The sequence below is a fragment of the Streptomyces sp. NPDC021080 genome (genome assembly GCF_044333225.1).
Lineage (GTDB): Bacteria > Actinomycetota > Actinomycetes > Streptomycetales > Streptomycetaceae > Streptomyces.
On sequence record NZ_JBIRQM010000003.1, the window covers coordinates 409,612 to 522,735 of the forward strand.

Genomic DNA, 113,124 nt, shown 5'->3' on the forward strand with positions numbered 1-113,124 from the left:
CCCATCAACGTGTCTCCGCGCCGGTACGAGTCCCGAACGGACCGCCGGCTCCGCTCTCGCCAAACCTAATCCCCGGGTCCACCGACTCCCATGGCTCGCGCAGGAAGATCCTGGTCAACCGCCGGTAACCCGTCCGAGGCTCGGCCTTTACACGATCTCAACCATCTTTGACGTCCTTTTTTGCCAAGTTCGCTCGCATTGGGGATCCCGCGTCACCGCGGGCACGGAAAACAACCCTCTTATCGGTCTCCCCAACCAGCACATCGTGGGCTTAACTTATGTGCCATGACCTCCCCCCGCTCCACCTATGGCGGCGGTTACTACTCCGCCTTCCAGGACACCCCGATCTACGACTCCCTCGTCGCCGAGCGGGGTACCCCTCAGATCGCCCCGATCCGGGTCCCTTCCGCCTACGACCCGGGCATGAGCAACAACCTCCCGGCACTGCCGTCCGCGCTCCCCGCGCTGCCGGCCGGCCCCTCCTCCTACGGCTACCAGCCGGCCCAGCAGCCCTCTCCGCTGCAGCAGGCCCCCGCGCCGTACATCCCGCAGCAGGCCGGCGCACCACGGGGCTATCCCAGCCCCCAGCCGCAGCAGCCCCGCCCGATGGCGCCCGGCACGGGCTTCGAGGCGATGCGCCCCGCGGCTCCCCGGCCCGCCCCCGCTCCGTACCAGGACCCCTACAACGGTCAGCAGTACCGCGGGTACTGACATCCCCTGACCGGATTGTCGGTACCTCCTGGCACCATGGCGGTCATGGGGAACGCGCTGCTGCACTCGATTCACGTCCATCCGGTCAAGGCCTTCCGGAGCCATTCGCTCCAGGAGGCCGTGGTGGAGCCCTGGGGGCTGGCCGGAGACCGACGCTGGGTCCTGATCGACGACGGGGGAAAGGTCGTCACGCAGCGCGAGCAGCCGCGTCTGGCACTGGCCGCCGCCGAGATACTCTCCGGCGGCGGCCTGCGTCTGTCCGCCGCGAACCGCGAGTCCGTGACGGTTCCCGTACCCGAACCCATCGGTACGACAACGGTGGAGATCTTCAGCGACAAGGTGGAAGGCGTCCTCGCCGACCCGGCCGCGCACGCGTGGTGCAGTGCGTACGTGGGCGCTGACGTGCGCCTCGTCCACATGGACGATCCGGCGACCCGTCGGCCCGTCGACCCGGACTTCGCGCTGCCGGGCGAGACCGTCAGTTTCGCCGACGGCTATCCGCTGCTCGTCACCACGCTCGGATCGCTGGACGCGCTCAACTCTCTGATAGCCCAGGGCGACCGGGCCGAGGAGGGCCCGCTGCCGATGAGCCGCTTCCGGCCGAACGTCGTCGTCTCCGGCACCGAGGGCTGGGCCGAGGACGCGTGGTCGCGGATCGCCATCGGCGAGGTCACCTTCCGGGTCACCCGGATGTGCGGCCGTTGCATCGTCACCACGACCGACCAGGACACCGCCCGGCGCGGCAAGGAACCGCTGCGCACGCTCGCCCGGCACCGGCGCTTCGACGGAAAGGCGATGTTCGGGCAGAACCTGGTACCCGAGACCCGTGGCTCGCTGCGGGTCGGCGACCCCGTCACGGTCCTCGCGTAGCCCGTCCGACGACATTCCGCCAGAGACCGGACACCGGGAACACCGGGGCCGGGCCGGATCGTTGAGTCTGTGCGAGATGTTCATGAAGGGCCCTGGGGGAGGGTGAGGCTGGCCTCTCTTCCCCGGCCTCGCGTGTGAACGGCTCCGCTGCTGGTAATCACGGAGGCGGAAGGGGGTGCGGGACGGTGCGCGCGATCATCGGTCTCTGGCGCTGGCGGCGCAATCCGCTGCGCCGCACGACAGATCTCCTGGAGGCCTGGCTGGCCCTGGCCACGCTCCTGCTCATCCTGGTCGCGGCGCCCCTCGCCGGAACGGCCGTGGGGGTCTCCGTACAGGGGACACTGCAGAAGGCCGTCCGGGACCAGCGCAAGGACCGGCACCATGTGGCGGCCGTCGTCGTCAGGAAGCTGTCCCGGGGCCCGTTGGCCCCCGACCCCGAGACCCCCTCGGGACGGGATGCGCGCAGCCGCGTCGTGGCCGACTGGACGGCGCCGGACGGCACCCCGCGGCGTGGCACGGTGATCGCCGGCCTCAAGACACCGCTCCCGGGGGACCGGTTCTCGATCTGGACCGACCGGCACGGACGAATAATGGGCCGCCCGCTGGACAGCGCCACCGCGACCACGCACTCCGCTCTGGCCGGTTTCGGCGCGGCGGTGCTGTCGGCCGGACTCCTGGAAGGCGCCCGGCGGCTGATCCTGTGGCACATGATCCGCCGGCGTCACACCGGATGGGACCGGGCCTGGGCCAAGGCGGGTCCCGACTGGGGCAAGGCAGACACCGGCAGCTGACGGCCTTCCCGCTCCGGTCAACCGGGCGTCCCCGCGCACGCTACGGTGGACCGGCCGAACCGTTCGGCACCGTCGTGAGAGGCTGTCCGGCAGGGACCGGGCACCCGCGACCGACGGGGCATCAGCACGACCTCGCAGGACCCGCGTACGACGAGGTGGGGGCACAACAGCGCCATGGCACAGGGCACGGTCCAGGTGACGCACACCGGAACCTCGCGGTGGCGGCGCCGCACAGGTGAGTACGCATCGCTGGCCGCCGCCCTGGAGGCCGCGGCCGAGGGTGACGTGCTGACCGTCGCCCCCGGCACCTACCGGGAGAACCTGGTGGTGGAGCGCGCGGTGACGCTGCGCGGCCCCGAGGGTTCCCCCGGCTCCGTCCGCATCGCGCCGGTCGACGGCGTGGCGTTGACCGTACGGGCCTCGGCCGTCGTGCAGGACCTGCATGTGGAGGGCCAGGACTCGGCCTCGCCCGCACTGCTCGTCGAAGAGGGCACACCGGAGCTGCTCAACGTGCGGATCGTCACGCGCTCCGCGGCCGGGATCGAGGTCCGCGGGGGCGCCCGCCCGACCGTGCGCCGTTGCACCGTCGACAACCCCGCGGGCGTCGGCATCGCCGTACTGGACGGCGGCGGCGGGGTGTTCGAGGAGTGCGAGGTCGTGGCGGCCGGTCAGTCGGGGGTCGTGGTCCGCGGGGGCGCGCGTCCGCGCCTCGAGCGCTGCCGGGTGCACCACACTTCCGGTCCGGGGCTGTCGGTGACCGGCGAGAACTCCTCGCTGGAGGCGATCGGTTGCGAGGTGTACGAGGTCAAGGGCTCCGGGGTGCAGATCACCGCCCGGGCCACGGCCCACCTCACCGACTGCGATGTGCACCGCACGACCGCGGACGGCGTCACCCTCGACACGGACGCCGTGCTCACGCTCGCCGACTGCCGCATCCACGACATCCCGGAGAACGCCGTGGACCTGCGTTCCCGCTCGGTGCTCACCCTGACCCGTACGACCGTGCGGCAGTTCGGGCGCAACGGCCTGTCGGTCTGGGACCCGGGCACCCGGGTGGATGCCAACCAGTGCGAGATCTTCGACAGCACGGGCGACTATCCCGCGGTGTGGGTGAGCGACGGCGCGACCGCCGTCCTGGACTCGTGCCGGGTGCACGACGTGCCGGACGCGCTGTTCGTCCTCGACCGGGGCTCACGCGCGGACGTCGTCGACTGCGACCTCTCCCAGGTGCGCAACACCGCGGTGTCGGTGAGCGACGGCGCGACCGCCCAGCTCGACGACTGCCGCATCCGGGACGCAGCCACGGGGGCCTGGTTCCGCGACCACGGCAGCGGCGGCACTCTGTCGGGCTGCATCATCGGCGGCACGCAGACCGGCGTGATCGTCACCAAGGGCGCCGATCCGACCTTCGAGCGCTGCACGGTCTCCTCGCCCGCCGAGGCGGGCTTCTACGTGTCGGCAGACGGCCGGGGCAGCTTCCTGAACTGCCGTGTGGCGGACAGCGGAGGCTACGGCTTCCATGTCATAGACGGCTGCCGGGCGACCCTGCGCAAGTGCCGTACGGAGCGATGCGCGCGCGGGGGCTACGAGTTCGCCGACAGCGGCTCAGCCCCGGGCTCGGGCCCCGTCGTCGAGGACTGCGCGAGCGACGAGAGCGGCTCACTGCGCACCCCCGTCCACGCGACGGCGGTCGAGACCTCGGCTTCGTCCGCCAGTCTGCTGGGGACGATCCCCGGCCAGCGCAGCACCGAGCGGGAACCCGTCGTCACCGGCGCCGAGCCCGCGCCGCCGACCCGCGGATCGCGGATCGTCCTCGGTGAACTCGACACACTGGTGGGCCTGGACAACGTCAAACGCGAGGTGCGCGCCCTCACCGACATGATCGAGGTGGGCCGCCGCCGCCAGCAGGCGGGCCTCAAGGCGGCGTCCGCACGGCGCCATCTCGTCTTCACCGGCTCCCCCGGCACCGGCAAGACGACCGTCGCCCGGCTGTACGGCGAGATCCTGGCCTCGCTGGGAGTGCTGGAGAAGGGGCATCTCGTCGAGGTCTCCCGGGTGGACCTGGTCGGCGAGCACATCGGGTCGACCGCGATCCGCACCCAGGAGGCGTTCGACCGGGCACGCGGCGGCGTGCTGTTCATCGACGAGGCGTACGCGCTGTCGCCGGAGGACTCGGGCCGCGACTTCGGGCGCGAGGCCATCGACACGCTGGTGAAGCTGATGGAGGACCACCGGGAGGCGGTGGTCGTGATCGTCGCGGGGTACACCGCCGAGATGGAGCGGTTCCTGTCGGTCAACCCCGGAGTGGCGTCCCGCTTCTCACGGACCATCACCTTCAACGACTACCTCCCCACCGAGCTGCTGCGGATCGTGGAGCAGCAGGCCGAGGAGCACGAGTACCGGCTGGGTCCGGGCGCGCCCGAGGCGGTCCTGAAGTACTTCACCTCCATCCCGAGAGGGCCTGCCTTCGGCAACGGCCGCACGGCGCGGCAGACGTTCGAGGCGATGGTGGAGCGGCACGCGGGCCGGGTCGCCAAGCTGGACGAGCCGACCACGGACGACCTGACCCTGCTCTACTCGCAGGACCTGCCGGAACTGCCCTGAGCGTCCTCGCGGGGACGCTGGCCCGGCACGTCGGGCAGCAGCCGCTGCAGCAGGAGTTCACGCTCGTCGGCGAAGACCGGGTCCGCCTGGTAGTCGGAGTGGCCGAGAACCGGCGCGGGCAGCGGCTGCCGCTCGGTGCGTCCGTAGGCGAGCGGGTCCTTCAGCGGCTCGTGGTCGACCTCGGGACCGCAGTCCCCGGGCAGCATGACGGGTCCGCCGATCGGGTCGGTGCGCCGGTACAGGTTGCGCCAGCAGGCCACGTCGCGGTGCAGCGAGGCCAGCGCGGCAGGGCCGAAGTGGGCCGGGAACCAGCGTCCGTACAGGCGCTCCAGCGGTGAGCCGTAGGTGAGCAGCGCGACCCTCCCGCGTACCGAGGGGTCGAGCTGCCAGGCCGCGGCGGCCGCCAGCACACTGCCCTGGGAGTGTCCGGAGAGCACGAGCCGTCCGCCGGTCGCCCGGGTCCAGGTGGCCATGCGCCAGGTCAGGTCCGGCACGGCGCGCTCGGCGTAGCAGGGCGGCGCGAAGGGGTGGGCGGCGCGCGGCCAGAAGGTGCCGACGTCCCAGAGGATGCCGATGGTGCGGCGGGCGGCCGGGTCCTTGTAGGCGCGCCGGCCCCAGGTGACGAACAGGATGAAGCCGAGGCCGATCAGCCAGGAGCCCAGTGCCTGCGCGGTCTCGGCCGCCCCGTGGACGAAGCCGTTCGTCCCGCGGGCCGCCTCGCTCGGGGCGTCGCCGGTGGCGAGGGCCCCGGCCAGGGCGCAGGCCCCGAGGAGGAGGGTCGCGGACGCCAGGACGCCGACCATGAGGGGCGCCCGGTCGGTGAGAGCGGCCATGGCGCGGGTGCTCGCGATGCGGCGGGTGCGGGCGCGGTCCCTGGTCTCGCCCGGGTAGTCGCGTCCGACGGCGCCCATCTCGTGGCGGCGCAGCCGCCAGGTGCGGCGGGCGAGCCAGCCGGTGAGGGCGAGCAGGACGACCAGCAGCGGCGGGATCACGGAGGCCTGCCAGGTCAGCAGGACGGGCGGGCCGGGGATCGAGTGGCGGGTGCCGTCGAGCCAGTCGGCCACCCGCTGGGACACTCCCCCGGACATCACACCGCCGAGCGCGCAGGCGAGCATGGCGACGGCGGGCCCCGCGAAGCCGCGCATCGCGGTCCGCGAGGAAAGGGTGCCGTCCGCTGTCCGGGGCGCGTCCACGGCCCGGGGCGCCGTACGGTACAGGGCGCGGGCGACCACGCACAGGGCGATCACGAGCAGGCCCTGTACGAGGGTGATACCGCCGAACGTGGCATCGCCCGGCAGACGCCCCGCCGAGTGCCAGCGGGGCCGCGACCAGCCGGCGTACACCAGGCTGAGGGCGAGCAGGACGAGCGAGCCGAGAGGCAGCCGGCGCACGAGCGTCCGGTCGCGTCCGTGGTCGATCCTGTTCTCGCTGCGGCCGCGACGGCAGACCACCCACAGCACAACGGCCGCGCCCGCCACGAGCGTTGCGTTCAGCAGGCCGCCCAGGGTTTCCAGTACGGCGGGTGCGCTCGGGGCGCGGTCGTGGTGGGCGGCCGGGGAACCCACGGCCGCGGCGACGGTCAGGAATCCCGCGGCCGTGTGCGCGGCACGCAGCCGGGCCACCAGACGGCGTCCGTACCAGAAGCCGGGGCGGCCGAGTCCGGTGCCCTCGGTCTCCTCGTCGTGCCCGGCGGCGCGGGCCATCGGCTGCTGCGACTCGTACGCGCTCCAGGTGCGGTGCGAGAGGTACCACAGGAGTGTGGTGAGCGCCGCGGGCACGAGGGCGGCCAGGGCGAGCCGGCGGCCCGGCTGGCTCCACCAGCCGGCGTCGGGCCGGTCCGGGGAGAGGAATCCGAGCCAGGAATGGTTGCGCACGCACAGGCGGGTGCCCGCGCACTGCCAGGCGGCCAGGTCGAGGGCGACCTCGCAGGCGGCGGCGACCAGCAGCACCGTGAGGGTGAGTCCGGCGAGGCGGACCAGCAGCCCGTACAGGCGCACCGTCCGTCCGTGACCGTGCGAGGCGGGGCGCATCCAGTGCGCGAGGTTGACGACCATGAACGGCAGCAGGAGGAGCCACAGGGCGCGGGCGCCGTTGCCGGAGGTGAGGTTGCACCACACGTACGCCTCGCGCACCGGTACGCCGCGGTGGTCCCCGAGGCGCTCCTCGGCGTCGGTGTCGTCGGCGCGCCGGAAGACGGCCGCCGTCGCGTCGCCGGTGATCCGGACCGTCCGCGGATCGTCGAGCATCTCCTCCGGCGTGGTGCCGCCGACCCCGTGGACCAGGAGTTCCAGGGCGCTGCCCGCCATTTCGTGCCGTCGTACGGGGCTTCCGGGCTCCCCGTCGACGGCCTGTTCCCGTGCACGTTCCACTGTTCCGCACTTCCCCGTGCCACGCGTGTCTCAGGTGTCATGTGCAGGCACAAGGCTCTCGCGCTCCGGTCCTCGTGCACACCCGAAGGCACCAAATCTCCCCGATACGTGTGAACACTGCGGCACAGGAGGGGCACAGCGGGTGCCCAGGCAGTGGCGCGACCGAAGGTGTCCCGTGCGAGGATGGGTCGTCCTCCAGACCTCGGGCAAGGAGAATGTCCACGTGGGAGTGGGTTCGGACGGAGTGTCGGGCAGGCAGCGACGAAAGGACCGGAGCGGTCGTGAGTGAGAATCAGAACCTCCTCGCGGAGCAGCGGCGCGCTCTGATCCTCGACGAGGTGCGCCGCCGCGGTGGTGTCCGCGTGAACGAGCTGACGCGAAGGCTCGGCGTCTCCGACATGACGGTCCGCCGTGACCTCGACGCGCTGGCCCGTCAGGGTGTCGTCGAGAAGGTCCACGGCGGCGCGGTGCCGGTGGCCGAGGCGAGCACGCACGAACCGGGTTTCGAGGCCAAGTCGGGCCTGGAGCTGACCGCCAAGGAGGACATCGCGCGGACCGCGGCGGAGTTGGTCGCGCCGGGTTCGGCGATCGCCCTCTCCGGTGGTACGACGACGTACGCGCTGGCCCATCACCTGGTGGACGTCCCCGACCTGACCGTGGTCACCAACTCGGTGCGGGTGGCCGATGTGTTCCACTCGGCGCAGCGCACCTCCGGCCAGCGTCAGGGCGCGGCAACCGTGGTCCTCACCGGCGGGGTGCGCACACCGTCCGACTCGCTCGTCGGGCCGGTGGCCGATCAGGCCATCGCGGCCCTGCACTTCGACGTCCTCTTCCTCGGCGTCCACGGCATATCGGCCGAGGCGGGGCTGTCGACGCCGAACCTCGCGGAGGCGGAGACCAACCGGCGGCTCGTGCAGTCCGCGCGACGGGTCATCGTGGTCGCGGACCACACCAAGTGGGGCACGGTGGGCCTCAGTTCGTTCGCCGCGCTGGACCAGGTCGACACGCTGGTGACCGACGGCGGGATGCCCGCCGAAGCCCGCGCGGAGATCTCGGAGCATCTGCGGCGGCTGGTGGTGGCCGGTGAACCCGAGGACGATACAGACATTTGACGGTTCGTCAGCTAGGGTGACGCCGCCCGTGCCGAGGTGACGCTTCCCGCGCCGCCGGTCACGCCGTCGGCGTCGTCCATGGCGCGGGCGCGTCCGGCCGCCGCTCGCGGCCGATCGCGAGGGGGGTTCACGCATGGCACGTCGACTGCGTCCGGTGGGGCCCGACTTCGTCGGGACCGCTCCGCTGCGTCTGGTGTTCGCGCGGGAGGTGGCCGCGCCTCCCGGGGCCGTCTTCTCCGCGCTCGCCGAGGACGTGTCCGGCTGGAGCGAGTGGTTCTCGGCGGTGACCCTCGCGAGGCCCACCGCCGACGGCGGCGGGCGCGAGGTGCGGCTCCGCGGCGGAACACGTTTCGAGGAGACCGTCCTGGTCAGCAAGGCTCCCGAGGTGTACGCCTACCGCGCGGACGCCACGAACGCGCCGGGGCTCCGTGCCCTGGTCGAGGAGTGGCGGCTGACGCCCGCGGACGGGGGGACGCGTGTGCGGTGGACCTTCGCCGCCGACGGAACCGTCGTGTTCCGGACGGCACTCACCCTGGGGCGGAGCGGCCTGGGCCGCGCCTTCCGGGACGCGGTGACGGCACTGGACCGACGCCTGGCGTCGGCGTCCGCCTGAGCGATCAACCGGACTTTCACGTGCGGAGGTTGAAGGACCGGCCCCGTACCGCCGTACGCCCGGAACGGCCCACCCTGCAGCATCGTGCACCCGAAACAACCCGCCCCGTACCGTCGTGCGCCCGGAACGACCGGCCCCGTACCGTCGCGCACCCGAAGCGGCACGCCCTCGCACTGCCGTACGCCCGAAGCGACGCGCCCCCTCGCGCCGCCGTGCGCCCGACCCGGGTCAGGCCGGCCAGACGCCGGTCTCCAGCACGGAGTTGATGGCCGTCGTGTACGGCGCGATGTCCAGGCCCTGTTCGGCCAGCCACGCGTCCGAGTAGTACTTGTCGAGATAACGGTCCCCGGGGTCGCACAGCAGCGTCACCACGCTTCCCCTGCGCCCCTCGGCCACCATCTCGGCGACGATCTTCAGGGCGCTCCACAGGCCGGTGCCGGTCGAGCCGCCCGCCTTGCGGCCGATGGCCGCCTCCAGGGCTCGTACGGCGGCGACGCTCGCCGCGTCCGGCACCTTCATCATGCGGTCGATGGCCCCGGGCACGAAGCTCGGTTCGACGCGCGGTCTGCCGATGCCCTCGATGCGTGAGCCGCGGTCGCAGGTGACGTCCGCGTCCCCGGTGATCCAGCCCTCGAAGAAACAGGAGTTGTCCGGGTCGGCGACACAGATACGGGTGTCCGCCTGCATGTAGTGGACATAGCGGGCGAGAGTCGCCGAGGTGCCGCCCGTACCGGCCGTGGCGACGATCCACGCGGGTTCCGGGAATCGTTCCAGGGCCAGTTGGCGGAAAATGGATTCGGCGATGTTGTTGTTGCCACGCCAGTCCGTGGCCCTTTCCGCATAGGTGAATTGATCCATGTAGTGGCCGCCGGTCTCGGCCGCGAGGGCGACGGACTCCTCGTAGATCTTGCGCGAGTCGTCCACGAAGTGGCATTGCCCGCCGTGGAATTCGATCAGCCGGCATTTCTCGGCACTCGTGGTGCGGGGCATGACCGCGATGAAGGGCACACCGACGAGCCCCGCGAAATAGGCCTCGGAGACGGCCGTCGAGCCGCTGGACGCCTCGATCACCGGACGGCCGGGCCGGATCCAGCCGTTGCACAGGCCGTAGAGGAAGAGCGAGCGGGCCAGGCGGTGCTTGAGGCTGCCCGTGGGGTGGGTCGACTCGTCCTTCAGGTACAGGTCGACTCCCCACTCCTCGGGGAGCGGGAAGCGGAGCAGGTGGGTGTCGGCCGAGCGGTTGGCGTCGGCCTGGACCTTGCGGACGGCGTCTTTGAGCCAGCTCCGGTACCGCGCGTCGCTGCGGTCGACATCGAGGGTCTCACCGGTCCGGATCGGCTGGACAGTGCTCACGGGATGGCTCCTAACGCGGGGCGCCGACGCCGCTTCAGCTGGTCGGACGCTTCGATCATATGCACCTTCCGCAGGCTTCTCACCTGCATAAACACAGCTTTGGGCACCTCAAAGGCACCCCTGGGGGGAGGCCGGGAATCCGAATCCGCGGATCGGCGGACCCGCTTCCAGGGGGGCGCATCCGGCCTTTGCTTCCGTCACCGCCACCACCTCGTCATACGCACTGGTGCTCGGCGCGACCTGCGGGCAGACTGCACCGCGCGGGGCGGTCGCCCCCGACACGGATGCACACTGGGTCACGACAGCGCACAGCCGGAGCCCACGAGGGGGCGGAACATCATGGCGGAGCCGGAGTTCACGGCCACGGGCGTGCGGATCGGGAAGAGGCTGCGTTCGCTCACCCGGGCCGGACAGGTCCGGATCAGCGACGGCAGGCTGGAACTGCTCACCAGCTACGGCAGCGAGATCGACAGCGCGCCGGTGCAGGCGGTGCGCGCCTCGAAACCCTGGTTCGCGCACGAGGACCGGGCGTTGGCGGACGTCAACGGCACGCGGTACTCGCTCACGCTCGGCGAGCACGATCCGGCGCCCGGCCGGCCGGGCCCCCCGTCGGCGCGCCGCTTCATCGAGGCGGTCCGCAAGGCGGCGGGCCGCAACGGCTGATGTGCTCCGGCCGCACCCGTCCCGCATCCTGACGCACCGCGAGTTGCGGGACCGTGCACCCTGGGTCACTCTGATGTCACATCACTCTGGGTTTACCGGCGATAACGCTGCGAACCAGCCCGCCGGTCACGACAGCAGGCGGCCGTTTCACTGAGCCACTCTGCTGGTTCCGATCTCGTCTTCTTCCGGACCTCAATTCGGGGAGTCGCAGCCGTGATCAGCCAGCCAAGCAGGCATTGCACGGTGGAGCTCCAAGCCCTGCCGTCGCGGATCGGCCAGGTCCGCAGAATCGTCTCTGCGCAGTTGCGCTACTGGCATCTGGACCCCTTGATAGACCGGGCCGCGCTCGGGGTGACCGAGCTGCTGTCCAACGTCCACCGGCACGCCCAGCCGGACAAGGTCTGCACCGTCGAGATCGAGCTGCTGCTCGACCGGCTCACGGTCTCGGTGCACGACCACGACCCCCGGCTTCCCGTGGTACGCGAGGCCGACCCCGGTTCCACCTGCGGACGCGGCCTCGCCATGGTCGCGGCGGTGAGCGAGAGCTGGGGCGTGCGGCCCGACGGCGAGTCGGGCAAGGCCGTGTGGTTCACGCTCCCGGCGTCCGTCCCCGTGGTGACGGCTTCGCTGCGTCCGCCGTACGAGACCGCGCACGAGGTGCCGCTCCGGCAGACCGTCGACGTCCTCAGGCCGGAACACGCTCCCGCCCGGTCGGCCGTTGCCGGCTGACCGGGCGGTGACCCCCCTCCCGTACGCCGCTCGCGCACGGGCGTCGTACGGCCCCGGCCGGCTCACTTTGCGGCGATGGCCCGCAGCACGTCGGGGCGTGCCGGACGCCGTGCCGGACGCAGTCCCCCGAGGGTTCCGGCAGCGAGACCCACCAGCGCCACCACCGCGAGACACGCCGTTCCCGAAAGAGACGGCGACGAGCGTGTCGGTGTCCTGAAGTGCGGCGCGGGGCCGGGCGGCACGGCTGATGACGCAGTCGCCCGCGGGCTCCGAACGGCCGTGGACGGCAGGGACGGTGACGTTTCACGCGCTGCCCGTCGGGGAGCGCGAGGCGGGCCGTGCCGCCCGTCCTCGGATGCCGTCGCACTGCCTCCTCGCGGGTGATCGCGATGCCGTCGGTGGCGAGGACCGCCGAGCGAGCCCCGCACGTGGCCGAGGCCGAAGACCTCGGCGCCGCGTCCGGCCGGACGGTCGCGTCCGTCAGGCCGCACCACCCTTGCCCGTGCGTCCGAACTGCTCGTCGAGGACGGACAGGCGGCGCCAGTACTCGTCCTCGTCGATCTCTCCGGAGGCGAAACGGCGGCCGAGCACGGCGATCGGCGAGTCACCGGCCGGCAGGGAACCGCCGGGGCCGAAGCCGCCCGTCGCCCGCCAGGGGCCACGACGTCCCCGCCAGGCGGTGCGCCGCAGGACGGTCACGACGCCGATCACGACGGCCGCCCAGATCAGCGGGAAGAACAGGATCCACGGGCCGGGGCCGCCGTCCCAGTTCGCCAGGGTCTGCATCTCGGGTCATCTCCTCGGTGGAACCGCGCCTCGGCGCGGGATCTCGGTGGTGCTTCGAGCCTCGCCCCCGAGGGGTGTCCGAGTCGTCGTACGGCCAGCGGCCGTACGCCTACCTCCCGGGGAGTACGCGGGCACCCTCGGCTGCTTCGCCCGGCGGCTCCCTCGACCGCTTCCCCCCAGCGGCTCCCCCGGGCGATCGTCGCGAGTCCCCCTCTCTGTACCTACTGGTATGTACAGTGGGTTCATGAGCACCCCGGAGCGGTTGATCGAAGCCACGCGCGCGCTGTTGTGGGAGCGCGGATACGTGGGCACCAGCCCGAAGGCGATCCTGGAACACGCGGGCGCCGGGCAGGGCAGCATGTACCACCACTTCCGCGGCAAGCCCGACCTGGCACTCGCCGCGATCCGTCGTACCGCCGAGGAGATGCGGGCCACCGCCGAAGGCGTCCTCGGCCCGCCCGGATCGCCGTACGAGCGCATCGAGGCCTATCTGTGCCGCGAGCGCGACGTCCTGCGCGGCTGCCCGGTCGGGCGGCTCACCATGGACCCGGACGTGATCGCCGACGACGAACTGCGCGCACCGGTCGACGAGTTCCTGACGTGGCTGCGCGAGCGTCTGGCCGCCGTCGTCGAGGAGGGCAGGGAACAGGGGCAGTTCGCGCCCACGCTCGACAGCGGGGAGATCGCCTCGGCGATCCTCGCGACCGTCCAGGGCGGTTACGTCCTCGCGCGCGCCTCCGGTTCACCGGCCGCCTTCGACACGGCGGTCCGGGGGCTGCTCGCCCTGCTGGCGCCGGGCGACCAGTCGGCCGGGGGCAGGCCGTGACGAGTCCGGTGGCCCTGGTCCGTACCGTCCTCGGCGATGTGCGCCCCGAAGACCTCGGCGTGTGCGACGCGCACGATCATCTCTTCTTCGCCAGTCCGCAACTCCCGGGCCAGGAGCTGTGCGACGCGTCCGCCGCGCGGGCCGAACTGGCCGCGTTCCGCGCTCAGGGCGGGAACTGCGTGGTCCAGTGGACCCCCTACGGTCTCGGCAGGCGGGCCGCGGACCTGCCGCAGATCTCCCGCGACACCGGGGTGCACGTCGTCGCGGCGACCGGACTGCACCAAGCGGCGCACTACGCACCGCGGTTGCCGGGCGAACTGCGCGGAAGGCTCGCGGAGGTCTTCGTCGCCGAGCTCACGACGGGCATCGGGACGACCGGGGTCCGGGCCGGACTGATCAAGGTCGCGGGCGGCTTCCACGCCCTGGACGCGCACGCCCGCCGGACGATGGCCGCCGCGGCCGAGGCCCACCACGCCACCGGAGCGCCGATCGCGGTGCACCTGGAGCTGGGCACCGGCGCGCTCGACGTACTCGACCTGCTGTGCGGCGAGTCGGGCGTGCCGCCGCACCGGGTGGTCCTCGGGCACCTCAACCGTTCCCCGGACCTCGTGGTGCAGCGCGAGGCCGCCGGATCCGGTGCCTATCTCGCCTTCGACGGCCCCTCGCGCGCTCACCACGGCACCGACTGGCGCACGCCCGACGCCCTGCGCGCCCTCGCCGACGCCGGTTTCGGCGACCGGCTGCTGCTCGGCGGTGACACGACGACGGCGGCGGCCCGCTCGGTCGACGGCGGGCCGGGGATGCCGTACCTGCTGCGCCGCGTCCGGCCGAGGCTCGAACTCGCCCTGGGAAAGGAGCTGGTGGACCGGATCCTCATCGAGAACGCCGGCCGGGCCTTCGCCGTCGCCTGGCGCTCGTGAAGGTCACGTACCCCGGCGCCGCGCAGGTGTCACGCCCTGCCCCGCCTCGCCGCCATGGCGTCCTTCCCCGTCTCGCCGCCACGGCGTCCCCCGGCGCTCGTGGGCGTCAGGCGGACAGTGCCCTCAGCGGGTCGTCCAGCACCGGCTGCCAGGCCAACTCGGCCGCTCCGACGAGGCTGTTGTGGTCCAGGGTGCAGGCGAGGATCGGTACCCCGCCGCTGCGTCCCCACAGGCTGCGGTCGGCGACGACGGCGCGCAGCCGGTCCGGGTCGGCGTCCAGCAGGGCGCGGTGCAGTCCGCCGAGGATGATGCGGTCCGGGTTGAGGATGTTGACGAGGCCGGCGAGGCCGAGGCCCAGGCGGTCGATCAGTGCCTCGATGGCCGTGCGCACGGACGGATCGGCGCTCTCGTCGCGGATCAGCTCGTTGGACTGCTGCAGCAGCGACACCTCGGGTCCCGGGGTCCGGCCGGCCGCGGTGAGGAAGGCCAGCGGGTCGGCCTCGACGTCGAGGCAACCGCGGCTTCCGCAGTGACACGGGCGGCCCTCGGGATTGACCGTGAGGTGGCCGACCTCGAGGGCGAGTCCCGAACTGCCGGTGTGCAGGCGCCCGTCGAGCACGAGGGCGCCGCCGACACCACGGTGTCCGGTGGCCACGCACAGCAGGTCCCGGGCGCCCCGGCCCGCTCCGTGCCGGTGCTCGGCGAGGGCCGCGAGGTTGACGTCGTTGGCGGCGAACGCGGGCCCGTCGATCCCGGCCGCGCGCACCCGCTCGGCGAAGATCTCCCGGACGGGGGCGCCGGCGGGCCAGTCCAGGTGCAGTGGATTGAGCGCGAGCCCCTCGGGTTCGGCGACGGCCGACGGTACGGCGAGCCCGGCGCCCACACAGCGGCGTCCGGTCGCACGGAGCAGTGCGGCGCCGGCGTCGACGACCGAGCCGAGCACCTTCGCCGGATCGGCGTCGACGGTCTCGCAGCCGGGCGCGGTCGCGACGATCCGGCCGCCGAGCCCGACCAGCGCGGCGCGGAACCCGTCGGCGTGCACCTGCGCGGCCAGCGCGACGGGCCCGTCGTCGGCGACCTCCAGCCGGTGCGAGGGCCTCCCCTGCGAACCGGCGGCGGCACCGGGCCGCGCGTCGACCCGGATCAGCCCCAGCGCCTCCAGCTCGGCGGCCACCGCGCCCGCGGTCGCCCGGGTGACTCCCAGCTCGGCGGTCAGCACGGCACGCGTCGGCGCACGCCCGGTGTGCACCAGTTCCAGCGCCGGTCCGAGCGCTCCGCGCCCCCGGTCGAGCCGTGTCCGCGTACTGCCATCCCCCGCCGTCCGGGGGCCCGCCTTGCCGTTCATGAGGGCGAGTCTCCCATGATCCGCTCACGCGGGGCCCGCCCGGTCGCGGCCGCTCCGCCCGGCCGCGGTCGCTCCGCCCGGCCATGACGGCCGCCGCGGCTACCGCGCGGGCTCCGGCCGGAAGCCGCCGGCCCGGAGGGTGAGGTTCAGCCGCCCGGTCAGTCCCAGCCCGGGAGGCGCCGTGCCCGCGTACACCTTCGGTACCCCGTGGTACGCGAGCCGAGACGGGCCGCCGAACACGAAGAGGTCGCCACTGCGCAGCTCGACGTCGGTGTACGGCCGGGTACGGGACTCCGTGTTGCCGAACCGGAAGACACAGGTGTCGCCCAGGCTCAGCGACACGACCGGGGCGTCGCACGCCTCGTCGCTGTCGCGGTGCATGCCCATGCGGGCCTCGGCGCCGTAGAAGTTGATCAGCGCGATGTCGTACGCGAACGCGGCGGACGGGCCCGCGGCGAGCGCCTCGGCGCCGAGGGCGTCCGTGACCGCCTCACGGGCCAGTCGGCCGAGCAGTCCGGGGAAGGGTTTCACCGGCGAACCGTCGCCGTCGACCACCGTCCGCGCGTAGCCGTACGGGTACCAGTGCCAGCCCAGACAGACCTGCCGCGCGGTCATCGTTCCGCCGCCTGGGGTGCGGACGGTGCGCAGGCCCGCGGGCGGGCGGGCCCAGCCGCGGCAGGCCTCCAGGAGCTGCCGCTGACGTGCCGCGTCCAGCCAGTCCGGAAGGTGCACTGCACCGGGCGCGATCACCGTCCTGCCGCGCGGGAACAGCTCCGCGTCCATCGACATGCCCTCATCCTCGCGCATCCCGGGCGGCCCGGTCGCTTAGCCTTGACCCACGATGAACGACCGTATGACGACACCCTGGGGCGAGTACGAGCTCGCCCGCTTTCCCGAGGACCCGCGCGACCGACTGCGTGCCTGGGACGCCGCCGACACGTATCTGCTGCGGCACCTCGCGGAGAGCGACACCCCGCTGACGGGTTCGGTCGTGATCCTCGGCGACCGGTGGGGCGCGCTCACCACGGCCTTGTCCGCGCGGCGGCCGACGCAGATCACCGACTCCCACCTGGCGCGGGAGGCGACCCGCTCCAATCTGGCGCGGGCCGGTGCCGACGAGTCCGGGGTACGGCTCCTGACGACCCAGGACCCGCCTCCCGAGCGGATCGACGTACTGCTCGTGCGGGTGCCGAAGAGCCTCGCCCTGCTGGAGGACCAGCTGTACCGGCTGGCGCCCGGCGTGCACGAGGGGACGGTCGTCGTCGGCACCGGGATGGTCAAGGAGATCCACACCTCGACGCTGCACCTCTTCGAGCGGATCCTCGGTCCGACCCGCACGTCGCTGGCCGACAAGAAGGCCCGGCTGATCTTCTGCACGCCGCTCCGGGGGATCGCCCGGAAGGCCAACCCCTGGCCGTACAGCTATCAGCTGCCCGACGACGTCGGCCCGGTCTCCGGCCGCACGGTCGTCAACCACGCGGGCGTCTTCTGCGCCGACCGCCTCGACATCGGCACCCGCTTCTTCCTGGCGCATCTGCCGCGCAGCCGGGGTGCCGAGCGGGTCGTGGACCTGGGCTGCGGCAACGGCGTGCTCGGTACCGCCGTGGCGCTGGCCAATCCCGAGGCCGAGGTGCTCTTCGCCGACGAGTCCTACCAGGCGGTGGCCTCGGCGGAGGCGACCTACCGGGCGAACGCCGGCGGAAGGGCCGAGTTCCGGGTCGCCGACGGGCTGGAGGGAGTCCCTTCCGGCAGCGTCGACCTCGTCCTGAACAATCCCCCGTTCCACTCCCACCAGGTGACGACGGACACGACCGCCTGGCGGATGTTCTCGGACGCGCGGCGTGCGCTGCGGCCGGGCGGCGAGCTGTGGGTGATCGGCAATCGCCACCTGGGCTACCACCTGAAGCTGCGCCGGCTCTTCGGCAACAGTGAACTGGTCGCCGGCGACGCCAAGTTCGTGGTCCTCCGAGCCGTGAAGAAGGACGCGGACCGCTAGCCGACCGGCCGGGACGGCTCGCCGGGGGGATGGGCGCACTCCTCGTCGAGGGGTGCGCACACTCCTCACCGAAGACAGAATCCCCTCACTTTTTGATCACCCCTGGACACCTGCGCGTACGACCGTAGAGTGATGCCGATCACCAATGACATCTGGGGGGAATCATGTCGCGCCGCGCTGTCGTCATCGGCGGGAGCGTGGCCGGCATGCTCGCCGCCGCGGCCCTGTTCCGTTCCATGGACGAGGTGATCGTCCTGGAGCGCGACGAACTGCCCGACAGACCCGTCCCGCGCAAGCGGATCCCGCAGGCACGGCACGCCCACATCCTGCTGCCCAGCGGACGCGACGCCATCCGGGAACTGCTTCCGGTGGCGGACGTGCACGGGCGGCTGCTCGCCGCGGGAGCGCACGAACAGTCCCTGACCAGCATGCTGGGTTTCGGCCCGCAGGGCTGGTACCGGCGCTGGCCGACCGTGACCGACGACCTGCTGCTCACCTGTTGCAGCCGCGACCTGCTCGACTGGACGCTGCGTGACGCGGTCCTGGGCAGCACTCCCGTCGTCGTCCACCGGGCCGAGGCACTGTCCCTGCTGGGAAGCGCCCAGCGCGTCACCGGTGTCCGCGTCCTCACCGAAGGAATCGAGGAGGACCTGCGCGCCGATCTCGTCGTCGACGCGAGCGGACGCGGATCACGTGTCGAGCACTGGCTCGAAGGTCTCGGAGTGACGGACATACCCACCGACGAGGTCGACTCGGGTCTCGTCTACGCGAGCCGGCTGTTCCGCGTCCCGCGGGGCGCGGAGGGTTTCCCGTTGACGCAGGTCGAGGCGGAACCGACCGCTTCCCGGCCGGGGCGTTCCGGAAATCTGGTGCCGATCGAGGACGGACGCTGGCTGGTCAGCCTCGCGGGTACCCGCGGCGGAGAACCCGGCGCCGACCCCGAGGCGTTCACCCGCTTCGCCCTCGGCCTGCGCCACCCGCTCATCGGGCAGCTCATCTCCGCCGCCGAGCCGCTCAGCGAGGTGTTCCTCAGCCGCAGCACCCGCAACAGGCGCCGGGAGTTCGACAAGGCGGCCATGCCCGAGGGGCTGGTCGTGCTCGGTGATGCCGTCGCCACCTACAACCCCGTCTACGGCCAGGGCATGTCCGTCGCGGCCCTGGGTGCCCAGGCGCTGAGCCGGCAGCTGCGGCAGACCGATGTCACCGCTCCGGGCTTCGCCCGCGACGTCCAGCGGGCGGCCGCCAAGTCCGTCACGGCTGCCTACACGATGAGCACCTCCCAGGACCAGTGGTTCCCGGAGGTCGTCGGCCGGGCTCCGACGCTCGTGGACCGGATGCTCAGCGGCTACATGGGCCGGATGGCGCGCGTGGCGACCACCTCGTACGAGGTGTCCGCGGCCATGTGCAAGGTCATCACGCTCCAGGAAGACGCGAGCCGTCTCGTCCGCCCCGAGCTGCTTCTGGCCACGCTGAAGGGACCCGTCATGGAACCCCTGACCGGGCCGCCGCTGACCCCCGAGGAGAGCGCCTTCGTGGACTCCGTGGGCCCGCTCGCCGTGTGACGGCGGGCGCGGGTCCGACGGTTCGCGCTCCGGGCCTCCGCCCGATCGGTGTACGAGCGTCCGGGCAACCACCCGGCGTACGAGCATCCGGGGCGGCCGACGCACGAGCCGCCGTATCGGGCGCGGTCAGGACAGCTGTCGTACCGCGGTCGTCCGCGACTGGACCACGGCGTCGACGATCGGCGTGCGCACCGCCTTGGACAGGCTCAGCAAGGACGGCTGACCCGTGTCCAAGGACCGCGAAACGGCGGCCGGCCGTCGCACACGCGCGCTGACCGTGACCATCACATCGACGTCACCGACCGAGATGTCGATGGTGCCGGTATCCGGCACGGAAGTCGGAGTCTCGGCGAGAGCGGCCACGGCGACCATCGCCGCCGTCCCGATCACCTCGGCCTCGGCCGCGGAGGAGCCCGCGGCCATTGCGTCCCGGCAGGCAGTTTGCCGAACCTGGTCATCGAGCTGTCCGGCGAGCCGCTTGAGGCCGTCACGGATGGCGGTCTCCCGTGTGGTGAGGCGCAGTTCGACGTCGCCGAGCGTCCGCCACGACAGTTCCGTGACGCAGCGCCGGCCGCCGGTCGACCCCGCCAGCAGACGGAACAGCGGACGCAGACGCACGAGTGTGACGGCCGAGTCGATGCGCGGACCGACGAGAGGAAGGATGTAGCCGGCCGAGGCCAGACAGGAACCGACCGCCACCAGCGGCGCGACGCTCGTGCTGAGCCCGTCCCAGTGGTGTCCGAGCCAATGAGCGGTCAGCGCAACGGACTTGACGACGCTGTAGGCACTGGTGAAGAGCCAGCCGAGCACGAGCAGAGCCAACGAGCCCCGGGTCCAGCGCTTCACCTTCCCTATCCAGCTCCAGCACAACAGGGTTGTCGTCACCGCGGCCACCATGTGCGCCATCAGATAAAGCACGATCATCTCCCGGATGAACGGCGTCGAGGCGTAGTAGGTGTCGAAGTCGGCACGACGCTCGACCGGAGCGTCGCCCAGCGAGAACAGGACGCCCTCGGCAACGATCACTCCGAGGTAGCTGAACAGCCAGGCCCGGGACGTACGTCGCACCTGGACGGGGTCGCTGCCGCGCCAGTGCACGATGAGGATGAGGGAGGCCGCACCGAAGGCGGTCACCGCGCCGTAGGTCAACGGCGCCGCCATGTTCGGTATGCCCGTAAGGCTGTTGACGAGGGCGACGGTAGGCGGCGCACCGAGCACGAAGCAGAGGCCCGACAGCAGGATGACGGCACAGAACGACCGCTTGAGCGGGTCTCTGCGATGCCGACGCAGGTCGGGCAGTTGAGCGGCGAACCCCATCCAGAGGACGGCTGCGGCCAGGTAGTAGATCAGTCCGTTCACAGCGGCCCCAGAGGTGTGCGGGGGCCGGGTCCCCGGTGCGCGCCGGTGCGTGGGAAGGTTCCGGCCGTCGCCCTGTTCGCCGGGGCGTACTCGCCGTCGTCGCGCGCCGACATACGGATATCAGCCAGAAGTTGACCGCTCAAGGCCTTCTCCATCCTGCGACCGGTCCAGCGCCGCCCCCGCCCCGAAAACACCGCGAACCCCTGCTCCCCGCGTTCATGGGGCACAGGGACTCGTGCCCGAGTGGTCTCCGGGGCGAAGGTTCACCCGCGAGCGTGCCGTGCCCTTTCGGCCTCCTCATAGGTGTTCACCCTAGCCACCTCGGCGCCCGCTCGAACTGTCGTCGGTGCAAAAGCACACGTGTGGAAAGTGACTTCCGACCGCGCCCGGCTCCTGCCGAGTGGTCACTTCAGGGTGTATGTCCGGCTGTAGCGGCATCTGGACGGCGGTGTGTCCGCGGCCAAGAGGTCGAGCGGCCGGCGGATGCGGCGGCACGAGGGCCTTCCCCGCCCGGTCCCGTCTTGACGGGACCGGGCGGGGAAGGCGTCCTAGGCCGCACAAGTGTCAGCTCTTGGGCATGAGAACGGTGTCGACGATGTACACGTTGGCGTTGGCGGTCTTCACGTTGCCGCACACGACCTTGGCGGTGTCGTTGACGGTGTAGGACTCGCCCGAACCGGAGGTCATCAGCTTCGACTTCTCCAGGGTGGTGAAGGAGCCGTTCTCCAGGTCCTTCGGCGTCAGCTTCTGGCCCACGACATGGTAGGTGAGGATCTTCGTCAGCTGGGCCTTGTCGTTGAGGACCTTGTCCAGGGTCGCCTTCGGGATCTTGGCGAAGGCGTCGTTGGTCGGCGCGAACACGGTGATGTTCTGGGCGTTGTTGAGGGTGTCGACCAGACCGGCCTTCTTCACCGCCGTCACGAGGGTGGAGAGCGCCGGGTTATTGGAGGCGGCGGTGGCGACCGGGTCCTGGGCCATACCGTCGAAGGAGCCGGCGCCGTTCTTCGGCACCGCGGAACAGGCCGGGCCGAACGGCTGGTCCACGCTGCTCGCACTGCTGCCGGAGCCGCTCATGTCGTCGCCGGCCTTGGTGACCGGGGCCGACGCCTTGTCGGAGGAGTCGGACTTGCCCGAGTCACCGCTGCTGCCCGAGCAGGCGGTCAGGGCCAGGGGCAGAACGGCGGCAGCGGCGAGCAGGCCGGTGGTACGGCGGATACGGGTGTTCATCATTTCTCCTGTTGGAATGCGCAGCGGCATGCGGCTGCGTTCGGGGGTGTCACGGAAAAGCGGTTCGGAAAGGCGGTACGGAAGAGCGCAGGACGCCCGTGGTGAAGGGAGGGGTGGTCACTCGACGGTCACGACGACGGAATGCCGTCCGCTCGCGCCGTCGGGAATCGTGCGGGTGCGCCTGTCGGTCTGCACGGTGCCAGTGCGGTCGGTGGCCCGTACGGTGAGGGTGTGGCTGCCCCGGGTGGCCCGCCAGGGCAGGGACCACTGCCGCCAGGTGTCCCGGGTGTCCTCGGCGGCCAGGTGGGCTTCCTGCCAGGGTCCGTCGTCGATACGGACCTCGACCTTGTCGATGCCCCGGTGCTGAGCCCAGGCGACCCCGGCGACCATCACCGTGCCGGCGCCGGGCCGGGCGAAGGGCTTGGGGGTGTCGATGCGCGACTCGGTCTTGACCGGGGCCCTGCGCGCCCAGCCGCGTTTGACCCAGTAGGGGTCGTAGGCATCGAAGGTGGTGAGCTCGATGTCCTCGATCCACTTGCAGGCCGAGACGAAACCGTAGAGGCCCGGGACCACCATCCGCACCGGGAAACCATGTTCGAAGGGCAGCGGCTCGCCGTTCATGCCGAGGGCGAGCAGCGCGTCGCGGCCGTCCATGATGTCCTCGACCGGGCTGCCGATCGTCATGCCGTCCACCGAACGCGCCACCAGCTGATCCGCCGGGCCTCCCCGGGACGGAGGCCGCACACCGCACTCGGCCAGCAGACCGGCCAACCGCACGCCGATCCAACGGGCGTTGCCCACGTACGGGCCACCGACCTCGTTGGAGACACAGGTCAAGGTGATGTCCCGCTCGATCAGTTCCCTGCGCAGCAGGTCGCCGAAGGAGTAGGTGGCCGGACGGCGTACACCCTTGCCGTGGATACGCAGCCGCCAGGTGGTGGCATCCACCTTGGGCACCACCAGCGCGGTGTCCACCCGGTAGAAACTGTTGTTCGAGGTGACGAAGGGGCTGATCCCGGGGACGCGCAGCGCGGCCCTCCTGGACACCGGCTGCGCCGGTGACTCCGGTGGCGGCAGCACAAGGTCGTCACGTGAGGCAACCGCGTCCCGACCGCGCGAGGCGTTCAGCGACCGGCCGACCGCGCCCACTGCGACGGAGGCCGCGGCGGCGGACGCGGCCACCAGGACGAACCCCCGCCGGTCCCATCCCTCACACGCAGCCGGATCCGCTCCCGCACCCTCGGGCACCACCTCGTGCGAGGACGCCGGCGACCGCCCGGCCGCGGTCAGACGGCCTGCCAGAACGTACAGAAGCAGAGCCCCGGCAAAGGCTCCCGCGATAGAGGGCAGGGTGTCGGTGAGACCGGTGGAGTCGGGTCGGCCGGTGGCGGCTGCCGCCCCGACGGCCCCGAAGAGAAGGACCCCGGCGGCTCCGACTTGCCGGAACCGCACCGCCAGCGCACCCAGCACCAGAGCCAGCACGGCCAGCACGGCCAGAATGCCGAGCTGCAGTACGAGCTTGTCGTCGGTGCCGAAGTGACGGATCGCCCAGTCCTTGACCGGAGCGGGCGTTGCGTCGATGGATGCGCCGCCCACCGCGATGACCGGACTGGACTGCGGACGCACTCCCGCCGCGACCAGTTCGGCCACCGCCAGCGCGGTGAAGCCGGCCAGCGCCCCGCTCAGCGCACCCAGCGCCAGACGCGGCCGGCCCGGCCGTACTCGCCGGTCCTTCTCTTCGTCCCTCACGCTGGGAATCCGGTTCTGCGTGCCGGGCGGATTGGTCCCTCACCTGATCAGGTGAAAAGAGTTCCTGGACCAATCCGCCCTGCGTTCCGCAACGGATCTACCGCTTGCCCGCCGACGGACATCGCCGTCGACCGATCACCGTCCAGCACCGGGATCCGGACGGCGTTCCCCCCGCAGCACACCGATGAGCGCCGCCACCGTCCGTGCCATCGCCTCCCGTCCGACTGCCAGGTACTTCCGCGAGTCCACGGCATCGGGGCTGGCGGTGAGGAACTCCCGGATGGCGCCCGTCATCGCGATGTTCAGCGCCGTGCCGATGTTGACCTTGGCGATACCTCCTTCGACGGCCGCCCGGAGCTCCGTATCGGGCACGCCGGAGGAACCGTGCAGGACGAGGGGGACGCCGAGCGAGGCGGCCAGGCGCTCGAGCAGGTCGTGGTCGAGGGCCGCGGTCCGGGTGGTCATCGCGTGCGAGCTGCCGATCGCCACGGCCAGGGCGTCCACACCGGAGTCGGTCACGAAGGCGCGGGCCTCCATCGGGTCGGTACGGGCTCCGGGCGCGTGCGCGTCCCGCGGCGGCTCTCCGTTCTTGCCGCCGATCTCACCCAACTCGGCCTCGATCCAGAGCCCCTGGGCGTGCGCCCAGTCGGCGGCGGCCCGGGTCGCGGCGAGATTCTCCTCGTACGGCAGGCGCGACGCGTCGTACATGACGGAGCTGAACCCGGCACTGGGTGCCTGGCGCAGCAGTTCGTCGCTCTGTACGTGGTCGAGGTGCAACGCGACGGGCACGGAGGCCCGTTCGGCGGCGGCTGTCGCGGCGCGGGCCAGCGGGAGCAGCCGTCCGTGGCGGAACTTCACCGCGTTCTCGCTGACTTGGAGCACGACGGGCGCACCGGCCGATTCCGCACCCGCTATGACGGCCTCGACGTGTTCCAGGGTGATGACGTTGAACGCGGCGACGGCGGTCCGGGCCCCGGCGGTCCGGGCGACCAGTTCACCGGTTGCTGCGAGAGGCACAACTCCTCCTGCTCCATGGGGGATCGAGACAGCTCGGCGGCTTCGGCCGCATGAGCGGCTTCAGTGACCGAGAATCACCGAGCGGGTGAGGTGGCGGGGCCGGTCGGGATCGAGGCCGCGCGCCGCGGCGACGGCGACGGCGAGGCGCTGGACGCGGACGAGTTCGGCGAGCGGGTCGAGGCCGCCGTCCACCCACAGCCCGCCGGTCCCCCGGACCTGTTCGGCCAGCCCCTCGGGTGCCTCGCCGAGCATCCAGGTGGCGGTGCCCCGGGTCGTGATGCTGATGGGGCCGTGCCGGTACTCCATCGCCGGGTAGGCCTCGGTCCAGGCGAGGGACGCCTCCCGCATCTTGAGCCCGGCCTCGTTGGCGAGCCCGACGGTCCAGCCGCGCCCGAGGAAGGTGAACTGCGAGCAGCCGACGAGTTCTTCGGGCAGCGGGGTGCCGAGCGCGGCGCGCGCCTCCGCGACGACGGCGTCGCCGTGCAGGCCGAGATGGGCGCGGAGCAGGGTGAGTGCGGTGGTCGCGAAGCGGGTCTGCACGACGGACCGTTCGTCGGCGAAGCCGAGCACGACGACGTCGTCCGCGGACTTCATCACGGGTGTGTCCGGATCGGCGGTGACCGCGGTCGTACGTGTGTGTCCGCGCAGCCGTCCGAGCAGTTCGAGCACCTCGGTGGTCGTCCCGGAGCGCGTCAGGGCGACCACGCGGTCGTACGAGCGGCCCGCGGGGAACTCCGAGGCCGCGAAGGCGTCCGTCTCCCCCTGCCCTGACTGTTCGCGCAGTACGGCCGCGGCCTGCGCCATGAAGAACGACGTGCCGCACCCCACGATCGCGACGCGTTCCCCCGCCGCCGGCAGCGCGGCTTCGTGCACGGCCGCCTCGTCGGCGGCACGTGTCCAGCACTCGGGCTGGCTGCTCAGCTCGTCCTCGACATGCGTCATGCCGTACCCCTCCCACCGGTGCTTGTTTCTGCAAGATATAGCGAGCTTTTGAGCACAATCAAGCATCTTGATGGAAGTGGGGTTGGCAACTGTTGCCTGTTGACTGTGCGTAAGTGCGTTCTGGCGTGCGTGAGTGAGTGTTGACGGTTTCCGCTCGTACGAGGTCTGGGAGGGAACGGGGGTTCCTGTCTCGAATGCGTGACCTCTACGGATGATGGTCGTTGGATGGGTGACGGGCTGTTCGGTCCGGACGGGGCTGGGGTGAGCGGGTTGGGTGGTCTGAGGTCGGTGGCGGCGTCGTTCGTGGTGCCCGGCCCGTCGGGTGTCGCGGTCCGGGACCGGCTCAAGGGCCTCACCAGCCAGGACGAGAGGGTGCTGCGACTGGTCGGCGACCACCTGGGTTCACTCGCCGCGCGGGATCTGAAGGCGCGGTGCGCGGTCGGCCTGGAGCACGGCAGCGAGTCGTGGGCGGCGCGTAAGCGGGAGCTGACCAGTCTGTCGTCGTCGCGGTGGGCGGGGTCGCTGACGAAGGCCACCCATGACCAGTGGGCGCTGGCCCGGCGCGGCCAGCACGCGCACATCCGGCAGCTCGAAGCCGGAGTGGACACGATCCGGCACCGGCTGTCCCTCCCCCTCGGGGAGAAGGGTTCGAAGCGGGCTCCGGGCGGTTACCGCAGCCGGCGGGAGTGGCATGCCAAGACCCGGCGCCTGCGGGTGCTGGAGGACCGGCTGGAGCGGGCACGGGCGGACTGGGTGGCCGGTCGGGTGCGGGTGGTACGGGGCGGGAAACGACAGCTCAACACCCGCCACCACCTTCAACAGGCACAGCTCAGCGAGGAGGCGTGGCGAGCTGGATGGGAGGCGGCGCGCCGGTTTTTGCAGGCGGACGGCGAGTCCGGCAAGCGCTACGGCAACGAGACCATCCGGATCAGCCCCGACGGGCAGGTCAGCATCAAACTCCCCACCCCGCTCACCCACCTCGCCAACGCCCCGCACGGCCGCTACGTCCTCACCGCGCGGGTGTCGTTCGCGCACCGGGGCGAGATGTGGCGCGACCGCGTCGGAGCGAACCGGGCGGTGGCGTACCGCATCCACGAAGACGTCCAGCGTCGGCGCTGGTATCTGACCGCCTCCTGGACCATCCCACCCGCCCCCACCGTGCCCCTGGCCGCCGTGCGGGCTGGTGGGCTGGTCGGGGTGGACACCAACGCCGATCATTTGGCGGCCTGGCGGCTGGATGTGCACGGCAATCCGGTCGGTGCCCCGCGCCGCTTCGACTACGACCTCACGGGCACCGCCGAGCACCGCGACGCCCAGGTACGCCACGCCCTGACCCGCCTGCTGCACTGGGCCCGGCGCCATCAGTTGGCGATCGCCATCGAGGACCTCGACTTCACCGCGGAGACCAGCCGGGAGAAACACGGCCGCCGCAAACACTTCCGCAAGCTGATCTCCGGCATGCCCGTGGCCCGACTGCGCGCCCGGCTGGTGTCGATGGCCGCCGAACTCGGTGTTCCGCTGGTGGCGGTCGATCCCGCCTACACCAGCAGGTGGGGCGCCCAGCACTGGCACAAACCCCTCACCAGCAGCAAACGCACCACCACCCGCCACGACGCTGCCGCCGTGGCCATCGGAAGACGCGCCCTGGGGCACCCGATCAGGCGTCGGACGGCACCGCCCCGTACCCACCAGCGTGATGGGTACGGGCATCGGACCGTCCAGGCCCGACCGGAAACCCCAAGGCGTGAGGGACCCCGCCCCCGTGTTCCCGGACCACGGACACGATCCGTGCCGCCCGGACGCGGAACGAACGCGGGCAACCAGAACGCCCAACACCGTCCGGGGCGTTCGACTGAGCAGGAGACCTGGCAACAGGACTCACTCCCGCTCAGTCCATAGGAACGGTGCGTTAGGGTCGCGGAGGACCGAGGAACGGAGGGCCCTGATGTCGCGGGACGCCCGGTGGAAGGCGCTGCTGGAACTGCTGGTGGAGCAGGGCCGCCTGGATGTCGAGGAGGCGGCGGCGCGACTGGAGGTCTCGGCGGCGACGATCCGGCGCGACTTCGACCAGCTCGCCGAGCAGCAGATGCTCGTGCGCACCCGGGGCGGAGCGGTCGTGCACGGCGTCTCCTACGAACTGCCCCTGCGCTACAAGACCGCACGGCACGCCTCGGAGAAGCAGCGCGTCGCGAAGGCGGTGGCCGACCTCGTCACCCCGGGCGAGGCGGTGGGTCTCACCGGCGGCACCACGACGACCGAGGTGGCCCGCGCCCTCGCCGTACGCCCGGACCTGACCTCGGGTTCCCCCGCGCTGACCGTGGTCACGAACGCGCTGAACATCGCGAACGAGCTCGCCGTGCGCCCCCAGTTCAAGATCGTGGTGACCGGCGGGGTCGCCCGGCCGCAGTCCTACGAACTGATCGGGCCGCTGGCGGACGCCGTGCTCAAGCAGATCACCCTGGATGTCGCGGTGCTCGGCGTGGTCGCGTTCGACGCCGCGCACGGCGCCGCGGCCCACGACGAGGCGGAGGCCGCGATCAACCGCCTTCTGTGCGAACGGGCCGAGCGCGTGATCGTCGCCGCCGACTCCAGCAAACTGGGGCAGCGCGCGTTCGCCCGCATCTGCGCGGCCGAGTCGGTGGACACGCTCGTCACGGACACGGCGGCGGGACCCGAGACGATCCGGCGGTTCGAGGAAGCGGGGATCGAGGTCATGGCCGTATGACCTTCCCGCACCTCCCCCGGACGGTCGCCACCATGTGAGCGACAGGGCTCGACGGACGGCACCGACGCGCTCGCCCGGCCGGGATCCACACGGCCCAGGCAGCCGGTACGGGCCTGCCCGACGGCCCGTCGGAGCCGCCGCGGCAGTCGGCAGGGGCCTGCCCGACGGCACCGACCCGCTTCGCAGGGCCGGGATCCACCCGGCCGCGGCGCTCGGCACGGGCCTGCCCGACGGCTCCGACCCGCCTCGCGGGGCCGGGCGTCCCGACAACCGCAAACGCGGTCGAACACTCCTGCCCAGCGACCCTCCCGTGCGCGCCGCACGGCCTCCGAGGCCCTTCCCCGCGGGCGCCGGCCCGCGTCCCGGCCCGCGTGCGCGTGCCCCTGCCGGCCGACAGGGAGCCCGGTCGGCGATCAGAAGAGAGGGCCGGTTACCATATGAGCGCCGCCTAGCTCGAAAGATGATTCCTGTGACTGTCAACGACGACGCGTTCACCAACTGGAAGACCCGCGAAGAGATCGCGGAATCGATGATCCCGATCATCGGGAGGCTGCACCGGGAGCAGGACGTCACCGTCCTCCTGCACAGCCGCTCCCTGGTGAACAAGTCGGTAGTGAGCATCCTGAAGACCCACCGCTTCGCCCGGCAGATCGCCGGCGAGGAGCTGTCGGTCACCGACACGCTGCCGTTCCTCCAGACGCTGACCACGCTCGACCTCGGACCGTCCCAGATCGACATCGGCATGCTCGCCGCGACGTACCGGGCCGACGACCGCGGCCTGTCCGTCGCGGAGTTCACCGCCGAGGCGGTCTCCGGCGCCACCGGCGAGAACAAGATCGAGCGCCGCGAGGGGCGTGACGTCGTCCTCTACGGGTTCGGCCGCATCGGCCGCCTGATCGCCCGGCTGCTCATCGAGAAGACCGGCTCCGGCAACGGCCTCCGACTGCGCGCCATCGTCGTGCGCCAGGGCGGCGACCAGGACATCGTCAAGCGCGCCTCGCTGCTGCGCCGCGACTCCATCCACGGCCAGTTCCAGGGCACGATCACCGTCGACGAGGCGAACAGCACGATCGTCGCCAACGGCAACGAGATCAAGGTCATCTACGCCAACGACCCGTCCGAGATCGACTACACGGCGTACGGCATCAAGGACGCCATCCTCGTCGACAACACCGGCAAGTGGCGCGACCGCGAGGGCCTCTCGAAGCACCTGCGCCCCGGAATCGACAAGGTCGTCCTCACGGCGCCGGGCAAGGGCGACGTCCCCAACATCGTGCACGGCGTCAACCACGACACGATCAAGCCGGACGAGCAGATCCTGTCCTGCGCCTCCTGCACCACCAACGCGATCGTGCCGCCGCTCAAGGCGATGGCGGAGGAGTACGGCGTTCTGCGCGGCCACGTGGAGACCGTCCACTCGTTCACCAACGACCAGAACCTGCTGGACAATTACCACAGCTCCGACCGCCGGGGCCGCTCCGCGCCGCTCAACATGGTCATCACCGAGACGGGTGCCGCCTCCGCGGTCGCCAAGGCGCTGCCCGACCTCAAGGCGCCGATCACCGGCAGCTCGATCCGGGTTCCGGTGCCGGACGTCTCGATCGCGATCCTCAGCCTGCGCCTGGGGCGCGCGACCACGCGCGACGAAGTCCTGGACTACCTCCGCAACGTGTCGCTGACCTCGCCGCTCAAGCGCCAGATCGACTTCATCAGCGCCCCCGACGCGGTGTCCAGCGACTTCATCGGCTCGCGCCACGCCTCGATCGTGGACGCCGGCGCCACCAAGGTCGAGGACGACAACGCGATCCTCTACCTCTGGTACGACAACGAGTTCGGCTATTCCTGCCAGGTCATCCGTGTCGTCCAGCACGTCTCCGGGGTGGAGTACCCCACGTTCCCGGCCCCGGCGGTCTGAGCCGGAAACGATGAGCGGTTCGCCGTCCGAGCGGGCGGGACGGTGAACCGCCCGGCCACGAGGGGTGGTCGGCCGGGCCGGGGCGCCCGCCGGAGCGAGCGGGGTCGCCGTCGCCTCCGACCCCGGGTACGGGCCCGCTGCCCGGACCGCCCGCGATCGGGTTCACGGCCGACCGGCTGCTCCCCACCGGCGGCGCTCACGCGCCTCGCGGCACCGGCGGCCGCGGCCGCGCCGATCGGTTTCGCGGCGCACCGCACCGCTGCAGGGCGGCAAAAGGGCACCCGGCCGACCGCCCGCGTCGGGCACACTCTCGGCATGGAGATTCGGGAGTACGTGGAAACCCTGGACCGGGAGGGCCGGTCGCTGGCCGCCGCCGCGGAGAAGGCGGGCGTCGACGCCGACGTCGTGACGTGTGCCGACTGGCAGGTCAGGGATCTGCTGCGGCACACGGGCATGGTCCACCGCTGGGCCACCGCGTTCGTCGCCGAGGGGCACACCTCGTACCACCCCGACGGCGGCCTGCCGGACCTGGACCACGACGAACTGCTGACCTGGTTCCGCGACGGCCACCGCCGGCTCGTGGACACACTGGCCGACGCCTCGCCGGACCTTCGGTGCTGGAGCTTTCTTCCGGCGCCCTCGCCGCTGGCCTTCTGGGCCCGCCGACAGGCGCACGAGACCACGGTGCACCGCGTCGACGCGGAGTCGGCGCTCGGCGGGGAACCCACCTCCGTCGCACCGGACTTCGCGGTCGACGGGATCGACGAGTTGCTGCGCGGATTCCACGGGCGCGAGAAGAGCGCGGTCCGCACCGAAGTGCCCCGCGTGCTGCGGGTACGCGCCACGGACCGCCCGGACGCCGTGTGGACCGTACGCCTGTCGTCCGAGGCGCCGCACAGCGAACGCGGCGATCACCCGCCCACGGGCCCGGACTCCGGCGAAGCCGCGGACGTGGACTGCGAGTTGGCGGGACCGGCCGCACACCTGTACCTGGCACTGTGGAACCGCGTCCCGTTCCCGGCCGTGACGGGCGACGCCGCGCTCGCCACGCTGTGGCGGGAGAAGTCCGCCGTCACCTGGAGCTGACACCCGTCCGGTGTCCGGGCCTCCGGGACGGCCCGCGAGGCCGACCGGAGGGCCCGCTCAACCGCCGGACGCCACCCGACCGCCGGCCAGCATCCGGGCCAGCACCGCCCGCTGCAACGGCAGTACCTCGCCGTGCAGTTCGCGGCCCCTCGGCGTGAGGCAGACCCGCACGCCCCGGCGGTCCTCGGGGCACATCCCCCGCGTCACGAGACCGTCCTTCTCCAGGCGTCCGATCAGGCGGGACAGGGCGCTCTGACTGAGGTGGACCCGCTCGGAGATCTCCTGGACGCGGAAGCCCGCACCACCGTCCGCCGCGGTGCCCGCGATCAGCAGGTCGAGGACCTCGAAGTCGCTGGCTCCCAGGCCGCGCGGATGCAGCGCACGGTCGAGCTCGCAGAGGGTGCGGGCATGCACCGTCAGGATGTCGCGCCACTGGTCCACGAGCCCTCGCTCGGCATTCTCGGCCGCCATGCCCGCACCGTAGCAAAGAACCAACTTTGTTGCATCGGAATTAAATGCGCTTGCATTGAATGCATGTGCATGTACTGTCGTCGCCATGACCTCTCCGCTCACCCACCCCGCTCCGGGCCGCTGGACCCCCCGGCTGTGGGGCACCCTGCTCGTGCTCTGCGCCGCGATGTTCCTGGACGCGCTGGACGTGTCGATGGTCGGCGTGGCACTGCCGTCCATCGGCTCCGAACTGCACCTCTCCACCTCGACGCTCCAATGGGTCGTCAGCGGCTACATCCTGGGGTACGGCGGGCTGCTGCTCCTCGGCGGACGCACCGCCGACCTGCTGGGCCGCCGCCAGGTGTTCCTCGTGGCCCTCGCGGTGTTCGCGCTCGCCTCGCTGCTCGGCGGTCTCGTCGACTCCGGCCCCCTGCTGATCGCCAGCCGTTTCATCAAGGGTCTGAGCGCCGCGTTCACCGCGCCCGCGGGCCTGTCGATCATCACCACGACGTTCGCCGAGGGCCCGCTGCGCAATCGCGCGCTCTCCATCTACACCACCTGCGCCGCCACCGGATTCTCCATGGGCCTGGTCCTGTCCGGCCTGCTCACCGAGGCAAGCTGGCGGCTGACCATGCTGCTTCCCGCGCCCATCGCCGTCGTCGCCCTGTTCGCCGGCCTGAAGCTCATCCCGCGCAGCGAGCGCGAGAAGAACCACGGCGGTTACGACATCCCGGGCGCCGTCATCGGCACCGCCTCGATGCTGCTGCTCGTCTTCACCGTCGTCCAGGCACCCCAGGCCGGCTGGGGATCGGCCCGCACCCTGCTGTCCTTCCTCGCCGTCGCCGTCCTGCTCACCGTCTTCGCCCGCATCGAGCGGCGCAGCCCGAGCCCGCTGATCCGGCTCGGCGTGCTGCGCTCCGGCAGCCAGATCCGGGCCCAGCTCGGCGCGATGGCGTTCTTCGGCTCGTACGTCGGCTTCCAGTTCCTGGTCACGCTGTACATGCAGTCGCTGCTGGGCTGGTCGGCCCTGCACACCGCGCTCGCCTTCCTCCCGGCCGGCGCGCTGGTGGCGCTGTCCTCCACGAAGGTCGGGGCCGTCGTCGACCGGTTCGGCACACCCCGGCTCATCGCGGCGGGCTTCGCCCTGATGGTCGCCGGGTACGCGCTGTTCCTGCGCGTCGACCTCGCCCCGGTGTACGCGACCCTCGTCCTGCCGACCATGCTGCTGATCGGCGCCGCATGCGCCCTGGTCTTCCCCTCCCTCAACATCCAGGCGACCAACGGGGTCGAGGACCACGAGCAGGGCATGGTCTCGGGCCTGCTCAACACGTCTGTCCAGGTCGGCGGCGCGATCTTCCTGGCGATCGTGACGGCCGTCGTCACCGCGAGCTCCTCCGCCGGGTCCTCGCCGCAGGACGTCCTCGACAGCTACCGGACCGGCCTGATGGTGGTGACCGGCATCGCCCTGGCGGGGCTGCTGATCACGCTGCCCGGGCTGCGCGCCCGGCGGGCCCGGGAGACGGTCGTCGTCGCCCGGTCCGGACGCCCCGGCCCGGCCGGCCCGGCCGACCTGTCGGCTCCGTCCGGCCGGCCGGATGCGGAGCCGGGGCCCGGGCCGGAGCGGGTCGCCGTCCGCGATCGGTGACGGCCTTCGACGCGCGCGCCCGGTGGGGGTCCTTGCCCCGCCGGGCGCACGGCTGTTGACTCACGTCATGAATAACAACGGGGAGTACGAAGGCAGTTGCCGCAGCGAGCCGGACGCCGCGCCGGGGCGGCGGACCCAGGCCCGACGGGACGCCGTCACCGTCGAGATCGGATACGCCCTGGCCAGCGCGGCGTTCGTCGCGGCGGTCGCCTTCGGGGTCGTCACCGGGCCCGCCCTCGTCCTGGACCTGTCGTCCGGCGCGGTGCACGCGCTCGTCACCGTGGGCGGCGCGCTGGCCGCCGTCGTGTTCGCGCTCCGGGTCGCCACCGTGCTGTACCGCTTCCGCCAGGGGGACGCCGTGCCTCAGCCCAGCCAGCCGGGCCGCACGAGCCCCGACTCATAGGCGAGCACGACCAGTTGGGCGCGGTCGCGGGCCCCGAGCTTCACCATCGTCCGGCTGACATGGGTCTTGGCCGTGAGCGGGCTGACGACCAGGCGGCGGGCGATCTCGTCGTTCGAGAGTCCGATACCGACCAGCGCCATCACCTCCCTTTCCCGCTCGGTGAGTTCGGCCAGGGACGCGGCCGGCTCGGGCTCCTTGGAACGAGCCGCGAACTCGGAGATCAGCCGACGTGTCACCCCGGGCGAGAGCAGGGCGTCACCGTCGACCACCGCCCGCACCGCGCGCAGCAGTTCATCGGGCTCGGTGTCCTTGACCAGGAAGCCGGAAGCACCGGAGCGGATGGCCTCGAAGACGTACTCGTCGAGCTCGAACGTGGTGAGCATGACCACCTTCACGTCCCCGAGATCCGCGTCGCCGGTGATGTGCCGCGTGGCGGCGAGGCCGTCCAGCACCGGCATCCGGATGTCCATCAGGACGACGTCCGGGCGCAGTTCACGGACCGCGCGCACCGCGGCCTCGCCGTCGGCGGCCTCCCCGGCCACCTCGATGTCCGGCTGCGCGTCGAGCAGCGCCTTGAAACCCGCCCTGACCAGCAACTGGTCGTCGGCGAGCAGGACACGGATCACCGGTTCTCCTCCTTGGCCTTCCACGGCAGCACGGCCAGCACCCGAAACCCTCCGTCGTCACGCGGACCGGCCTCGATCGTGCCACCCAGGGCGGCCGCCCGCTCCCGCATCCCCGCGAGTCCGTTGCCGCTTCCGCCCGCGTCCGCGCGGGTGGCAGGACCGTCGTCGTCGATCCGCAGCCGCAGCACCCCCTCCGCGTGATCGAACCGCACCCGCGCCCGGCGCGACCCCGAATGCCGTACGACATTGGTGAGCGCCTCCTGGACGATGCGGAACGCGGCGAGGTCGGTGCCGGGGGCCGGCGCCGGGACCTCGCCCTCGATCTCGACCGTGAGACCGGCGCTCGCCGCCTGCTCGACCAGTTCGGGCAGCCGGTCGAGCCCGGGAGCGGGCGCGCGGGGCGCCTCCCCCGGTGCCCGCAGGGTGTCGAGGACCTGCCGGACCTCGCCGAGCGCCTCCTTGCTGGCCGCCTTGATGGTGGTGAGCGCCGTACGCGCCTGTTCGGGGTCGGAGTCGAGGAGCGCGAGACCGACGCCCGCCTGGACATTGATGACCGAGATGCTGTGTGCCAGCACGTCGTGCAGTTCCCGGGCGATCCGCAGCCGCTCCTCGTCGGCGCGCCGCCGGGCCGCCTGCGCGCGCTCGGCCCTTTCCCGGCTCCACTGCTCCCGGCGCACCCGCACCAGCTCCGCCAGCGCCACCACCGCAACGACCCAGGTGGTGATGACGATCTCCTGCATCCACGAAGGGGAGCGGTCGCCGGCCGGGGGCAGCCGGCGGTACAGCCAGTGGGCGACCAGGAGATGCCCCGCCCACAGCAGGCCGACCGCCGTCCAGGCCGCCCTGCGGTGCCCGGCGACCACGGCACTGAAGCAGGCCACCGCGACGGGGAGGAAGACCGGCCCGTAGGGATATCCCGCGGCCACATAGGCCAGGGCCACCGCGGCCGTGCCGAACACGACGAACACGGGGTACCGCTGCCGCCAGAGCAGCAGACCGGAGCCGACCAGGAGGAGCGCCCTGGAGAAGGGGTCCAGAGCGAGCCGGTCCCCGTGCTGGGCGTGGGCCGCGAAGCCGGAGCCGATGAGCACGAAAGCGGTCAGCAGCAGCGTGGAACGCCACGGCCATCGCGCGCGGCGCCCCTCGTCGTGCCGGCGGTCCCACCCCGGCGGCCCGTGCCACCGGCGCGGTGGACCGCCCCACGCCGGCGCCCCGGGAGTGTGCTGCTCTTCCATGGCCGTCACGCTAGACGCCCGGCCGCGACGACGGCGTCCGCCGGGCGAGGTGATCACCCGTACTCCCCACGGAGTACGACCCCGTCGAGACCCGGCCCGCGCCGGCGCCCCGTGCCGAGTGCGGTCCGCGTCCGCGGCCTACGCCGAGTGCGGCCCCGCGGCCGTCTCGCCCGGCTCCGGATACACCAGCCCCACGTCGTGCGCGAGCCGCCCCACGGCATGCCGGAAGAACGGCTCGCGGTCCTCCACGACCCGGTTGAACTGGCCGAACAGCTCGAACCCGATCAGCCCGTAGAGCTGCGCCCACGAGGCCACCAGAGCCACCACCACCTCGGGCGGCAGATCCGGGGCGAGATCGGCGGCCATCCGCTGCGCCTCGGTCTTCAGTCCGGCGGGCAGCGGTGTACGGGCCAGGCCCTTGCCCCGGTGCGCGTCCCGGACGACCCCGATCAGGAGCACCCCGACCCGGGCCGCGGACGGAACGGTCTCCTGCGGCGCGACATACCCGGGGACGGGGGAACCGTAGATGAGCGCGTACTCGTGCGGGTGCTCCAGTGCCCAGCGCCGCGCCGCCGTGCACACGGTGGTCCAGCGCTCCCGGGGTCCGGCCGCGGCCACCTCGGCGTGCGCCGACTCGGCGGCCTCGCCGAGGGAGTCGTAGGCGTCGATGATGAGCGCGGTCAGCAGGTCGTCCCGGCTGGGGAAGTAGCGGTAGAGCGCGGAGGAGACCATCCCCAGCTCACGGGCGACGGCCCGCAGCGAGAGTTTGGCGGCTCCCTCCGCGGCGAGCTGTCTGCGCGCCTCGTCCTTGATGGCCGCCGTGACCTCGATCCTGGCTCGGGCACGTGCCCCTCGCGCGGTACTCATACGGTGCAGTGTCCCACGTTTTCAGAGCAGTGCACACAAACGAGAGCGGCGATCCGAAAACAGATCGATGCTCTCCAGAGCGATCGGCGGCCACAAAGGAGATCGGCGCACAAAAACGAGAGCACTGCTCTTGCATTGAGACACCGATCCGGTGCAGACTCTTCTCGAGCGAGAGCAGTGCTCACAAAACAGATCGGCGCTCTCGCCGCACGGCCCGCAGATGCCACGCACCCCGCAGGCCCTGCACGCCCCACCCGCTCCCTCGCAGACCCCGCAGACCCCGAGAGGTAACCATGTCCACGCACGTCCAGAAGCCCGGCTGGTTCACCGTCAACGTCTTCAACCGCGCCGTCGCCTGGATCACCAGGCGCGGACTCAGCGTCTGGGGCTCGCGTGTCCTGGCCGTCCGGGGCCGCAAGAGCGGCGAGTGGCGGACGACCCCGGTCAATCTGCTCACCGTGGACGGCGAGCAGTACCTCCTCGCACCCCGCGGCCACGTCCAGTGGACGCACAACATGCGGGCGGCCGGCGGGGGCGAGCTGCGCCTGGGCAAGAAGGTCGACACCTTCACGGCCGTGGAGGTCGCCGACGACGACAAGGTGCCGCTGCTGCGCGCCTACCTCAAGCGCTGGAAGGCCGAGGTCGGCGTGTTCTTCGGCGGTGTCGGCCCCGACTCGCCCGACGAGGAGCTGCGGCGCATCGCCCCCGACCACCCGGTCTTCCGGATCACGCTCGAGAGCTGACACCGGCCGCGGCCGCCCGTTCCGGGGCTCGCGGCCGCGAGCCGGCGCCGACCGTCCCCGCTACCGGGATTCATTCGCGGTGCTCCGGCCTTCGGGCCGGGGTGAAGCAAATCCCGTGGTGACGACGCGGAGCGTCGCGGTGACATTCCGGCGGAGCCGGACCTTGCCCGGTGACGGTGACGGATCGCGCGTGTGTGTGTTCCTGGTGACGTCACGGGTTCGACATGCCTGGTGTGATCGCCGTGCAGCTTCGGTACGGCTTTCGTCTGTACCCGGACGCCGGTCAGCGGACCGCGTTGGCGAGGGCGTTCGGGTGCGCGCGGGTCGTGTTCAACGACGCGGTCCGCGGAAGGCCGGAATCCTCGCCCCTCAGGGCGAGGAGCATGTCAGTCCTGCGCCCCCTCGGCCACCGGGGGCCGCCGGTCCAGGGCGGTCAGGGCACGCCCGACCATCGGATGGGTCCGGACGATCTCCCCCAGCGTGGTGGAGCCGCGGGTGATGCCCGTGAAGGCCTTCCACACCGGGCGCAGGCCGGTGAGCCCCGCGTGGAACGTGCCCGGACGACGCTCGAAAGCCGCGAGCAGCCGCTTGCCGACGCTCATCTCGACGCCGAGCCCCGCCTTGATCGCGAAGGCGTAGTTCAGCGCCTGCCGCCGGGCGTCCACCGCGTCGTGCGCCTCGGCGATCCGCACCGCCCACTCGCCGGCGAGCCGCCCGGAACGCAGCGCGAACGAGATGCCCTCACGGGTCCAGGGTTCGAGCAGTCCGGCCGCGTCGCCGCAGACGAGCACCCGGCCGCGCGACAGCGGCGAGTCCTCGGCCCGGCAGCGCGTCAAATGGCCCGAGGAGATGGCCGGTTCGAAGCCGGCGAGGCCGAGCCGGGCGATGAAGTCCTCCAAGTACCGCTTGGTGGCGGCGCCTTCGCCGCGTGCGGAGATCACGCCGACGGTGAGCGTGTCACCCTTGGGGAAGACCCAGCCGTAACTGCCGGGCATGGGGCCCCAGTCGATCAGGACACGCCCGCGCCAGTCCTCGGCGACCGTCTCCGGCACCGGGATCTCGGCCTCCAGGCCGAGATCGACCTGGTCGAGCTTCACCCCGACATGCGCTCCTATCCGGCTGGCGCTGCCGTCGGCACCGACCACGGCACGCGCCAGGATCGTCTCTCCGCCCTGCAGGACCACGGCCACGGTGCGCCGGTCCGGCACCGCCGAACCGTGCTGCTCGACACGCGAGACGGTCGCGCCCGTGCGCAGTTCGGCGCCCGCCTTCTGCGCGAACTCGACGAGCTGCTGGTCGAACTCCGGGCGGTTGATCAGCCCGAACAGCATGTGCCGGGACCGGCGGGTGCGGGCGAACCGGCCGTCCATGGAGAAGGTGACCGCGTGCACCCGGTCTCTGAACGGCAGCTCGAAGCCGGGTGGCAGCGCGTCGCGCGAGGGGCCGATGATGCCGCCGCCGCATGTTTTGTAGCGGGGCAGTTCGGCTTTCTCCAGCAGCAGGACACTGCGTCCCGCGACCGCTGCCGCGTAAGCGGCCGAGGCGCCCGCCGGCCCCGCGCCGACGACCACGACGTCCCACACCTGCTGTTCGTCGTCCGCCGCACGCCGCTCGTCGTCCGCCGAAGAGTTCTCGCTGCTCACGTTGGTCTACTGCTCCCAGTCCAGCCGTCTGCCGCACCTGTCCCCCGCATCCTACGGCGGGCATCACCGCAGGCCGCTGTGGGAGGATCGGCAACGGATGCGTCCTGTACACCAGTCCGCATCATTCGATCATCTGTACACAGAAGTACAACGTCGCACCTACAAGGAGCGTGCCCATGTCGTCGAATCCGGTCGCGGAGACCGTCGCCTCGCTCATGCCCCGGGCGAAGGCGGAGCTCGCCGAGCTGGTGGCTTTCAAGTCGGTGGCGGACTTCGACCAGTATCCGAGGAGCGAGAGCGAGGGCGCCGCGAACTGGATCGCGGACGCGCTGCGCTCCGAGGGCTTCCAGGACGTGGCCCTGCTCGACACCCCGGACGGCACGCAGTCGGTGTACGGCTTCCTGCCGGGTCCCGAGGGCGCGAAGACGGTCCTGCTGTACGCGCACTACGACGTGCAGCCGCCGCTGGACGAATCCGCCTGGACAACGCCTCCGTTCGAGCTGGTGGAGCGCGACGGCCGCTGGTACGGGCGGGGCAGCGCCGACTGCAAGGGCGGTGTCGTCATGCATCTGCTGGCGCTGCGTGCCCTGAAGGCGAACGGCGGCGTCCCGGTGCACGTGAAGGTCATCGTCGAGGGTTCGGAGGAGCAGGGCACCGGCGGTCTCGAGCGGTACGCCGAGGCGCACCCGGAGCTGCTGACCGCCGACACCATCGTCATCGGTGACGCCGGCAACTTCCGGGCGGGCCTGCCGACGGTCACGGCGACCCTGCGCGGCATGACCCTCGTACGGGTGCAGGTGGACACCCTCGAAGGGAACCTGCACTCGGGACAGTTCGGTGGCGCGGCGCCCGACGCGCTGGCGGCGCTGATCCGCGTCCTGGACTCGCTGCGGGCCGAGGACGGCTCGACGACCGTGGACGGCCTGGCGGGCGACTCCGCGTGGGACGGTCTGCAGTACGCGGAGCAGGCGTTCCGCGAGGACGCCAAGGTGCTCGACGGGGTGGAGCTCATCGGCTCCGGCGCGGTCGCCGACCGGGTCTGGGCGCGCCCGGCCGTCACCGTGCTGGGGATCGACTGCCCGCCGGTGGTCGGCGCGACGCCGTCGGTGCAGGCGGGTGCCCGTGCGTTGATCAGCCTGCGGGTGCCGCCGGGCGTCGACGCGGTCGAGGCGACGAAGCTGCTGGAGGCGCACGTCGAGGCGCACACGCCGTGGGGCGCGCGGGTGAGCACCGAGCCGATCGGACAGGGCCAGGCGTTCCGCGCCGACACCTCCAGCCCCGCTTACGCGTCGATGGCGGAGGCCATGGCGGTCGCCTACCCGGGCCAGGAGATGCAGTCGGCGGGCATGGGCGGCTCGATCCCGCTGTGCAACACGCTGGCCTCGCTGTACCCCGAGACGGAGATCCTGCTCATCGGCCTGAGCGAGCCGGAGGCGCAGATCCACGCGGTGAACGAGAGCGTCTCGCCGGACGAGCTGGAGCGCCTGTCGGTCGCGGAGGCGCTGTTCCTGCGGAACTACGCGGCGAGCTGACCGTCCCCGTCCCCATCCACAGACACGGCCAGGGCCCGCGCCACCAGGCGCGGGCCCTGGCCGTGTCCGGTCGCCCACCGCGCGAGAACCCTTCCCGGAGGACCGGCCCGGGCACGAGAGGCTTCACGCCGGGGCACCGGCGAAGCGACGGTTCCGGCGGCCTCCGCCCCGGCCGGGCGACGGTGCCGGAAGCCTCCGCGCCGGCAGAGGTACAACCCCCTGTCAGCCGAGCGGCACTCCCGCCTCCAGGTACAGCGCCGCACCGCGCTCGCGGGCCCGCAGGGCCCAGCGGAGCCGTTCGTAGCGCACGGGCGGCATCAGGTCGGCCGCTTCCTGCTCGGTGACGAAGCGCCAGCCGCGCAGTTCCGGTCCGGGGAGCAGGAGCCCCCGGACGGCCTGTTCGTCGAGGCGGCCGCCGTCGAAGAGGAGCCGCAGACCGCCGTAGCCGGGCGGTGCGGGCGACTCCCAGTCGACGACGAGCAGCGCGGGCACCTCGTCGAGGGTGATGCCGGTCTCCTCGGTGACCTCGCGCATGCCGGCGCGGGCGGGGGCCTCTCCGGCCTCGACGACCCCGCCGGGGAACTCCCATCCCGCCTTGTACGTCGGGTCCACGAGCAGGACCCGGTCGTTCTCGTCGAAGAGGAGCACCCCGGCGGCGACCGTCTCGGCGGTGGGTTCCGGGGTCTGCACGATGTCGCACACGGGTGCCTCCCCGCTGCGTACGGCCTCGGCGACGCGCACGGCGGTGTCGTACGGGGTGAGCGCGCTGGTGTCCACGGGGTGGGCGTCGGCGGCGAGCCAGGAGAGCGCGGCCCGGTAGGGCTCGATGTGGTCGTAGGACCACTGGCGCACCCGCATCTCGCCGTCGGGCAGGTCCGGGGGCACCTCCCGGCCCGCTATCCGCTCCCGCAGGATCGTTTCCGCCGGGGCGAGGAGCACATGGCGTACGGGAATCCGGCGCGCGGCGAGACCGCCGAAGATCTCGTCCCGGTACTCCTGCCGGAGCAGGGTCATGGGGACGACGAGGACGCCGCCGAGCTCGGCGAGCAGGGCGGCCGCGGTGTCGACCACGAGCCGCCGCCAGATCGGCAGGTCCTGGAAGTCGCCGGCCTCGGCGAGGTGCTTGGCCGGAAGCAGCTGCGTGAGTGTGGCCCCGATGACCTCGGGGTCGAAGAGCGTGCTGTTCGGGATCAGCTCGATCAGTTCCCGTGCGGTGGTGGTCTTCCCCGCACCGAACGCACCGTTGATCCAGACGATCACGATTCCCCCTCTTCTGTGGCCCCCTGTGGCTTGCCCGCTCCACCCTGCCACGGAAACCAGCCGCTGATGAGGGCACCTTCACGACGACGCCGGTGCCCCCGTGGCGGGGACACCGGCACGGCACCGCGGTCCTTCAGCTGTTCCGGCCGCCGAGAGCGCCCTCGTCGGTCGCCGGGTTGTCGGTGCCGACGGGGTGATCGACCGAGCTGAGCGTGTCGTTGACGTTCAGGTCGTTCAGGGTGTCCCCGCTCAGGGAGTGGGACGGAGTGATCGCCGCGACGACGAACCCGGTGGCGAGGGAGGCGATGGCGAGCATGCTGCGCTTCTTCATGCCCGGTTCAACTACGGAGGGCGGACGGGGTCACGGGTGGACCGGACACCTTCATCCGCACATGTCCATCGGACCTGGTCCCCGCCGCGCACCGCCACCCCGCCGCGCACCGCTACCCCGGGGCGCACCGCCACCCCGGCACATCCGACACGAGCCCCGCCCCGGTGCCGCCGGCTCAGACGCGGGCCGTCGGCAGCGTGTGCGGCCTGCGGGTGAGGGCCGCCGCGGCCGCGCCGACCAGGCCGGCGTCGGTACCCATCAGCGCGGGCGCCACGGTCAGGCGGCGGACGAAGGACAGCGTCGCGTAGTCGGCCAGGGCCCGGCGCAGCGGTGCGAAGAGGACGTCGCCCGCCTTGCCCACGCCCCCGCCGATCACGGCGACGTCGATCTCGACCAGGGTCGCGGTCGCCGCGATCCCCGCCGCGAGAGCCTGTGCGGCCCTCTCGAAGGAGGCCACGGCGACCGGGTCACCGGCGCGGGCCGCCACGGCGACCGCCGCGGCCGAGGTGTCGCCGTCAGGGCCGGGCCGCCAGCCTCCCTCGAGGGCGCGGCGGGCGATGTTCGGGCCGCTGGCGATGCGCTCGACGCAGCCCCGGGAACCGCAGGGGCAGGGATCACCGTCCAGGTCGACACTGATGTGTCCGATGTGGCCCGCGTTTCCGGTGGGGCCCGCGTGGAGCTGCCCGTTCAGGACGAGCCCGCCGCCGACGCCGGTGGACACCACCATGCACAGCGCGTTGTCGTGGCCCCGGGCGGCTCCCTGCCAGTGTTCGGCCGCGGTGATCGCGACTCCGTCGCCGATCAGCTCGACGGGGAGTCCGCCCGCGGCCTCGGAGGCCCGCTCGACCAGCGGGTAGCCCCGCCAGCCGGGGACGTTGACCGGGCTCACCGTGCCCGCGGAGGCGTCCACCGGACCGGCGCTGCCGATACCCAGCGCCGCGGCCCTGCTCCAGAGCGGGGAGACGGTCAGCTCACCGATGACGTCCTCGACGGCGCGCATCACGGTGCCGCCGTCCTCCTTGGCGGGCGTCGGGCGCTGCGCGCGCAGGAGAATCCGGCCCTGGCCGTCCACCAGCGCTCCGGCGATCTTGGTGCCGCCGATGTCGAGCGCGGCCACGAGGTCGGTGTGCATCAGAGTCAGGTCTCCCATGGGGTGTCGTGACGGGCCCGCCGCGCCGCGGGTCCGGGGCCTTCGGCCGGGAACCGGCGGAACCGGGCCCTGTCGTACGCGGCGCGGAGCGCGCCGGCGGACCACGGGGACCGTACGCCCTGGGGAAGACGCAGGCCGGAGATTGCGGTGGACAGTGTCTCCCGCATCTGACAACGTTGTCCAGGCTCTATGCTCGACGCCACATCCTCATACAACCCCATGGACCTACGCATCCCCGTGGACGACAGGACAGGACAGCACATCGTGGCCGAGAGCGCCCGCCGAGCCGAGAACCGCTACGGAAACCGTCCGACCATGAAGGACGTGGCGGCGCGTGCGGGAGTCGGGCTCAAGACGGTGTCCCGCGTGGTCAACAGCGAGCCCGGGGTCACCCCGGACACGGAGCGGCGCGTCCAGGAGGCCATCGAGGCTCTGGGCTTCCGCCGCAACGACAGCGCCCGGGTGCTGCGCAAGGGCCGTACCGCGAGCATCGGGCTGGTCCTGGAGGATCTCGCGGACCCGTTCTACGGGCCGCTGAGCCGCGCGGTGGAGGAGGTGGCCCGCGCGCACGGAGCCCTGCTGATCAACGGTTCCAGCGCGGAGGACCCGGACCGCGAGCAGGAGCTGGTTCTCGCGCTGTGCGCGCGCCGGGTGGACGGGCTGGTCGTGATCCCGGCCGGCGACGACCACCGCTATCTGGAGCCGGAGATGAAGGCGGGCGTCGCCACGGTCTTCGTGGACCGCCCGGCCGGGAGGATCGACGCCGACGTCGTGCTGTCGGACAGCTTCGGCGGCGCCCGGGACGGCGTCGCCCACCTGATCGCCCACGGCCACCGCCGGATCGGTTTCATCGGCGACATGCCCCGCATCCACACCGCGGCCGAGCGGCTGCGCGGTTACCGGGCCGCCATGGAGGACGCGGGTATACCGGTCGAGGACGACTGGATGTCCCTCGGTGTCACCGATCCGCAGCGGGTGCGCAAGGCGGCCGAGGACATGCTCTCCGGTCCCTCGCCCGTCACCGCGGTCTTCGCGGGCAACAACCGTGTCACCGTGACGGTCGTCCGGGTCATCGCCGAGTGCGGCCGCCCCGTCGCCCTCGTCGGCTTCGACGACCTGGAGCTCGCCGATCTCCTGCAGCCCGGGGTCACCGTCGTGGCGCAGGACGCCGCCGCTCTCGGCCGTACCGCCGCCGAACGGCTCTTCCGCCAGCTCGACGGCAACCTCATAGCCCCGGAGCGGATCGAACTCCCGACCCGGCTGATCACCCGCGGCTCGGGGGAACTGCCGCCGGCCCCCTGAGCCACGGCGGCGGGGGGCGGGGGGGCCGGGGGGGGCGGGGGCCGGGGGGGGGGGGGGGGCCGGCCGCCGCCGAAGGCCCGCGCGCTCTTCGCGGGGGCCGCACGGGACGGCGGATCGCCGTCCCGGTCGTGCCGCTACCGGCCCGACACGGTGAGATCCCCCCGCCGCGGCGCCGCGAAGCCCTCCAGTTCGTGCCGTGTCAGCCCCGAGGTGCGGGCCACCTCGGCCGGGTCCAGGGCGCCGCAGTCCAGGCCGCGCAGGAGGTAGCCGCTGAGGGCCTTGGCCGTGGCGGGCTCGTCCAGGACGTCGCCGGGGGCGTGGCCGGCGTAGCGGGAGAGACGGGCCGCGGCCTGTTCGTAGCCCTCGCGGTAGAAGGCGAAGACGGCCGCGTAGCGGGTCGGCAGGTGGGCGGGGTGCATGTCCCAGCCCTGGTAGTAGGCGCGGGCCAGGGCGCGACGGGTGAGGCCGTAGTGCAGGCGCCAGGCGTCGTGGACCTTCTCGGTGGGGCCGACGGGCAGGACGTTGGTCGAGCCGTCCGAGAGGCGTACACCGGTGCCGGCGGCCGCGACCTGCATGACCGCCTTGGCGTGGTCGGCGGCCGGGTGGTCGCTCGACTGGTGGGCGGCGGAGACGCCGAGGCAGGCGCTGTAGTCGAAGGTGCCGTAGTGCAGTCCCGTGGCGCGGCCCTCGGCGGCCTGGATCATGCGGGCGACGGTGGCGGTGCCGTCGGTGGCGAGGATCGCCTGGCTGGTCTCGATCTGGATCTCGAAGCCGATGCGGCCGGGTTCCAGACCGCGGGCCTTCTCGAACTCCTCCAGAAGCCTGACCATGGCGGTGACCTGCTGCGCGTACGTCACCTTGGGCAGGGTGAGGACGAGTCCGCCGGGCAGGCCGCCCGCCTCCGCCAGGCCCGTCAGGAAGATGTCGAGGGTGCGGATGCCCCGGTCGCGGACCGGCGCCTCCAGGCATTTCATGCGGATGCCCGTGTACGGGGCCGCGGTGCCGTCCGCGTACGCCTCGGCGATCAGCCGGGCCGCGCGGGCCGCCGCCGCGTCCTCCTCGGCGTCCGGACGCGGGCCGTAGCCGTCCTCGAAGTCGACGCGCAGGTCCTCGACGGGTTCGCGCTCCAGCTTGGCCCGTACGCGGTCGTACACGGGCCCGGCGAGTTCGTCGGCCAGACCGAGGACGGCGGCGAAGGACGCTGCGTCGGGGGCGTGTTCGTCGAGGGCGGCGAGGGCTCGGTCGCCCCAGGTGCGGACGGTGTCGGCGGCGAACGCGTCCGCGGGGACGTACACGGTATGGACGGGCTGCCGGGTACCGGGGTCTCCTGGGTAGCGGCGCTCGAGCTCGGCGTCCACGGGGGCGAGGAAGGCGCCGACCGCTTCGTTGACGGCGCCCGACAGGCTCGTCGCGACCTTCTCCTGCTGATCCTGGCCCATCCGGCACCCTCCCGTTTTCCGCAGTACGGAATCAACAATCCGTTGAAGGAAGCTATCCGGCACGCTTCCCGCGGGTCAACACCCCGTGGATCGCGGGACACTCCACGGCCCTGCCGCGTTCACCGCCGTCCCGGTCCCCTCGGGCAGACTTTCCGGGTTCCTTCCTTCCCCTCCGATGGTGCGCGCCCCGTCCCGACCCGCGACCGAAGGAGCACGCGTGCCCGATTCCAGCAGACCGACCCGCCGTACCGGGCTGAGAAACGCGGTGGCCGCCGCCGTCGCCCTGCCCCTGCTCACCACGGCACAGGCCTCCGCCGGCCGACGCCCCCGCCCCCGTCTCGACGTCATGACCTACAACCTGCGCTTCGCGAGCACCGTGGAGCCCAACAGCTGGGCGGCGCGCCGTCCGGTGATGCGCGACCTGCTGCGCCACGCGTCGCCCCACGTCATCGGCACCCAGGAAGGCCTCTACCGGCAACTGCTCGACATCGAGGCCGACCTCGCGCCGCACTACGCGTGGATCGGGACCGGCAGGGAGGGCGGCAGCCGCGACGAGTCCGTGGCGATCTTCTACGACACCCGGCGGCTGGCCCCGCTCGGGCACGACACGTTCTGGCTCTCGGACACCCCCCGGGTGATCGGCTCGAACACCTGGGGCGCCACGCTCCCCCGGATCGCCACCTGGGCACGCTTTCGCGACCTGCGGGACGGCGGGCGGCGGTTCCACGTCCTGAACACCCATCTGGACCACGCGAGCCAGTACGCGCGGACCCGGGCCGCCTCGCTCGTCGCCGAGCGGATCGGGGAGTTCGACCCGTCCGTGCCGTGCCTGGTGACCGGCGACTTCAACGTGCCCGCGCACCGGAACGAGGTCTACGACATCCTGCTGGGCGCCGGACTCACCGACACCTGGGACACGGCGGCCTCGCGGAGCGGGCTCTACGCGACCTTCCACGGCTACGCGCCGCTGACGCCGGACGGCGACCGCATCGACTGGATCCTCGCCGGTCCCGGCGTCACGGTGCACCGTGCGTCGATCGACACGTTCTCGCGGGGCGGCCGGTTCGCGAGCGACCATCTGCCCGTGCGGGCGTCACTGACCCTGGGATGAACGAAGGCCCCCGCGACCTGTTCCGGTCGCGGGGGCCTCGTACGGCTCTTGGGGGATCAGCCCTTGCGGGCCTTGATCTCCTCGGTGAGCTGCGGGACGACGTCGAAGAGGTCGCCGACCACTCCGTAGTCGACCAGGTCGAAGATCGGCGCCTCGGCGTCCTTGTTGATCGCCACGATCGTCTTCGAGGTCTGCATGCCGGCGCGGTGCTGGATGGCGCCGGAGATGCCGGAGGCGATGTAGAGCTGCGGCGAGACGGACTTGCCGGTCTGGCCGACCTGGTTGGTGTGCGGGTACCAGCCGGCGTCGACCGCGGCACGCGAGGCGCCCACGGCGGCGCCGAGCGAGTCGGCGAGGTTCTCGATGACCGAGAAGTTCTCGGCGCCGTTGACGCCACGGCCGCCGGAGACGACGATCGCGGCCTCGGTCAGCTCGGGGCGGCCGGTCGACTCGCGCGGGGTACGGGCGGTGACCTTGGTGCCGGTGGCCTTCTCGGAGAAGGTGACCGCGAGGGCCTCGACGGCACCGGCGGCCGGGGCGGCCTCGACGGCGGCCGAGTTCGGCTTGACCGTGATGACCGGGGTGCCCTTGGCGACACGGGACTTGGTGGTGAAGGAGGCGGCGAACGCGGACTGCGTGGCCACCGGACCCTCGTCACCGGCCTCCAGGTCGGTGGCGTCGGTGATGATGCCCGAGCCGATGCGGACCGCGAGGCGGGCCGCGATCTCCTTGCCCTCGGCGGAGGACGGGACGAGCACGGCGGCCGGGGAGACGGCCTCGTACGCGGCCTGGAGCGCGTCCACCTTCGGCACGACGAGGTAGTCGGCGTACTCGGCGGCGTCGTGCGTGAGGACCTTCACCGCACCGTGCTCGGCGAGCGCGGTGGCGGTGTTCTCGGCACCGGAGCCGAGGGCGACCGCGACGGGCTCGCCGATGCGGCGGGCCAGCGTCAGCAGTTCGAGGGTGGGCTTGCGGACGGCACCGTCCACGTGGTCGACGTAGACGAGAACTTCAGCCATGGGAATGCTCTCCTGCGGATTGCGAAGTCTGAGGGGCGGTAAGCGGGGTGGGCCGTGGCCGCGGAGACGGTCCGGGGGCGCGCCCCGGACCCTCGGCGACTAGATGAACTTCTGGCCCGCGAGGAACTCAGCGAGCTGCTTGCCGCCCTCGCCCTCGTCCTTGACGATCGTTCCGGCGGTGCGCGCCGGACGCTCGGTGGCGGAGTCGACCTTGGTCCAGGAACCCTCGAGGCCGACCTCGTCCGCCTCGATGTCGAGGTCGGACAGGTCCCAGGACTGCACCGGCTTCTTCTTGGCCGCCATGATGCCCTTGAAGGAGGGGTAACGCGCCTCGCCCGACTGGTCGGTGACCGACACGACCGCGGGGAGGGAGGCCTCGAGCTGCTCGGAGGCGCTGTCGCCGTCGCGGCGGCCCTTGACCACGCCGTCCTCGACGGAGACCTCGGAGAGCAGGGTGACCTGCGGGACACCGAGACGCTCAGCCAGCAGCGCCGGGACGATGCCCGCGGTGCCGTCGGTGGAGGCCATGCCGGAGACGACCAGGTCGAAGCCGGCCTTCTCGATCGCCTTGGCCAGCACCAGCGAGGTGCCGATGGCGTCGGTGCCGTGCAGGTCGTCGTCCTCGACGTGGATGGCCTTGTCGGCACCCATGGACAGAGCCTTGCGCAGCGCGTCCTTGGCGTCCTCGGGACCGACGGTCAGCACGGTGATCTCGGCGTCGTCCGCGTCCTCGGCGATCTGCAGCGCCTGCTCGACGGCGTACTCGTCGAGTTCGGACAGCAGGCCGTCCACGTCGTCACGGTCGACGGTCAGGTCATCGGCGAAGTGCCGGTCGCCAGTGGCGTCGGGCACGTACTTCACAGTGACAACGATCCTCAAGCTCACGCCGGCTCTCCTACTGCATCGTCATTTCTGGGCTGCCTTCTTTCAGGCAGCATAGGCGCCTGAAGCGGCCGATCCCGGTCGGGGCGACCCGCGCTCCGAACGAAATATTACTCACCAGTACACCCAGCGGGCGCACACTAAGCAAGCGCTTTGGACTGTGACCTTCGCAACGCTGTGTAACCGGCGAGTAGAACCGGCGAGTAGCAACGCCTGCGCCGGCCTGCGGGTTCAGTCGCGCAGGCCGTTGAAGCGGCCCTGGTGGTACAGGAGGGGGCTGCCCGCGCCCGAGTGATCACCCTGCACGACCTCCGCCAGGACGATGCGATGGTCTCCCGCGGGGACGCGCGCGACGACGCGGCACACCAGCCAGGCGAGGACGTCGTCGAGCACGGGAACTTCTTCGGGGCCTTTACGCCAACGGGTGGGCGCGCCGAACCGGTCGGCGCCGCTGCGGGCGAAGGTGGCGGCCAGCTCCCGCTGGTGTTCGCCGAGCACATGGACGCCGACATGGCCGGCCTCGGATATCGCGGGCCAGCTGGAGCCACCGGTGCCGATGCCGAACGAGACGACCGGGGGCTCGGCCGAGACCGAGGTGAGCGAGGTGGCGGTGAAACCGACGGGACCGCGGACCCCCGAGGCGGTGATCACGGCCACACCGGCCGCGTGCCGCCGGAACACGGAGCGCAGCAGATCCGGCGAGGCGGGCCGTGGGGTGCCGAGGCCGGGCGTGGCCGTCATGGAGCTGTCCTTCTGCGAGAGCCGACGTGGGGTTCCGGCCACGCGGGCGGAACCGGGAACGGGAGACGGTCCTTGGCCGGTCAACAGCCCGGACCGCGCGTGCCCGTGGCGCGGGGCGGATCCGTGTCGGAGAGCTCGGGAAGAAGGCTGTGCGGTGACATACGGTCAGGCTGACGAGAGGCGGCAGGCGCAGTCAAGGGCGTACCGGCATGTGGGAGATGACTCACCATGATCGCCACCGGCCTGACGACCTTCCCGACCGGCGACCGAACGGCCTCCCCGGCCGCCGGCCGGACAGCTCCCCCGGACTCCGGCCGGACGACTTCCCCGCGCCGGTCAGACGGTTTCTCCGACCACCGGTCACACGGCTTCCCGAGCGCCGGTCGGACCGCCCCACCGAGCGCCGGTCGGACGACTTCCCCGCGCCGGTCGCACAGCTTCCCGACCACCGGCCGGACGACTTCCCCGAGCACCGGTCAGACCGCTTCCCCGAGTGCCGCGATGACGTCCGCCTTGCGCGGCTGCCCGGTCGCCCGCCGCACGATCCGCCCGCCGGTGTCGAGCACGAGCACCGTGGGCGTCTTGAGGATGCCGAGATCGCGTACGAGGTCCAGGTGGTCCTCGGCGTCGATCTCCACGTGCGACACGCCGGGGACCATGCCGGCCACCTCGCCCAGCACCCGCCGCGTGGCCCGGCAGGGGGCGCAGAAGGCGCTGGAGAACTGCACGAGCGTGGCCCGTTCCCCGAGGGCCTGCCCCAGTTCCGCCGCGCCAAGCCGCCTTCCGCCGTCGCGCCCGCTCACCCGTACCCTCCCGCTCCGCCGCCGGTGCAGCACTCCGTAGACGCTCGCCGCCGCGAGCACCGCCAGGCACATCACAAGACCGTTCATCTCCTGCACAAGCATTCACGAGACCGCAAAGATTCCCGGGGCCTCCAGGCACCCCACATGCGGAATGCTTGATTCATGGACATCGACACAAGAGGCCCGCGGTTCGGCGCGGCGGTGACGGCCGTCGTGCTGGCGGTCACGCTGATCACCGGCAGCGTCTGGCTGCTGGCATGGCAGACCCTGGCGTTCGCCCTGGGCGCCGCGGGCGGGGTGGCGCGCTCGCCGTACGGCTGGGTCTTCCGGAAGGCCGTACGGCCGCGGCTCGGCCCTCCGACGGAGTTCGAGGCTCCCGAGCCGCCGCGGTTCGCGCAGGCGGTCGGGCTCGGCTTCGCGGTGGTGGGTCTGATCGGCTGGACCGCGGGACCCGCGTGGCTGGGGTCGGCGGCGACCGCGTGCGCGCTCGCGGCGGCGTTTCTCAATGCCGCGTTCGGGTACTGCCTCGGATGCGAGATGTACCTGGTCGTACGGCGTGTGGCGGTACGCGTAAAGTAAAGATGCGTTAAAACCCCGAGGTGGATCAAGGGGGCGACGTGACGAGGATCTCGCCGTTCCACGGCACCAGGGCTGGCCACCCGTCCGTTCTTCGGGCACGATCTGCGCATTGCCGTAAACCTACGGCAGCGTAACTTTCCCGCCGGGAGACCCCTTCCCAGGCAGAGAGAAGGGTCCACCCCGTCCATGGCAGAGCTTGTCTACCGTCCCGTCGTCGGCCTCGCCCAAACTCTGTTCAAGGCGTGGGACCTCAAGATCGACTGCAAGGGATCGGAGAACATTCCGCGCTCGGGCGGCGCCGTGCTGGTCAGCAACCACATCAGCTACCTGGACTTCATCTTCGACGGCCTGGCCGCCCTGCCGCAGAAGCGCCTGGTGCGCTTCATGGCGAAGGAGTCGGTCTTCCGGCACAAGATCTCCGGTCCGCTGATGCGGGGCATGAAGCACATCCCGGTGGACCGCCAGCAGGGCGAGACGGCGTACCAGCACGCGCTGGAGTCGCTGCGTTCCGGTGAGATCGTCGGCGTCTTCCCCGAGGCGACCATCTCGCAGTCGTTCACGCTGAAGAGCTTCAAGTCCGGTGCCGCGCGCATGGCCCAGGAGGCCGGCGTGCCGCTGATCCCCATGGCCCTGTGGGGCACGCAGCGGCTGTGGACCAAGGGCCACCCGCGCAACTTCAAGCGCAGCCACACTCCGATCACCATCCGCGTCGGCGAGCCGGTGGAGGCCCCGAAGGACCAGTACGCGGGCGCCATCACCCGGCGGCTGCGCGAGCGGGTCCAGGAGCTGCTCGAATCGGCACAGCGCGCCTATCCCGTACGCCCCAAGGGGCTGGACGACACCTGGTGGATGCCCGCCCACCTCGGCGGCACCGCTCCGACCCCCGAAGAGGTGCGCGCGGCCGAGGCCCGCTGACCCCTCTCGTACGGCGCGCCCCGCGCCGGTCCGAGACACCGGGGCGCGGACGGTGATCCGCGCCCCGGAACATGTCCGCCCCGCCCCCTCAGAGTTCCAGGGGAAGTGTCCGCATCAGGGACGCGCAGCCCGGAGCGGCCTTCATCGCGCCGACGACGGCCGGGTGCGGTTCGGCGTACAGCCCGGGATGGTCCAGTTCACCGAGGTCCGGGTCGGGCGTGAAGGCGAGCTGTTCGCCGTCCAGGGAGAAGCGGGCGTCCACCCCGGGCTTGTTGCCGCGGGGGTCCTGCCGGTGCCAGGCGCCGTCGAAGCGTACGGCGACGAGACCGTGCAGCACCTCGAACTTCTGGTAGCAGAACGCGGTGGGAATGTCCTCGGCCCGCAGGAGCGCGGCGAGCGCGTGGGCCTTGGCGTGACAGATGCCCGTGCGCTGCTCCAGGACGTCGGAGGCGCGCCAGGTGACCCGCGGGTCGCCGGAATCGACCGAGTGCGGGATCGCGTCCCGCACGAACTCGAACGCCGATCGCGCATAGTCATACGAGTCGACGGACTCCTTGGCGAGCCGTGCGGCCGTCTCACGGACCAGCGGATGATAGTGGTCCACTACGTCGTCGGCGGCCAGATAGGCGGACAGGTCGCTTGTCTGCTGGGTCAGCTGCATACCCGTAGAGCATAAGAATGCGACCGCCCGAGAGTCAATAACTTTTCAGGCAATCGCATGCTTATGCATCACGTGCTACTGCTGGGCCATCTCCTCCTTGAGCGCGGCCACGAACCCGTCGACGTCGTCCTCGGTGGTGTCGAAGGCGCACATCCAGCGGACGTCGCCGGCGGCCTCGTCCCAGAAGTAGAAGCGGAAGCGCTTCTGCAGCCGCAGGCTGACGTCGTGCGGGAGCCGGGCGAAGACCGCGTTGGCCTGGACCGGGTAGAGGATCTCCACGCCGTGCACGGCGCGGACGCCCTCGGCCAGGCGCTGGGCCATCTCGTTGGCGTGCCGGGCGTTGCGCAGCCACAGATCCTTGGCCAGCAGCGCCTCCAGCTGCACCGACACGAAGCGCATCTTGGAGGCGAGCTGCATCGACAGCTTGCGCAGGTGCTTCATGTGGCTGACGGCGTCCTGGTTGAGGACGACGACCGCCTCGCCGAACAGCGCGCCGTTCTTCGTGCCGCCCAGGGACAGGATGTCGACGCCGACCGCGTTGGTGAACGTCCGCATCGGGACGTCCAGGGAGGCGGCCGCGTTGGATATCCGGGACCCGTCCAGGTGCACCTTCATGCCGTGCGCGTGGGCGTGGTCGCAGATCGCGCGGATCTCGTCGGGCGTGTAGAGCGTGCCCAGTTCGGTGTTCTGGGTGATCGAGACGACCTGCGGCATCGCGCGGTGCTCGTCGTCCCAGCCGAACGCCTGCCGGTCGATCAGTTCGGGCGTGAGCTTGCCGTCCGGCGTGGGCACCGTGAGCAGCTTGAGGCCGCCCATGCGCTCGGGGGCGCCTCCCTCGTCGACGTTGATGTGCGCGCTCTCCGCGCAGATCACCGCGCCCCAGCGGTCGGTGACCGCCTGGAGCGCGACCACGTTCGCGCCGGTGCCGTTGAAGACCGGGAAGGCCTCGGCGCCGGCACCGAAGTGACTGCGGATGATCCCCTGCAGGTTGTCCGTGTAGTCGTCCTCGCCGTACGCGACCTGGTGCCCGCCGTTGGCCAGGGCCAGGGCGGCGAGCACCTCGGGGTGGGCCCCCGCGTAGTTGTCGCTGGCGAAGCCGCGGACGGCCGGGTCGTGATGACGCCGGGCGTCGGTCTTCGGAGGGTTCACGGCTTCTCGGTCAGCCACAGGCGCTTTCCGTTCACTTCGGCGGCGGGCTTGTCCCAGACGCCGACGATGGACTCGGCGAGTTCCGTGACGTCCGTGAAGCCCGCGAACTTCGCGTTCGGCCGCTCGGCGCGCATCGCGTCGTGCACCAACGCCTTCACCACCAGGATGGCAGCGGCGGAGGTCGCGCCCTCCGCGCCCTCGGCGATGCCGGCCTTGCGGAAGTAGTCCCCCATGGCCAGGGTCCACGCCTCGGCGGCGGCCTTGGCCGCGGAGTAGGCGGCGTTGCCCGCGGTGGGGTTGCTCGCGCCCGCGGCGCTGATCAGGACGTACCGACCGCGGTCGCTGGCCTGCAGCGCCTCGTGGAAGGCGAGCGTGGTGTGCTGCACCGTGCGGATCAGCAGGAGTTCGAGCAGGTCCCAGTCGTCCAGAACCGTTTTGGTGAAGGTCTCGCTGCCGCGCCAGCCGCCGACGAGGTGGACGAGCCCGTCCACCCGGCCGAAGTCCTTCTGGATGCGCGCGGCCCAGTCGCGGGTCGACTGGAGGTCCAGCAGGTCGACCGTGTCGCCGACGACGGTGGCGCCGCCGTGCGCGTAGCGGGCCGCGTCCACGGCCTCCGCCAGCCGCTCCGCGTCGTTGTCCGCGCCGATGACGGTCGCGCCGGCTTCGGCGAGCCTGAGCAGCGCCGCCCGGCCGGCGGGTCCGCCCGCGCCGGCCACCGCGATCACCGCACCGCTGAGAGCACCGTTCCCCATGGTCTTCGCCTCCTGAGCAATGTTCTCGCTACCGCGGTCGGTCACGCGGCGACCCGCTCGGAGCCGGCCGCGGTGATGCCCTTGGTGGAGGCGATCACGTTCTTCAGCTTCTTGGAGAGCGCCTCATAGAACATGCTCAGGGGAAACTCGTCCGGAAGCACGTCGTCCACGAGCTTGCGCGGCGGCTGCGACAGGTCGAGCGCGTCCGGACCCTTGGCCCAGCGGGAGCCCGGGTGCGGGGCGAGGTAGGTGGAGACCAGCTCGTAGGCCTTGAACCAGTGGACGAGCTTGGGGCGGTCGATGCCGGCCCGGTAGAGCTCCTCGATCTCGGAGCACAGCTGGTTGGTGACCTGCGGGGCGCGCTGCCAGTCGATGTGCAGCTTGTTGTCGGTCCAGCGGACGACGTCGTGCTTGTGCAGGTAGGCGAAGAGCAGCTGGCCGCCGAGACCGTCGTAGTTGCGCACGCGGTCGCCGGAGAGGGGGAAGCGGAACATCCGGTCGAAGAGGACGGCGTACTGCACGTCGCGGCCGTGCTCGTTGCCCTCGGCCTCCAGCTTCACGGCCTCCTTGAAGGCGGTGAGGTCGCAGCGCAGCTCCTCCAGGCCGTACATCCAGAACGGCTGGCGCTGCTTGATCATGAAGGGGTCGAACGGCAGGTCGCCGTGGCTGTGGGTGCGGTCGTGGACCATGTCCCAGAGCACGAAGGCCTTCTCGCAGCGCTCCTGGTCGTGGACCATGGCGGCGATGTCCTCGGGCAGTTCGAGGCCCAGCGTGTCCACGGCGGCTTCGGTGACGGCACGGAAGCGGGCGGCCTCGCGGTCGCAGAAGATGCCGCCCCAGGAGAAGCGCTCGGGCGCCTCGCGCACGGCGATGGTCTCCGGGAAGAGCACGGCCGAGTTGGTGTCGTACCCGGCGGTGAAGTCCTCGAAGGTGATGCCGCAGAACAGCGGGTTGTCGTAGCGGGTGCGCTCCAGCTCGGCCAGCCATTCGGGCCACACCATGCGCAGCACGACCGCTTCGAAGTTGCGGTCCAGGTTGCCGTTCTGCGTGTACATCGGGAAGACGACCAGGTGCTGGAGGCCGTCCTCGCGGTTCGCGGCGGGCTGGAAGGCCAGCAGCGAGTCGAGGAAGTCGGGCACCTCGAAGCCGCCCTCGGCCCAGCGGCGCAGGTCCTTCACGAGCGCCTCGTGGTACGCGGCGTCGTGGGGCACCAGCGGCGAGAGCGCGTCTATCGCCTCGGCCACCCGGCGCACGACCGCTTCGACGTCGGCGGCGGCGGGAGCGCCGTCCGCCGCGAAGTCGATGGAGCCGTCCTTGGACTGCCAGGGACGGATCTCCTCCACGGCAGCCTTGAGGACGGGCCATGCCGGGTGATCCACCACCCTGGCCACGGGAGGAACCCGCTCCTCCGAACCCACCTGCACAAGAACTTCCGTCATGTCCCATCCTCCACAGGAAAACCTCGCGTATGGACACCGTATGTATGCGTGGTTCCGTTACGCAAGTGGGAACCCGGGAGATTATCCTGCGCACCCCCCGCCTTCACCGCTCTTTTTCCTGTCCGACACCGTCTATGCGATGACATGCACCACAGCCTTCCGAGCGGCACGGGCCTCGGCGAGCGGGCGGCCGCGGGCCGCGGTGGGGGCACGCCCCGGGTCCGGCACTCGCGCCGCGCCGTGTGAATCCGACACTCCCATTGCACGGCGTAGGAACGGGTACACAGAACAGCCAGGCCATTAGGCTGCGGCTGCCGCGTGGCCGCCCCGCCGGAACCACGCGCGAGCCGAGCCGCCGTCGACGGAAGCGAGTCGAATCTTGAACTTCCTCACCATCGGTCACCGCGGAGTGATGGGTGTCGAGCCCGAGAACACCCTCCGTTCCTTCACCGCCGCCCAGAACGCGGGCCTCGACCTCATCGAACTCGATCTGCACCTGAGCAAGGACGGCGCTCTCGTCGTCATGCACGACGCCGAAGTGGACCGGACGACCGACGGCACGGGGCCGATCGCCGACAAGACGCTCGCCGAGCTGCGCACGCTGGACGCGGGGCGCGGCGAGCACGTCCCCGTCTTCGAGGAGGTGCTGGAGGCGGTCAGGACGCCGTTGCAGGCCGAGATCAAGGACGTCGCGGCGGCCAGGGCGCTGGCCGAGGTGATGCACCGCAAGGATCTGGTCGGGCGGGTCGAGGTGTCCTCGTTCCACGACGAGGCGATCGCCGAGATCGCACGCCTGGTGCCGGGCGTACGCACCGCGCTGATCGCCAGCCGCTACGGCACCGACGTGGTGGACCGCGCCGTCGAGGCCGGCGCCGCGACGGTGTGCCTCAACATCCGGCGGCTGAGCCTGGAGGTCGTCGAGGAGGCCCGCAAGGCCGACCTGAAGATCATCGGCTGGGTGGTGAACACCCAGGACCACCTCCGGCTCGTACGCGCCCTGGAGCTGGACGGCGCCACGACCGACTACCCCGAGATCAAGCGCACGGGCCGCTTCACGGCATAGCCGGACCGGTCGGACCGCGGCACCCGGGACGACACCCGCGGGCCGCTCGGCGAGGACGCGCCCGAGCGGCCCGGCCGCAGGCTGCGGGCGGCGCCCACGGCGCGGGCAGGCCTAGACGAGCGGCTTGACCAGGAGTTCGAAAGCCAGGTCGTCGCGCTGCGGGATGCCGAAGCGCTCGTCGCCGTACGGGAAGGGCGTCATCCGACCCGTACGGCGGTAGCCGCGCCGCTCGTACCAGGCGATGAGGTCCTCGCGTACGGAGATCACGGTCATGTGCATCTCCGTGGCGCCCCACACCTCGCGGACGGTCCGCTCCGCCTCGGCGATGATCACCTTGCCGAGGCCGCCGCCCTGGAGGGCGGGACTGACCGCGAACATGCCGAAGTAGGCGTGGTCGCCGCGGTGCTCCAGCTGGCAGCAGGCGACGAGCGTGCCGTCCCGCTCCACGGTCAGAAGCTTGCTGTCGGATGCCTCGACGACCGTGCGGACCCCCTCGGCGTCGGTCCGCTGCCCTTGAAGGATGTCCGCCTCCGTGGTCCAGCCCGCACGGCTGGAGTCCCCCCGGTACGCCGACTCGATCAGCGCGACCAGGGCCTCCACATCGCTGTCGGCGGCGTCGCGGAAGGTCAGTCTGGTGGCGGCGGTTTCCATGGGAGCGGTTCTCCGATCAGTGGCGCGGCTGGGCACGCCCGAGCGTAACGCGCCCCCGAAACCTGTCGCCCGGTCCCGGTGGGTATGCCGCCGGGCCCCGGTGGGCGCGAGACGGTGATGCGGGCATCGCGCCCCGTGTCTCGACCGGGACCGGGCGCGCCGGTCCCACTAGGCTCCGGACGCATGGTGCACGTACTGAGCAGCCGGACCCTTCTGCGCCCGACCGACCCGGAGCGCTCGCGCGTCTTCTACGGTGAGCAGCTCGGCCTCGCCGTCCACCGCGAGTTCGGTACGGGGCCCGAGCGCGGGACCGTGTACTTCCTCGGCGGCGGTTTCCTGGAGGTCGCGGGACGCTGCGACACCCCGCCTTCCCCGGCGCTGAAACTGTGGCTGCAGGTCGCGGACATGACGGCGGCCCACGAGGAGCTGACGGCCGCCGGTGTGGAGATCGTGCGCGGGCCGGTCCGGGAGCCGTGGGGGCTGATCGAGATGTGGATCGCCGACCCGGACGGGACCGAGATCGTGATCGTCGAGATCCCGGCCGACCATCCGCTGCGCTACCGGCCCTGAGGGCCCGGCCGCCCGAACGGGGCCGCGGGACGTGCCGGCCCGTCCGGCTCCACCGACGCGCGGGACCGTCCACCGGCGTACGGACCGGTCGGCCCGGCGCGGCGGCCGGCGCACGGGAAACGGCCGCCGCCGGGACGCGGAGCCCGGAACCCGACGGCGTGCGACGGGTGCCCGGATGGCCGGTGCCCCGCGGCAGGCTTAGCGTGCTGAGGGGGCTCGCTGGCTCGCTGCGAAAGGAACGTCATGAAGCTCGACAGGCCGGTGCCCGGCGGACCCTGCTGGACGGAGCTCGGGACCGACGATCTGGAGGGCGCCAAGGGCTTCTACGCCGATCTGTTCGGCTGGCGTCCGGAGACGGATCCGCGGCCGGAGGCGGGCGGGTACACCGTCGCGCATCTGGGGGACGCGGCCGTCGCGGCGATCACCCCGATCTACCAGGAGTCGCAGCCCGTCGCCTGGAACGTGTCGTTCGCCGTCACCGACGTGGACGCCACCGCCGCGGCCGTGCAGGCCGCCGGCGGCGTCCTCGTCCTCGCTCCGATGGACGTGCTCGACGTGGGCCGCTTCGCGGTCGCCTTCGACCCGGGCGGCGCCGCCTTCCAGATGTGGCAGGCGCGGGCCTTCCCCGGCGCGGGGCTGTTCAACGCGCCGGGCGCGCTCGGCTGGGTGGAGCTCCTGACCCGGGCCCCGGACCGGGTGACCGAGTTCTACACGACCGTGTTCGGCTGGACCGTGACGCCCTCGGCGCACTACCCGCAGTGGGGCGTCGACGGCGCCGACTTCGGCGGCATGATCACGATGGACGAGAACTTCGCGCACGAGGTCCCCTCGCACTGGCTGCCCTACTTCGCCGTCGAGGACGTGGACGCCACGGCGAACGCGGTCCTCATGGCGGACGGCCACCTGCTGATGGAGCCCGTCTCGCAGCCGAACGGCCGGCGTCTGGCCGTCGCCCGGGACCGACAGGGCGCGGCCTTCGGCATCTACGCGGAGAGCGGCAAGGACTGATCCGGCCGTGTCACCGGCCCCGCGCCGCGTCGGGTGCGGCGGTCCCGGTCCCGGCCGTCGGCCGCCTCGGACGCGCGCCGGTCCCAGCGGGCCGGCTCCCCGGTCTCGGGCAGCCGGAAGGCGGCCTCGGCCGGCCCTCTCACCGCCCTCAGGCGCGCGGCAGTCTCAGTCTGCCTTCCAGCTGCCCGAGCAACTCGCCCAGGAGTCCGGCCAGTTCACGCTGCCGTTCGCGGTCGACGCCGGACAGGACCCCGGTCTCGTAGGCGAGTTGATCGGGGAGGACGGTGTCGACCAGGTCGCGTCCGGCGTCGGTGAGCCGGACGTGCGCGACGCGGCGGTCCCGGGGGTCACCGCGCCGCTCGACCAGTCCCCGCTCGGTCAGTTGCTTGAGCCGCTTGGTGACGGCGGCACCCGAGGAGAAGGTCTCGCGGGCGATCTCGCTCGGGGTCAGCTCGTGCCCGGTGCGGCGCAGCGTCCCGAGCACGTCGAACTCGGGCCGGGTGAGCCCGGCCCGGCGCAGTGGCGCGTCCTCGGCCTGCTGCAGGAGGGCGGCGCAGCGGTTGACGCGCCCGATGACCTCCATGGGCCCGGTGTCGAGATCGGGCCGAACCGTCTCCCACTGGCGCACGACGGCCGCCACGGTGTCGACGGCGACCGTGGCGGGCGCCGCCATCTCCCCGGGGGCCCGGTCGGCGGACGCGGGCCCGGCGACACCGGCGGACGCGCCACCCGCGGACCGGGTGCCGGCGGCGGACGCGGGGCCGGTGGACGCGGGGCCGGTGGACGCAGCATCCGCGGGCGCGGTGTCTGTGGGCGCCCTTTCGGCGGGCGTTGCCCGGTCCGATGCCGGCTCACCGGCCGGCGTCCCGTCGCCGTCCGCCGTTCTCCGCCCGTCCGGTGTCGTCATGCCTGTGCGCCCTCCCAGCAGTGCAGTCCCTGACGTCGTACCGTCGCCGCGAGCGTACGGTGTCCGGCACGCTCGGCCCGCATCACCCGCTCCTCGGGCAGGGCGCGCCGCCACCACTCGCCGGCCGCGGCGTCGGCGGCGGAGCGCAGGTGTACGACGGCGGCGGACAGACCGCGGCGGGCCGACTCCAGGGCGGCGGGCTCGGGCCGCTCCTCGGCGAGCAGCCCCGCGGCGTGTTCCTGGGCCCGTCCCAGTGCCGAGAGCGCCTCTTCGATACGGTCGCCCGCCCGCCGGTTGGTCACGACGACGGCCGCGACGAAGCCGGCCAGCGCGCCCACGAGGGTGTCCAGGACCCGGTCGGCCATCAGCTCTCCGGGCTGCTGGGCGTGCGCGAACTCGGTGATCAGCAGGGCCATGGGGGTCACGCAGACGCTGCCGAGCCAGTAGTTGCGGCCGATCAGCGCCTCGGCGCCGAAGTTCAGGGCGAGGCAGCACAGGACGAGGGCCGCCTGCCCGGCGTGGGCGAGCGGGACGAGGACGGCGAAGGCCGCCACGCCGAGGAGATTGCCGGTCACCCGCTGGACGCCCCGGCTCCAGGTCAGGGTGACGTTGGCCTGGTAGAGGGAGGCGGCGGTGACCAGGGCCCAGGAGGGACGGCCGACGCCGAGCGCGAGCGCGGCGTAACCGGCGAGGGCGCAGCCGAGCGCGGTGCGCAGGGCGATGGGGGCGAGCGGGCCGAGGCGGGCGAGCAGGGGCGGCTCTCCGAAGGCGAGCGCGGCGTCGACACCGAGGAGTTCGTCCGCGGCGTCCCCGAGGCCGTCGGGGTGCGGGACGGGTCCGGTGCCGGACAGTTCGCGGGCCCAGCGGCGCAACCGCTCGGGGTCGGTGCCGACGGGGGCGGCGAGCGCGACCTCGGTCCGTACGACGAGCCGTTCGAGGGCACGCCGGGGTGCGGAGCGGGCTCCCGTGGACAGCAGCGACTGCCAGGCGGTGTGCACGGCGGCGGCCGCGGCGGCGCGGGCGCGGGCGTCGTCCGGTGCGCCGACGGACACCGCGGCGGCGTTCAGCGCGTGGGCGGTGGCGCGCCGCTCCGGACCGTGCGGACGTACGAGCCCGGGGGCCATGCCGACGATCCAGGCCCAGGCTCCGGCGGCCGCGCCCAGTGCGAGGTGGCCCGGCACCTGCCCGAGGCTCTGCGGCGCGAACAGGGACGCCGAGGAGATGAAGGCGAGGACCACGTGCCCCGGCGGTCCGATGCGGGTGGCGTCGCACAGGGTCTTCTGAGCGGCGGCCAGCAGCGCGCCGACGGTGACGAGCACGACGGCGTTCGTGGTGAGCGAGGCCGCGACGAGCGCGACGCCGAGTCCGCCGAGCATTCCGGCCACCACCCAGGCGAGGGCCCGGGCCCGGGCGGCGTAGGGACGGTTGTGGGCGTAGAGGGCGCAGAGCGATCCCGCCATGGTGTACATCGCCAGGTCCAGCCGGCCGAGCGCCAGCAGGGTCAGATTCGGCGGGGCGACCGCGGCGACGACGCTCAGGGCGGGCTTGAACCAGATGTCGGAGGGCCTGCCGAGGCGCAGCGCGCCGACCAGCGGAAGCCGGCGTACGGAGGAGGGGACGGGAGGGATCGTACTGCTCATACCGATAACCTTAGCAAGTGTTTTATCTGTAAATTAATTACCCTGGAGGTCTCCCACCTGCGGTGCACCCCCGCACGCTCCCCCGTGTACACCCCTGCGCTCGTATGCGCACCGGCCGCCCGGGGCATGCCCTGACCGACTGTCCGATGTCCGGTCACCGCTGCCCGGCACCACTCGCCCGGCTTCGCGTGTCCTGCGTCGCGCGTCCGACATCGTCGAGCGGGGAGGTACGCGGTGCACGGACCGGCTTCACCCGGCTGGCTGCTCGTCGCGCTGTGCGCGGCGACCGGGGCCTACTGCCTGCTGCGGATGCGCAGCCCGGTCGAGGAACAGCGCCGCACCGCGGGCGGCGAGGCGCTCATGGGGTTCGGCATGGCCGCGATGGCCGTACCGGCGGCCGTGGTGACCCCGCCGCGCTGGGCCTGGCTCGCATGCACGGCCGTCTTCGGCGCCGCCGCTCTGCGCGCGCTGTGGACGGCCCGCGGCAGCCGGCACCATCTGCACCATCTGATGGGCACCGTCGCGATGGCCTACATGGCGGCGGCCATGACCGCCGCCCCGGCCCACCACGCCCATGGCGGCACCGGCGTCCCCGCCCTCACCGGAGCGCTCCTGCTGTACTTCACCGGCTACGTACTCCGCTCGGGCGCCCGTCTCCTGCCGCTGACCGTCGCGCCGGGTCCCACGGTGCGCGCCGTCGGGCCCGACGCGTCGGCGCGCGCCGTCGGCTGGGGCGACCGCCCCGAACTCTCCCGGGCCTGCCGCCTGTCGATGGGGATCGCGATGCTGGCGATGCTGGTGACGCTCTGACATCGGCCACGCTCCGGTTCCCGACGGCCGACGTCGCGTCCCGAAGCCCGGTCACGCTCCGAAGTCGACTGCGCCTGAAGGGAGTCCGGGATCGGCGCGAAACCGTGGCGTGCGTCACTTGGGGTCGCCGACCGTATCCAGCGGCGGGCCCCGCTCATAGGCTTCGGCCATGATGGTCCCCGCGGCACTGTTGCTGCTCGGCGCCCTTGCCTCCGTGGTCGCTCCGCGACTGCTCGCACGGGCTGACTGGCCGGACCGGGAACCCGTGGTCGCCCTGTGGGTGTGGCAATGCGTGGTGGCGGCCGTCCTGTTGTGCTGTGTCCTGTCGATGACGCTGAGCGCGTCCGCCGCCTGGACGGCCGTGCGCGGCCATGTCTTCGACGGCGCGCCGGCCTCGGTCGTCGACGCCTACGCGCCGGGTGCGGGCGCTCCCTGGGCCGCCGCCACCGCGGTGCTGCTCGCGTGCGGCGGCGCCTGGACCGCGGCGATGCTCGCGCGCGAGATCGTACGGGCACGGCTCCGCCGTCGGCAGAGCCGGTCCGAACTCCTGGTGCGCGCACCGCTGTTGCCCGGCGAGGAGCCCGGAGCCGATCGTCTCGTGGTCCTCGAGGGGGAGCGTCCCGATGCCTGGTGGCTGCCCGGCACCGCTCCCCGACTGGTGATCACCACGGCCGCGTTGCGCCGCCTCAAGGGGCGTCAGCTGGATGCCGTGCTCGCCCATGAACAGGGGCACGCGCGGGCCCGGCACGACTGGCTGCTGCACTGTTCGGCCGCCCTGGCCAACGGGTTTCCGCAGGTGCCCGTGTTCGCCGCGTTCCGTGACGAGATGCACCGACTGGTCGAACTCGCCGCCGACGACGTGGCGTCGCGTCGCTTCGGCCGGCTCACGATCGCTCTCGCCCTGGTCGAACTCAACGAGGACCGGGGCGTGTTCGGACCCGGCCAGGCATCGGACGCGCATGTCCCCCGGCGCGTCGACCGCCTCCTCACCCCCCGGGACCGGCTCACGACGGCCCGGCGGCTGCAACTGACGGCGGCGGCCGCCCTGGTGCCGGTGGTACCGGTCCTCGTCGCGTTCGTACCGGGGTTGCGGGCACTGGGGTAGCCCCGGTCGGGTCCGCCGGACAAGGGCACCTTGACCGGCGGGGGACGCGCCGCGAAAGATCTCCCGTATGACCTTCAAGGGCGTGCTCTTCGACTTCTCCGGGACCCTCTTCCGCGTCGAGGACACACCGTCATGGCTGCGCGCGGTGCTATCGGAGACCGGACACACGCTCCCGGAGCCGGAACTGGCCGAGAAGGCGCGGGCCCTGGAGGCGGTGGGAGCGCTCGCGGGCGGTGCCCGGCCGACGCGGCCGGTGCCGGATCGCCTCCTTCCCCTGTGGGAGGTCCGCGACCGCGGGGCCGAGGAGCACAGGGCGGCGTTCACCGGTGTCTCCCGGCAGGTGCCGCTCCCCGATCCCGCTCTGCACGACGCGCTCTACGACCGTCACATGCGGCCCGCCGCCTGGACGCCGTATCCCGACGCCGCCGAGGTGCTCGGCGCGCTGCGCGAGCGCGGTCTCGCCGTCGGGGTGGTCAGCAACATCGGCTGGGACCTGCGGCCCGTCTTCCGTGAGCACGGGCTCGACACGTATGTCGGAGCGTACGTCCTGTCGTACGAGCACGGCGTCCAGAAACCGGATCCGCGGCTCTTCGCGACGGCCTGCGCCGAACTCGGGATCGCCCCGGAGGACGCCCTGATGGTGGGCGACGACCGCACGGCGGACGGCGGCGCGGCGGCCCTGGGCTGCGCGGTGCGTTTCGTCGACCACCTGCCGGCGGCGGACCGTCCGGACGGACTGCGGCCGGTGCTCGACCTGGTGGACACGGACCGATGAACCCGGAAACAGCCGTTCGCTTCTTCCGGATCACCCGTTGCACGGAATCCCGACGGAGAACGCGTGACTTCCGGTCCCGGACGGGCCCCCACGGTCAAGTCTTGGCCAACAAAGGCCAAATGCCTCGCAATTCGGGATCCGTGACTACGTTGGCGCCTCCGTCACACACTTCCGAGGTCCGCCATGAAGACAGCGTTCTGGATTCTCCTCGCCGGCCTGCTCACCTGCGTCACCGCCGCCGCCCTCCACAACACGGTGCGCAGCGACGACAGGGAAACCCTCGTCGGCAACGTGCTGCTGAGCCTGTCGGTCGGCTGGTACATGGTCACCAACTGGTGGCGCGCCTACCTCGCCGCACACCGACGCCCGATTCAGGTCGAGATGAGCGAGGCACGACACGACGGCCCATGAGGCCCGGGATCGGCCGGCGTTCCCGCAGGGTTCCCCCAACGCCCGCTGCCGCGCGTCCGACCTGAGGCGATCCCCCGCGTCGCCCCAGGTCGGCGGCAGCCCGGAACCGACCCGCGAGGGGCCTGGATCCGGACGCGTTGAGTATAGTTGGCTGGCAGCCAGTCAACGCAGGAGTTACAGCATGTCCCCGCGAAGCGCCTCGGTCAATGAAGAGTTGCGGCGGCGTTCCCGGGAACGCCTGCTGCAGGCCGCGGTCGAGTTGGTGAGCGAACACGGCTACGACGCCACGACGCTCGGGGACATCGCGGATCGGGCGGGATCGGCGCGCGGACTCGTGTCGTACTACTTCCCGGGCAAACGCCAGCTCCTGCAGTCCGCCGTGCACCGGTTGATGCACCGCACCCTGGAGGAAGCCCTCGAACGCGAGCCGCGCAGCGAGGACGGCCGGGAGCGGATGGCGCGCGCCATCGACGCGATCCTGGGCCTCACCCGGGATCAGCCGGTGCTGATGCGGCAGCACATGGCCGGGCTGCTCCAGGCCGAGGGATTCGTCCAGTGCCCCGAACAGGTGCGTCTGTCGCAACTGCTCGGGGAGACCGTCGCGCGGTACGGATCGCAGCAGGTCACGACCGACTACCCGATGCTGCGCGCCCTGCTCATGGGTGCGGTCTACTCGGCGCTGGTCCCGGGCGTGCCGATGAAGGTCCCGGTACTGCGGGCCGAACTCTTCAAGCGCTACCGGCTGGACTGGGAGATGGGGATGCCGCCGGACCCCGAGGGATCGGACGGCCCCCGCGAGACCGATCTGTCCCGCTTCTTCGCGACCGGTCCGGAACCCGAGGACGGCCGGCCCAATTGACGCCCTCACCTGCCCGAGGGCAGGTGATTCCGGTCCGTACTGCTCCGCAGCACCACCATGGGTTCCTGTTTCACGGGCCTCCGCCGACCGGTGAGGGTCGGTCTTACGTGGCCTCCGCAGGCCTGACTTTCCGCCCGTCCGGCGGTAGGCCGGACAACTCCGTTGTCCGGCAAGGCGATCCTGCCATGCTGCTGCGACCCTCCGGGCCGCCATGGGCAGGATGCCCTTCACCTCCACCCCGAAGGGTGGAGCGCTGGGCAAATGTTCGGTGGCGTGCCGCGCAAGGAGGTCGGGTGCGGCCGAGGGGCTCCGGGCACCGGGAGGCCACGGGCGCACGCCGGGACACGCGCTCGGCCTCATGCCCGGCCACGCATCCGGCCGACGTCAGCGGCGGGCGTGACGAGGCGTCAGGAAGCCTGCGTCACGGGCTCCGGCGATCAGCCGCAGGGACTTGCGGCGGCTGTGGCCGGTGGCGTCCATGACGGCGAGCACCGGGTCCACGCCCTCCTTCTGCGCCGCCCGGTACTCCTCCGCCACCAGCAGACAGCCCTCGATCCCGCGCGGCCACACGGGGCGGGCCCGCCGCGCCCGGCTCTCCCGGCCCTGGTCGCGGACGGCATCGAGACGGCTCCCGCACGCCTCGGACAGCGGTTCCTCGATCCACTCGGCGACCACCGCGAGATCGTCCAGCGAGAGCGGTGGCTCGGCCCGTACGTCCTCGATCGACAGGGCCGTCTCCGACAGTACGGCGAGCAGGTCGACCCGGGCACCGTCCGTGAACGCCAGCCGGACGTTGAACCAGGACATGACACCCGACCCGGGCTCCCGCACTTCCCAGGCGGGCCACACGGACACGTCGCCGTCCGCACGGCAGCGGTCGGACAGATTGAGGAACGGTACGTCCAGCACATACGGAACGTAACCGCATCATTACATTCCATACGAACGGACACGCGCACGGCCGGGACGCACCGAACCCTGTCAGCGGAGCACCCGGTGGTGCGATCCTGGGAGCACCAGCGATGTCCTGTCAGCGATCTTCCTGATCCCTCGGGTAAGGAGTTCCGCAGTGCTGCGTGTCGCCGTCGTGGGTTCGGGACCCAGTGGGGTCTACAGCGCACAGGGCCTTGTCCAGCGGAGCGGGCCCCCCGACATCCGCGTGGATGTCCTGGACCGGCTGCCCTGTCCGTACGGCCTGGTGCGCTACGGCGTGGCACCCGACCACGAGAAGATCAAGTCGCTCCAGAACAATCTGCGGACCGTCCTGGAGGACGAACGGGTGCGCTTCCTCGGCGGCGTCGAGGTGGGACCCCACGGGGTACCGGTGACGCGGCTGCGGGAGCTGTACCACGCGGTCGTGTACTGCGTCGGCGCCGCCGGCGACCGGCATCTCGGCGTGCCCGGCGAGGATCTGTTCGGCAGCTGGTCGGCGACCGAGTTCGTGTCCTGGTACAGCGCGCACCCCGACTCCGTGGCCGACGGATTCGTCTCCGGCGTGCGCTCGGCCGTCGTCATCGGCGTCGGGAACGTCGCCGTCGACGTGACCCGGATCCTGGCCCGCACCGCAGCCGAGCTGAGCCCCACCGACATACCGCAGGCGGCGCTCGGCGCGCTGGCCGCCGGCGAGGTCACCGAGATCAGCATGGTCGGGCGGCGCGGACCCTCGCAGGCCCGCTTCACCACCAAGGAGCTGCGGGAGCTGGGCGGTCTGCCGGAGGCCGGCATCAGCGTGGACGAGGCGGAGCTGGCGCTCGATCCGGACTACCTCGATCCGTCGGGGCTGCCGGCCGCGCAGCGCCGCAACGTGGAGGTCCTGAGGGGCTGGGCGTCGGCCGCGCCGTCGGGCCGCCCGCGTCTGATCCGCCCGCGCTTCTTCCTGCGGCCCGTCGAACTCCTCGCCGACGGCGGCCGGGTGGGCGCGGTGCGGTTCGAGCGGACGGTGCCGGACGGAGCGGGAGGGGTCACGGGGACCGGCCGGTTCGAGGAGATCGAGGCCCAGTTGGTGCTGCGCTCGGTGGGCTATCGCGGGGTGCCGCTGGACGGGATGCCGTTCGACGCCGACCGTGGCACGGTGCCGCAGCGGGCGGGACGGGTCCTGCGGGACGGCATGGTCTCGCCGGGCGAGTACGTGGCGGGCTGGATCAAGCGGGGCCCGACCGGGGTCATCGGGACCAACCGCCCGTGCGCGAAGGAGACGGTGGCCTCCCTGCTGGAGGACGCCCCCGCGCTCGTACGACGGAAGGCCGCCGAGGACCCGCTCGCGGCACTGCGGGCCGAGGGGATACGGCCGGTCGGATGGGCGGGATGGCAGGCGATCGAGCGGGCCGAGGCGGAACTGGGGGCCGAACTGGGCCGTGAGGTGGTCAAACTGCCCGACTGGGCCGCGCTCCGGACGGCAGCGCGGACGGCGGGGTCCTGACGCCGGCACGGACGCCGTGTCGGCCGACCCGCCACACATCGCACGTCGCACGTCGCACGTCGCACGCCGCCCACCGTGCCCGTCGGCAGCACGCCCGTCGGCCTCAGGAACTCGTGAGGACGACGAACCGCCGGGCCGCCGGGGTCATCCGACGCGCCCGGCCTGCCGGTCGGCGGCCTCCAGGACGCGGTCGAGGAGTCCGGGGAAGAGCGCGTCGAGGTCGTCCGCGCGCAGGCCGTTCAGTTTCGCCGTACCGCGGTAGACCTGGCGGACGACCCCGCTCTCACGGAGCACCCTGAAGTGGTGTGTCGTCGTGGACTTGGTGACCGGCAGGACGAAGTCCGAGCAGGAGAGTTCACGGCCTTCGGCGGCGAGTTCGCGGACGATCCGAAGCCGCATCGGGTCCGACAGGGCGTGCAGCACCGACTCCAGCCGGATCTCCTCACGCGCGGGATGCGGCAGATCACGGCCACTGGCGGCGGGCGTCACGGCGGCTCCATTTCATCCAGGGGCCTCGGTCTTCGCCCCTCACGTCCGGCATCGTCCGGCTGCCTCACCCGACGTCATCATTGTACGAGACCCATCGTAGTTTGACACTCGCCGTACTACGAGGCTTATCGTACGAGGCATACACCGGTCCCGCCATGAATGGAGTCGGCCGTGAGCGCCCTCTTCGAGCCCTGCGTCCTGCGCGACGTCACCATCCCCAACCGGGTGTGGATGCCCCCGATGTGCCAGTACTCGGCCGCGCCCGAGGGACCCTCCGCGGGTGCCCCGCACGACTGGCACTTCGCCCACTACGCGGCCCGCGCCGCCGGAGGAACGGGACTGGTCATCGTCGAGGCGACCGCCGTCTCGCCCGAGGGCCGGATCTCCCCGTACGACCTGGGCATCTGGAACGACACCCAGGTCGAGGCCTTCCGTCGCATCACGGGTTTCCTGACCGCGCAGGGCACGGTGCCGGCCGTGCAGCTCGGCCACGGCGGGCGCAAGTCCTCGACCGACCGCCCCTGGAAGGGCGGCGCCCCGGTCGGCCCGGACGCGCACGGCTGGCGGGCGCTCGCCCCGAGCGCGGTCGCGTTCGACGAGAGCCACCCGGTCCCCGACGAGCTGACGGTCCAGGGGATCCGGGAGATCGTGGGCCAGTTCGCGGACGCGGCCCGCCGCGCGCTGGCCGCCGGCTTCGAGATCGTCGAGATCCACGGCGCCCACGGCTACCTCGTCAACGAGTTCCTCTCCCCTCACTCCAACCACCGCACCGACGCGTACGGCGGCTCGTACGAGAACCGCACCCGGTTCGCCCTCGAGGTCGTCGACGCCGTACGGGAGGTCTGGCCGGAGGAAAAGCCGCTGTTCTTCCGCATCTCCGCCACCGACTGGCTGGAGGAAGCGGGCTGGAGCGCGGACGACACCGTCCGCTTCGCCGCCGAACTGCACGAGCACGGTGTGGACCTGCTCGACGTCTCCACGGGCGGGAACGCCTCCGGTGTACGCATTCCCGTCGGCCCCGGCTACCAAGTCCCGTTCGCCGCGCGGGTGAAGAGGGAGACCTCGATGGCCGTCGCCGCCGTCGGTCTCATCACCGACGCGGAGCAGGCCGAGAAGATCGTCGCCAACGGGGAGGCCGACGCGGTGCTGCTGGGAAGGGAGTTGCTGCGCAACCCGTCCTTCGCCCGGCTCGCGGCACGCGAACTCGGGGCCGAGGTCCGCGTACCCGAGCAGTATCACCGGTCGGTCTAGGCACCGGACCGCGGAGGCGGTGAAGTGGGGCCCGGCGCCGGGTGGTCGACGTGATCGTCCGCCACCCGGCGCCGGACTCCGGCCCTGGCCCCGGCCCCCTACGGTCAGGCGGCGCTCGGCGCCGACCGCCCGGCCGTCAGCTCGGCGGCGTCGACCACCTCGGCCTCCGCTTCGGTCTCCGCTTCAATCTCCGCTTCGGCGAGCAGTGCGATCAGGGTCGCGCGAGCACGCGCCACACGGGAGCGGACCGTGCCGACGGGACAGCCGCTGACGAGGGCGGCCTCCGCGTAGGGCAGGCCCATCATCTGGGTGAGGACGAACGCCTCACGCCGTTCGCCCGGGAGCACCGCCAGGAGTTCGAGCAGGGCGACGCCGTCGTCGAAGCCGGGCAGGCCGAGCGGCTGCGCGCGTTCCACCGCGGTCTGCCAGTCCGCGGCGCCGGTCGACCGCGGCCGGGCGGCGGCGTGGCGCAGGCTGTCGATCACCGCGCGGCGGGCGATGGACAGCAGCCAGGTCCGCGCCGAGGAACGCCCCTCGAACCGGTGCAGACTGCCGAGCGCCCGCAGGAACGTGTCCTGGGCGAGGTCCTCGGCGGCCTGCGGATCGGCGGACAGATGGGCGACGTAGCGCACGACATCGCGGTGCAGCGCGCGGACGAAGCGTTCGACGGCGGCCGGGTCACCGGCGCGGGCGGCCAGCGCCCAGGCGGTCGCCGACTCGTCGGCCGGCACCGCTCGGCCGTCGGCGTCTTCGTACCGCCTCTCGTGTCCGTGGCGGGAGGCGGGCAGGGCAGGAGTGATCACCAGGTGTCCTTCTCGGGTCATCCGTGATCCGGACCGGCGCGAGGCGCGGGGTCCGGTGGTGGGGTGCGGCCGTACAGGAGGTACGGCCGATGCCCGAAGCGCTCGGGTGGCGCTTCGGGGAGCCGGCTGTCTCAGGCGACAGCGGACCCCACGGGCGGCCCCCGGGAAGTGATCGCGTGGACGAGAAGGAGGAGACGCGGGGCGCGGTCCGAGGCGCGTCGGCGCACCCGGAGCACCGGGCGGTACGGCGGTACGGGCAGGGCGAGCAGCAGCCGCAGGGGTGCGGCCAGCCGGCCGGCCGCCGCCCGCAGGACGCGGAACACCGCGCCCTCGCCGTGCGCGAGCCACAGGCCGCACAGCAGTGCCGCGAGCGCGTGGGCGGCGAACATGCCGAACGATGAGGGCGAGCCCGCCCCGGCTCCCCCGGAGAACAGATGTGCCAGGGTTCCGGCGCCCGTGGAACCCGTGCCCATGGAGCCCATATCCATGGAACCCATCGAGCCCATGTCCATCGAGCCCATGGCCGCGGCGCCCGTACCGGCGTCCGCGGCGAGCGTGAGGGACCGCGCGATCGAGAACGCGGTGTGGAGCACGCCCTGGGCGAGCACCACGACGGCCACGACGAGCGGAAGCCCGCGCTCACGGCCGGCCAGGCACCAGCCCGCTCCGGCCGTGCCCGCTCCGGCGCCGGCCAGTGCCCACCAGGCCACCGGAGAGCCGGACATCATCACGTGGCCGAGGGCGGCGAGCACCACACAGACGGCCGCGAACATCACGGCCCGCAGCATGCGTGTGCACCACCCGGCAGTCATGACGGCCCTCATCCTCGCATCCGGGGTCCGGACGTCATGGGCGGGTACGGAAAACCACCGGGCGCCGCGCGGGCGGCGCACCCGTGATCCGGATCACGGGCCCGGACGTGCCGCCCCCGCATGGAGGCCGTCGCCCGGGGTATCCGCCGGAACGCGGCGGAACCACCGCCAGGACAGCGGGACCCTACGTACTGTAGGGTCCCGGCGGTGAGCGTCGTACATCAGGGGGACCCTGTGAAGGAACGTGACGCCGGGCGCGCGGCACGCGGGCCGGCGTCCGTGCTGGCACTGCTCGTGCCGAGTCTCGGGATCGCCGCACTCGGCGTGTACCACCTGTGCGGGTTCGACCTGCACGCCCTGCACGGACGCCCGCACCTCGGCGACGGACTGACCATGGCCGGGGTGATCACGGCGCTGGTCTCGGCGGGCGCGGCGCTCGGCGACCTCCTGTGGTGGGCCACCACGCGCGACCGGCCGCTCGGCGACGGCGGGAAGCCGTGCCCCGGCGGACGTTTCGGGAACCCCGGCCACGACCGGGGCACGTCGCCGCACCGCTGAGCACCAGGACGGACTCCCTGCCGGCCGGACGCGTGCGACCCGGACCCCTGGTCCGCATTCTCAACACCTCCTTACCTCTTCACGCCGCTCCTGTCTGGCCATAACCTCACTCTTCCCTACAAGATGTAGTGTTCCGGCCTCTGTCCTCACCGGTTCTCCCGGCCTCTTCGCAAGGTGATGTTCCACGGTGTCCGTACAACAGTCAGCGCTCATCCCGGAACAACGCGGCGCGAGCTCGCGCCGCGGGGACCGGTCCGGAGGAGCGGGCGACGGAATCCAGCCACGGGCCGCCGCCTTCACGGTCTGGTATCTGCGGCTGCTCGCCGTTCTCAACATCGTCGCCGTGATCTCGCTGCCGTTCCGCGAAGAGGTGCACGAACACAACGGGGGCGAGTTCTTCACCCCCTATCTGGCCACCGCCGGGCTGATCTCCGCGGCACTGGCCCTGTTCCTCGCGCTGGTGATGCGGCGTCGCAAACGGGCCGCCTGGATCTTCAACCTGCTGCTCGCCGGACCGCTCCTCGCGCTCTACACCGTGGCGCTGACCCAGGACCGCTACCAGCGGCACGTCTTCAACTGGATCTCGGCCCTGCTCACCGCGCTCTTCGTCGTCGCCCTCCTGGTGGGGCGCAAGGAGTTCCACGCCGTCGGGGACCGCTCGAACCCCCGCCTCGCGCTGGCCGTCGGCGCGGGCGGTCTGCTGGTCAGCGCCACCCTCGGCACCCTGCTCGTCAGCGCCACCAACCGCGTCCCGGGAACGCCGCTGGGCGACCGGATCGCGTACACGCTGCTGCGCGGAATCAGTGTCGGACCGCTCGCCGACCGGTTCGACACGGTCGTCGCCCCCCGCTGGGTCGACATCCTCGTCAACGTCCTGATGGCCGCCACCTTCCTGCTGGTGCTCTACGCGTGCTTCCGTTCGCCGCGCGGTCTCGAACTCCTCGGCGAGGAGGACGAGACCCGGCTGCGCGCCCTGCTGGCCCGGCACGGGGAACGCGACTCCCTCGGCTACTTCGCCCTGCGCCGCGACAAGTCGGTCATCTGGTCCCCGAGCGGCAAGGCGGCGATCGCGTACGGCGTCCGCGGCGGGGTGACCCTCGCCTCCGGCGACCCCATCGGCGACCCGGAGGCCTGGCCCGGCGCGATCGAGGCGTGGCTGCGGGAGGCGCGGCGGCACGCGTGGACGCCCGCGGTCATGGGCGCCAGCGAGGAGGCCGGGACCGTCTACGCCCGGCACGGCCTGGACGCCCTGGAACTCGGCGACGAAGCCATAGTGGACCGGTCCGACTTCACCCTGGAGGGACGCGCCATGCGGGGCGTCCGGCAGGCGCACAAGCGGGTCCGGCGCGCCGGTTACACGGTCCGCGTACGACGGCACGAGGACATCCCCGAGGCCGAGATGGCCGCCCTGACCGACAAGGCGGACCAGTGGCGCGACGGCGAGACCGAGCGCGGCTTCTCCATGGCGCTCGGCCGGCTGGGAGACCCCGCCGACGGACGGTGCGTGATGCTGGAGTGCCGTGACGGCGAGGGGGAACCCCGGGCCGTACTGAGCTTCGTGCCGTGGGGCGAGCGGGGGCTCTCCCTGGACCTGATGCGCCGCGACCGGAACTCCGACAACGGGCTCATGGAGTTCATGGTGATCGAGCTGCTGCTGAACGCCGAGGAGTTCGGTGTCGAGCGGGTCTCCCTGAACTTCGCGATGTTCCGGTCCGTCTTCGAACGCGGCACCCGGCTGGGCGCGGGACCCGTGCTGCGGCTGTGGTGCTCGGTGCTGACGTTCCTCTCGCGCTGGTGGCAGCTCGAGTCGCTCTACCGGGCCAACGCCAAGTACCGGCCGGTCTGGGAGCCTCGCTACCTCCTCTTCGAGAAGAGCGCCGACCTGCCCCGTATCGGCATCGCGGCGGCCCGCGCGGAGGGCTTCCTCGCGCCTCCGGCCCTGCCCCGGTTCGCCTCCCGGCGCCCGGCGCACCCGGACCGGCGGTCCCCCGCACCGCCCCTGGCCGCTTCCTCGGCCCCGTCCGTCCGTCCCACTTCGTCCGCACCGCGCGACTAGGGGCACGTCGCACGGGCCACGCGGCCCATGGCAACCGGCCGGGCACCCAGGAGGGTGCCCGGCCGCGCCGTCCCACCGTGCTCCTCTCCCCGGCCGGGTCGGCTCTCCCCCGGCCGGGCCGTCCCGTCGGCGGTCTCGCCCCCTTCGGGCATCGGAAAACGGCCGTTCGCCCGGTAATTGGCTGGACCTGCACCATCGACGGGACGCTTCCCGGGCGTCACTGTCAGTGCCGTGGTGCACACTCACGATCAATGGCCGTACGCAGGGGAGGACACGTGTTCAGGGGGATCGACGAGGTCGACTGGGCCTCGATGGAGCATGCCCACGGAAGCGCCGCGGACGTGCCGGAGCTGCTGCGGGGGCTCGCGTCACCGCTCCCCCAGGAGCGGGAGGCCGCGCTCGACGGAATGTACGGCGCGGTGCACCACCAGGGCGATGTGTACGACTCGACGCTCGCGTCCATCCCTTTCCTCTTCGCCCTCGCCGGGCACACGGAACTCCCGGACCGGGACGGAATCGTCGAGCTGCTCGCCAGCATCGGAGGACCTGACGACGGGGACGCCTTCGGAGGCACGTTCGAAGACGCCTCCGGGGACTCCGTCGAGGGCGGCGAGGACGAGGCCGCAGGCCGCCGGGCCGCGGAGGGGTCCGAGGACGACAACCACGCGATGGCGCGCGCGGCCGTCCGGGCGGGGGCCGCGGTCTTCCTGGACCTCGTCACGGACGGGGACCCTGAGGTGCGCCGCGCCGCGCCGTCGGCGCTCGTGCGCTTCCACGGCGAACCGCGGCGCGTCCTGGCCCTGTTGAGCGAGCGGCTGCGGGACGAGCCGGAGGACGGCGTCCGGCCGGCCCTGGTCGAGAGCCTCGGGCTCCTCGTCCGGCTGCATCCCGTCTCCGCGGCCCCTGCGGTGGACCGTCTGGTGTCGCTGTGCGGCGCGCCGCACGACCCGGGACTGCGGCTCGCGGCGCTCGGGCAGCTGGCCTCCTGCGCCGCCGACCGGTTGCCGGCCGACCTCGTGCCGACGGTCGTGGCGCTGCTCCACACCAGGTCACAGCGGATCCGGCCGTTCCGCGAGCCCGTCCGGACGTCGTCCGACACCCTCATCGGCAGTCTGCGCCGGATGCGCCCCGCGGACGAGGAGGGCGCGCAGCTGCTCCGGACGCTCCACCAGGCCCTGGGCGCCCGCACCGCGGACCGGATCGCCCTGCTCGAAGGCCAGTTGAGCAGCCGGAACACGGCCGACCGGTGCAATGCCGTCTGGATGTCCGCGGGACTGTTCCGCGAATGGCGGGCCGCGTACGAGCATCCGGTCGCGCTGATCGGCGAGCAACTCGGCTCGGACGAGGAGCGGTTGCGCTGCGCCGCGGTGTCCGTCCTGGAGTTCCTGTTCACGCTGGCGGCTCCGGCGGCCGACCGGCTGGCCGCCCTCGTGGAGTCGGGCACGGACTCCCGGGGGTGTGACACGGCGACGCTGCACCGCCCCCTGAAGGCCCTCGCCAGGTGCGGGGACGCGCGGGCCGTGCCGGCCCTCGCCGAGGTGCTGCGCCACCCGGTCGTACCGAACGAGACCGGGTACGCGATCGGATATCTGGGGCCGGCCGCGGCGCCCCTGGCTCCGCTGCTGCGGGAACGGCTGGCCGAGGTCCCGCTCGACTCCCCGGACACCTACGACCGCGCCGCGCCGCTGCTGTCCGCCCTCGGCGCGCTGCGGTACGCCGAGGCCGTCCCGGACGTGCTGCGCCTGCTGCACGGCACACCATGCGAACTGCGGCTCCGGGACGCTCTGGTGAAGGCGCTGGCCGGAACGCTCGGCGCGTTCGGACCGGGGGCGCGTGCGGCCGTACCGGCGCTGCGGGACCTGCTGGCGGGCGAGAACGCCGTGGCGGCGGCCGACGCGCTGTGGTCCGTGGAAGGGGACGCGGACGCGGCCCTTCCGTCATTGCTCGGGGCGCTGTCCCCGGAGCGAGACGCGGGCGGTCACCGGGCGGTGGCCGAGGCCCTCGGCCGGATGGGGGCGGCGGCCGCATCCGCGCTGCCCGGACTGCGCCGTCTGACGGACTCCCCCGAGGTGTGGGAGCGGACGGCCGCCGCCTGCGCCCTGTGGGACATCGCCGAAGACCCGGAACCCGTCCTGCCGGTGTTCCGTGACGCCTGGCGGCGGAACCCGTACACCCGGGGCACCATCGGCGCGTGCCTCGTCCGGATGGGCGGCGCCGGCGCGCCCGTTCACGACCTGGTCCGTACGGAACTGGCCTCGCCCCGGCGCCACCGCGCCCGCGCCGGCGGCCACGGCAGTCACGACATACTCGACGACGAACTGCTCCTGCGGTCCTGCCGGACGGCACTGGAGGCCGCCTAGCGAAGCCGCCCTGCGGAGCGGCACGGGCGCGGCGGAGCGGTGCGAGGTGCGCCGGTGTGCCGTCGCGTCCGCGTGGCGGGCGGTGGCGACGGCGAGCGAGGGCGCTGGTGTGCGGCTCGGGCGAGCGCCCCGAGCCGGGGCGCGGTCAGCTGGTCATCCGGCCCCACAGCGGTCCGATCCGCTCCCATTCCTCGTCCCACCGGTCCACGCGACGCCGTTCCAGGCGGCCGCGGAGCACACCACCCGCAGCGAAGGGGACAGCGGCCACGCCCGCGCCCGCGAAGACCCCGATCAGGCAGGCGCGCAGCCTGGCCACGGCGACGGTGGTGGGCCGGGTGACAAGACGCCCGTCGGCGTCGGTCCACACCAGGACCGGGGTGTCCGCCGAGGTGCCCGCCGAGACTCGCACCCGACCGGAGCGAGGGGTCCCGTCCGGCGCCGTCCAGCGGGCCTTCGTCCACACGACGCGCCCGGCGGGCTCCCCCGCGCCCGCGTCCGGCGCGTCCTCGATCAGCCGAGCGGGGACGGTGCGCGTCTCGGCGCGCTCGCGCGCCAGGGTGTCCTCCACGGCACGGACGGTCACCAGGCCCGTGACCGCACCTCCGAGCACCGTGAACGCCCAGGCCACGAGCATGATCCAGGCCTCCAGGACATCGCTTCGCCGCCGCAACGGGTTGCGCCGCCACCGCCACAGCCAGACCTCGGGACCACGGAACGCCGCCATCAGGGGCATCCTCCTCACGACCGCACGGACACGCCACGTCCCCCTCCCTTACGCGCGCGCTCCGCGCGATGCTCACGGCGGGTGCCCGCCGGCTCGTCCGGCACGGGGAGCCGGCGCCCCGGGACACCCCCCGCGGGCATCCGGGCGACGGGCCCGGGAGCCCTCCTCGTCCGTCGACACGGCCCGTCCGGCCTGCGGAGACGACGGGCCGAAAGGTGACTGTCGGCACCGGGGTGCAGACTGGCCCGTAGCGCAGACGACGACGTCGCGGGAGGTGGCCGGTCATGGCCGACGTACTGCTCACGGTAGGCACCCGCAAGGGACTCTTCATCGGGCGACGGCACGGCGGCGCCTGGGAGTTCGACGAGAGTCCGTACTTCAACGCGCAGGCCGTGTACTCGGTCGCCATCGACTCCCGGGGCGAGCGGCCGCGGCTGCTGGCCGGCGGGGACAGCGCGCACTGGGGCCCGTCCGTGTTCCACTCCGACGACCTGGGCCGCACGTGGACCGAACCCGCTCGGCCCGCGGTCAAGTTCCCCGAGGATACGGGCGCTTCGCTGGAACGGGTGTGGCAGTTGCACCCGGCGGCCGCCGAACCGGACGTGGTGTACGCGGGGACGGAACCGGCCGCGCTGTACCGCTCGGAGGACCGGGGCGAGTCCTTCGGCCTCGTCCGTCCCCTGTGGGAACACCCCACCCGCTCGAAGTGGGTCCCCGGGGGCGGCGGTGAGGGGCTGCACACCATCCTCACCGACGAGCGCGACCCGCGGGCGGTGACGGTCGCCGTGTCCACGGCCGGCGTCTTCCGCACGGCCGACGGCGGCGCGAGCTGGGATCCCGCGAACTCCGGCGTCTCCGCGGTGTTCCTGCCGGACCCGAACCCGGAGTTCGGGCAGTGCGTGCACAAGGTCGCGCGCGACGCGGCGAACCCGGACCGGCTCTACCTCCAGAACCACTGGGGGGTGTACCGCAGCGACGACGGGGCCGGACGGTGGACCGACATCGGCGCGGACCTGCCGTCCACGTTCGGATTCGCGGTGGCGGCGCATCCGCATCAGGGCGACACGGCCTACGTCTTCCCGATCAACGCCGACGCGGACCGGGTCCCGGCCGACCGGCGCTGCCGCGTCTTCCGTACGCAGGACGCGGGCACGACCTGGGAACCGCTGACGGCGGGACTGCCGTCCGAGGACCACTACGGCACGGTGCTGCGCGACGCGCTGTGCACGGACGGCGCGGACCCGGCGGGCGTGTACTTCGGCAATCGCAACGGCGAGTTGTACGCGTCGGCGGACGACGGCGACACCTGGCGGCAGCTCGCCTCCCATCTCCCGGACGTCCTGTGCGTCCGCGCGGCGGTCCTGGCCTGAGCACGGTCGCCGGCGGGAAAAGAGGAACGCGGTCGCGGTCGCGGATCCCGGAGACTTCAACGGCCCGCAATGGCAGGTGTCTTGTGCCCGAAGACATCCGATTCGGCGATGAATCGGTCATCCCCGGTCGCGGTACGGCCACCAGTTTGATCTCGGCCAGGTGTACGGCAGTAGGGTGACGCCCGTGGCACCACGACCGTTGCATGAGATCGTCGAACCGGGCTGGGCGAAAGCCCTCGAACCCGTGGCCGGACGGATCGCCCAGATGGGCGACTTCCTGCGCGCGGAGATCGCCGCGGGACGCACCTACCTACCGTCCGGGGCGAACGTCCTGCGGGCCTTCCAGCAGCCCTTCGACGAGGTACGCGTCCTCATCGTCGGGCAGGACCCCTACCCGACCCCGGGACACGCGGTGGGCCTGTCGTTCTCGGTGGCCCCGGAGGTACGCCCGCTGCCGCCCAGCCTGATCAACATCTTCCGCGAGCTGAACACCGACCTCGGGGCGCCCCAGCCGTCCACCGGTGACCTCACCCCCTGGACGCAGCAGGGCGTGCTCCTGCTCAACAGGGCGCTGACGACGGCGCCCCGCAGCCCCGCGGCCCACCGCGGCAAGGGCTGGGAGGAAGTCACGGAACAGGCCATCCGGGCACTGGCCGCGCGCGGCCGGCCGCTGGTGTCCATCCTGTGGGGCCGCGACGCGCGCAATCTGCGCCCCCTGCTCGGCAGCCTTCCCTCGGTGGAGTCCGCGCACCCCTCGCCCATGTCGGCCGACCGCGGCTTCTTCGGTTCGCGTCCCTTCAGCCGCGCCAACGACCTGCTGGCCGGGCAGGGAGCGGAACCGGTGGACTGGCGCCTGCCGTGACACCCGGCGGAGGACACGGCAGGCCGCACGACGGGCAGAGCCCCGCCGTGGTGCTGGCCGTGGACTCCGGAGGCTCGGGACTGCGCGTGGCCCTCGCCCCGCACGGGGCGCCGGGCGATGACCGCTCTCCCGTCCGCCGAGGGGCCCCGGCACCCCCGCCGCCGACCCCGCTCGGTGCCCCACTGATCTCCAGGGAGCCGGTCCGCACCGGCCCGCGCGGCATCTCGGCCGGGCATCTGCTGGATCAACTGCTGCCGATGGCACGGCGGTTGATGGCCGAGGCGGGCGCCGAACGGCTCGGGGCCGTCGCCGTCGGCGCGGCCGGTCTGGCCACGCTCGGCGACGAACTGCGCGACGAGCTCCCGGCCGCCCTGGAGCGCGAACTGGGAGTACGGCGGCTCGCCCTGGCCGCCGACGCGGTGACCGCGTACACGGGCGCCCTGGGTCCCCGGCCGGGTGCCGTGATCGCGGCGGGCACCGGCATGATCGCGATCGGTACCGACCTCGCGTCGTGGCGCAGGGCCGACGGGTGGGGCCATCTGCTCGGCGACTGCGGCGGCGGAGCCTGGATCGGCCGCGCGGGCCTGGAGGCGGCCCTGCGCGCCTTCGACGGCCGCCCGGGCGGCTCGAAGTCGCTGCTGGCGCGGGCGGAGGAGATGTTCGGGCCGATGCCGGAACTGCCCGGCCGGCTGTACCCGCGCACCGACCGGGCAGCCGTGCTCGCCTCGTTCGCCCCGGAGGTCGCCGACCGCGCCGGGAGCGATCCCGTGGCCGCGGACATCCTGCGGGCCGCCGCACGGCACATGGCCGAGTCGGCCGCCGCGGTGTGCCCTGCCGACGGCGAGCCCCGTCTCGCGCTCACCGGGGGCGTGTTCAACATGGGCGCCGCGCTCCTGGAGCCGCTGCGCGAGGAGTTGGCCGTGCGGCTGCCGCACGCCCGTCGGGTGCCGGCCGCGGGCGACCCGCTCGACGGCGCGCTCCGGATCGCGGCGGACCTGGCCGACGGCCGGCTCGCGCTGCCCCTGGACGAGCGGATGTTGCATGTGGCAACAGAAAAGCCGTACCAGGACATCCATGACCCGAATTCGGCGTAGGGGCGACAAGTCGGCAACTACCGATCACTTCCGATCCGTACGTAACTCATCAGACAAAAGCGGACGGATACCGTTCACCTGCACCCTCCCCGAACAGGGGAACCCGAGAAACCAGTAACATGCGGCGCCATGAGCTCCCCCACTGGGCCCGCGTCCGGCCTGCCAGTACGAATGCCGCGACCCCGCCAAGCCGGGCGGCACCGCCGTCCGGAACCCCTGGCGGCTCCTGAGGGCGCGCCCGCGCTCGTCCTCGCGGTGCCGGGCACCCCCAGCGCCGCCACGCGCAGCCTCGCCGAGGAGGTCGTGAGCATCGCCCGCTCCGAGCTCCCCGGCCTCGATGCCCGCATCGGTTACCTGGACGGGGACGACGAGTTCCCCACGCTGCAGTCCGTGCTGTCCCACGCCGCCGAGGAGCGCACCGCGCGCTTCGAGCAGGCCCGCGCCGCCGGTTCCGACGTCTCCGAGCCCGACGGCCCCGTCGGCATCGTTGTCCCGCTGCTCGCCGGCCCGGACAACGCCCTGCTGCGCCGGATCCGCCAGGCGGTCATGGAGAGCCGTGTCGCGGCCGAGCTGACCGATGTCCTCGGCCCGCACCCGCTGCTCGCCGAGGCGCTGCACGTGCGCCTCTCCGAGGCCGGTCTGGCCCGTGCCGACCGTGCCCGGCTGTTCACCGTGGCGACCGCCGCGGACGGCATCGTGCTCGCCACCGTCGGCGGCGAGGACGCGGTGCAGGCGGCCGGCATCACCGGCATGCTGCTCGCCGCGCGGCTCGCCGTGCCGGTCATGGCGGCGGCCCTCGACGAGGAGGGCTCCATCGCGGCCATCGCCGAGCAACTGCGCGACTCCGGTTCGCAGCAGCTCGCGCTCGCCCCGTACCTGATCGGTCCGGAGCTCGACGCGGGTCTGCTCGACGCGGCCGCCAAGGAGGCCGGCTGCAGCGCCGCCGAGGCGCTCGGCCCGTACCCGGCGATCGGCAAGCTCGCGCTCTCCCAGTACACGTCGGCGCTGGGTATCGCGCCGCCGCAGACCCAGGGGACGCCGGCCTTCTAGTCAGCCGCCACACGCACCACCCGTACCGCCCGCACATCGAAAGGGCCCGCTCCTGAACCAGGAGGGGCCCTTTCCCGTGCGCGGGGCGCATCCGGCACGGCTCCCCCCGAGGAGGGGGCGGCCGGGGGCGCAGCCCCTCGGAGAGGCCGGGTCAGCCGAGGATCACACAGGACGCGGCGGGTGCCTCGATCGAGCCGCCGCGGCGCGGAACGCCGGTGTCCGGGTCGACGGCGAACCAGGTCACGTCTCCGGAGCGCTCGTTGGCCGCGTACAGGAAGCGCCCCGAGGAGTCGAGGGCCAGCGCACGGGGCCAGACGCCGCCGCAGGGCACCTCGGCGACGAAGGTGAGTTCCTCGCCCACCGTGTCGGCGCGGAGCACGGAGACGGTGTCCCGGCCCCGGGTGGCGGTCCACACGAAACGGCCGCCGGGCGAGACGACGAGGCCCGAGGGGTACGCGTCCCCGTCCGGGACACCGGACAGCACGGGTATCTCGCCGACGGGCCGCAGCGAGCCCCGCGCGGCCTCCCAGCGGCAGACGGTGACGGTCGGAGCGAGTTCGTTGAGGACGTACGCGAGCTCGCCCCGCGGGTGGAAGGCGAGGTGGCGCGGCCCGGAGCCGGGACGCAGGGCGGTCTCGCGGTGCAGGGTGAGCGTTCCGCCGTCGAGGGCGCACACCCGGACCGAGTCCGTGCCGAGGTCGACGCTGACGGCCCAGCGGCCGGTGGGGTCGGGCTGCACCTGGTGGGCGTGCGGGCCCTGCTGCCGCGCGTGCGGACCGGAACCGGTGTGCCGGAGCACGTCGGAGGCGGCGGGCGCCAGCGCGCCGCCTGGGCGGACGGGTACCGCGCTGACGCTGCCCGAGCCGTAGTCGGCGGTCAGGACGTGCCCGTCGAAGACACTGAGGTGGGTGGGTCCGCTGCCACCGGTCGGGGTCGGCGGACCGGCCAGTTCCGGTTTGTCGCCGTGCACGCGGTAGGCGGCCACCGCGCCCTCGGCCCTCTCACTGACCGCGTACAGGACGTCACGCGCGGGCGCGAGGGCCAGATACGAGGGGTCGGGTACGTCGTCGACCGCGCTCAGGACGGTCAGTGCGCCGCTGTCCGGATCCACGTCCGCCGTGAGGACACCGAGGCCTCCCGCCGTCGTGAACGAGCCGATGAACGCCCGCTGCCGCCGCCCGCCGCCGTCCGCCACTTCTGTCCCCTCTCGATCCCGCCTCGCCGTCGGGCCGACGGTAGCAGCGACGGCGCTGCGGTCTAGACCAAGGTGAGGGCGATCGGCCGAGCGTCCTGAACGGCGGCCGGACCGACGGCGCACCGGAGGGACCGGGCGCGGGCCGGGCGCGGATCGGGTGCAGACCGGATGCGTACAGGTCAGGCGGCCGCGGAGAGTCCGTACGGCGGCCGTCACGAGCCCCTTGGACGCGCGCCGGGCAGGGTGGCGGCGGAGACCGCCCCGAGGCCGTCCAGCGGGCGTCCACGCCCTCGGTGTGGATCTTGTCGGTGGGCTCGGCCCACCGGAGGAACAAAGACGGCCCCCGGGGCGCCGGACAGCACCCCGGGGGCCGGAGTCAGAGCCCCGTCGACGTCAGACGCCGGCGAGCCGCGCGTCGCGCACCGGTCCGCGCAGCGGTGTCGCCATGTCGACGAGCGCCCGCTCCAGGCCGTGCAGGTGCACGAGCGCCTGCTCGGCACCGGGGTGGTGGCCGGGGACACCGTGGCGGGGCGCCCAGGCGCCTCCCGGTACGGCGCCGACCAGGGACTCCATGGCGGTCTCGACCTGTCGGCAGGCCGCCGTGAGGCGGGCGTCGTGCGAGGCGTCCGGGTCGGCGGCGACGGCCGCGAGACCGCGCACCTCGCGGGCGCAGTCGTCCAGCAGGGCGAGGATCGCGCGGGCCCGTTCCTTGCGCCGCCTCATCGGGTTGAGCGGATGCACGAGGGGTGCGAGAGCCATGCGTACACGCCCCAGAAGTGCCTCGAGCTCCCCCGCGAGCGGTGCGGGGTCGGCCTGCGCGTCGCCCGCGAGCCGCCGGGCCGACGCCGAGGTGCAGCCGTGCACGGCGTGCAGGGCACGCTCGATCCAGCGGTCGGTGACCGTGTGCGTGGTGATCGGCAGGACGAGCGCGACCGCCAGCGCGGCACCGACCGCGCCGACACCGGTCTCGGCGAGCCGCAGCGCCAGCAGTCCCGGGTGCAGCACGCCGAGCAGCCCGTAGAGCAGGCCCGCCATGACGGTGACGAAGAACATCATCCAGCTGTACGAGGGCGCGGCCGTGTAGAAGATCCCGAAGACGCTCACCGCGACGAGGGCGGCGGTGGGCGCCGGGGCGCCGTGCAGCGGTACGGCGATCAGGAGTCCGGCCACGATGCCGGTGAGCGTGCCGACCACGCGCCGGAAGCCGCGGACCAGCGTCTCGCCGCGCGAGGCCGTGTTGACGAAGATCCACCACGCGGTGCCGACGGCCCAGTACCAGCGGTCGTGCGAGAGCAGCTGGCCCGCGGCGAGCGCGAAGGCGCAGGCCGCGGTCGCCTGGAAGGCCTGGCGGGTGGCGGGGCGGTCCAGCCCGCGTCCGTCCAGCGGCAGCGGCGCGGCGGGCAGGGGCCTGCGCCGCTCGATGCACCAGGCGCCGAACCGCACGGCCGAGGAGGCCGCCAGCGACAGGGCGACGGCGGCGTACAGCTGCGGGAGCTGACCGGGCACGGCGTGCAGGAACTGGGTCGTGAAGAACATCATGAACGCGAAGATGCCGAGCGCGTGCCCGCGCGGGCCGAAGCGGCGGGCGTACACCCCGGCGAACACCACGGCGAGCCAGGTCGCGTCCCGCAGCATCGGCGCCCCGTGCAGGGCGGTCGCCGCCGCGAGGACCGGGAAACCGGCCACGGGGAGCAGAGCGGTGGTACCTGCCTGGCCGCGCACGGTCGGGTCGCCGACCGTGAACAGCGCCAGGAGCGCCGCGAGCCCTCCGGCGATCGAGGCGGGGAGCGAGAGCCCGGCCAGTTGGCACAGGGTGACCGCGAGGCCGATCCCGACGACCGCCCGGAGCGAGACCCGCAGCCGGAACAGTCCCGGATCCGGCGCCATGAACATCTTCTTCACCGTCGGCAGCCCGCCCCCACTTCGCGTTCGACACAGAGATTCGGCATGCGCAGCGCACATGCGAAAGGCGCCGCGGGTCCGGTACGGCGTCCTTGCCGTCCGACGCTGCGCAGCGCCATCGATACGGACAAGGTACGCGGTAGCCCAGAAGTGGCTCAACCGGCGCGATTTGGCCTGTGCCATTGGTACAGTCGAAGGCGAACATTGTCGGCCGCGAGGAGGCCAACGGACCATGCCCGTGGATGAGCTCGACACCCGCATCCTGCGGCTGCTCCTGGAGCAGCCCCGCACCAGCGTCCGTGAATACGCCCGCGTCCTCGGTGTCGCCCGCGGCACGCTCCAGGCCCGCCTCGACCGGCTGGAGCGGGACGGGGTGATCACCGGGACGGGTCCCTCGCTGTCCCCCGCCGCCCTCGGTCATCCCGTGCTCGCCTTCGTCCACATCGAGGTCACACAGGGCCATCTGGACGACGTGGGCGACGCGCTGGCCGCCGTACCGGAGATCATCGAGGCGTTCTCGATCACCGGCGGCGGCGATCTGATCACCCGGGTCGCGGCGCGGGACAACGCCCACCTGGAGGATGTGATCCAGGCGCTGATCAGTCTGCCGGGCGTGGTCCGCACCCGGACCGAGGTGGCGCTGCGCGAACGGGTCCCGCACCGGTTGCTGCCACTGGTGGAGTCGATCGGGCGCGCGGCACAGCGCTGAGCACGAGCGGTACGCCGGTATCGGCACCCGGGAGACGCTCGCGCTCCGGAAGGGGCCGGCGGGCGGCGCTCCGCGTTCGGGGGCCGGAGCCCGCCCGCCGGTCATTTCGGAAGTCGCCGACCGGAGTTCCGCCCGTGCGCCAGAATGCCGGTCGGCGAGAGGTTCCGGACACCGCGCGGAGCGGGCCGGCCGCCGCGGGGCGGGCCGGCCGTTTCGGCGGGCCCGAGCGGACGGCCGTCCCTGGTCGCCGCGCCCGGAGCAGGCTGCCCGGCCGGATCCCTCCGGTGGTCCGGCCGTGCCACCGGAGAAATCCGGCCGTCGTTCCGGAAGGAGTACGCGTGCACCCCGACAAGGACGCACCCGCGGGCTCGGGGGCGCCGCGACGCCCGGAGGGAACCCTGCGATCGGACGCGCGGCGCAATCGTGAGCGCATCCTGGCCGTGGCCCTGGCGGAGCTGACCCGCTCCGCCGGCACACCGCTGAGCGCGATAGCGAAGAAGGCGGGGGTCGGTCAGGGGACGTTCTACCGCAACTTCCACCATCGCGAGGCCCTCATCCTGGAGATCCACCGGCACGAGGTGCGGCAGGTGACCGACGCGGCGGCGCACCTGCTCGCCACCCGCCCGCCGGACCGGGCCCTGCGGGAGTGGACGGACCGTCTCGCACGGTTCGCCATGGCCGAGGCGGGTCTGGCCGAAGCGCTGCGGACGAGCACCGGCACGCCTCGGGGCGCTCTCACCAGGCTCGACCACGAACCCCTGACCTCGGCTGTCGCCCTCCTGCTGAGGACCAACGAGGAAGCGGGCACCATCCGGCCGGGGGTGACACCGGACGACTTCCTGCTCGCCGTCGCCGGGCTCTGGCGGCTCGACCGGCACGGGGACTGGCAGACGCACGCATGCCGCCTGCTGGACCTGGTGACGGACGGCCTGCGCGTGGGCGCGCCCGGTCCGGGCGGGCCCGTGCGGGAGGAGTGAGCCCGCCGCCCGACGGGTCCCCTGCGCTCACTCGGAGGGGGACTGCTTCAATCCGTCGGCGATCGCCCGACCGGGGCCGGCCGTCTTCCGGACCCCGCGTTCGGAGGGAAGGGTGCCAGGCCGGTCACCGGTCCCCCGGCGAGTTCGGCGCGCCGCCCTCGTCCGTCGGCTCGAAGCACTCGTTGACGGCTTTCACGAGTTCGGCCGGGTCCACGTACTGCTGCCGCTGTCCGGTGCGGTCCGTGGTGACCTGTACCGCGAGACGCAGCGCGGCCGCGAAGGCGCCGTCCTCGCGGGAGTCCCGGCACATCAGACCGTGCCGGTCCCTGTCCTCCACGAGTCCGTGGCCCGCGAAAGTACAGGACCACCGCGTCGTCGGGGGTCAGGCGGACGTCCGCCCCGCGTGCAGCCCCGCTCACGCTCGCCGACCGGCCTTCGGACGAACCGTGACGACGTGATCGCCATCCGTACCGGCCAACGGGTGAAGAGGGGCGAATACGCCTCTGCCCGTATCCGGGACGTCTGTCGCACCCGGCGGCCCTGGGCCTCTCCGCCCGGTCGCGGGCCTCCTCCACCCGATGTGCCGGGCGCGGCCACCGTCACCGAGCCGCCGAAGGAGGCGGCAGGCGCAGTCCCGCGAGGTCCGGGGGGACGGGGTTGTCGGGGCGGAAGAACGGGGCGGGTTCGGCGTCGGCCGCCGTGGCCGGTGCGTCGGTGAGGCGGAAGCGGTCGCGCAGCCGGCCGTAGAAGTCGGTGGGGCGCAGGCGGATGAGCCGCACCCGCTGCGGGGCCCGGAAGACCCCGATCCAGTCTCCGGGGTCGAGCACCCCGCGCGGTTGGCCGTCGATGCTGACGGCGGCCTGGCCCGAGTGGGGCAGCACCCTCAGGGCCACGGGCTCGTCCGGCGCGGCGACGACGCTGCGGTTGAAGGTCATGTGCGGCGCGATCGGTGTGAAGACGACCGCGTCCATGTGCGGGGAGAGCACGGGGCCGCCGGCGGCGAAGCTGTAGGCGGTCGATCCGGTGGGGGTGGCGACGGCGAAGGCGTCCGCCGAGTAGGAGGCCAGCCGCCGGCCGGCGATGTAGACGCCGACGCTGACCTGGCGGTCCCGGGCCAGTTTCTCCACGACGACGTCGTTCAGGGCCGTGACGTCCAGCGCCACCCCCCAGCCGTCGCCCTCCGCCGCCTCGGCTCCGACCTGCGGCGGAGGCAGGACGGGGCCCCGCCCGTAGCAGAGGAAGGCCTCCATTCCTCCGGGGATCTCCAGAACCCGGGAGGCGCGCAGGGTCAGCGTCATCCGTTCCTCGACGGCGGCCTTCCCCTCGTGGACAGCCTGCAGCGCCCGGGTGACGTCGGCCGCCGGCACCTCGGTGAGGAAGCCGACCTTGCCGAGATCGACGCCCAGCACGGTCGCACCGCTCTTGACGGCGATCCGGGCACCGCGCAGAAAGGTGCCGTCGCCGCCGAGGGTGACGACGAGGTCCGGGTTTCCGGCCGCTTCCGCCTCCGCGCGCCCGCCGCGACGTCGCTGGTCCCCAGCCCAGACGTCGATCTCGGTGCACCGGATGCCCCGTGCGTCGCACCAGTCGTGCACGGCGCGGGCGACATCGCGGGCCGCCGTCCGCCCCTGGTGGACGACCAGGCCGACGCGGTGCACGGACACGGCAACCTCCAGGTCCCCAGGGGTGTGGGCGTGTGCCGCGAGCCCGGTGTCCGCGGCCGGGAGACAGGCCGGGGCGGGCCCGTTCCGGGCCCGGGCCGGGGGCACGACTCGATCCTTCCATGAATGGGACATTTCGGTAGGGTGGGAAGCGGGCCGGATCGGCCCCACCGGGCTCGAGGGGCCGTCGGACCGAGGGGGTCGTCGGACCGAGGGGGCCGCCACGCGGGCACCGTCCGGTGGGCCGGCACGGAGGGTCGGGAGTACGGCCGTACCGAATCCTCGACTCCGGTCAAGACACGCCGACTCCGCCATGTCACGTGACACGGGGGCGAGTTGTCGCCGCGCATCGCTCCGACCGCTCGATTCCGCCGGACGGATTCCAGCCGTGTCGGCACCACCCGGGCACCTCAACCCGCTTCCGTTCGGACGGAGTTCGGATGCCGTCAGCGGCCGGGCGAGGTACGCGGGAACCGTTCCGCCGGCCGAACAGTTTCGGTCACTCGGGCATCCCGACGAACGCTGAACGACTATCGTCTCGAAATGACGTCTCCTGAGCGACAGACACGGCTCGGAGGTTCCGTCACGGCCTCTTTCCTCCGCATTTCGGACTGCTTCGACAGCCCCTCATGAAAGGTTCCTTTCGTGATCAACAGTAATCGTGGGACTGATTACGAGAGCGTCCTGCTCGACCGCAAAGGCCAGGCGGAAGCCTTCGACGCCATCGGCGACCGCTACGACGAGGCCTTTCCGCACAAGGAGGGGCAGGTCACCGCGGGCGAGTGGCTGATCGGATCGCTGGGCGAGGGGGCACGGGTCCTGGATCTCGGCTGCGGCACCGGGGTGCCCACCGCGCGCCAGATGACGGACGCCGGGTTCGAGGTCGTGGGGGTCGACCTCTCCGGCGGCATGGTGGAGCTCGCGAGCTCCTACGTGCCCGGCGCGACGTTCCATCAGCTGGACCTCGCCGATCTGCGCCCGGGCGGTCCGCGCGACCTCGGCCGCTTCGACGCCGTCGCCGCCTTCTTCTCGCTGCTGATGCTGCCGCGCGAGGAGATTCCCCTCGCCCTGCTGACCATTCGTCATCTGCTGTCTCCCGGGGGCCTGTTCGTCCTGTCGATGGTCGAGGCCGACGTGGACGACTTCGCGATCCCGTTCCTCGGGAACACGATCAGGGTCTCGGGCTATCTGCGGGAGGACCTGCACAGGGTCGTCGAGGAGGCGGGCTTCGAGATCGTCAAGGAGACCTCGTACACGTACGCCCCCGCGGTGACCGATGTCCCGCCCGAGGAGCAGGTGTTCCTGTGCTGCAGGCGGGGTGACTGAGGCGGCGGAGTCCGAGCCGCGGACCGCGCCATCCACTGGACGGGACAGAACGCGTGACCGAGCACCACACCCCCCACGAGGGGACCGCCCCGCCCCGGGGCCTCCTCCCGCCCGCCGCCGTGCCGGACGGCCGCGCGCCGCAGACCGACCGTCTCCGGTACCTCGATGTGGCGACGCGACGGATCGCCCGGGGGATGGATCTGGACGAGACACTCCGGGAACTGCGGCAGGCGGCCGTACCGGCGTTCGCGGACGCGGTCTTCATCCACCTCGCCGATCCGCTGCCCGTGGGCACGGAACGGTCGGCGGCACCCCTCGTGCTGCGCCTGCACAGCGCCGAACGTGCGGTGCCGTCGGCCCCGCACGCCGACTCCGCCTCGTACGCCGACGCGGCCTCGTCCCCGCTCCCCGAAGTCGCCCAGCGCGTGGAGCCGGGCGGCGGTGGCCGGCTCGCGGAGCTGCTGCGGGACGGGCGCCCCGCGTTCGGTGACGCTCCGGGCAACGCGCCCGCCGTCGCCGAGCTGCTCGCGGCGGGGACCGACCCGCCGGGCGCGCTGCCGCCGGGCCACCGCCTGATCATCGCGCCCCTGCACGGCAGCCATCACGTCATGGGCACGGTCGTCCTGCTCCGGGGCACGCACCGCCCCGTCTTCACCGGCGACGACCTGCTCGTCGCCTCGCAGCTCGCCACGCACACCGCGCTCGGGGTCCAGAAAGCGGTGATGTACGGCCACGAGGCAGCCGTGGCGGACACCCTCCAGCACACCATGCTCCCGTCGTCACTGCCCGAACCCACCGGCATCCGGCTGGCCAGCCGTTACCTGCCCGCCTCGAAGACCGCCCAGGTCGGCGGCGACTGGTACGACGCGATCCCCCTCCCCGGCAACCGCGTCGCGCTGATCGTCGGCGATGTCATGGGCCACTCCATGACCTCCGCCGCGATCATGGGCCAGCTGCGCACCATCGTGCAGACCCTCGCCGGTCTCGACCTGCCGCCCAACGAGGTCCTGCACCACCTCGACGAACAGGCCCAGCGGCTGGGCAGCGACCACATCGCGACCTGCCTCTACGCGATCTACGACCCGATCTCGCACCGCCTGCTGATGGCGAACGCCGGCCACCCGCCCGCGGTCCTGCTCCACGAGGACGGACGTGCCGAGGTCCTGGGGATCCCGCCCGGCGCTCCGATCGGCGTCGGCGGCGTCGTCTTCGAGTCGGTGGAGATGGCCGCGCCCACCGGGGCGACCCTGGTGCTGTACACCGACGGGCTCGTCGAATCCCGCGACACGGACATCGGAAGCGGCGTCGAAGCACTGCGGGTCCGGCTCCAGAGCACCGCCCGGGGGCTCGCCTCGCTGGAGGTGCTCTGCGATCACGTCCTGGGAACCCTGGGCCCGGGGACGCGGGACGACGACATCGCCCTGCTCACCGCGCGGTTCGAGGGCTTCCCTCCGGACAGCGTCGGTTACTGGTTCCTGGCCCCGCACCCGATGACCGCGGGGCAGGCGCGCCGGCTGACCCGCAGGGCCCTGCGCCGCTGGGGTCTCGAGGCCCTGGTCGACCCGACGGAACTCATGGTCAGCGAGATCGTGACGAACGCCGTGCGGTTCGCCTCGCGGCCCCTCTCGCTGCGGCTGCTGCGCACCGACGTGCTCCGCTGCGAGGTGACCGACGACTCGCCGCAGGTGCCCAGGATGCGGCAGCCCGGACTCGGGGACGAGAGCGGCCGCGGCCTCCAGCTGGTCAATCAACTCGCCCTGCGCTGGGGCGCGACACGGGTGAGCAGCGGCAAGGTCGTCTGGTTCGAGCAGAAGATCCCGTCGAAGTAGCGGCCGCTCCGGCCCGTGCCCGCATTCGGCTGATTCCCGGTCGGCGGTTCCACGGCACGCATACCCGTGCAGGGTATGGTGGCGGTCCTAGCTCGCAGGAAGTGCGGACGCCCCTGATGACGGTACGAGAGTTGCCCCGGGCCCGGTTCGATGGCGCCGCCCGCCGGGTTCGCGGTCCGTTCGTCGCCCTGCGCCCGGCCGCCGCCGTGCCGCTCCCTCGCGAGATGACCCGCCCCGCCGTCGCCGCGATGCCGGCCTGCGGGCCGCACGCCGTGCCGGAATCGGTCGCCCGGCCCGCCGCTCCCCTCCTCACCGCGCACATAGGCAACGTCCCCACGGCTTCCCGCGTCCACTGACGCCGCCGCAGCCGTGTGTGGACCGCCCCGTCACGCGTGTCGCGCATCGAAAAGAGGACTCTTCGTGAACAGCATCGACCGTCGTACCGTCCTTGCCGGACTGGGAGCGGCAGCCACCGGCCTGCTCGCCGCCTGCGGCAAGGACGCCCCCGACACTCCCTCCCTCCTCAGCCCCACCGGTTCCCAGGTCGCCCTCGTGGAGAAGAAGCGCAGCGCCACGGGCAGGGTCCGGAGCCTCAACGTGACCGCGGCGCCCGTCACCCTCGATCTGGGCGGCGGCGTCCTGGCCAAGTCCTGGGCCTTCAACGGCGAGGCTCCCGCCAAGGAGATCCGCATCTCCGCCGGCGACACGCTCGCCGCCGAGCTGTCCAACCAGTTGCCCAGCGGCACCACGACGTCCATCCACTGGCACGGCATCTCGCTGCGCGGTGACATGGACGGCGTCCCGCCGGTCACGCAGATCCCGGTGCGGTCCGGATCGAGCTTCGCGTACCGCTTCGTCGCCGACAAACCCGGCACGTACTTCTTCCACCCGCACGTGGGCGTCCAGGTCGACCGCGGCATGTACGCGCCGCTGATCGTCGAGGACCCCAAGGAGCCGCTGTCGTACGACGACGAGTGGGTCGTCGTCCTCGACGACTGGCTCGACGGTGTGACCGGCACGCCCGACGACGTCTTCGCCGAGCTCAGCCACGGCATGTCCGGCATGGACATGAACAGCGGCAGACCGAGGCGGCCTGCGTCGCGGCACCCGTCCATGGCGGCGTCCCCGTACGCCTCCCCGTCCTCGTACTCCCCCTCGCACGCCTCCCCGTACGCGCCCTCGTACGCCTCCCTGCACTCCCCCTCCCCCTCCCCCTCCGGTGACGGCGTGTCGACGCGGTTCACGCTGAGCGGCACCGCCAGTCCGCTGCTCGGCCATGACGCCGGGGACGTGAACTACCCGTACCACCTGATCAACGGACGCGTGCCGACCGACCCGGCCGTCCACACCGGCAAGCCCGGCAGCCGTGTCCGCCTCAGGATCATCAACGCGGGCGCCGACACCGCGTACCGGGTGGCGCTCGGCGGCCACAAGATGACCATCACGCACACCGACGGTTTCCCCGTCGAGCACGAGGAGGTCGACGCCCTGCTGGTCGCCATGGGCGAGCGGTACGACGTACTGGTCACCCTCGACGACGGCATCTTCCCCCTCGTCGCGCTCGCCGAGGGCAAGGACGTCTCCGGCATGGCCCTCGTGCGGACCGGATCGGGAAGCCTGCCGGATCCGGCCGTGCGGCCGGACGAACTGGACGGCCGGATGGTGACCGCCGACCAGTTGCGCGCGAGTGACGGCGCACGACTGGAGACCAAGGAACCCGACCAGGTCCTGCGCATCAAACTCACCGGCAGCATGCGCGCGTACGACTGGGCCATCAACGGCAAGCGGTTCGACATGAACAATCCGACCGCGGATCCGCTGATCGTCCAGGAGGGCCAGCGGGTCCAACTCGACTTCGTCAACGCGACGAACATGTGGCATCCGATGCACCTGCACGGCCACACGTACCAGCTCGGCGACTCCGGCCCGCGCAAGGACACGACCATCGTGCTGCCCAGGTCGCAGGTGTCCGTCGTCTTCGACGCCGACAACCCCGGACAGTGGATGCTGCACTGCCACAACGCCTACCACAGCGAGGCCGGGATGATGGCGCTCATGGCTTACGGGGCCTGAGTCCACGGAACTCGAATCCACAGAGCCCGGGGCCGGCCGGTCAGCCGGTCAGCCGAGGAAACTCAGCCGCACCTCGCGGTTCGGGTTGTCCCGGTTGGTGTCCACGAGACACACCGACTGCCATGTCCCCAGCTCCAGGCTCCCGTCCACCACCGGCAGGGTCGCGTGCGGCGGGACGATGGCGGGCAGGACGTGGTCGCGGCCGTGCCCGGGGCTGCCGTGGCGGTGCTGCCAGCGGTCGTCCGCGGGAAGCAGCGAGTGCAGCGCGGTCAGAAGGTCGTCGTCACTGCCGGCACCCGTCTCGATGATGGCGATCCCGGCGGTGGCGTGGGGGACGAAGACGTTCAGGAGGCCGTCGCGGCCCGCCGCGACCTCACGGAGGAATGCCTCGCAGTCGCGGGTGAGGTCGACGACCGCCTCCGACGAACCCGAGGAGATGTGCAGGACCTGCGTGGTGAAGGCATCGGACATGCCTCAATCCTCTCCCATACGCCGGATCCCGGCTTGTGACGACGCCCCCCGGTGGCCGGGCGCCCACGGCCGGCGGCGCCCGGCCACCGGTCCTGGACGAACGGCTGCCGGGGGCTTCCGCGACGGCTCGTCCGTCGGGTGGCTCACAGCGAGGTGCCCGGCGGGAAGATCCCGGAGCCCGGTCCGGTTCGTAGAAGCGTGAACGACATCGGGGTGAACGCGCGTGAGGTCGATGTGGTCGTCGTCGGGGCCGGTCAGGCCGGTCTGGCGGCTGCCTATCACCTGCGGCGCACCGGCTTCGAGCCCGGACCGGGCTTCGTCGTGCTCGACCACGCGCCGCACCCCGGCGGAGCCTGGCAGTTCCGCTGGCCGTCACTGACGTACGGCAAGGTGCACGGGATGCATTCCCTGCCGGGCATGGACCTCACGGACGCCGACCCGGACCGCCCGTCCTCGGAGGTCGTCCCGGAGTACTTCGCCGCCTACGAGCGCGCGTTCGACCTGCGGGTGCAACGGCCGGTCGACGTCAGGGCGGTCCGGGAGGGGACGGGTGGGCGGCTGCTCGTGGAAGCCGGCGACCGTACGTGGTCGGCCCGGGCGCTGATCAACGCGACGGGCACCTGGGACCGTCCGTTCTGGCCCCGTTATCCGGGCCAGGAGACCTTCCGCGGGCGGCAGTTGCACACGGCGCAGTACCCGGGCCCCGAATGGTTCGCCGGGCGGCGCGTGGTCGTCGTGGGCGGTGGCGCCTCCGGCACCCAGCATCTGATGGAGCTCGCCTCCCACGCGGCCGGGACCACCTGGGTCACCCGGCGCCCCCCGGTCTTCCGCGAGGGCCCCTTCACCGAGGAGTTCGGGCGGGCCGCCGTCGCTCTCGTCGAGGAGCGGGTCCGGCGGGGGCTGCCGCCACAGAGCGTGGTCTCGGTCACCGGGTTGCCGCTGAACGACGCGATCCGGCAGGCGCTGGCCGACGGCGTGCTGGACCGGTGGCCGATGTTCGACCGGATCACCCCGGACGGCGTGGAGTGGGCGGACGGGCAGCGCGTGGACGCCGACGTGATCCTGTGGGCGACCGGTTTCCGGGCCGCCATCGACCATCTGGCGCCGCTGCGGCTGCGCGAGCGGGGCGGCGGCATCCGGGTCGAGGGAACGCGCGCGGTCGCCGATCCGCGGATCCACCTGGTCGGCTACGGGCCCTCCGCCAGCACCATCGGTGCCAACCGGGCCGGCCGGGCCGCCGTACGGGACATCAGACGGTTGCCGGCGAACGCGCCGGTCGCCGTGTGACGCCCCGTACGCCTCTCAGTTCGTGGGTCAGTTCGTGGGAACGACCGTGGGGGTGTCCGCGGGAGGGGCCGTGGGCGGGGCCACCGGGGGGACCGAGGGCGAGGCCACCGCAGGAACCGTGGGAGACGCCACGGACGTGACCGTGGGCGAGGCCGCCTGCGGGGTCGTGGGCAAAACCGCCTGGGGAGCCGCGGGCGAAACCGCCTGGGGGGTCGTGGGCAGAGCGGCCCGGGGGGTCGTGGGCGGAGCCGTGGGCGACGCGCTCTTGTGGTGCAGCCGGTCGAACTCGGTCACGTTGCGCTGGTGTTCCTCGTAGCTGGCCGTGAAGCGCGTGTCGCCCGGCTTCACCGTGACGAAGTACAGCCAGTCGCCCGCGGGCGGGTTGACCGCGGCACGCATCGCCTCCTCGCCGGGGTTGGCGATCGGTGTGGGCGGCAGGCCCATGCGCTGATACGAGTTGTACGGGCTGTCGAGCCTCGTGTCCGCCTCGCTCGTGTTCAGGGTGGAGCGGTTCAGCGCGTAGTTGATGGTGGAGTCCATCTGCAGCGGCATGCCGCGCGCCAGCCGGTTGTAGACGACCCTGGCCACCTTGCCCATGTCCGCCTTGGTCGCCGCCTCCGCCTGCACGATGCTCGCGACGGTGACGGCCTGATAGACGTTCATCGCGTTGTGCTGCGCACCCGCGGCGATCGGCGCTCCGTTGAACCTCTTGTTCGCGGTGTCGACCATGAACGTCAGCAGGGACTCCGGCGTCGCCTTCGCGCCGATCGGGTACGTCGCCGGGAAGAGGTAGCCCTCGGGGTTGCCCCTGGCGTCGTTCGGGAGTTTGAGGTGGGCCTTCGCCAGGGACTTCTTGGTGGTGCCCGCCGGTACCCGGAGGACCTTGTCGACGGCGGCGTAGACCTGTCCCGAGCGCCAGCCCTCCGGAACGACGAGCGACGCCGGACGCCCGCCGTCACCCATGCTCAGCAGCGGCACCGCCACGGCGGTGGCCGCCACGACGGCGCCGGTCGCGATGAGGGCGACCCGCCCCCTGCGCGTCAGTCGGATCGTGCTCCGTGACGGAGTGTTCGTCTGCATAACGGGCACGGTAACGCGCTATTGCCCGCAAACCCGGCATATCGTCATCTCGTCGGCTCCAGTTGGGCGTCCCGGTGGACGAGCGCGGCGTAGCGCCCCTCCGCGGCCAGCAGTTCCTCGTGCGTGCCGCGCTCGAGGGCGCGACCCGAATCGAGGACGACGATCTGGTCGGCGCCGCGGATCGTGGACAGCCGGTGCGCGATGGTGAGCGTGGTGCGGTTGGCCGACAGGGCGTCGATGGCCTCCTGGACGGCGCGCTCCGTGCGGGTGTCCAGGGCGCTGGTCGCCTCGTCGAGGATGAGCACGGGCGGGTCGCGCAGGATCGTGCGGGCGATGGCGAGGCGCTGCTTCTCGCCGCCGGAGAACCGGTGGCCGCGTTCGCCGACGACCGTGTCGTACCCGTCGGGCAGCGAGGCTATGTGCTCGTGGATCTGGGCCGCCCGGGCCGCCGCGTGCAGTTCCTCGTCGGTGGCGTCCGGCTTGGCGAAGCGCAGGTTCTCGGCGACCGAGGCGTGGAAGAGGTACGTCTCCTGGGAGACGACGCCGACCGCGCGCGCGAGGGTGTCGAAGTCGAGGTCCCGGACGTCGACCCCGTCGAGGGTCACGCGTCCGCCCGTGACGTCGTACAGCCGGGGCACGAGATAGCTGAGCGTCGACTTGCCGGAGCCGGTCGGTCCGACGACGGCGAGGCTGCCGCCGGCCGGGACGGTGATGTCGATGCCTTCGAGGGTCGGGGCGCCCTTGTCGTCGTAGCGGAACTCGACGTCCTCGAAACGGATCTCGCCCTTGACCTGGTCGAGGTGGACGGGGCTCTCGGGCTCGGTGATGTCGATGGGCAGGTCGAGGTACTCGAAGATGCGCTGGAACAGCGCGAGCGAGGTCTGGATCTGCACACCGGTGGACAGCAGGCTGACCGTCGGCCGGAACAGGCCCTGCTGGAGCGAGACGAACGCGACGAGCGTGCCGATCGACACGGAGGGGCCGCCGAGCTGAAGGGCCATGCCCGCGGCCCAGTAGATGACGGCGGGCATGCCGGCCATGACGATGCCGATGACGGACATGCGCCAGCGTCCCGCCATGTTCGACCTCACCTCGAGGTCGACCAGGCCCTCGGACTCCTCCGCGAAGGACTTCGTCAGCGAGTCGGCCCGGCCCATGGTGCGCCCGAGCAGGATGCCGCTGACGGAGAGCGATTCGGTGACGGTGGCGGCCATCGCCGCCATCTGCTTCTGGCGCTGGGTGGTGATCTTCTTGCGTTCGTTGCCGACCCGGCGGCTGATCCACACGAAGACCGGCAGCAGAAGCAGGGAGACGACGGTCAGGCGCCAGTCGAGGGCCACCATCGCGACGACCGTGGCGACCACGCTCGTGAGGTTGGAGACCAGCGAGGTGGCGGTGGAGGTGACGGTCGCCTGCATGCCGCCGATGTCGTTGGCGATGCGGGACTGGACCTCGCCCGTGCGCGTCCTGGTGAAGAACGCGAGGGACATGCGCTGGAGACGGCCGTAGACCGCGGTGCGCAGGTCGTGCATCACCCGCTGGCCGACGGTCGTGGAGATCAGCGTCTGCAGGACGCCGAAGACACCGCTCAGGACGGCGCTCGCGATCATGCCGAGCGCGAGCAGGGTCAGCAGACCCGTACGCCCTTCGGGGATCGCGGTGTCCAGGATCGCCTTCAGCAGGAAGGGGGTGGCCACGCCCACGAGGGACGCGGCGCCCACCAGCAGGCCGACGATCGCGAGGCGACCGCGGTAGGGGCGGAAGAGGCTCAGGATGCGGCGCACCTGCCGTGGCTGTTCCTTGTCGGCGGGCGGCGGGCTCCAGGTGGAGTGTTCGGGGCGCAATGGACTCCTAGGAAATGGGAACTACAGGGACATCGGTGAGGATCCGACGACTGCCGGAGCCTAGCTCATTGTTACCTATACTCACAATGAACGGCATCCTGATATTGTTCCCGCATGACCACCCCCGATGCCGACGGCCTGCTCGCCGAGCAGCTGCTGCGTCTCACGCGCCGCGTGCACCGCATCCAGAAGCGCCATCTGGAGCAGCGCGAGCTGGGCATCACCCCTGCTCAGTCACGGCTGCTGCGCACCCTCGCGCACTACGCCTCACCGCCCCGCATGGCCGATCTCGCGGAGCGCCTCGAAGTGGTGCCCCGTGCCGTGACCACGCTGGTCGACGGCCTGGAGGCGAGCGGCAAGGTGCGCCGGGTGCCCGATCCCACCAACCGCCGGGTGATCCGTATCGAGGTCACGGACGACGGGCGCAAGGCGCTGCGGGAGCTGCGCGCCGCGCGCCGCGGCGCCGCGGAGGAGATCCTGGCTCCATTGACGGACGAGCAGCGCGAGGTGCTCGGCGGGTTGCTGGACACCTTGGTGGACGGCATGCCGCGGGTGGAACACCGGTGCTGAGCGGGCTCGGGGCGGTGCGCCGCCGCTGAGGCGGCCCGGCGCGACGCACCGCCCTCCGCCGCTGCGAGCGTGTGAGGAGTGGTCCGCGATGCCGCTGCTGGAGCCCGACCCCGACAAGCTGCGCCCCCGCACCCGCCCGAAGGCCCCGGCGGCCGACCGGGTCCCCGGGGACCGCGCCGGGGGGACTCCCGAGCCGCTGCGCGGCGACCTGATCGCCCTGCTCGGCGCCGACAAGGTGCTGACCGGGATCTCCGACCTGGTGCGCTACGCCTCCGACGCCAGCCCCTACCGCTTCGTGCCGCGGGTCGTCGTGGTCCCCGAGGACATCGACGACGTCTCGGCCGTGCTCTCGTACGCCCATGGCAGGGGTCGCGAGGTGGTGTTCCGCGCGGCCGGGACCTCGCTCAACGGCCAGGCGCAGGGCGAGGACATCCTCGTCGACGTCCGCCGGCACTGGAAGGGCGTCGAGATCCTGGACGACGGAGCGCGGGTCAAGGTCGCTCCGGGCACGACCGTCGCCCGCGTCAACGCCGCACTCGCCCGGCACGGGCGCGTGCTCGGCCCCGATCCGGCCAGCGCGGTCGCCTGCACGGTCGGCGGCGTGGTCGCGAACAACGCCTCCGGCATGACGGCGGGCACCACCCGCAACTCCTATCGCACCCTCGCCTCGCTCACCTTCGTGCTGCCGACCGGCACGGTCGTGGACACGGCGGAACCGGACGCCGACGAGCGGCTGGCCCGGGCGGAACCGGCCCTGTGCGCCGGGCTCATGGAGCTCAAGGCGGAGATCGAGGCGGACGCCGGGCTGGTCGACCGCATCCGCGCCAAGTACGCGATCAAGAACACCAACGGCTACCGCCTGGACGCCTTCCTCGACGGGTCGACACCCGCCGGGATCCTGCGCGGCCTGATGGTCGGCTCGCAGGGCACCTTCGGCTTCATCTCGGAGGTCGTCTTCGACACCCTGCCGCTGGACCGCCGGGTCTTTGCCGCGCTGCTCTTCTTCGGCTCGCTGCCGGCCGCGGCCGCCGCCGTGCCCCTGTTCACCGCCGCGGGCGCCTCGGCCGTCGAGCTGATGGACGGCAACACCCTGCGTGCCTCGGTGGCCGTCGAGGGCGTACCCGCGGACTGGGCGGATCTGCCGGGTCCGACGACCGCGCTGCTCGTCGAGTTCCGCGCCCCGGACGAGGCCGCGCGGGAGGCGTACGAGGAACGGGCCCGCGCGGTGCTGGAGGGACTTCCGCTGGTGTCGCCGGTGCCGTCGGTGACGAACTCCCTCACCCGTGACCGGCGGACCGTCGCCGGCTACTGGAAGGCCCGCAAGGCGTTCGTGACGGCGGTCGGCGGGGCGCGTCCGTCCGGTACGACACTGATCACGGAGGACTTCGCGGTGCCGCCCGAGCGGCTCGCCGAGGCCTGCGAGGCGCTGCTGGAACTCCAGACCCGGCACGGCTTCGACGCCGCCGTCGCGGGCCATGCCGCCCACGGCAACCTGCACTTCCTGCTGGCCTTCGACGCGTCCAGGCCGGCCGACGTGGAGCGCTACGCGGCCTTCATGGACGCGTTCTGCCGGCTCACCGTCGAACGCTTCGACGGCTCGCTCAAGGCCGAACACGCCACCGGGCGCAACATCGCGCCCTTCCTCGAACTCGAATGGGGGCCCAGGGCGACGGAGTTGATGTGGCGCACGAAACGGCTGATCGATCCGGACGGCGTGCTCGCGCCGCGCGTCGTGCTCGACCGTGATCCGCGGGCGCACGTCCGGGGCCTGAAGACGATCCCGCGTGTCGAGGCGATCGCCGACCCCTGCATCGAGTGCGGCTTCTGCGAACCGACCTGCCCCAGCCAGGACGTGACCACGACACCGCGCCAACGGATCGTGCTGCGCCGCGAGATGATGCGCCAGCCCGACGGCTCCCCGGTCGAGGGCGCGCTCCTGACGGCGTACGGATACGACGCCGTCGACACCTGCGCGGGCGACTCGACCTGCAAGCTCGCCTGCCCGGTCGGCATCGACACGGGCGCCCTGATGAGGACGTTCCGGGGCGCCCGGCACTCGCCGCGCGAGGAGAGGGCGGCCGCGCTCGCGGCACGGCATTTCCGCGTGCTCGAAGCCTCCGCGCGGCTGGCCGTCGCCGCCGTGGACCGGATCGGCGCCGACCGGGTGAACGCCGTGACGCGGGTGGTCCGCAGGGCCGTACGCCCCGATCTCGTGCCCGAGTGGCTGCCGCGGATGCCCGGGGCCGCCGCCTCCGTCATGCCGCGCACCGAACGTGTGGGGGCCGTGGCCGTCTACTACCCGGCCTGCGTCAACCGCGTCTTCGGCGGTCCGGGGGACGTGTCGCTCGCGCGGGCCGTCGTCGAGGTCTCCGCACGCGCGGGAAAGCCGGTGTGGATTCCCGAGGATGTACGGGGAACGTGCTGCGCGACGATCTGGCACTCCAAGGGGTACGAGGCGGGGAACGCCGTGATGGCCAACCGTGTCGTCGAGGCGGCCTGGGGCTGGACGGCCGGCGGAAGGCTGCCGCTCGTCGTGGACGCCTCGTCGTGCACGCTCGGCATCGCGCGCGAGGTCGTACCGCATCTGACCGCCGACAACCGGGAGTTGCACGCCGAGCTGCGGGTCGTCGATTCCCTGGTGTGGGCCGCGGAGGAGCTTCTCCCCCGCCTCACCGTGCACCGTACCCTCGGCTCCGCCGTGCTCCACCCGACCTGCTCCATGCGGCACTTGGGCGACGAGGCACAGCTGCGCGCGGTGGCCGAGGCGTGCGCGGACGAGGTGGTGGTGCCCGACGACGCCGGGTGCTGCGCCTTCGCGGGCGACCGCGGCATGCTCCACCGGGAACTCACCGAGTCGGCCACCCGTGAGGAGGCGGCGTACGTGACCTCACACCACTTCGACGCGCATCTGTCGGCCAACCGTATGTGCGAGGTGGGCATGGATCACGCGACGGGCCGCGGCTATTACTCCGCCCTGCTGGCGCTGGAGCACGCGACCCGTCCCGGCGCGGGGCGGGCCGTCCGGTCCCCATGACCCGGCCGGCCCGCGTCCGTCTCCCCGGCCCCGGCCGCCCGGCCCGTCGCCCGGCGCGCCGCGGGTGACCGGTCTCAGCAGCCTGCGCGGTCCCGCGTGAGCACCCCCTGCACGGTGACCAGGGAGCGGTCGTAGCAGCCGGCCGAACCCCGCAGGCGATAGCGCTCGCTCGTCGTGGCGACCGCATGACGCTGGTCGCGCGGTACACCGGCCGTGTACGTCGCGTCACCCGTGTAGGTGTCGTCGAGCCGTGACCACGCGGTGGACCGGCCGCCCGACGCCTCGGCCACGGCGGCCCGGTCGCCGAGCGTCAGCACGGTCCGCAGCCGGCCGTCCGCGCCGAGGGCCGTCATGCCGTCCATCGTGTACGTGCGCCGGGTGCGCGTCGTCACGGCGGGTCCACGTCCGTCGACGGTCACCACCTCGTCGTCGGTCCACGTCGCGCCGAGGCCGTCCGTGTCCTCACCCTCGGTCCAGCGGTGCGTGGAGCTGTTCGCGAGGGTGCGGCCGACGGTCGTCAGCACCCGGCCGTGCGAGGTGTCGAGATACCCGGCGACCGTCAGCCGATGCCCTCCCTCGGTGTCGACACGGTTCTGCGAACCGGGCGTGTAGGCGGAGGCGTTGGTGACCTCGCCCGCCTCGGCCCGGACGAGCGCACCGCTCACACGGGCGCGCTTCGCGTCCTGCCGGACGAGCACGTTGACGGGCAGGCTCCAGCCCGGCTGCCCCTCGGGCACGCCGACGACGGAGACGTCGATCCGGTGCGGACGCCCGTCGTCGAGCAGCCCGGCGAACGGGGTCAGGTCGTACTCGATGGGCTTGACGGCGAAGGCGCGGGGCCCCGGAATCACGTACCAGAGGAAGGGGTTGGACCACCCGCCGGTCCACACGGTCGGGAACGGTGCGGCGATTCCCGCGAGTTGGCCGTCGACCCTGATCTGCACCTCGCGGTAGGGGCCGTCGTCCGCCTTGCAGGAATAGGGTGCCTCGCCCGGGACCGTCAGGTACCAGACCTCCTCGCAGCCACCGCCGGACCCGGTCGCGTACACCTCGGCGATCACACGCTCGCTGTTGCGCGGGGTGGTCAGGGTGCCGTCCTCGAGGGTCAGGACGCGGTCGGGGGTCACGGCCGGCCTGCCCGCGTAGAACGTCAGGGTGGCCTTGACGTCGAGAACACCGGTGTACGTGTCGTCGACGACGTTCCCGATCAGCATCTCGACGTCCTGGCTCCGCCGGAACGTGTCGCTGTAGCGCGTCACGTCCGTCTCGACGGACCACTCGATGCCGTCGGGCGACGGCTCCGGGGTGGAGGTACGGAGGATTTCCACCCCGCCGACGTGCAGATAGCCGAGGCGGTCGAACTGGCGGCCCTTGACCTTGCCTTCGAGCCGGAGCACGACCTTGCTCCAGCGGTCGCCGCAGCCCGACGGCGGGGTGTACGTGCCCACGTAGGGCGTGAAGTCACGGAACCGGGCCTCGGCCAGCGTGACGTCGCAGGACGGCCCGGACGGCCTGCCGACGGACGGGGCGGCGGTGACGGGGTCGTGCCAGTCGCTGCCGAACTCGGCGGGCACGTCTGCTGATCCACCGACGCGCGCGGCGGGGGCCGCCGACGCGTGAGCCGCGACGGACGCGGTGGAGACCACGGACGCACGGTCCGCGACGGACGCGGTGGCCGCCGGAGCCGGATCGGCCCCGAGAAGGGCACTCGCCACGAGGGTCACACCGGCGAGCATGGACATGATGACCGGTCTACTCATGTGCGGTGTTCTACGGGGCGGTCGAGACGACCGCAATGGCGCACCGACGCTCCCCGGCCACCATGCCCGGGCTCGGCGGCTCGGCGGCTCGGCGGCTCGGCAGCTCGGCGGCTCGGCGGCTCGGCGGCTCGGCGGCTCGGCGGCTCGGCGGCTCGGCGGCTCGGCGGCTCGGCGGCTCGGCCCGGAACGCCGGTCGACTGGGCGTGGATACGCCTTATGCCTTGAGATCCGCCTTGTCCCCCATCACCACCACGGGGTGCTGCTGCGGGTCGAGTGTGCGCAGGAGGTACTCCATGGCCGACTTCGACAGGCTCACGCAGGCCGACGTGCCGCTGCCGTGGTCCATGTGCAGCCAGATGCCGCCACCCTTGTCGTCGCCCCAGGGACGGGTCGGATCGTCCGGCGGATTGCCCCTGAGACGGTTGTAGTCGATGGCGATGACGTAGTCGAAGTCGTGCCAGTACGACTTCCCCCACTCGTGCGGAGCCTGGAACGTCTCCGACTGCGTGTACGGCAGCCGGGCGCCCGGGTCGTCGAGCACGCCGCCCGCGTCGCTGAGCGTGAACACCCCGACGGGGCTTCGCTTGTCGCCCTCGTGGTGGTCGGCGGTCCAGCCCTTCCTCCCGTTGTGCGCGGCCCAGCTGCGCGTCTTCTCCCAGTCCGTACCGGACTTCGTGTACAGCACGGCCGTGGACTCCGCGGAGTCCTCGCCCTCGCCGTAGACCGCCAGGACCTGACGGGAATCCGACGGGATCCGCCGCTGGAGCCGGTCGCCCACATCGGGGATGCGCGTCGGGTCGGCGGCGGGCGCACTCGTACGAGCGACCCCGCCGCGGGCTCCAGGGTGGCCCTTCGCACCGCCGCCGCTTCCGCCCTCCGGGCCGCCGCAGGCCGAGAGCGTGACCGCGACGGCCCCGCAGACCATGGCCGCGAGCCCCGTACGCACCACGCCGTTCTTTCGCATGCCGCCCATCCTCGCATCACGTATCGGACGAATCACCCTCCTCTCCCGCCCCGGCCAGTCGCGGTCGCGCCTGGGCCGGTTCCTTGCGGTGGGGCGGAAAACCGTTTGCTTTCGACCACGCAGCGACGCGAACCTTTCACGGTTTGCTGTCGGCCTCCAACGGCCGGACGGCTGCCGGAATCCGGAGCACCCTCCATCGCCTGACACGAGCCACTGGGACGTCATGCAGATCCAAGACCTTCCGTATCCCGACCCGGGTGTGCCCGACGCACGCTCAGGTCCCCGCTTCCTGTGGTGGCTCGGCCGCAATCAGCTCGGCGGACAGTTCAAGGCCCTGGCCTGGGGTCTGCTGCACTTCCTGGCCGTCTCCGCCCTGCCGTTCTGCGTCGGTCTGGCCGTCCAGTCCGTCATCGACCGCTCCGGCACCCGGCTCGCTCTGGCAGGAGCGCTGATGGCCGCCTGCGGCGCGTGCATCGCCCTGGGTGAACTCATGCTGCACCGCACCGCGGTCACCAACTGGATCACCGCGGCCGCGCGCGTCCAGCAACTGCTGGCCCGCAGGACCGCGCTGCTGGGTTCCGCGCTGACACGGCGCGTCGCGGCGGGCGAGGTGGTCGCGGTCTCCACCGGCGACGTCGAGAAGATCGGCTGGTTCGTGGAGGGAGTGTCCCGGTTCTCGGCCGCCGCCGTGACGGTCGTGGTGGTCTGCGTGGCCCTGGTCGTCTACCAGCCGGCCCTGGGGGTGATCGTCGCCGTGGGCGTGCCCGTACTGGCGGTGGCCGTGCTGCCGCTGCTGCCCCGCGCCACCCGGCGCGCCGACTTCCAGCGGGAGAAGGCGGGCCGTGCCACCGAGCTGGCCTCCGACACCGTGGCGGGTCTGAGGGTGCTGCGCGGCATCGGCGGCGAGGAGCTCTTCCTCGACCGCTACCGCCGCGCCTCCCAGGAGGTCCGCCGGGCTGCCGTGCACAGCGCGCGCATGTGGTCGCTGATCTCGGCGATCCAGGTGCTGCTGCCGGGTCTGCTGATGATCGCCGTCGTCTGGCGCGGGGTGCAGCTGGCCCGGGACGGCCGGATCGAGGTCGGTGAACTCGTCACCGTGTACAGCGCCGTCATGCTGCTCACCTACCCTTTGCGGCATTTCGAAGAGATTGCCATGGCCTATTCCTTCTCGCGTCCTTCGGCCAGGCGAGCGGCCCGGGTGCTGTCCCTGGAACGGGCCGTGGACAGCGCCGGCTCGCTCGCCGCGGAGGTACCGGGCGGCGATCTGTACGACCCGGTGACCGGTCTGCTGGCTCCCTCGGGCCGGCTCACCGCCGTGGTGTGCGGGGACCCGGACGCGGCGGGACTGCTGGCCGAGCGGCTCGGCGGCCATGCCTCCGAACGGGTCGAGGACGTGCTCGGCGGTGGGCCGAAGGGCTCATCGGTCGTCCTCGGGGGCGTTCCGCTGGACGAGCTGCCCCTGGAGAGCGCCCGCACCGCCGTCCTCGTCCAGGACAAGGACCCGGTGCTGCTGTCCGGTTCTCTGCGCGAGCTGTTCGACGTGCCCGCGTCGGGTCTCGTGAGCGCCGAGGCAGCCCTGTCCGCGGCCCAGTGCGACGACGTGCTGGACGCGCTCACCCAGGGGTCGCTCGCCGCCGAGGACCCGATGGACGCGCGCATCACGGAACGCGGGCGTTCCCTGTCCGGGGGCCAGCGCCAGCGGCTCGCGCTGGCCCGGTCGCTGATCACGGACCCCGAGGTGCTCGTCCTGGACGAACCGACCTCCGCGGTCGACTCGCACACCGAGGCCCGGATCGCCGACGGAGTGCGCTCCCTGCGCGCCGGGCGTACGACCGTGGTCCTCACCTCCTCTCCCCTGCTCCTGGACCACGCGGACCGGGTCGTCCTCGTCCACGAGGGCGAGGTCGTCGCGGTCGGCGTGCACCGCGAACTGGTGCACAGCGAACCGCGGTACCGGGCCGTCGTGACCCGGGAGACCGAGGAGGAGGCCGCCGCCGAGACCGCGGACCGGACCGCTCTCGGCGAGGTGACCGTGGACGACGAGGCCGTTCTCGACGGCGTACTGGAAGAGATCGAGGAAACCGCATGATCGGCGTGGCGCCACCCGCGTACGACCCGGCCGCCCCGACGACGGCGAACACGCTGCCCGTCGGCGCGCCCGCGACCGTACGCGCCTATGTGACCGAGCTGTTCCGTCGGCACCGCAGGGCCTTCCTGCTTCTGGTCTCCGTCAACGCCGTGGCCGTCGTCGCCTCGATGGCCGGGCCCTATCTGCTGGGTTCTGTCGTCGAACGCGTCTCGGACCACGCGCACGACCTCCATCTGGGGACCACCGCCGCCCTGTTCGTCGTCGCGCTCGTCGTCCAGGCCGCCTTCGTGCGGCAGGTGCGGCTGCGTGGTGCCGTGCTCGGCGAGCGGATGCTGGCGGATCTGCGCGAGGACTTCCTCGTACGGTCGGTCGGTCTGCCGCCCGGCGTCCTGGAGCGGGCCGGGACGGGCGACCTGCTGTCCCGCATCACCACCGACATCGACCGGCTCGCCAACGCGATGCGCGAAGCCGTCCCGCAGCTGGCCATCGGTGTCGTGTGGGCGGCACTGCTGCTCGGCGGACTCGCTGTCACGGCCCCTGTGCTCGCTCCCGCCGTGCTGGTCGCCGTTCCGCTGCTGGTGGTGGGCTGCCGCTGGTACTTCAAGCGGGCGCCCGCCGCCTACCGCTCGGAGGCGGCCGGCTACGCCGCCGTCGCAGCCGTCCTCGCCGAGACGGTCGACGCCGGGCGCACCGTCGAGGCGCACCGTCTGGGCCGAAGCCGTATCGAGCTGTCGGACCGCCGGGTCCGGGAATGGACGGCATGGGAGCGCTACACGCTCTATCTCCGGTCGGTTCTCTTCCCGGTCGTCAACATCACGCATGTGACGGTGCTCGGTTCGGTCCTGATGATCGGCGGGTCCCTCGCTCTCCAGGGCTGGATCGGGGTGGGCCAGCTGACGACGGGTGCGCTGATCGCTCAGATGCTCGTCGACCCGGTGGGACTGATCCTGCGCTGGTACGACGAGCTGCAGGTCGCCCAGGTCTCGCTGGCGCGGCTGGTCGGTGTCCGGGACATCGAGCCGGACGCGGGCGACCCGGCCGTGGCACCGGAGGGACGCGACGTGCGCGCGGACCGGGTGCACTTCGGCTACCGCGCGGGGGTGGACGTGCTGCGGGAGGTCTCCCTCGCGGTTCCGCCGGGCACCCGGCTCGCCCTGGTCGGTCCGTCCGGTGCGGGCAAGTCCACGCTCGGCAGGCTGCTCGCCGGGATCTACGCGCCCCGGGACGGCCGGATCACCCTCGGCGGCGCCGAGCTGTCCCGGATGCCCGCGGAGGAGGTCCGGGCGCACGTCGCGCTGGTCAACCAGGAACACCATGTGTTCGTGGGCTCGCTGCGCGACAACCTGCTGCTCGCCGTCCCCCGCTCCCGGCAACACCAGGACGCGGAGCAGGAACAGAGGCAGGGGAAAGCGCAGGGTCCGGGTCCGGCCAAGACTCCGGGCGAGGACGCCGCCTCCGTCGACGCCCGGCTGTGGGCCGCTCTCGGCGCGGTCGACGCGGCCGGCTGGGCACAGGCGCTGGACGACGGTCTGGACACCGAGGTCGGCTCGGGCGGGTTCGCGCTCACTCCGGCCCAGGCCCAGCAGATCGCGCTGGCCCGGCTGGTCCTGGCCGACCCGCACACCCTGGTCCTGGACGAAGCGACCTCGCTCCTCGATCCTCGGGCGGCTCGCCATCTGGAGCGTTCGCTGGCCCGTGTCCTGGACGGCCGTACCGTCATCGCCATCGCCCACCGCCTCCACACCGCCCATGACGCGGACGTCATCGCCGTCGTCGAGAACGGCCGTATCAGCGAACTCGGCAGCCACGACCAGCTCGTCGCGGCGGACGGCGCCTACGCGGCACTGTGGCGGTCCTGGCACGGGTGAGCGCGCTCCCCGGCCGAGGCCACCGGCCACCGCGCGCGAGCCCGTCCCCCGGCGGCCCCGCCTGCCCGCCGGGTCCGGGGCGGGTGTCAGCCGGCTGTGGGCCCGGCCGGTACGGTCTCGCCGCGTGCCGGGAACAGGGCCGCAGCAGGCCTCCGCCCGGCCCGCGAGAGGCCGGGCGGGCCGGATGCCGGGCCTTGTGGCGCTGCTGGTCGGCCCCTGTGGCGTTGCGCGGTGCCGAAGGGGGGTGGAAGGCTGGTTGTGGGCACCCGCTCGGGGGACTCCCGGGAACCAACCGGTTCGCGGGGGGCGACGCCTGTGTCCTCGGGCCCGCGCGCCCGCCGTCGAACACGGCGGCACCGGTCCCGTCCGCACCCCCTGGAGGTACCCGTGGACAGCGCCGACGGATGGGGAGACGACGTCTACCAGCCCGACGGATCCGAGGTACAGGACGACGCGGGGCTGCTCGACGCCGAGGACACACTGGTCACGGACGGCGTGAGTGACCCCCTGGACCGCGGCTGGTCCCCGCCGGAGCGGCCGTGGGCGGTCGAGCACCGCGGAGTGACCGCCTCGGAGCGCCGCGCGGGCGAGACCCTGGACCAGCGCCTCGCCGACGAGCTGCCCGACATCGCCGAATCCGACGGAGACGGCATCGGCGACTGCGAGGGCACCGACGGAGAGCCCCTCGACAACGAGGTGGGCGCCCTCCGTTCCGGCCGTCTGGTGGCCCCGAACGAAGGCGCGCACGAGGACGAGGAGAGCGGGCTCATCGCCACGGACATCGGCATCGACGGCGCCGCGGCCTCGGCGGAGGAAGCCGCGATGCACATCGTCGACGAGGACGCCGTGTCCGGCTGACCCGCAGGCGTCCCGCGTCTCCCCCGAGGAGTTGCCATGCAGCAGGAAAAGCAGCCCGACTACCGCCCCGTGGTGTTCCGCGACCGAGCCGCCGGCTACGCCTTCCTCACGCGCTCCACCGCGACGAGCGAGAGGACCATCGACTGGGACGACGGCGAGACCTACCCGGTCGTGGACGTCGAGATCTCCTCGGAGAGCCACCCCTTCTACACGGGCAAGGCCCGCACGGTGGACTCCGAGGGGCGTATCGCCCGGTTCGAGCGACGCTTCGGAGGCGGGGAAGAGGGGTCCGGCGCAGGGGAGAACGGCTGAGCGCGACGGGCGTCCCCCATCGAGTGAGGAACGCCCCGCCGCCGGCCCAGCCGGACTCAGATGAAGTTCAGCGCGGCCGCGCAGCCCACGGCGCCCAGCAGCATGAACACCGGCGTCAGCACCTTGAGCTCGACCCAGCTGCCCGCGCGGAAGCGCATCGCCTTGGGGGGACCGATCGGGTACCAGCGCTTGCGGCCGATCGGGATGGGCCACAGGATCGGGCAGCCGGACACGGTCAGCGCGTCCCCGATGTCGTGCACCAGGGCACCGAGGATGACCGGCAGACCGAGCCACAGGTACTCCTGGCCCGGCGCCGTGAACAGCCAGTCCGAACCGTTGCCCGGCTTGTCCAGGGTCTGCGCGAGGATCCACGAACTCGTCGCGGCGAGCAGCCAGACCAGGACGTTGCTGCTGGAACCGCGGGCGGCCCGCCACAGCAGGCCCTCGATGGCGAGCACCATGTGCACGAAGAGGATGCCGAGAACCGCCCAGCGACCGCAGGTGATCGCCAGGACCGCCGTGCCCGATCCGACCGCCACCGCCCACACCCAGGTGTGCGTCAGCGTGCGGTGTCCGCCGTTGCGCCGGGGGTCGCCCGGCTTCCTGGTGCTCTTGTAGGCGGCGTAGGAGAGCTTGTCGACGATCTCGCACAGCCTTCGCGACACCGGTCCGAAGGCGTTCGAGATGGTGGCGGCGTGGTGGTCCAGATCCGGGGCGAGAGCGGCACCCGCGCAGATCAGGGCGCCGACGAGCAGGACCGGCCAGGGCATGGTGTGGCCGGTCGCGGCGGCCGCCGCTCCGACGCCCAGCCAGGCCGTGGCCCCCGACAGTGAGTGTGCTGGTCCCATCATGGCCGTTCCCCGCCCCATTTCTCATGTAACGCTGTCCAGTTGCCCGTGCACGCTGACGCGTCACCGGCGCCACAGCGTAGCGGTCGTGATCTTTCCCCGGACATCCGATTCCCCCATCACGTGTATCGACAGGCAAGATGGGGGCGTGACCCTCATCGATCAGCTGCCGCAGACCGCAGACCCCGACGCCCTCTACGAAGCCTTCGAGTCGTGGGCAGGGGAACGCGGTCTCACCCTTTACCCCCATCAGGAGGAGGCGCTGATCGAGGCCGTCTCGGGTGCGAACGTGATCGTCTCGACGCCCACCGGCTCGGGAAAGAGCATGATCGCCGCGGGTGCGCACTTCGCCGCGCTCGCCCGGGACGAGGTCACCTTCTACACGGCGCCGATCAAGGCGCTCGTCTCGGAGAAGTTCTTCGAGCTGTGCAAGCTGTTCGGAACCGAGAACGTCGGCATGCTCACCGGCGACGCCTCCGTGAACGCCGACGCTCCGGTGATCTGCTGCACCGCCGAGGTACTCGCCTCGATCGCGCTGCGCGACGGCAAGCACGCCGACGTCGGTCAGGTCGTCATGGACGAGTTCCACTTCTACGCCGAGGGCGACCGTGGCTGGGCCTGGCAGATTCCGATCCTGGAACTTCCGCAGGCGCAGTTCATCCTGATGTCGGCGACGCTCGGCGACGTCTCGATGTTCGAGAAGGACCTCACGCGCCGCACCGGCCGCCCCACGGCGGTGGTCCGCTCGGCGACCCGGCCCGTCCCGCTCTCCTACGAGTACGTGCTCACCCCGCTGACGGAGACGCTCACCGAACTCCTCGCGACGAAGCAGGCCCCGGTCTACATCGTGCACTTCACCCAGGCGCAGGCCGTGGAGCGGGCGCAGGCGCTGATGAGCATCAACATGTGCACCCGCGAGGAGAAGGACCAGATCGCCGAGCTCATCGGCAACTTCCGGTTCACCACCAAGTTCGGCCGCAACCTCTCCCGCTACGTACGCCATGGAATCGGTGTGCACCACGCCGGCATGCTGCCCAAGTACCGGCGGCTGGTGGAGAAGCTGGCCCAGGCCGGTCTCCTGAAGGTCATCTGCGGCACGGACACCCTCGGTGTCGGTGTCAACGTCCCCATTCGCACGGTGCTGTTCACCGCGCTGACGAAGTACGACGGGACCCGGGTGCGCACGCTGCGCGCCCGCGAGTTCCACCAGATCGCCGGCCGGGCCGGGCGCGCGGGTTTCGACACGGCGGGCTACGTCGTCGCTCAGGCGCCGGAGCACGTCATCGAGAACGAGAAGTCGCTCGCCAAGGCCGGTGACGACCCGAAGAAGCGCCGCAAGGTGGTGCGCAAGAAGGCGCCCGAGGGCTTCGTCGGCTGGACGGACAGCACCTTCGAGAAGCTGATCGCCTCCGATCCCGAGCCGCTGACCTCGCGCTTCCGCGTGACGCACACGATGCTGCTCTCGGTGATCGCACGGCCCGGCAATGCCTTCGAGGCGATGCGGCATCTGCTGGAGGACAACCACGAGCCGCGCAAGCAGCAGCTGCGGCACATCCGCCGGGCCATCGCCATCTACCGCTCGCTCCTCGACGGTGGCATCGTGGAGAAGCTCGACGAGCCCGACCCGACGGGCCGCATCGTGCGGCTGACCGTCGATCTCCAGCAGGACTTCGCGCTCAACCAGCCCCTGTCGACGTTCGCGCTGGCCGCTTTCGACCTGCTGGACCCCGATTCCCCGTCGTACGCCCTGGACATGGTGTCCGTCGTGGAGTCCACGCTGGACGAACCCCGGCAGATCCTCGCGGCCCAGCAGAACAAGGCCCGGGGCGAGGCCGTGGCCGCGATGAAGTCCGACGGCGTGGAGTACGAGGAGCGCATGGAGCGGCTCCAGGAGGTGTCGTACCCCAAGCCGCTGGAGGAACTGCTCTTCCACGCGTACAACACCTACCGCAAGAGCCATCCGTGGGTCGGCGACCACCCGCTGTCGCCGAAGTCCGTCATCCGTGACATGTACGAACGGGCCATGTCCTTCACGGAGTTCGTCTCCTTCTACGAGCTCGCCCGCACCGAGGGCATCGTCCTGCGCTACCTGGCCAGTGCCTACAAGGCCCTTGAGCACACCGTGCCGGACGACCTCAAGTCCGAGGATCTGGAGGACCTGATCGCCTGGCTGGGCGAGCTGGTGCGCCAGGTCGACTCCAGCCTGCTCGACGAGTGGGAACAGCTCGCCAACCCCGAGGTGATGACGGCCGAGGAGGCCCAGGAGAGGGCCGACCAGGTCAAGCCGGTCACTTCGAACGCCCGGGCCTTCCGGGTCCTCGTCCGCAACGCGATGTTCCGCAGGGTCGAGCTGGCCGCTCTGGACAATGTCGACGAACTCGGCGAGATGGACGGCGAATCCGGCTGGGACGCCGACGCGTGGGGCGAGGCGATGGACAAGTACTGGGACGAGTACGAGGACCTCGGTACCGGTCCCGACGCCCGTGGCCCGAAGCTGCTCTCGATCGTGGAGGAGCCGCAGAACGGCCTGTGGCGCGTCCGGCAGACCTTCGCGGACCCGAACGGCGATCACGACTGGGGCATCAGCGCGGAGGTCGACCTCACGGCCTCGGACGCCGAGGGCCGTGCCATCGTCAAGGTCACCGACGTCGGACAGCTGTGAGCACAGGAGAATCCCACCGATGACGAACCCGGCCGAGAGGCTCGTCGATCTGCTCGACCTGGAGCAGATCGAGGTCAACATCTTCCGCGGCCGCAGCCCGCAGGAGTCGCTGCAGCGGGTCTTCGGCGGCCAGGTGGCGGGCCAGGCACTGGTCGCCGCCGGCCGCACCACCGAGGGCGACCGGCCGGTGCACTCGTTGCACGCGTACTTC

The 113,124-nt window shown here is 72.3% G+C and carries 100 protein-coding genes and 2 pseudogenes (1 of these 102 only partly in view); 57 read left to right on the forward strand and 45 right to left on the reverse strand.

What is annotated here, in order from left to right; translation table 11 throughout:
• The first annotated feature begins 285 nt into the window (after positions 1-285).
• The 4 genes from ACH4S8_RS09080 (at position 286) to ACH4S8_RS09095 (ending at position 4,976) form a co-directional block, all read left to right on the forward strand.
• Positions 286-711, forward strand: a complete 426-nt coding sequence (locus ACH4S8_RS09080; RefSeq protein ID WP_398392048.1) for a DUF6643 family protein — start codon at positions 286-288, stop codon at positions 709-711.
• 45 nt (positions 712-756) lie between these two features.
• On the forward strand, positions 757-1,581 hold the full coding sequence (locus ACH4S8_RS09085) for an MOSC domain-containing protein (RefSeq protein ID WP_398392049.1): 825 nt from the start codon (positions 757-759) through the stop codon (positions 1,579-1,581).
• Positions 1,582-1,766: 185 nt separating this feature from the next.
• Positions 1,767-2,372, forward strand: a complete 606-nt coding sequence (locus ACH4S8_RS09090) for a hypothetical protein (protein WP_398392050.1) — start codon at positions 1,767-1,769, stop codon at positions 2,370-2,372.
• A 174-nt stretch (positions 2,373-2,546) separates the two neighbouring features.
• Positions 2,547-4,976, forward strand: coding sequence for a right-handed parallel beta-helix repeat-containing protein (locus ACH4S8_RS09095; RefSeq protein WP_398392051.1), 2,430 nt, complete (start codon positions 2,547-2,549; stop codon positions 4,974-4,976).
• On the opposite strand, the gene ACH4S8_RS09100 is transcribed toward ACH4S8_RS09095, so the two are convergent.
• Positions 4,946-7,345: a hypothetical protein gene (locus ACH4S8_RS09100; protein ID WP_398392052.1), complete on the reverse strand. Its 2,400-nt coding sequence runs from the start codon at positions 7,343-7,345 to the stop codon at positions 4,946-4,948. The two genes, ACH4S8_RS09095 and ACH4S8_RS09100, sit on opposite strands and share 31 nt — an antisense overlap.
• Positions 7,346-7,626: 281 nt before the next feature.
• On the opposite strand from ACH4S8_RS09100, the gene ACH4S8_RS09105 reads away from it, so the two are divergent.
• Both ACH4S8_RS09105 and ACH4S8_RS09110 read left to right on the forward strand, forming a co-directional pair.
• Positions 7,627-8,457: a DeoR/GlpR family DNA-binding transcription regulator gene (locus tag ACH4S8_RS09105; RefSeq protein WP_398392053.1), complete on the forward strand. Its 831-nt coding sequence runs from the start codon at positions 7,627-7,629 to the stop codon at positions 8,455-8,457.
• Positions 8,458-8,590: 133 nt separating this feature from the next.
• Positions 8,591-9,070 (forward strand): SRPBCC family protein, encoded by a 480-nt coding sequence (locus ACH4S8_RS09110; RefSeq protein WP_398392054.1) that lies wholly within the window; start codon positions 8,591-8,593, stop codon positions 9,068-9,070.
• A gap of 228 nt (positions 9,071-9,298) precedes the next feature.
• On the opposite strand, the gene ACH4S8_RS09115 is transcribed toward ACH4S8_RS09110, so the two are convergent.
• The gene (locus tag ACH4S8_RS09115) at positions 9,299-10,423 is read right to left on the reverse strand and encodes a PLP-dependent cysteine synthase family protein (RefSeq protein ID WP_398392055.1); all 1,125 of its coding nucleotides are present in this window, start codon (positions 10,421-10,423) and stop codon (positions 9,299-9,301) included.
• A gap of 339 nt (positions 10,424-10,762) precedes the next feature.
• On the opposite strand from ACH4S8_RS09115, the gene ACH4S8_RS09120 reads away from it, so the two are divergent.
• Together ACH4S8_RS09120 and ACH4S8_RS09125 are read left to right on the forward strand one after the other, a co-directional pair.
• Positions 10,763-11,086 carry a hypothetical protein gene (locus ACH4S8_RS09120; RefSeq protein WP_339127799.1) on the forward strand — a complete coding sequence of 108 codons (324 nt, stop codon included), beginning with the start codon at positions 10,763-10,765 and terminating at the stop codon, positions 11,084-11,086.
• A 213-nt stretch (positions 11,087-11,299) separates the two neighbouring features.
• Positions 11,300-11,815, forward strand: coding sequence for an ATP-binding protein (locus tag ACH4S8_RS09125; protein WP_398392056.1), 516 nt, complete (start codon positions 11,300-11,302; stop codon positions 11,813-11,815).
• 480 nt (positions 11,816-12,295) lie between these two features.
• Here ACH4S8_RS09125 and ACH4S8_RS09130 read toward each other — a convergent pair whose 3' ends face one another.
• Entirely contained in the window at positions 12,296-12,601 is a 306-nt protein-coding gene (locus ACH4S8_RS09130) for an SHOCT domain-containing protein (protein WP_355987779.1), read from the reverse strand.
• A 229-nt stretch (positions 12,602-12,830) separates the two neighbouring features.
• Between ACH4S8_RS09130 and ACH4S8_RS09135 the strand changes: the two genes are divergently transcribed.
• Positions 12,831-13,427 (forward strand): TetR/AcrR family transcriptional regulator, encoded by a 597-nt coding sequence (locus ACH4S8_RS09135; protein WP_398392057.1) that lies wholly within the window; start codon positions 12,831-12,833, stop codon positions 13,425-13,427.
• Between the two features lie 8 nt (positions 13,428-13,435).
• Positions 13,436-14,347: a phosphotriesterase gene (locus ACH4S8_RS09140; protein WP_398392359.1), complete on the forward strand. Its 912-nt coding sequence runs from the start codon at positions 13,436-13,438 to the stop codon at positions 14,345-14,347.
• A gap of 106 nt (positions 14,348-14,453) precedes the next feature.
• On the opposite strand, the gene ACH4S8_RS09145 is transcribed toward ACH4S8_RS09140, so the two are convergent.
• Positions 14,454-15,692, reverse strand: a complete 1,239-nt coding sequence (locus ACH4S8_RS09145) for an ROK family protein (RefSeq protein WP_398392058.1) — start codon at positions 15,690-15,692, stop codon at positions 14,454-14,456.
• Positions 15,693-15,791: 99 nt separating this feature from the next.
• The gene (locus tag ACH4S8_RS09150) at positions 15,792-16,475 is read right to left on the reverse strand and encodes an alpha-ketoglutarate-dependent dioxygenase AlkB family protein (RefSeq protein ID WP_398392360.1); all 684 of its coding nucleotides are present in this window, start codon (positions 16,473-16,475) and stop codon (positions 15,792-15,794) included.
• A 58-nt stretch (positions 16,476-16,533) separates the two neighbouring features.
• On the opposite strand from ACH4S8_RS09150, the gene ACH4S8_RS09155 reads away from it, so the two are divergent.
• Complete coding sequence (locus ACH4S8_RS09155; protein WP_398392059.1) at positions 16,534-17,688, forward strand: methyltransferase; 1,155 nt, start codon at positions 16,534-16,536, stop codon at positions 17,686-17,688.
• Positions 17,689-17,852: 164 nt separating this feature from the next.
• Entirely contained in the window at positions 17,853-19,250 is a 1,398-nt protein-coding gene (locus ACH4S8_RS09160; protein WP_398392060.1) for an FAD-dependent oxidoreductase, read from the forward strand.
• 126 nt (positions 19,251-19,376) lie between these two features.
• Here ACH4S8_RS09160 and ACH4S8_RS09165 read toward each other — a convergent pair whose 3' ends face one another.
• The 5 genes from ACH4S8_RS09165 to ACH4S8_RS09185 all read right to left on the reverse strand — a co-directional run bounded on the left by ACH4S8_RS09165 (position 19,377) and on the right by ACH4S8_RS09185 (position 25,544).
• Positions 19,377-20,609, reverse strand: coding sequence for an MAB_1171c family putative transporter (locus tag ACH4S8_RS09165; RefSeq protein WP_398392061.1), 1,233 nt, complete (start codon positions 20,607-20,609; stop codon positions 19,377-19,379).
• A gap of 564 nt (positions 20,610-21,173) precedes the next feature.
• Positions 21,174-21,836 carry a fasciclin domain-containing protein gene (locus ACH4S8_RS09170; protein WP_398392361.1) on the reverse strand — a complete coding sequence of 221 codons (663 nt, stop codon included), beginning with the start codon at positions 21,834-21,836 and terminating at the stop codon, positions 21,174-21,176.
• 117 nt (positions 21,837-21,953) lie between these two features.
• Positions 21,954-23,585, reverse strand: a complete 1,632-nt coding sequence (locus ACH4S8_RS09175; protein ID WP_398392062.1) for a molybdopterin-dependent oxidoreductase — start codon at positions 23,583-23,585, stop codon at positions 21,954-21,956.
• Between the two features lie 135 nt (positions 23,586-23,720).
• On the reverse strand, positions 23,721-24,602 hold the full coding sequence (locus tag ACH4S8_RS09180; protein WP_398392063.1) for a ketose-bisphosphate aldolase: 882 nt from the start codon (positions 24,600-24,602) through the stop codon (positions 23,721-23,723).
• A 60-nt stretch (positions 24,603-24,662) separates the two neighbouring features.
• Entirely contained in the window at positions 24,663-25,544 is an 882-nt protein-coding gene (locus tag ACH4S8_RS09185) for an SIS domain-containing protein (protein ID WP_398392064.1), read from the reverse strand.
• 270 nt (positions 25,545-25,814) lie between these two features.
• On the opposite strand from ACH4S8_RS09185, the gene ACH4S8_RS09190 reads away from it, so the two are divergent.
• The 4 genes from ACH4S8_RS09190 to ACH4S8_RS09205 all read left to right on the forward strand — a co-directional run bounded on the left by ACH4S8_RS09190 (position 25,815) and on the right by ACH4S8_RS09205 (position 31,270).
• Positions 25,815-27,443 (forward strand): IS200/IS605 family accessory protein TnpB-related protein, encoded by a 1,629-nt coding sequence (locus ACH4S8_RS09190; protein WP_398392362.1) that lies wholly within the window; start codon positions 25,815-25,817, stop codon positions 27,441-27,443.
• A gap of 46 nt (positions 27,444-27,489) precedes the next feature.
• A complete protein-coding gene (locus tag ACH4S8_RS09195; RefSeq protein WP_398392065.1) occupies positions 27,490-28,269 on the forward strand; it encodes a DeoR/GlpR family DNA-binding transcription regulator in 780 nt (259 codons plus the stop codon).
• Between the two features lie 469 nt (positions 28,270-28,738).
• Positions 28,739-30,184, forward strand: coding sequence for a glyceraldehyde-3-phosphate dehydrogenase (locus tag ACH4S8_RS09200; RefSeq protein WP_398392066.1), 1,446 nt, complete (start codon positions 28,739-28,741; stop codon positions 30,182-30,184).
• A 315-nt stretch (positions 30,185-30,499) separates the two neighbouring features.
• Entirely contained in the window at positions 30,500-31,270 is a 771-nt protein-coding gene (locus tag ACH4S8_RS09205; protein WP_398392067.1) for a maleylpyruvate isomerase family mycothiol-dependent enzyme, read from the forward strand.
• A 57-nt stretch (positions 31,271-31,327) separates the two neighbouring features.
• On the opposite strand, the gene ACH4S8_RS09210 is transcribed toward ACH4S8_RS09205, so the two are convergent.
• A complete protein-coding gene (locus ACH4S8_RS09210) occupies positions 31,328-31,741 on the reverse strand; it encodes a MarR family winged helix-turn-helix transcriptional regulator (RefSeq protein ID WP_398392068.1) in 414 nt (137 codons plus the stop codon).
• An 85-nt stretch (positions 31,742-31,826) separates the two neighbouring features.
• Between ACH4S8_RS09210 and ACH4S8_RS09215 the strand changes: the two genes are divergently transcribed.
• Together ACH4S8_RS09215 and ACH4S8_RS09220 are read left to right on the forward strand one after the other, a co-directional pair.
• Complete coding sequence (locus ACH4S8_RS09215; RefSeq protein WP_398392069.1) at positions 31,827-33,365, forward strand: MFS transporter; 1,539 nt, start codon at positions 31,827-31,829, stop codon at positions 33,363-33,365.
• Between the two features lie 67 nt (positions 33,366-33,432).
• The gene (locus tag ACH4S8_RS09220; protein ID WP_398392070.1) at positions 33,433-33,768 is read left to right on the forward strand and encodes a DUF6332 family protein; all 336 of its coding nucleotides are present in this window, start codon (positions 33,433-33,435) and stop codon (positions 33,766-33,768) included.
• On the opposite strand, the gene ACH4S8_RS09225 is transcribed toward ACH4S8_RS09220, so the two are convergent.
• The 3 genes from ACH4S8_RS09225 to ACH4S8_RS09235 all read right to left on the reverse strand — a co-directional run bounded on the left by ACH4S8_RS09225 (position 33,729) and on the right by ACH4S8_RS09235 (position 36,496).
• Positions 33,729-34,394, reverse strand: coding sequence for a response regulator (locus tag ACH4S8_RS09225; RefSeq protein WP_398392071.1), 666 nt, complete (start codon positions 34,392-34,394; stop codon positions 33,729-33,731). The two genes, ACH4S8_RS09220 and ACH4S8_RS09225, sit on opposite strands and share 40 nt — an antisense overlap.
• The gene (locus ACH4S8_RS09230) at positions 34,391-35,629 is read right to left on the reverse strand and encodes a sensor histidine kinase (RefSeq protein ID WP_398392072.1); all 1,239 of its coding nucleotides are present in this window, start codon (positions 35,627-35,629) and stop codon (positions 34,391-34,393) included. Before ACH4S8_RS09230 ends, ACH4S8_RS09225 begins: the two co-directional genes overlap by 4 nt.
• Before the next feature lie 138 nt (positions 35,630-35,767).
• Positions 35,768-36,496, reverse strand: a complete 729-nt coding sequence (locus ACH4S8_RS09235) for a TetR/AcrR family transcriptional regulator (RefSeq protein WP_398392073.1) — start codon at positions 36,494-36,496, stop codon at positions 35,768-35,770.
• A 293-nt stretch (positions 36,497-36,789) separates the two neighbouring features.
• Between ACH4S8_RS09235 and ACH4S8_RS09240 the strand changes: the two genes are divergently transcribed.
• Positions 36,790-37,239 carry a nitroreductase family deazaflavin-dependent oxidoreductase gene (locus ACH4S8_RS09240; RefSeq protein WP_398392074.1) on the forward strand — a complete coding sequence of 150 codons (450 nt, stop codon included), beginning with the start codon at positions 36,790-36,792 and terminating at the stop codon, positions 37,237-37,239.
• Between the two features lie 242 nt (positions 37,240-37,481).
• A pseudogene (locus tag ACH4S8_RS09245) lies at positions 37,482-37,601 on the forward strand (helix-turn-helix domain-containing protein); the annotation flags it as partial.
• A gap of 24 nt (positions 37,602-37,625) precedes the next feature.
• On the opposite strand, the gene ACH4S8_RS09250 reads toward ACH4S8_RS09245, so the two are convergent.
• A complete protein-coding gene (locus tag ACH4S8_RS09250) occupies positions 37,626-38,882 on the reverse strand; it encodes a geranylgeranyl reductase family protein (protein ID WP_398392075.1) in 1,257 nt (418 codons plus the stop codon).
• 176 nt (positions 38,883-39,058) lie between these two features.
• Between ACH4S8_RS09250 and ACH4S8_RS09255 the strand changes: the two genes are divergently transcribed.
• A complete protein-coding gene (locus ACH4S8_RS09255; RefSeq protein WP_398392076.1) occupies positions 39,059-40,414 on the forward strand; it encodes a dipeptidase in 1,356 nt (451 codons plus the stop codon).
• A 222-nt stretch (positions 40,415-40,636) separates the two neighbouring features.
• On the opposite strand, the gene ACH4S8_RS09260 is transcribed toward ACH4S8_RS09255, so the two are convergent.
• From ACH4S8_RS09260 to ACH4S8_RS09270, 3 genes are all read right to left on the reverse strand, one after another.
• The gene (locus ACH4S8_RS09260) at positions 40,637-41,677 is read right to left on the reverse strand and encodes an NUDIX domain-containing protein (RefSeq protein ID WP_398392363.1); all 1,041 of its coding nucleotides are present in this window, start codon (positions 41,675-41,677) and stop codon (positions 40,637-40,639) included.
• Between the two features lie 130 nt (positions 41,678-41,807).
• Positions 41,808-42,005 (reverse strand): hypothetical protein, encoded by a 198-nt coding sequence (locus ACH4S8_RS09265; RefSeq protein WP_398392077.1) that lies wholly within the window; start codon positions 42,003-42,005, stop codon positions 41,808-41,810.
• Positions 42,006-42,180: 175 nt separating this feature from the next.
• Positions 42,181-43,137, reverse strand: a complete 957-nt coding sequence (locus ACH4S8_RS09270; RefSeq protein WP_398392364.1) for an ROK family protein — start codon at positions 43,135-43,137, stop codon at positions 42,181-42,183.
• Between the two features lie 237 nt (positions 43,138-43,374).
• On the opposite strand from ACH4S8_RS09270, the gene ACH4S8_RS09275 reads away from it, so the two are divergent.
• A complete protein-coding gene (locus tag ACH4S8_RS09275; protein ID WP_398392078.1) occupies positions 43,375-44,457 on the forward strand; it encodes a LacI family DNA-binding transcriptional regulator in 1,083 nt (360 codons plus the stop codon).
• Positions 44,458-44,591: 134 nt separating this feature from the next.
• On the opposite strand, the gene ACH4S8_RS09280 is transcribed toward ACH4S8_RS09275, so the two are convergent.
• The gene (locus ACH4S8_RS09280; protein ID WP_398392079.1) at positions 44,592-45,896 is read right to left on the reverse strand and encodes a DUF6986 family protein; all 1,305 of its coding nucleotides are present in this window, start codon (positions 45,894-45,896) and stop codon (positions 44,592-44,594) included.
• Between the two features lie 217 nt (positions 45,897-46,113).
• Here ACH4S8_RS09280 and ACH4S8_RS09285 point away from each other — a divergent pair, with 217 nt between their 5' ends.
• Positions 46,114-47,007: an endonuclease/exonuclease/phosphatase family protein gene (locus ACH4S8_RS09285; protein WP_398392080.1), complete on the forward strand. Its 894-nt coding sequence runs from the start codon at positions 46,114-46,116 to the stop codon at positions 47,005-47,007.
• Positions 47,008-47,063: 56 nt separating this feature from the next.
• Here ACH4S8_RS09285 and ACH4S8_RS09290 read toward each other — a convergent pair whose 3' ends face one another.
• The 4 genes from ACH4S8_RS09290 to ACH4S8_RS09305 form a co-directional block, all read right to left on the reverse strand.
• A complete protein-coding gene (locus tag ACH4S8_RS09290; protein WP_398392081.1) occupies positions 47,064-48,026 on the reverse strand; it encodes an electron transfer flavoprotein subunit alpha/FixB family protein in 963 nt (320 codons plus the stop codon).
• A gap of 99 nt (positions 48,027-48,125) precedes the next feature.
• On the reverse strand, positions 48,126-48,911 hold the full coding sequence (locus ACH4S8_RS09295) for an electron transfer flavoprotein subunit beta/FixA family protein (RefSeq protein WP_365733264.1): 786 nt from the start codon (positions 48,909-48,911) through the stop codon (positions 48,126-48,128).
• A 228-nt stretch (positions 48,912-49,139) separates the two neighbouring features.
• Positions 49,140-49,649: a flavin reductase family protein gene (locus tag ACH4S8_RS09300; RefSeq protein WP_398392082.1), complete on the reverse strand. Its 510-nt coding sequence runs from the start codon at positions 49,647-49,649 to the stop codon at positions 49,140-49,142.
• Positions 49,650-50,125: 476 nt separating this feature from the next.
• Complete coding sequence (locus tag ACH4S8_RS09305) at positions 50,126-50,539, reverse strand: TlpA family protein disulfide reductase (RefSeq protein ID WP_398392083.1); 414 nt, start codon at positions 50,537-50,539, stop codon at positions 50,126-50,128.
• Between the two features lie 75 nt (positions 50,540-50,614).
• On the opposite strand from ACH4S8_RS09305, the gene ACH4S8_RS09310 reads away from it, so the two are divergent.
• Both ACH4S8_RS09310 and ACH4S8_RS09315 read left to right on the forward strand, forming a co-directional pair.
• Positions 50,615-51,031: a DUF4395 domain-containing protein gene (locus ACH4S8_RS09310; protein ID WP_398392084.1), complete on the forward strand. Its 417-nt coding sequence runs from the start codon at positions 50,615-50,617 to the stop codon at positions 51,029-51,031.
• A 186-nt stretch (positions 51,032-51,217) separates the two neighbouring features.
• Positions 51,218-51,946 (forward strand): lysophospholipid acyltransferase family protein, encoded by a 729-nt coding sequence (locus ACH4S8_RS09315; RefSeq protein WP_398392085.1) that lies wholly within the window; start codon positions 51,218-51,220, stop codon positions 51,944-51,946.
• An 88-nt stretch (positions 51,947-52,034) separates the two neighbouring features.
• On the opposite strand, the gene ACH4S8_RS09320 is transcribed toward ACH4S8_RS09315, so the two are convergent.
• The 4 genes from ACH4S8_RS09320 to ACH4S8_RS09335 all read right to left on the reverse strand — a co-directional run bounded on the left by ACH4S8_RS09320 (position 52,035) and on the right by ACH4S8_RS09335 (position 55,947).
• On the reverse strand, positions 52,035-52,607 hold the full coding sequence (locus ACH4S8_RS09320) for a transglutaminase domain-containing protein (protein WP_398392086.1): 573 nt from the start codon (positions 52,605-52,607) through the stop codon (positions 52,035-52,037).
• A 75-nt stretch (positions 52,608-52,682) separates the two neighbouring features.
• The gene (locus ACH4S8_RS09325; protein ID WP_398392087.1) at positions 52,683-53,756 is read right to left on the reverse strand and encodes a threonine aldolase family protein; all 1,074 of its coding nucleotides are present in this window, start codon (positions 53,754-53,756) and stop codon (positions 52,683-52,685) included.
• Positions 53,753-54,508 carry an SDR family NAD(P)-dependent oxidoreductase gene (locus ACH4S8_RS09330; RefSeq protein ID WP_398392088.1) on the reverse strand — a complete coding sequence of 252 codons (756 nt, stop codon included), beginning with the start codon at positions 54,506-54,508 and terminating at the stop codon, positions 53,753-53,755. Before ACH4S8_RS09330 ends, ACH4S8_RS09325 begins: the two co-directional genes overlap by 4 nt.
• Before the next feature lie 41 nt (positions 54,509-54,549).
• Positions 54,550-55,947 (reverse strand): DUF6421 family protein, encoded by a 1,398-nt coding sequence (locus tag ACH4S8_RS09335; protein WP_398392089.1) that lies wholly within the window; start codon positions 55,945-55,947, stop codon positions 54,550-54,552.
• A 379-nt stretch (positions 55,948-56,326) separates the two neighbouring features.
• On the opposite strand from ACH4S8_RS09335, the gene ACH4S8_RS09340 reads away from it, so the two are divergent.
• Positions 56,327-57,010, forward strand: coding sequence for a glycerophosphodiester phosphodiesterase (locus tag ACH4S8_RS09340; RefSeq protein ID WP_398392090.1), 684 nt, complete (start codon positions 56,327-56,329; stop codon positions 57,008-57,010).
• Between the two features lie 111 nt (positions 57,011-57,121).
• Here the strand turns inward: ACH4S8_RS09340 and ACH4S8_RS09345 are convergent, their stop codons facing one another.
• Positions 57,122-57,661, reverse strand: coding sequence for a GNAT family N-acetyltransferase (locus ACH4S8_RS09345; RefSeq protein ID WP_398392091.1), 540 nt, complete (start codon positions 57,659-57,661; stop codon positions 57,122-57,124).
• 183 nt (positions 57,662-57,844) lie between these two features.
• Between ACH4S8_RS09345 and ACH4S8_RS09350 the strand changes: the two genes are divergently transcribed.
• Entirely contained in the window at positions 57,845-58,231 is a 387-nt protein-coding gene (locus ACH4S8_RS09350; protein ID WP_398392092.1) for a VOC family protein, read from the forward strand.
• A gap of 243 nt (positions 58,232-58,474) precedes the next feature.
• Positions 58,475-59,239 (forward strand): VOC family protein, encoded by a 765-nt coding sequence (locus ACH4S8_RS09355; protein WP_398392093.1) that lies wholly within the window; start codon positions 58,475-58,477, stop codon positions 59,237-59,239.
• A 148-nt stretch (positions 59,240-59,387) separates the two neighbouring features.
• On the opposite strand, the gene ACH4S8_RS09360 is transcribed toward ACH4S8_RS09355, so the two are convergent.
• Complete coding sequence (locus ACH4S8_RS09360; protein ID WP_398392365.1) at positions 59,388-59,912, reverse strand: MarR family winged helix-turn-helix transcriptional regulator; 525 nt, start codon at positions 59,910-59,912, stop codon at positions 59,388-59,390.
• Between the two features lie 230 nt (positions 59,913-60,142).
• Positions 60,143-61,786, reverse strand: a complete 1,644-nt coding sequence (locus ACH4S8_RS09365; RefSeq protein ID WP_398392094.1) for an FUSC family protein — start codon at positions 61,784-61,786, stop codon at positions 60,143-60,145.
• A 234-nt stretch (positions 61,787-62,020) separates the two neighbouring features.
• Between ACH4S8_RS09365 and ACH4S8_RS09370 the strand changes: the two genes are divergently transcribed.
• The 5 genes from ACH4S8_RS09370 to ACH4S8_RS09390 all read left to right on the forward strand — a co-directional run bounded on the left by ACH4S8_RS09370 (position 62,021) and on the right by ACH4S8_RS09390 (position 65,746).
• On the forward strand, positions 62,021-62,596 hold the full coding sequence (locus ACH4S8_RS09370) for a DUF5134 domain-containing protein (RefSeq protein ID WP_398392095.1): 576 nt from the start codon (positions 62,021-62,023) through the stop codon (positions 62,594-62,596).
• Positions 62,597-62,765: 169 nt separating this feature from the next.
• Complete coding sequence (locus ACH4S8_RS09375) at positions 62,766-63,701, forward strand: M56 family metallopeptidase (RefSeq protein ID WP_398392096.1); 936 nt, start codon at positions 62,766-62,768, stop codon at positions 63,699-63,701.
• A gap of 67 nt (positions 63,702-63,768) precedes the next feature.
• On the forward strand, positions 63,769-64,476 hold the full coding sequence (locus ACH4S8_RS09380; RefSeq protein WP_398392097.1) for an HAD family hydrolase: 708 nt from the start codon (positions 63,769-63,771) through the stop codon (positions 64,474-64,476).
• A gap of 183 nt (positions 64,477-64,659) precedes the next feature.
• Positions 64,660-64,887 (forward strand): hypothetical protein, encoded by a 228-nt coding sequence (locus ACH4S8_RS09385; protein ID WP_398392098.1) that lies wholly within the window; start codon positions 64,660-64,662, stop codon positions 64,885-64,887.
• A 181-nt stretch (positions 64,888-65,068) separates the two neighbouring features.
• Positions 65,069-65,746 (forward strand): TetR/AcrR family transcriptional regulator, encoded by a 678-nt coding sequence (locus ACH4S8_RS09390; RefSeq protein ID WP_398392099.1) that lies wholly within the window; start codon positions 65,069-65,071, stop codon positions 65,744-65,746.
• Between the two features lie 384 nt (positions 65,747-66,130).
• On the opposite strand, the gene ACH4S8_RS09395 is transcribed toward ACH4S8_RS09390, so the two are convergent.
• The gene (locus tag ACH4S8_RS09395) at positions 66,131-66,601 is read right to left on the reverse strand and encodes a DUF6214 family protein (protein WP_398392366.1); all 471 of its coding nucleotides are present in this window, start codon (positions 66,599-66,601) and stop codon (positions 66,131-66,133) included.
• Positions 66,602-66,815: 214 nt separating this feature from the next.
• Here ACH4S8_RS09395 and ACH4S8_RS09400 point away from each other — a divergent pair, with 214 nt between their 5' ends.
• A complete protein-coding gene (locus tag ACH4S8_RS09400; protein ID WP_398392100.1) occupies positions 66,816-68,165 on the forward strand; it encodes an FAD-dependent oxidoreductase in 1,350 nt (449 codons plus the stop codon).
• Positions 68,166-68,309: 144 nt separating this feature from the next.
• Here ACH4S8_RS09400 and ACH4S8_RS09405 read toward each other — a convergent pair whose 3' ends face one another.
• Positions 68,310-68,654 carry an ArsR/SmtB family transcription factor gene (locus ACH4S8_RS09405; RefSeq protein ID WP_398392101.1) on the reverse strand — a complete coding sequence of 115 codons (345 nt, stop codon included), beginning with the start codon at positions 68,652-68,654 and terminating at the stop codon, positions 68,310-68,312.
• 171 nt (positions 68,655-68,825) lie between these two features.
• Between ACH4S8_RS09405 and ACH4S8_RS09410 the strand changes: the two genes are divergently transcribed.
• Positions 68,826-69,905 carry an NADH:flavin oxidoreductase/NADH oxidase gene (locus ACH4S8_RS09410; RefSeq protein WP_398392102.1) on the forward strand — a complete coding sequence of 360 codons (1,080 nt, stop codon included), beginning with the start codon at positions 68,826-68,828 and terminating at the stop codon, positions 69,903-69,905.
• A gap of 104 nt (positions 69,906-70,009) precedes the next feature.
• Here ACH4S8_RS09410 and ACH4S8_RS09415 read toward each other — a convergent pair whose 3' ends face one another.
• Positions 70,010-70,708 (reverse strand): sigma-70 family RNA polymerase sigma factor, encoded by a 699-nt coding sequence (locus ACH4S8_RS09415; protein WP_398392103.1) that lies wholly within the window; start codon positions 70,706-70,708, stop codon positions 70,010-70,012.
• 131 nt (positions 70,709-70,839) lie between these two features.
• A complete protein-coding gene (locus ACH4S8_RS09420; protein ID WP_398392104.1) occupies positions 70,840-71,520 on the reverse strand; it encodes a hypothetical protein in 681 nt (226 codons plus the stop codon).
• A 234-nt stretch (positions 71,521-71,754) separates the two neighbouring features.
• Between ACH4S8_RS09420 and ACH4S8_RS09425 the strand changes: the two genes are divergently transcribed.
• The 3 genes from ACH4S8_RS09425 to ACH4S8_RS09435 all read left to right on the forward strand — a co-directional run bounded on the left by ACH4S8_RS09425 (position 71,755) and on the right by ACH4S8_RS09435 (position 76,494).
• The gene (locus tag ACH4S8_RS09425; protein ID WP_398392105.1) at positions 71,755-72,078 is read left to right on the forward strand and encodes a hypothetical protein; all 324 of its coding nucleotides are present in this window, start codon (positions 71,755-71,757) and stop codon (positions 72,076-72,078) included.
• Between the two features lie 274 nt (positions 72,079-72,352).
• On the forward strand, positions 72,353-74,134 hold the full coding sequence (locus ACH4S8_RS09430) for a phosphatidylglycerol lysyltransferase domain-containing protein (RefSeq protein WP_398392367.1): 1,782 nt from the start codon (positions 72,353-72,355) through the stop codon (positions 74,132-74,134).
• 251 nt (positions 74,135-74,385) lie between these two features.
• Positions 74,386-76,494: a HEAT repeat domain-containing protein gene (locus ACH4S8_RS09435; protein WP_398392106.1), complete on the forward strand. Its 2,109-nt coding sequence runs from the start codon at positions 74,386-74,388 to the stop codon at positions 76,492-76,494.
• A 145-nt stretch (positions 76,495-76,639) separates the two neighbouring features.
• Here ACH4S8_RS09435 and ACH4S8_RS09440 read toward each other — a convergent pair whose 3' ends face one another.
• Positions 76,640-77,218 (reverse strand): hypothetical protein, encoded by a 579-nt coding sequence (locus tag ACH4S8_RS09440; protein WP_398392107.1) that lies wholly within the window; start codon positions 77,216-77,218, stop codon positions 76,640-76,642.
• A 284-nt stretch (positions 77,219-77,502) separates the two neighbouring features.
• On the opposite strand from ACH4S8_RS09440, the gene ACH4S8_RS09445 reads away from it, so the two are divergent.
• The 4 genes from ACH4S8_RS09445 to ACH4S8_RS09460 all read left to right on the forward strand — a co-directional run bounded on the left by ACH4S8_RS09445 (position 77,503) and on the right by ACH4S8_RS09460 (position 81,594).
• Positions 77,503-78,588 carry a WD40/YVTN/BNR-like repeat-containing protein gene (locus ACH4S8_RS09445; RefSeq protein WP_398392108.1) on the forward strand — a complete coding sequence of 362 codons (1,086 nt, stop codon included), beginning with the start codon at positions 77,503-77,505 and terminating at the stop codon, positions 78,586-78,588.
• A 184-nt stretch (positions 78,589-78,772) separates the two neighbouring features.
• The gene (locus tag ACH4S8_RS09450) at positions 78,773-79,450 is read left to right on the forward strand and encodes a uracil-DNA glycosylase (protein WP_398392109.1); all 678 of its coding nucleotides are present in this window, start codon (positions 78,773-78,775) and stop codon (positions 79,448-79,450) included.
• On the forward strand, positions 79,447-80,544 hold the full coding sequence (locus ACH4S8_RS09455) for an N-acetylglucosamine kinase (RefSeq protein ID WP_398392110.1): 1,098 nt from the start codon (positions 79,447-79,449) through the stop codon (positions 80,542-80,544). Before ACH4S8_RS09450 ends, ACH4S8_RS09455 begins: the two co-directional genes overlap by 4 nt.
• Positions 80,545-80,673: 129 nt before the next feature.
• A complete protein-coding gene (locus tag ACH4S8_RS09460) occupies positions 80,674-81,594 on the forward strand; it encodes a sirohydrochlorin chelatase (protein WP_398392111.1) in 921 nt (306 codons plus the stop codon).
• Between the two features lie 151 nt (positions 81,595-81,745).
• Here ACH4S8_RS09460 and ACH4S8_RS09465 read toward each other — a convergent pair whose 3' ends face one another.
• Together ACH4S8_RS09465 and ACH4S8_RS09470 are read right to left on the reverse strand one after the other, a co-directional pair.
• On the reverse strand, positions 81,746-82,789 hold the full coding sequence (locus ACH4S8_RS09465; RefSeq protein ID WP_398392112.1) for a lactonase family protein: 1,044 nt from the start codon (positions 82,787-82,789) through the stop codon (positions 81,746-81,748).
• Between the two features lie 393 nt (positions 82,790-83,182).
• Positions 83,183-84,682: an FUSC family protein gene (locus tag ACH4S8_RS09470; protein ID WP_398392113.1), complete on the reverse strand. Its 1,500-nt coding sequence runs from the start codon at positions 84,680-84,682 to the stop codon at positions 83,183-83,185.
• Positions 84,683-84,923: 241 nt separating this feature from the next.
• Between ACH4S8_RS09470 and ACH4S8_RS09475 the strand changes: the two genes are divergently transcribed.
• Both ACH4S8_RS09475 and ACH4S8_RS09480 read left to right on the forward strand, forming a co-directional pair.
• On the forward strand, positions 84,924-85,400 hold the full coding sequence (locus ACH4S8_RS09475; RefSeq protein ID WP_398392114.1) for an Lrp/AsnC family transcriptional regulator: 477 nt from the start codon (positions 84,924-84,926) through the stop codon (positions 85,398-85,400).
• Between the two features lie 338 nt (positions 85,401-85,738).
• The gene (locus ACH4S8_RS09480) at positions 85,739-86,377 is read left to right on the forward strand and encodes a TetR/AcrR family transcriptional regulator (RefSeq protein ID WP_398392115.1); all 639 of its coding nucleotides are present in this window, start codon (positions 85,739-85,741) and stop codon (positions 86,375-86,377) included.
• 124 nt (positions 86,378-86,501) lie between these two features.
• On the opposite strand, the gene ACH4S8_RS09485 is transcribed toward ACH4S8_RS09480, so the two are convergent.
• Positions 86,502-86,714 carry a hypothetical protein gene (locus ACH4S8_RS09485; protein WP_398392116.1) on the reverse strand — a complete coding sequence of 71 codons (213 nt, stop codon included), beginning with the start codon at positions 86,712-86,714 and terminating at the stop codon, positions 86,502-86,504.
• 262 nt (positions 86,715-86,976) lie between these two features.
• Entirely contained in the window at positions 86,977-88,041 is a 1,065-nt protein-coding gene (locus ACH4S8_RS09490; protein ID WP_398392117.1) for an NAD(+)/NADH kinase, read from the reverse strand.
• Between the two features lie 642 nt (positions 88,042-88,683).
• Here ACH4S8_RS09490 and ACH4S8_RS09495 point away from each other — a divergent pair.
• From ACH4S8_RS09495 to ACH4S8_RS09510, 4 genes are all read left to right on the forward strand, one after another.
• On the forward strand, positions 88,684-89,364 hold the full coding sequence (locus ACH4S8_RS09495; protein WP_398392118.1) for a class I SAM-dependent DNA methyltransferase: 681 nt from the start codon (positions 88,684-88,686) through the stop codon (positions 89,362-89,364).
• 194 nt (positions 89,365-89,558) lie between these two features.
• Positions 89,559-91,193 (forward strand): SpoIIE family protein phosphatase, encoded by a 1,635-nt coding sequence (locus ACH4S8_RS09500; protein ID WP_398392368.1) that lies wholly within the window; start codon positions 89,559-89,561, stop codon positions 91,191-91,193.
• Between the two features lie 116 nt (positions 91,194-91,309).
• A complete protein-coding gene (locus ACH4S8_RS09505) occupies positions 91,310-91,549 on the forward strand; it encodes a hypothetical protein (protein WP_398392119.1) in 240 nt (79 codons plus the stop codon).
• A gap of 64 nt (positions 91,550-91,613) precedes the next feature.
• Entirely contained in the window at positions 91,614-93,266 is a 1,653-nt protein-coding gene (locus ACH4S8_RS09510) for a multicopper oxidase family protein (protein WP_398392120.1), read from the forward strand.
• Between the two features lie 48 nt (positions 93,267-93,314).
• On the opposite strand, the gene ACH4S8_RS09515 is transcribed toward ACH4S8_RS09510, so the two are convergent.
• Entirely contained in the window at positions 93,315-93,737 is a 423-nt protein-coding gene (locus ACH4S8_RS09515) for a secondary thiamine-phosphate synthase enzyme YjbQ (RefSeq protein ID WP_398392121.1), read from the reverse strand.
• 198 nt (positions 93,738-93,935) lie between these two features.
• Here ACH4S8_RS09515 and ACH4S8_RS09520 point away from each other — a divergent pair, with 198 nt between their 5' ends.
• A complete protein-coding gene (locus ACH4S8_RS09520; protein WP_398392122.1) occupies positions 93,936-95,024 on the forward strand; it encodes an FAD-dependent oxidoreductase in 1,089 nt (362 codons plus the stop codon).
• Positions 95,025-95,270: 246 nt separating this feature from the next.
• On the opposite strand, the pseudogene mltG reads toward ACH4S8_RS09520, so the two are convergent.
• Together mltG and ACH4S8_RS09530 are read right to left on the reverse strand one after the other, a co-directional pair.
• Positions 95,271-96,104, reverse strand: a pseudogene (gene mltG, locus ACH4S8_RS09525) (endolytic transglycosylase MltG); the annotation flags it as partial.
• 44 nt (positions 96,105-96,148) lie between these two features.
• A complete protein-coding gene (locus ACH4S8_RS09530) occupies positions 96,149-97,948 on the reverse strand; it encodes an ABC transporter ATP-binding protein (protein ID WP_398392123.1) in 1,800 nt (599 codons plus the stop codon).
• Positions 97,949-98,062: 114 nt separating this feature from the next.
• Between ACH4S8_RS09530 and ACH4S8_RS09535 the strand changes: the two genes are divergently transcribed.
• Together ACH4S8_RS09535 and ACH4S8_RS09540 are read left to right on the forward strand one after the other, a co-directional pair.
• Positions 98,063-98,518: a MarR family winged helix-turn-helix transcriptional regulator gene (locus ACH4S8_RS09535; protein WP_398392124.1), complete on the forward strand. Its 456-nt coding sequence runs from the start codon at positions 98,063-98,065 to the stop codon at positions 98,516-98,518.
• Between the two features lie 88 nt (positions 98,519-98,606).
• A complete protein-coding gene (locus ACH4S8_RS09540; RefSeq protein WP_398392125.1) occupies positions 98,607-101,552 on the forward strand; it encodes an FAD-binding and (Fe-S)-binding domain-containing protein in 2,946 nt (981 codons plus the stop codon).
• Between the two features lie 74 nt (positions 101,553-101,626).
• On the opposite strand, the gene ACH4S8_RS09545 is transcribed toward ACH4S8_RS09540, so the two are convergent.
• Positions 101,627-103,312 (reverse strand): peptide-N4-asparagine amidase, encoded by a 1,686-nt coding sequence (locus ACH4S8_RS09545; RefSeq protein WP_398392126.1) that lies wholly within the window; start codon positions 103,310-103,312, stop codon positions 101,627-101,629.
• Between the two features lie 214 nt (positions 103,313-103,526).
• On the reverse strand, positions 103,527-104,285 hold the full coding sequence (locus ACH4S8_RS09550) for a L,D-transpeptidase family protein (protein WP_398392127.1): 759 nt from the start codon (positions 104,283-104,285) through the stop codon (positions 103,527-103,529).
• Between the two features lie 214 nt (positions 104,286-104,499).
• Here ACH4S8_RS09550 and ACH4S8_RS09555 point away from each other — a divergent pair, with 214 nt between their 5' ends.
• The 4 genes from ACH4S8_RS09555 (at position 104,500) to ACH4S8_RS09570 (ending at position 109,403) form a co-directional block, all read left to right on the forward strand.
• Positions 104,500-106,365 carry an ABC transporter transmembrane domain-containing protein gene (locus ACH4S8_RS09555; protein ID WP_398392128.1) on the forward strand — a complete coding sequence of 622 codons (1,866 nt, stop codon included), beginning with the start codon at positions 104,500-104,502 and terminating at the stop codon, positions 106,363-106,365.
• A complete protein-coding gene (locus tag ACH4S8_RS09560) occupies positions 106,362-108,233 on the forward strand; it encodes an ABC transporter ATP-binding protein (protein ID WP_398392129.1) in 1,872 nt (623 codons plus the stop codon). Before ACH4S8_RS09555 ends, ACH4S8_RS09560 begins: the two co-directional genes overlap by 4 nt.
• 387 nt (positions 108,234-108,620) lie before the next feature.
• Positions 108,621-109,091: a DUF5709 domain-containing protein gene (locus tag ACH4S8_RS09565; protein ID WP_398392130.1), complete on the forward strand. Its 471-nt coding sequence runs from the start codon at positions 108,621-108,623 to the stop codon at positions 109,089-109,091.
• A 36-nt stretch (positions 109,092-109,127) separates the two neighbouring features.
• Positions 109,128-109,403 carry a type B 50S ribosomal protein L31 gene (locus tag ACH4S8_RS09570; protein WP_398392131.1) on the forward strand — a complete coding sequence of 92 codons (276 nt, stop codon included), beginning with the start codon at positions 109,128-109,130 and terminating at the stop codon, positions 109,401-109,403.
• Positions 109,404-109,459: 56 nt separating this feature from the next.
• Here ACH4S8_RS09570 and ACH4S8_RS09575 read toward each other — a convergent pair whose 3' ends face one another.
• Entirely contained in the window at positions 109,460-110,254 is a 795-nt protein-coding gene (locus ACH4S8_RS09575) for a metal-dependent hydrolase (protein ID WP_398392132.1), read from the reverse strand.
• 145 nt (positions 110,255-110,399) lie between these two features.
• On the opposite strand from ACH4S8_RS09575, the gene ACH4S8_RS09580 reads away from it, so the two are divergent.
• Both ACH4S8_RS09580 and ACH4S8_RS09585 read left to right on the forward strand, forming a co-directional pair.
• Positions 110,400-112,913, forward strand: a complete 2,514-nt coding sequence (locus tag ACH4S8_RS09580; protein WP_398392133.1) for a DEAD/DEAH box helicase — start codon at positions 110,400-110,402, stop codon at positions 112,911-112,913.
• A 19-nt stretch (positions 112,914-112,932) separates the two neighbouring features.
• Positions 112,933-113,124, forward strand: the 5' end (the start) of a protein-coding gene (locus ACH4S8_RS09585; protein WP_398392134.1) for an acyl-CoA thioesterase. The gene runs 675 nt beyond the window's last position; only the first 192 of its 867 coding nucleotides appear in the window; it begins with the start codon at positions 112,933-112,935; its stop codon lies off the right edge, out of view.

Excerpts from the sequence above, each read along its gene's own strand:
- ACH4S8_RS09540 (WP_398392125.1), top strand. The coding sequence starts at position 98,607 with ATGCCGCTGCTGGAGCCCGACCCCGACAAGCTGCGCCCCCGCACCCGC.
- ACH4S8_RS09120 (WP_339127799.1), top strand. The coding sequence starts at position 10,763 with ATGGCGGAGCCGGAGTTCACGGCCACGGGCGTGCGGATCGGGAAGAGG.
- ACH4S8_RS09270 (WP_398392364.1), bottom strand. The coding sequence starts at position 43,137 with ATGCACACCGACCTCGTGGCCGCGCTCGACATCGGCGGCACCAAGATC.
- ACH4S8_RS09155 (WP_398392059.1), top strand. The coding sequence starts at position 16,534 with ATGAACGACCGTATGACGACACCCTGGGGCGAGTACGAGCTCGCCCGC.
- ACH4S8_RS09385 (WP_398392098.1), top strand. The coding sequence starts at position 64,660 with ATGAAGACAGCGTTCTGGATTCTCCTCGCCGGCCTGCTCACCTGCGTC.
- ACH4S8_RS09390 (WP_398392099.1), top strand. The coding sequence starts at position 65,069 with ATGTCCCCGCGAAGCGCCTCGGTCAATGAAGAGTTGCGGCGGCGTTCC.
- ACH4S8_RS09265 (WP_398392077.1), bottom strand. The coding sequence starts at position 42,005 with ATGAAGAAGCGCAGCATGCTCGCCATCGCCTCCCTCGCCACCGGGTTC.
- ACH4S8_RS09460 (WP_398392111.1), top strand. The coding sequence starts at position 80,674 with ATGAGCTCCCCCACTGGGCCCGCGTCCGGCCTGCCAGTACGAATGCCG.
- ACH4S8_RS09345 (WP_398392091.1), bottom strand. The coding sequence starts at position 57,661 with ATGGAAACCGCCGCCACCAGACTGACCTTCCGCGACGCCGCCGACAGC.
- ACH4S8_RS09170 (WP_398392361.1), bottom strand. The coding sequence starts at position 21,836 with ATGAACACCCGTATCCGCCGTACCACCGGCCTGCTCGCCGCTGCCGCC.
- ACH4S8_RS09110 (WP_398392054.1), top strand. The coding sequence starts at position 8,591 with ATGGCACGTCGACTGCGTCCGGTGGGGCCCGACTTCGTCGGGACCGCT.
- ACH4S8_RS09290 (WP_398392081.1), bottom strand. The coding sequence starts at position 48,026 with ATGGCTGAAGTTCTCGTCTACGTCGACCACGTGGACGGTGCCGTCCGC.
- ACH4S8_RS09355 (WP_398392093.1), top strand. The coding sequence starts at position 58,475 with ATGAAGCTCGACAGGCCGGTGCCCGGCGGACCCTGCTGGACGGAGCTC.
- ACH4S8_RS09440 (WP_398392107.1), bottom strand. The coding sequence starts at position 77,218 with ATGGCGGCGTTCCGTGGTCCCGAGGTCTGGCTGTGGCGGTGGCGGCGC.
- ACH4S8_RS09380 (WP_398392097.1), top strand. The coding sequence starts at position 63,769 with ATGACCTTCAAGGGCGTGCTCTTCGACTTCTCCGGGACCCTCTTCCGC.
- ACH4S8_RS09335 (WP_398392089.1), bottom strand. The coding sequence starts at position 55,947 with ATGACGGAAGTTCTTGTGCAGGTGGGTTCGGAGGAGCGGGTTCCTCCC.
- ACH4S8_RS09320 (WP_398392086.1), bottom strand. The coding sequence starts at position 52,607 with ATGCAGCTGACCCAGCAGACAAGCGACCTGTCCGCCTATCTGGCCGCC.
- ACH4S8_RS09570 (WP_398392131.1), top strand. The coding sequence starts at position 109,128 with ATGCAGCAGGAAAAGCAGCCCGACTACCGCCCCGTGGTGTTCCGCGAC.
- ACH4S8_RS09305 (WP_398392083.1), bottom strand. The coding sequence starts at position 50,539 with ATGAACGGTCTTGTGATGTGCCTGGCGGTGCTCGCGGCGGCGAGCGTC.
- ACH4S8_RS09350 (WP_398392092.1), top strand. The coding sequence starts at position 57,845 with ATGGTGCACGTACTGAGCAGCCGGACCCTTCTGCGCCCGACCGACCCG.
- ACH4S8_RS09505 (WP_398392119.1), top strand. The coding sequence starts at position 91,310 with ATGACGGTACGAGAGTTGCCCCGGGCCCGGTTCGATGGCGCCGCCCGC.
- ACH4S8_RS09315 (WP_398392085.1), top strand. The coding sequence starts at position 51,218 with ATGGCAGAGCTTGTCTACCGTCCCGTCGTCGGCCTCGCCCAAACTCTG.
- ACH4S8_RS09240 (WP_398392074.1), top strand. The coding sequence starts at position 36,790 with ATGTCCACGCACGTCCAGAAGCCCGGCTGGTTCACCGTCAACGTCTTC.
- ACH4S8_RS09445 (WP_398392108.1), top strand. The coding sequence starts at position 77,503 with ATGGCCGACGTACTGCTCACGGTAGGCACCCGCAAGGGACTCTTCATC.
- ACH4S8_RS09230 (WP_398392072.1), bottom strand. The coding sequence starts at position 35,629 with ATGGAAGAGCAGCACACTCCCGGGGCGCCGGCGTGGGGCGGTCCACCG.
- ACH4S8_RS09535 (WP_398392124.1), top strand. The coding sequence starts at position 98,063 with ATGACCACCCCCGATGCCGACGGCCTGCTCGCCGAGCAGCTGCTGCGT.
- ACH4S8_RS09515 (WP_398392121.1), bottom strand. The coding sequence starts at position 93,737 with ATGTCCGATGCCTTCACCACGCAGGTCCTGCACATCTCCTCGGGTTCG.
- ACH4S8_RS09135 (WP_398392057.1), top strand. The coding sequence starts at position 12,831 with ATGTACAGTGGGTTCATGAGCACCCCGGAGCGGTTGATCGAAGCCACG.
- ACH4S8_RS09330 (WP_398392088.1), bottom strand. The coding sequence starts at position 54,508 with ATGGGGAACGGTGCTCTCAGCGGTGCGGTGATCGCGGTGGCCGGCGCG.
- ACH4S8_RS09560 (WP_398392129.1), top strand. The coding sequence starts at position 106,362 with ATGATCGGCGTGGCGCCACCCGCGTACGACCCGGCCGCCCCGACGACG.
- ACH4S8_RS09150 (WP_398392360.1), bottom strand. The coding sequence starts at position 16,475 with ATGGACGCGGAGCTGTTCCCGCGCGGCAGGACGGTGATCGCGCCCGGT.
- ACH4S8_RS09575 (WP_398392132.1), bottom strand. The coding sequence starts at position 110,254 with ATGATGGGACCAGCACACTCACTGTCGGGGGCCACGGCCTGGCTGGGC.
- ACH4S8_RS09435 (WP_398392106.1), top strand. The coding sequence starts at position 74,386 with ATGGCCGTACGCAGGGGAGGACACGTGTTCAGGGGGATCGACGAGGTC.
- ACH4S8_RS09365 (WP_398392094.1), bottom strand. The coding sequence starts at position 61,786 with ATGAGCAGTACGATCCCTCCCGTCCCCTCCTCCGTACGCCGGCTTCCG.
- ACH4S8_RS09160 (WP_398392060.1), top strand. The coding sequence starts at position 17,853 with ATGTCGCGCCGCGCTGTCGTCATCGGCGGGAGCGTGGCCGGCATGCTC.
- ACH4S8_RS09500 (WP_398392368.1), top strand. The coding sequence starts at position 89,559 with ATGGATCTGGACGAGACACTCCGGGAACTGCGGCAGGCGGCCGTACCG.
- ACH4S8_RS09095 (WP_398392051.1), top strand. The coding sequence starts at position 2,547 with ATGGCACAGGGCACGGTCCAGGTGACGCACACCGGAACCTCGCGGTGG.
- ACH4S8_RS09420 (WP_398392104.1), bottom strand. The coding sequence starts at position 71,520 with ATGACTGCCGGGTGGTGCACACGCATGCTGCGGGCCGTGATGTTCGCG.
- ACH4S8_RS09275 (WP_398392078.1), top strand. The coding sequence starts at position 43,375 with ATGGACCTACGCATCCCCGTGGACGACAGGACAGGACAGCACATCGTG.
- ACH4S8_RS09255 (WP_398392076.1), top strand. The coding sequence starts at position 39,059 with ATGTCGTCGAATCCGGTCGCGGAGACCGTCGCCTCGCTCATGCCCCGG.
- ACH4S8_RS09145 (WP_398392058.1), bottom strand. The coding sequence starts at position 15,692 with ATGAACGGCAAGGCGGGCCCCCGGACGGCGGGGGATGGCAGTACGCGG.
- ACH4S8_RS09195 (WP_398392065.1), top strand. The coding sequence starts at position 27,490 with ATGTCGCGGGACGCCCGGTGGAAGGCGCTGCTGGAACTGCTGGTGGAG.
- ACH4S8_RS09215 (WP_398392069.1), top strand. The coding sequence starts at position 31,827 with ATGACCTCTCCGCTCACCCACCCCGCTCCGGGCCGCTGGACCCCCCGG.
- ACH4S8_RS09475 (WP_398392114.1), top strand. The coding sequence starts at position 84,924 with ATGCCCGTGGATGAGCTCGACACCCGCATCCTGCGGCTGCTCCTGGAG.
- ACH4S8_RS09235 (WP_398392073.1), bottom strand. The coding sequence starts at position 36,496 with ATGAGTACCGCGCGAGGGGCACGTGCCCGAGCCAGGATCGAGGTCACG.
- ACH4S8_RS09310 (WP_398392084.1), top strand. The coding sequence starts at position 50,615 with ATGGACATCGACACAAGAGGCCCGCGGTTCGGCGCGGCGGTGACGGCC.
- ACH4S8_RS09360 (WP_398392365.1), bottom strand. The coding sequence starts at position 59,912 with ATGGCGGCGCCCGCCACGGTCGCCGTCGACACCGTGGCGGCCGTCGTG.
- ACH4S8_RS09375 (WP_398392096.1), top strand. The coding sequence starts at position 62,766 with ATGATGGTCCCCGCGGCACTGTTGCTGCTCGGCGCCCTTGCCTCCGTG.
- ACH4S8_RS09085 (WP_398392049.1), top strand. The coding sequence starts at position 757 with ATGGGGAACGCGCTGCTGCACTCGATTCACGTCCATCCGGTCAAGGCC.
- ACH4S8_RS09300 (WP_398392082.1), bottom strand. The coding sequence starts at position 49,649 with ATGACGGCCACGCCCGGCCTCGGCACCCCACGGCCCGCCTCGCCGGAT.
- ACH4S8_RS09550 (WP_398392127.1), bottom strand. The coding sequence starts at position 104,285 with ATGGGCGGCATGCGAAAGAACGGCGTGGTGCGTACGGGGCTCGCGGCC.
- ACH4S8_RS09280 (WP_398392079.1), bottom strand. The coding sequence starts at position 45,896 with ATGGGCCAGGATCAGCAGGAGAAGGTCGCGACGAGCCTGTCGGGCGCC.
- ACH4S8_RS09555 (WP_398392128.1), top strand. The coding sequence starts at position 104,500 with ATGCAGATCCAAGACCTTCCGTATCCCGACCCGGGTGTGCCCGACGCA.
- ACH4S8_RS09210 (WP_398392068.1), bottom strand. The coding sequence starts at position 31,741 with ATGGCGGCCGAGAATGCCGAGCGAGGGCTCGTGGACCAGTGGCGCGAC.
- ACH4S8_RS09185 (WP_398392064.1), bottom strand. The coding sequence starts at position 25,544 with ATGACGCATGTCGAGGACGAGCTGAGCAGCCAGCCCGAGTGCTGGACA.
- ACH4S8_RS09470 (WP_398392113.1), bottom strand. The coding sequence starts at position 84,682 with ATGTTCATGGCGCCGGATCCGGGACTGTTCCGGCTGCGGGTCTCGCTC.
- ACH4S8_RS09545 (WP_398392126.1), bottom strand. The coding sequence starts at position 103,312 with ATGAGTAGACCGGTCATCATGTCCATGCTCGCCGGTGTGACCCTCGTG.
- ACH4S8_RS09080 (WP_398392048.1), top strand. The coding sequence starts at position 286 with ATGACCTCCCCCCGCTCCACCTATGGCGGCGGTTACTACTCCGCCTTC.
- ACH4S8_RS09220 (WP_398392070.1), top strand. The coding sequence starts at position 33,433 with ATGAATAACAACGGGGAGTACGAAGGCAGTTGCCGCAGCGAGCCGGAC.
- ACH4S8_RS09130 (WP_355987779.1), bottom strand. The coding sequence starts at position 12,601 with ATGCAGACCCTGGCGAACTGGGACGGCGGCCCCGGCCCGTGGATCCTG.
- ACH4S8_RS09205 (WP_398392067.1), top strand. The coding sequence starts at position 30,500 with ATGGAGATTCGGGAGTACGTGGAAACCCTGGACCGGGAGGGCCGGTCG.